Source organism: Dietzia psychralcaliphila (genome assembly GCF_003096095.1).
GTDB classification, from domain to species: Bacteria; Actinomycetota; Actinomycetes; order Mycobacteriales; family Mycobacteriaceae; genus Dietzia; species Dietzia psychralcaliphila.
In genome coordinates, this window is record NZ_CP015453.1 from 3440429 (window position 1) to 3551597 (window position 111169).

The following is a 111169-nucleotide window of genomic DNA, read 5'->3' on the forward strand; positions in this document are numbered from 1 at the left end:
CGCCGTCAACGGTCGGCCCCTGGCCACCGCCCACGGCCACGGCGACTGGGTCCGCGCGCTCGACATGCCCTGAGGGCCGGGCCGGGTTCAGTCGAACGGCCACCCACGGCGCATCGGCTGGTCGGACCCCGGCTCGATGAGGTACTCGGTTCCGAACGTCACCGCGTAGATGTCCGGCGGCAGGGCCAGCATCATGCCGATGTCGCTGGTCTGGCTGGCGTGGCACTCCATCGCGCGACGCTTGAGCTCCACGACATCCGCGGGCAGGTCGATCGCCCACGCGATCTCGGACTGCGGGACGCCGACCGGCAGACCGTCATCACCGGTGAGGATCATCCGCCGCAGTTCGTCCACGTCCATTCCGCCGGCCGCGAGCGTCGCCAGGAACTCCGCCGCCCCGGGACTGTCGAGCATCTCGCGCTGGGCGTCCTGGTTGGTGGTGGCCTCCATCAGACGCGGACGGCGGGCCGCCAACTCCACCGCGCGGCGGGCGATCCGGTGCACGGCCAGGTGATCCGGGTGCCCGTAGTTGCCGTGGTGGTCGTATCCCACGAGCACGTCGGCGTCCTCCCGGTCGAGGATCCGAGTGAGCCGCGCGGCCGCGTCGTCGGTGCCGGCGCTGTGCAGGCACAGCGGGTCGTCGTTCTGCGCCCACCCGGTCATGCCCGAGTCGCGGTACCCCAGCCAGTCGAGTCGCTCGACGCCCAGCACCGAAGCCGCCGCCCGCGCCTCGACCCGCCGGTGTTCGACCAGGTCTCCGTCCGGGCCCAGGTGCTCGGGGCGCTCCCCGTGGTCGCCGTCGGTGGCGAAGACCGTCACCACGCGGTGGCCGCCGCGCGAGGCGATGGCCATCATCCCGGCGGTCTGGGAGGTCTCGTCGTCGGGGTGGGCGTGGAGGAACACGATCGTGGACACCCGGACAGTCTGCACCCCCTGCCGGCCTCGCGCCGTTCACCCGCCCGAGAACGCACGACTCCCCGGCCGAAACCGCTCGGGATGAGCGTATTCGGCCGGGGAGGGCGCGGGTGATGCGTGTGGCGTCTACTTCTCGCGGACGACCGAGCCGTCGTCCTGCAGGCGCAGGAGGGGGTAGATGCCGTTCTCGTCGTGGTTCTCCTCGCCCACTACCGGAGGGTTGAACACGCAGAGCATGCTCATCTCCTCCTCCACGATCACCTGGTGCTTCTCGTGACCGTCGAGCAGGTACATCGACCCGGCCTCGAGCGGGTACTCCTCGTCGTTGGTCAGGTCACGCAGGATTCCCTTGCCACGCGTCAACCAGACGGCCTCGATGTGGTTGGCGTAGTGGAAGTCGTTCGTGGTGCCGGCGGCGATGGTGGTCTCGTGGAACGAGAACCCCACGCGGTCGTCGGCCAGGACGATCCGCTTGGACACCCAGTTGCCGTTGTTGCCCTTGACCTCGCGGTCGGTTCCGGTGATCCCTGCGGTGGTACGGACGATCATGTGTTGCCTCCTCGTGGAAGGTGGATGGTCGGGTGTGACTCGTGCGAGCGTCAGGCGTACTGCGCCGACAGGACGTTGTCGACGGCCTCGTAGCAGATCTCGATGCCACGGTCACGCTCGTCATCGGTGAGCGTGAGCGGCGCGAGGAACTTGACCACCTCGTCGCTCGGGCCGGCGGTCTCGACGAGCATCTTGTGGTCGAAGCAGCGGGCCATGACCTGCTGGGCCAGCTCCGGGTTCTCGAGGAACGCGATGCCGAACGCCATGCCGCGGCCGCGCAGCTCGAGCTTGCCCTGGTGCTTGTAGACCAGCGGGGAGAAGCGCTCGCGGAGGATCCGGCCGTTCTCGAGGGTGCGGTTCTGCAACTCGTCGTCGGACCAGTACTTGCGCAGCGCCACCTCGGCGGTGACGAATGCCATGTTGTTGCCACGGAACGTGCCGTTGTGCTCGCCCGGGGTCCACTCGTCGAGATCCCGACGGAACAGGGTCAGGGCGAGCGGCAGGCCGTAGCCGCCGATGGACTTGGAGAGCGTGACGATGTCCGGCGTGATGCCCGCGAACTCGAACGAGAAGAACTCGCCGGTGCGGCCGCAGCCCATCTGCACGTCGTCGATGATCAGGAGGATCTCGTGGCGCTTGCACAGCGCGTCGAGCGCCTGCAGCCACTCGGCGCGGGCGGCGTTGATGCCGCCCTCGCCCTGGACGCACTCCACGATCACGGCCGCGGGGCGGTTCATGCCGGATCCGGAGTCGACGAGCACGCGCTCCATCCACTGGAAGTCCTCGGTCACGCCGCCGAAGTAGTTGTCGTACGGCATCGGCGTGGCGTGCACGAGCGGGATACCGGCGCCGGCGCGCTTCATCGAGTTGCCCGTGACGGACAGCGACCCGAGGGTCATCCCGTGGAACGAGTTGGTGAAGTTGATGATCGCCTCGCGGCCGGTGACCTTGCGGGCGAGCTTGAGTGCGGATTCGACGGCGTTGGTGCCCGTCGGCCCGGGGAACATGACCTTGTAGTCCAGCCCGCGCGGCTCGAGGATGTTCGAGGTGAACGTCTCCAGGAACGCCCGCTTGGCGACGGTGTACTTGTCCAGCGAGTGGGTGACACCATCCCGCTGAACGTATTCCAGCAGCGCGGCCTTCATGTCGTCGTCGTTGTGTCCGTAGTTGAGTGCGCCGGCTCCGCCGAAGAAGTCGAGGTAGTCGTCGCCGTCAACTGTCGTGAGCTTCGCACCCTTGGCGGTGTCGAACACCACCGGCCAGTTCCGGGAGTAGCTGCGGACCTCGGACTCGCGGTCGCTGAAGATCGAGGTGTCCAGGTTTGCGTCGTGCGTGGCTTCGGTCATGGTGGTGATCACTCCGTCGAAAATTGTGGCGGGCGGCGGTGGCGGACCTGTGGGTCCGGGCGCCCTTCTAGGAAATCGTGTAGAGATCTTCGGGTTCGTGTCCCTCGCCGAGCAATTCGACGCCGAGATAGTCCTCGCTGGACAAGGTCATTCCCCGATCGCGCGCGACCGCACCGAAGGTGCGCTGGGACGCCTCGTTGTCCGGGCTGATGGTGGTGCGCAGTCGGACCACGCCGCCTTCGGCGAGCCGGTCCATGAGGCTGTGGAGCAGTCGTGCCGCCAGCCCCTTGCCGCGCTGGTCCGCGTCGACGCCCACCTGCCAGACGAAGATCGAGTCCGGCTCCGAGGGTCGTAGGAATCCGGTGACGAAGCCGACGACGCGGCCCTCGACCTCTACGACCACAGAGCTCTCCGAGAACTCCGCTCCCCACAACACGTAGGCATAGGACGAGTTGAGGTCGAGTACTCCACTGTCGCGGGCGATCTCCCACATGCGAATTCCGTCTGCCGCGGTGGGCGGGCGGAAAACCGCGTCGGACGAATCAGGTTTACGGGGTGCTTCTCGTTCTCCTGGGTTCATAGGTATGTCCCACCGTAGTGACGACGACCGGCTACTGCATCTCCCTTCGCCGGATCGTTACCCGATTGCCGGGCGAGTCCGCAGGTGGCCGCGGTGCAGTGAGGTCCATCACCCAACGGGTTAAACCCGAGGTCGCGATAGCCTTCCTTACCGGGCGTGAGCCTGGGAGAATCTGTTCATGGACGAGAACCCGATCACCGAATTCGACGAGCGCCGTTCACTCGAGCTGCTGGGGACAGAGTCGCTCGGCCGTCTGATCACCGTCTCGGGTGGGCGGGCCGACATCTTCCCGGTCAACTACGCACTGTCGGCGGAGGGCAAGCTCTTCTTCCGCACAGCGGAGGGCAGCAAGCTGGCCGGCCTCACCATTCATCCCGACGTGGTCTTCCAGGTCGACCACATCGAGGACAATGAGGCATGGTCGGTGGTCGTTCGTGGAGAAGCCCGGCGGCTCGATAGTTTCGAGGAGATCAACCGCGCGGAGGAGCTCGACCTCAAGCCGTGGATCCCGACACTCAAGTACAACTTCGTCGAGATCACACCGGAGCAGATCTCGGGCCGCGGCTTCACGTTCGGCGAGGAGCCGGAGCGCTACGTCGGCTAGGCGCGATATCCTGCTAGTCGGCTGGACCAGTTCCCTGGACAGGCAGCCCTGCCTGGCCGGACAGCTCTGCCCACAGTCGTCGCACGCGGGCGTCGATGTCGTCGCGGATCAGCGCCATGCGTTCCGCACCATCGATCCCTCTCTCACTGGGCTCGTCGGTGTCCCACACGTCGATCGCCGCGCTCATCCCGTCGACCGGGTCGAGCCGTGCGGCCGTACCGAGCACGACCACGCGGTCCGCGCGGCGCATGACGTCGTGGTCCACCGCTGCCGCGGTGCCGCCGGACATGTCGGCACCGATCTCAGCGAGGGCCGCCACGGACTCGGCGTTGGGGGACTTTCCCAGCGCGGGCTCCGTTCCGGCCGAGAAGACCTCCACCGCGTCCCCCGCCGCGTGGCGCAGTAGCGCCTCCGCCATCTGGGACTTGCCGCGGTTGGACTTGCACACGAACAGGACTGTGGGCCGGTGGTACTGCGTCATCGGCGTCATCGGCGATCGGCTCCCGGCGCGTCGGAGTCAGAAGCCGAGGCGGAGGCGGGGCCAGTGGTTGGGGCAGAGGCGGGGCCAGTGGCGGGGGCAGAGGTCATGTCCTGGTGGATCGCGTTCGGGACAGTGGGGTCTCCCTTGAACAGCCGCTTGCCGGCCCACAGACTCACGTACACGAGAGCGATCAGCACGGGCACCTCGATGAGTGGCCCGACCACCCCTGCCAGCGCCTGACCGGAGGCCACTCCCCAGGTGCCGATGCTGACGGCGATCGCGAGTTCGAAGTTGTTGCCCGCGGCGGTGAAGGCGACCGCGGTGGACTTGGCGTAGTTCAGCCCGGCCGCGCGTGCCGCGAGCAGGCTCCCGCCGAACATGAGGATGAAGTAGGCCAGCAGGGGCAGCGCGATACGCGCCACGTCGAGGGGCCGTCCGATGATGGTGTCGCCCTGGAACGCGAAGAGCACGACGATGGTGAACAGCAGGCCGTACAGCGCCCACGGACCGATCTTCGGCAGGAAGGACTCCTCGTACCATTCCCGCCCCTTGGCCTTCTCGCCGAAGTGCCGGGTGAGGAACCCGGCCAGTAGCGGGATGCCGAGGAACACGAGGACGCTCAGCGCGATCGCCCACACCGAGAACCCGGCAGTGGTGGTCTCCAGTCCCAACCAGCCCGGGAGGACCTGGAGGTAGAACCATCCCAGGCCCGCGAACGCGATCACCTGGAACACCGAGTTGATCGCGACGAGCACCGCCGCCGCCTCCCGGTCGCCGCATGCGAGGTCGTTCCAGATGAATACCATCGCGATGCAGCGGGCCAGGCCCACCACGATCAGGCCGGTGCGGTATTCGGGTAGGTCCGGCAGCATCAGCCAGGCCAGCGTGAACATCAACGCGGGACCGACCAGCCAGTTCAGAGCGAGGGACAGCAGCAGGAGCGTGCGATCCCCGGTGACGCGACGCGTCTCGTCGTAGCGGACCTTCGCCAGGACGGGGTACATCATCACCAGCAGGCCGACGGCGATGGGAACAGAGATGCCCCCGACCTCGACCGCCTCGAGCGCTTCGGCGATACCGGGCACCAGGCGTCCGAGCAGGAGCCCGAGCGCCATGGCGGCGAGGATCCACACGGCCAGATAGCGGTCGAGGAAGGACATCCTCGCGGCGACCGGAGTGTCGGGATCGGCAGGGGCGGGGGGGCCGGCAGTCGCCGATACCTGGGTGCTCATGCGGCCAACCCTAGGGAATTCATCGATGTTCGTCAATGTGTGTCGTGCGACACACCGTGCCGCGCGGTCAGCGCTCCGTGCCGCGGGGTCAGAACGGTGGCGGGTCGAGGATCTCGTCGAGGAGTTGCTGGACCTGCTGCTCGGCGCGGCTGACAACTGGTTTGTTGCGATCCCACCAGCGGCCGGTGGGGGGCCTGGCGTTATCGGGACCCGCGCGATCGGGGCCGGCGCGGTTGGCTCGGGCGCGTTCTGCGCGTTCTGCGCGGTGGCGGGCGGCACGGCGGGCCCAGTAGGTGGGCTCGGACTGCAGGTCGCCGTCAGCGGTGTCCGGCTCGGGGTTGCGGGTCTGCTGGGTGTCCCAGGCGTCCTGTTCGGCCCGGGCCTGTTCGCGCCTGTACGCCGCCAGGGGCCCGGAGGGTCTGGTGAGCATGGTGGAGCCGTCGGGAGTGACGACGACGAGCGTGCCGTCTGGCGCCAGGTCATAGATCCATCCAGAGAAGGTCTTGAACCGGTGATGGCGCCGACACAAGCACATCAGGTTGCACTCGGTGGTGTGTCCGCCTCGCTGCGGGTCCGCGTGGTCAAAGGGCCGACAGTGATCGATATCGCAGTTGTCTGCCGAGACGGTGCATCCCGGGTGCCGGCAGGTGCCGTCGCGAAGGCGGATGCGGCGGGCCAGGGCGGCGCCGGGCCGGTAGGTCAGGGCTCGGCGGGCGTCGTCGGCGGCGCCGATGGCGGGGTCCACGTGTTCGAGGCTGGCCCCGTCACTGGCGGCGAGCATGTCGAGTAGCGCCCGGAGCGCGGAGTCGCCGGTACGGGGAAACTCGACCTGCGGGTCGAGACCTCGACCGCAGCCGAAGACCGTCACCCGCGGCCGCAGTGGCGCGGGCGGCTCGTCCGGCGAAAGACCGGTGACACGGGTGCGGCCCCGGTCTCCGCACACCAGGGACAGCAGGGCGTCCGCGCGACGTTCGGGCACCGGATAGTCCGACATGTCCGCCCCCTCGGCGTCGGCGGGGGCCTGCGCTGATTCCGCGGGGGTGCGCGGGTCGGGGTTGGCGAACTCAGCAGCGCGCTGGTCGATGGCTTCGGCCAGCACCGCGGCCTCATCAGAGGCCAGGGTGGCCCACAGGTTGGTCATGCCGTCGGCGCCCTTGCGGATGTGGACTCCGCGGCCGCGCGCGGCGGCGTCTCTGCGTTGGCGGATGCCGTCGGCGTCGTACCGGGCGATTATCGCGTCGACGGACTCGCGCACCGACCGGGCACCCAGACGCTCGCCGGCCTCGAGGGCGGCGAGATAGTCGTCCACGACCTCCTGCTGGACGCGGGACAGGACGGCGGGGTCGACCGTGGCCATCTGGCGGGCCAGCAGTTCGGCGGCGCGCTGTTCCATCCGGCCGGCCGAGAGGGCCGCCATGACGGCGGGGTAGCGCTCGGTCAGGCCCGCGGCGAGGCTGATCATGGTGGCGGCCCGGCCGGTGGAGATGGGCATCGCCGCCACGACGTAGCCGGTGCACACGTCGAACGGGTCCACCACCGCGTGCCCGGGCGGGGAGCCGTCCCCCGCCCCGGCCTCGTCCTGGCGCACACATTCGCGGAACAACTCGTAACACGCGGCCAGGCGGGCCCCGGCGGCGCGATTCTCCGCGACCCACGTGCCGCGGGCGGCATCGGACAACCTGCCGAGCGCCGACGGGGGACCAGTGCGGCCGACCCCGCTTGTCGCGCCGCCAGCCGTGTCGCCCATGCCCCCACCTCGAATCGTACGTCGCCGCCGCATCTTGTCGAACTCGTGTTCTACTATACGTACACACTTTCGAAGAGGCAAGGGGTGACCTCCGACGGCCTCCCCCATCCCGGTCGTCCGAGTAATCTGGACGGATGATCTCGCCCGAGCCCACCGAATCCTGCTGCATCGCCGGCGCGAACGGGCCGCTCACCCAGGCAGAGGCCGAGGCCGCGGCGGCCCGGTTCAAGGCACTGGCCGATCCCATGCGCCTGCGCCTGCTCTCGCACATCGCGGCGGCGGAGTGCAGTGACGTCTGCGTCTGCACCCTCACCGAGCCCCTCGGCATCACCCAACCCACGGTGAGCCATCACATGAAGAAGCTGGTGGAGGCGGGACTCGTCACCCGGGAACAACGCGGCCGGATGGCGCACTACAGCATCGTCCCGGAGGCGTTCGCCCAGATCCGCGACATCGTCGACGTCCGAGGCCTGCGCTTCGTCTGAGCCCGCCTCGGGATTACGTCGTCGGCCGAACGGAAACCCCTACACCGGGGCAGCCGTCACCTGGCACCCGTCACCGCAGAACCAGTCACCTGGCCCCAGTCACCGCAGCACCCGAACCTGAGGCCAGGCGACGCAGCGCCTCCGGACCGACGGGATCCTCCGCCGAGTACGGCACCACGGCCAGCCTCTCGGCGAGGCCGCCCCGCACCGCGTCCAGTTGCTCGCGCTCGAGCTCGGCGCGCCGGTGCAGGACGGGATCGGTGGTTCCGCTCGCCGCGAGAGCGTTGTTGACCACCCACGCCCACGGCTCGATACCGGCCCGTCGCAGGTCATCCTGGAGCGCGGCCGCCTCGAGGACCGGCGTGGTCTCCGCGAGGGAGACGATGACGACTTTGGTCTGCGCCGGATCCTGCAGCCTCATGAGTGGGGTGGTGAAACGACCTCCCTCCCCCATCTGCCGGGCGATCTCGCGGTGGTACGACCCGGTCGCGTCGAGCAGGAGAAGCGTGTGGCCGGTCGGGGCGGTGTCGACGACGACGAAGCGGCGCCTCGATTCGTGGATCACCCCGGAGAAGGCCTGGAAGACCGCCACCTCCTCAGTGCACGGCGAGCGGAGGTCCTCCTCGAGTGCGGCCAGGCCTGCCTCGTCGAGCTTCGTCCCCTTGCGTGCGATGACCCGGCGACGATACTCGGCGGACGCCTCCTCGGGGTCGATGCGGGAGACGGTGAGTCCCGGGATCTCACCCGCGACGGTGTCGGTGAGATGAGCGGCGGGGTCGGTGGTGGTGAGGTGCACCTCGTTCCCGCGCGCGGCGAGTTCGACGGCCACGGCAGCGGCCACGGTGGTCTTGCCGACTCCCCCCTTGCCCATCGTCATGACCAGGCCGTGTCCGTCCGACTCGATCAGGTCGACGAGGTCCGAGAGCGGAGCGGACAGTGGAGCGGGACCACCCGCCACCGCGTGCGCCGATGCGGTCGAGACCTCCACTGGTTCGAAGAGCCTTTCCAGCGCCGCGACGCCGACGAGGTTCTCCGGCCGGAGCGGGACCGTCTCGGTGGGCAGGGCGCGGAGGGCGTCGGGCATGGCGTCGAGGGCAGCCTGCTGTCGCTGGCGGAAGCCGGCGGCGATGAGGTCGATCTCGTCGTCGTCGTCATCTTCGTCGTCTCCGTGAGCACCCGCGAGCACCCCGTTCACCACGACCGACTGGTTGCGCATTCCCACGTCGGCGAGCTCGGCCGAGGTCCGGGCGATCTCGTCGAGGGATGAGGTCTGCGGGCGGGCCACCAGCACGAGCCGTGTGGTGGCCGGGTCCGCCAACCGCGCCACGGCGTCCGCGTACACCGCGCGTTGCTTGTCGAGCCCCGCCATCGGCCCCAGACAGGAGGCGTCGCCCTTGCCGCGCTCCAGGAACTCGGTCCATGACCCGGGAAGCGTGAGCAACCGGATCGTGTGTCCGGTGGGCGCGGTGTCAAAGACGACGTGGTCGTACCCGTCCATCACCCCGGGGTCGGTCACCAGCGCGGTGAACTCGTTGAACGACGCGATCTCGGTGGTGCAGGAACCGGAGAGCTGCTCGGTGATCGCGGCGATCTCGGCCTCCGGCAACAGGCCGCGTACGGGCCCCACCACGCGCTCGCGGTAGGCCTCGGCGGCTGCGTCCGGTTCGATCTCCATGGCCGAGAGCCCCGGGACGGCGCCGACCTCGACGATGCGGTTCCCGATCCGCTGCCCGAACACCTGCCCCACGTTGGAGGCGGGGTCGGTGCTCACGAGCAGGACGCGCACGCCCGCCCGGCAGAGCCGGACCGCGGTGGCGCAGGCGAGTGAGGTCTTCCCGACCCCTCCCTTGCCGGTGAAGAACACGAAGCGGGCGGGGTGGTCGAGGAACGAGTTCACGAATACCTTTCGGGGATCAGCAGCAGCCGGACGGGCCGCAGCCGTCGTCGCCGGACGCCAGGAGGTCCGCACCCACGGGCGCCGCGCCGGCGACCGAGGGGGCCGGCGTGGTCACGTCCAGTCCCGCCCACCTCGCCAGCTCCGCTCGCGTGGGGTAGCGGCCGGTGAGCGCGGTGACGCCGTCCACGCGGAACAGCGGGAGTCCCTCGGATCCACTCAGGCGGAGAAACGCGGCGACCTCCTCGTCCGACGCGAAGCGCATCGGCTCGGCGGCCAGGTTGAGCCGCTCCACCGGTGCCCCCGCAGCGGCGAGCCAGTCGCAGTTCGCGGAGAACTCGACGAGTTCGGCGGGAACGTCGGGTCCGCACACCCCCGTCGAGCAGCAGAGCGCGGATTCGAAGACGGTGATGGTCGCGGTCATAGTGCCGGAGCCTCCTCGGTGGACGGAGTACCCGAGGCGGGTGCGGGCGTCATGCCGACGATCTCCGGCAGGGTCTTACGTACCCGGGCGTCGATGTCGTCACGGATGGAGCGGACGCGGTCGAGATCCTGGCCGGCGGGGTCCGAGACGTCCCAGTCCAGGTACCGCTTGCCCGGATAGACGGCGCAGGCGTCCCCGCACCCCATGGAGATCACCACGTCGGCGGCCGCCACCACGTCGTCGGTGAGCGGCTTGGGGTATTCCGAGGTCAGGTCGAGTCCGATCTCGGCCATGGCCGCCTGACAGTTCTCGTCGATACCCGAGCCCGGGAGCGACCCGGCGGACCGGACGTGGACCCGCCCCTCCGACCGGTCCGCCATGAGAGCCGCGGCCATCTGGGAGCGCCCCGAGTTCTGGACGCAGATGAAGAGCACCTCGGGGACGTCCTTGGTGACCCGCCCCTCGGCCTGAGCAAGAGCCTTGAGCCGGTCGGTCGCGAAGCGGCGGGACAGCGACGGCAGATGCGTGGTGACCCGGGCGGTTCGACGCAACGCGGCGTAGGACTCGAACACCACGCGCTCGACGGTCTGCGGACTGAACACGCCTTCGTAGTGTCGGGCCAGCTCGCGGGCGTCGCGCTGGAGTTGCGTCTGGGGCATGAGCAGCTCGGGAAGAGGAGCGTCGTGCACGGATCGGGACATGTCGGCCTCCAAGCCTCGTATCGACACCCATCAATATAGACACTCATCGATATTTTGGGAAGGCATCCGGCACGGCCGGCAGAGGCGGATGATCAGACCATGAGCCTCTCCAACCGACTTCTCCGCAGCAAGGACACCTACTCGCGCGAGGCCGTCGCGGACCTGCTGGCCACACTGGCCGAGCGCATCCGGTCCGGCACCGTGACCTTCGACCAGGACGGCAACAGTCTCGACATCGAGGTCCCCGACTCCGTGCGGCTCGACATCGAGATCAAGGACACCCCCAAGACCTCCGGCACCAAGCGCGAGCTCGAACTCGAGATGTGGTGGATCACGGGGGCGGACGGCCAACCGGGCCCGACCGGCGGCGTCACGATCAGCTGACCGCGCCCGCAGGACCGGATGGGCCGACGCGGCAACGACCCGTGCTCAGTGCCCGGCGCCGAGCCGGCCCGAGAGTTTGTCCAGGCGTTCCTGGCTCGCACCGTCGAGTCCGATCACCGAGAGCGTCTTGCCCTTGGCGGCGTACTTGTGCTGCACGGCGTCCAGCGTGGCGACGGTCGAGGCGTCCCAGATGTCGGCGTCGGTGAGGTCGAGCACCACGTGCTCGGGGTCGCCGGAGTAGTCGAACTGGTACACGAGATCGTTGCTCGACGCCCAGAACAGCTCCCCGGTGACCCGGTACGTGCGGGTGTCGACCGCACCGTCGTGGTCCGTGTCCAGCTCGGCGACCTTCTCGATGGTGGTCATGTGTGCGACCCGGCGCGCGAACATGATCATCGCGGTGACCACACCGAGGATCACGCCGATCGCGAGATTGTGCGTCCATACGGTGGCCACCACGGTGACGACCATGACGAGGGTCTCGGACAGCGGCATCAGACGCAGGGTGCGGGGATGGATCGAGTGCCAGTCCATGGTCCCCACCGAGACCATGATCATCACCGCGACCAGCGCGGCCATCGGGATGAGTCCGACGATGTCGCCCAGGACGACGACGAGGATCAGCAGGAACACGCCGGCGAGCAGGGTGGACAGCCGCGTCCGGGCGCCCGAGGCCTTGACGTTGATCATCGTCTGGCCGATCATCGCGCAGCCGCCCATCCCGCCGAAGAAACCGGTGACGAGGTTGGCGACGCCCTGACCCCAGCCCTCACGCGTCTTGTCGGAGTGGGTCTCGGTGATGTCGTCGACCAGCTTCGCCGTCATCAGGGACTCCATGAGCCCCACGAGCGCCATCGCCAGCGCATAGGGGGCGATGATCTGCAGGGTCTCCAGGGTCCACGGCACGTCGGGGATCAGGAAGGTCGGGAGCGATCCGGGCAGTTCCCCCTGGTCACGCACGTTGGGGACGGACCACCCCACCCAGACGACCACCGCCGTCAGGGCCACGATCGCGATCAGCGGCGCGGGGATCACCGTGGTGAGCCTGGGGAAGAACACCATGACGGCAAGACCTACGGCCACCAGCGGGTACACCAGCCACGGGACCCCCACCAGGTGCGGGATCTGGGCCATGAAGATGAGGATCGCGAGCGCGTTGACGAATCCGACCATGACCGACCGGGGGATGAACCGCATCAATTTTGCGACCCCGAACACGCTCAACAGGATCTGTAGGACCCCGGCCAGCAGGACCGTGGCGATGAGGTAGTCCAGTCCGTGCTCGAGCACCACCGGCGCCACCACGAGGGCGATCGCCCCCGTGGCCGCGGAGATCATCGCCGGGCGGCCACCTGTGAAGGCGATCGTGACCGCCATGGTGAAGGAGGCGAACAGACCCACGCGGGGGTCGACGCCCGCGAGGATGGAGAACGAGATCGCCTCCGGGATGAGTGCCAGCGCCACCACGAGGCCGGCGAGGACCTCCGTCCGGAGCCGGGCCGGGGAGGAGAACGCGGCGCGGAACGAGGGCAGCACGCCGGTGGGGAACTCGGTGCTCACGGATCACCTACAGTCGAGGTCGGGACTCTCACACGGCGCGAGAGTAGAAAGCTACCGTAATGGGAGAGTTGTGAGCGGGCCAATTCGCGGCGAGCAGACCATGAAGATCGGGGAGGTCGCCGAGCGCACCGCCCTGTCGATCCGGAGCCTGCGACACTACGACGAGCTCGGTCTGGTCAGCCCGTCCGCGCACTCCCCCGGCGGTTTCCGCCTCTACACGCCGGGAGACGTCGAGCGGATCCTGCTGATCCGCCGGATGAAGCCCCTGGGGTTCAGCCTGGAGCGGATGCGGGACTTCTGCCGGGCCCTGGACGGCCGCGCCGAGGACCCGGCGGGATCGGCCACCCTGATCGCCGAGATCGAGGCCGAGGCCACCGAGCGGCTCGACCGCCTGCGGACCCACCTGGGTTACGCGGAGGAGTTCGTCGAGATCGTCGAGCGCCTCAAGGCGTGATCACCGGCCGAGCGCTGCGGCCACGGCCGCCTTCGCCCACTGCCCCACCCCGATGAGGGTCGCCGAGGCCGCACCGCACCAGTCGCCGTAGCCGAGCAGGAACAACCCGGGCACGCCCGGTACGGCGGGGCCGTCGGCGACCACCCTGCCGTTGACCCGCGGTAGCCCCAGGCCGCGGAGGTGCCCGAGAGCCGGACGGAACCCGGTGCACCAGATCACCGCGTCGACCGGTTCGCGTCGGCCGTCGTCCCATTCGACACCGTCCGGGTGGAACCTGTCGAACATCGGGGTGGCCACCAGCAGGCCCGCGTCGCGGGCAGCACGGACAGGGGGGACGACGACGATGTCGCCGAGCGCGGCGACGCCGCGGCCGCCCCCGTTCTCCCCGGCCGGTGCACGCACCGAGGCGCTGGCCACCCGGAACAGCTCGCGCCCGTCGACGTCGTCGGGCAGATAGCGCGGGGGGCCGGTGGTGCACCAGATCAGCTCGCCGCGGCCGGGGTCGAGCACCGCGGCGAGGTCGGCGGCGATCTGCGCTCCCGAGTTGGCACCTCCCACCACCACGACGCGCCGGCCGCGGAACGCCTCCGGCCCCCGGTAGCCGGCGCTGTGGATCTGTGCGCCCCGGAAACCCCCGACGCCCGGGTAGGTCGGCACGAACGGCCTCGACCACGTGCCGGTGGCACTGATCACCACGCGTGCACGCCAGCGACGGCCGTCCGCGGCGTGCACGACAAAACCCTCCGGGTCCCCGCGTTCCACTCTCGTCACCCCGATCCCACGCCGGACGGGCAGCCCGTAGTACTCCTCGTAGCCGCGCAGGTACTCCACCACGTGGGCCGCGTCGGGGTTGCCGCCGTCGGTCCGGTGCATCCGGCGGCCCGGGAGCGACGAGTAGTCGGCGGGCGAGAACAGACGCAACGAGGGCCAGGTGTGCGGCCACGCACCCCCCGGCCCCTCCGATCCGTCGAGAATCTCGAAGTCCGCGCCGGCCCGGGCGAGGTAGAAGCCGGCGGCCAGTCCGGCCTGCCCGCCGCCGATCACCACCACGTCCTTCACCACCACGTTCTTCACCACAGCGTCTGTCGCCTCGGCCTCTACCACCGCACAACCCCCGTCCGGCACCCTCTGAACAGTTCTTATAGACACTTATCGATATCAATTCTACAGTGGAGGCATGAGCCCGTTGCCCGCCTCCGCGACCGGCCCGTCCGGCCCGTCCGGCACGGACACCGACACCGGTGTCCGAGAGCATCGTCGACTGGTGGCCTCACTCGCCGCGGCCGCGGTGGCCTGGATCGCCCTGTGGGTGGCCAACGAGTGGTTCTGGGACGCGACCGTCGACTGGCTCGGTCTCGACCTCGCCGACCGGGCGGTCGGGGCAGTGCACTTCTTCCTCTACGACACCGTCAAGATCTTCCTCCTGCTCCTCGGCCTGATGTTCCTGGTGGGCATGCTCCGGGCCAGCCTGGACCTCAACCGCGCCCGCGACTGGCTCGAGGGCCGGGGGCTACTCATCGGCCTCACCCTGGCGATCGTGCTGGGCGTCGTGACCCCGTTCTGTTCCTGCAGCTCGATCCCGCTGTTCATCGGCTTCGTCGCCGCCGGCATCCCGCTCTCGGTCACCCTGACCTTCCTCATCGCCTCCCCGCTCATCAGCGAGATCGCGGCCATCATGATCGGCGAGATGTTCGGCTGGCACATCGCCGCCGCCTACGTCGGCGCCGGTGCCGCCATCGCGTTCATCGCGGGCTGGGCCCTGTCCCGGTTCCGGCTGGAGAAGTGGGTCGACGACGTGGTCTTCACCACCCGCGTGGCCGCACTCCGCGCGGACGGCCATGTGCCCACCCTCCGCGAGCGGGTGGACGCCGCCCTCGGTGAATCCCGAGACATCGTCCGGGGCGTCTGGATCTGGGTGGTGGTGGGCGTCGGGATCGGCGCCGCGATCCACGGCTGGGTACCAGCGGACTTCTTCCTACGCTGGGCGGGCCCGGACAACCCGCTGGCCGTGGTCGTGGCCACCCTCGCCGGGGTGCCGCTCTACGTCAACGGCGCGGGGGTCGTGCCGATCGCCGAGGCACTGTGGACCAAGGGCATGAGCCTGGGCACCGTCATGGCGTTCATCATGAGTTCGATCGCGCTGTCCATCCCCCAGGCGATCATGCTCAGGCGGGTCATGAAGCCGCCCCTGCTCGCGCTGTTCTTCGCCGCCGTGGCCGTCGGCATCCTCGCCATAGGCCTACTGTTCAACCTCATCGCCTGACCCCCACACGCAGGAGGAACAATGATCGTCAAGGTGCTCGGGCCCGGTTGCCGCAACTGCCACACCCTCGTCACCCGCACGCGGGAGGCCCTGGCCGCACTCGGTGAGGACGCCGAGATCATCGAGGTCTCCGACATCGGCGAGATCGCGGGCTACGGGCTCATGAAGACCCCCGGACTGGTGGTCGACGACGAACTCGTTCTGGGCGGGAAGGTGCCCACCGTCCGCCAGCTCACCGAACTCCTGCGCGGACGCTAGACCGGCTGCACCCCGAGTTCGGCGAGCAGACCCTCTACGCGGCGCCTGATCTCGTCGCGGATGGGCCGGACGGCCTCGACGCCCTGCCCGGCGGGGTCGTCGAGGCTCCAGTCCAGATAGCGCTTGCCCGGGAAGACCGGGCAGACGTCACCGCAGCCCATGGTGATGCACACGTCGCTGGACTGCACCGCCTCGGTGGTGAGCACCTTCGGCGTGGCAGCCGAGATGTCGATGCCGTCCTCCGCCATCGCGGCGGCGACAGCGGGGTTGATCGAGTCCGCGGGTGCCGAGCCGGCCGAGCGGACCTCCACCGCGCCACCGGACAGGTGGGAGGTGTAGGCCGCGGCCATCTGCGAGCGGCCCGCGTTGTGGACGCAGACGTAGAGGACGGAGGGACGATCGGTCACGGTGACTCCTCGGCAGAATGTATCGACAGCTGTCGATAGTAGCCGCTCGGGGTCCGGGCGCGGTGGGTCACAGCGCCCGGCCGATGACCTCCTTCATGATCTCGTTGGTGCCGCCGTAGATCCGCATGACGCGGGCGGCGGCGAACTTCTGGGCGATGGGGTACTCCATCATGTAGCCGTAGCCGCCGAACAACTGCAGGCATCGGTCCACCACGTCGTCGAGCATGTCGGTGGCCTGCAGTTTGGCCATCGAGGCGGTGACGGCATCGAGTTCGCCGGCGATCTCCTGCTGGATGCAGTGATCGATGAAGGTGCGGGTGGCCATGACGGAGGTCTTGCACGTCGCCAACTCGAAGCGGGTGTTCTGGAATTCCAGAATCGGCTTGCCGAAGGCCTGCCGCTCGCGGACGTAGGCGAGGGTCTCCACGACGGCGGCCTCGGCCATCGCCAGGGCGTCCACCGCGATCGCCAGACGCTCGCGCGGCAACTGGTTCATGAGCTGGTAGAAACCCTGCCCCTCCTCACCGCCGAGGAGGTTGGCCGCGGGTACGCGCATGTCGTTGAAGAACAGCTCGGCGGTGTCGGCACCGTGGCGGCCCATCTTCTCCAGGACGCGACCGCGCTCGAAGCCGGGAGTGTCCGCCTCGACGGCGAACAGCGCCATTCCCCTGTGACCGGCGTCCAGGTCGGTCTTGGCCGCCACCACCACGAAGTCGGCGGATCCACCGTTGGAGATGAAGGTCTTGGAGCCGTTGATGACGTACACGGCGTCCGGGCCCTCTCCCTCCCTGCGCGCGGTGGTGCGCACGCCCTGCAGGTCGGAGCCCGCGCCGGGCTCGGTCATGGCGATCGCCGAGATCCATTCGCCCGAACAGATCTTCGGCAGCCAGGCCTGCTTCTGCTCGTCGGTGGCGTAGTTGGCCACGTAGTGCGGGGTGATTGTCGAGCCGACACCCATCCCGAACGCGGTGTCACCCGAGTAGACGAGCTCCTCGGTCACCAGGTACTCCATGCCCGGGTCGCCGCCCTGCCCGCCGAACTCCTCGGGCACGTCCAGGCAGATCAGCCCGGCCCCGCCGGTGCGCAGCCAGGTCTCCCGGTCCACGAACTTCTGCCTGGCCCACTTCTCCTGATTGGGCGTCATCTCCTTGGCGAAGAACGCGCGGGCGTGCTCGCGCAGCAACCGGTGGTCGTCGGTCTCCCAGGAGGGGCGGTAGTCGGGGAAGAGCAGGGTCACCAGGGCCTCCGGTGGTCGATGTACGCGGCATGCGCCGATCAGCCTAGTCAACCCGACCCCGCGCTCAGAGCGGAGTCACCGACCTGTCCCACACCGAACTGAGCCACACCGAACTGGCTCACACCGTGCCGCGGTCAGTACCGTCCGCGCAGACGCAGGCGCCAGGGCCGACTGTCCGGGTCGTGCAACCAGCGATAGACGGGAAAGGCCAACGCCATGGTCACCGGATTGAGGCGCGGTGGGTCGAGGGGCCGCAGGCGACCCGGGGGCCGCTCCCCCCGGCGCCCGCCGAGGTGCCACTCCTCGAGCGCGGCGGCGGAGTCTGCGAACGCTCGGAACGTCCCCTCCGCGTCCAGGCAGTCGGCCATCACACGCGCGATCTCGTCGTCGTCGGGGAGCGCGCTGGCACGATCGGCGATCTCCGACACGTCACCCGGGAACGTCGGACCGTCCACGGACCGATCCAGGTGTTCGGAGGCCAGGACGAGACGCAACCTGCGGGCGAACGGACTGTGGTCGGGCGCCGCCGTGTCCACGACCACGGCCGAGAGCTCCGAATCGTGGGTCCACGAGCGGCGGCTGAAATTGTCGGACCCGACCGTGCACCAGGTGTCGTCGACCACGCACACCTTGGCGTGCACGTAGACCGGGGTGCCCTGCAGGTTCTCCGGAGCGTAGAAGGCCACCCGGCCGGGGGCCGCCGCCGCGAGCCTGCCCATCGCGCGCTGCCGTCCCAGGAGCTGAGGGATCCGCGAGAGCAGGTTGTCACTGTCCGTCCACCGGGGCATCACGACGATCATGTGCAACCCCTCGTCCCGCTGGAGGCACTCCACGAAGGAGTCGGCGATGGCGCGCGACCACAGGTACTGGTCCTCGACGTAGATCAGGTGACGCGCCCGCTCGAACGCCTTCGCGTACCCGCGGGCGATGCTGCGCTCTCCCCGACGGGCGAACGGGTAGGCCTCCCGCACACCTCGGCCCGCGTAGGTGCGGAGCAGTTGCACGACATGAGTACCCCCCGGCACCGCTGGCGGCGGCGGAGCCTGCTCGGGCAGCGATTCGGCGTGCACGTCCACGTGGTCGCGGTCCGCACGATGTCTGCGGGGGGAGTACGTCAGCGGCGTGGGGTCCTCCCACCGCTCTCGGAATGCCGTCTCGGCGTCGTAGACGGCCGGGCCCGAGATCGCACACTGGACGTCGTGCCAGGGCGGCGTCGGCCCGTACACGTCGGACATCGCCTGGGCCTGCGGGTCGCCGAGGTGACGGGCGTCGTCCCTGCGCGAGTGGGACAGGTCGATCCCGCCCACGTAGGCCACGTCCCGCTCCGGAGCCCCCGCATGGCGGATCACCACCAACTTCTGGTGGTGCGACCCGCGCGGCGGCACGCGCATGTCCAACAGGACGTTGCCGCCCCGGTCATCGACCTTCCGTCCGAGCTCCCTGTTCTCCTCGTGCGAGAACTCGTCCATCCCCGAGTGCGACCGCCACACGAGTCCGTGCACGGCCACCCCGCGGTCGACCGCCCGCCGCAGTACCACCGAGACCTCGCTGCCGGGTTCACCGGTCAGCTGCTCGTCGGCGTCACCCCGCCAGTCGGTGAACAGGATCAGGTCACCCTCCCCGGTGGCCTCGATCTTCTCGTGGAGCTCGGAGAAGTACGTGGACCCGTGTACCAGGGGGCGCACCTCGTTGCCCTCCGACCAGGCCCTATCTCCGGGATGGCGGGAATCCAGACGGGTGTCGGGGTTGCCCCGCTCGTGCGCGGAGAGCAACCACTCGGTGAAGGCCATGTGTTCGGACGCTACAGAATCTGCTTCCCGGATCAGCAATACTCTCCCCATGACCCCACCCGAGCCGTTCCCCACCGACTGGACCCGCTGCCTGGTGCTGGTAGCGCATCCCGACGATCCCGAATACGGCATGTCCGCGGCGGTGGCCCGCTGGACCACGGAGGGCCGGCACGTGGTGTACGTCCTGGCCTCGAGCGGCGAGGCGGGCATCGAGGGGATGCCGCCCTCCATCGCCGGGCCCGTCCGTGAGGAGGAGCAGCGCCGGTCCTCGGCCATCGTCGGGGTCGACGAGGTGGAGTTCCTCGGCTTCCCCGACAGCAGGATCGTCAACGACGCGTCGCTCCGTGACGCCGTGGCCGATTCGATCCGCCGCCACCGCCCGGACATCGTGATCTCTCTGTACTCCGGACCCGAGTGGGCACCCGGCGCCCCAAACCAGAGCGATCACATGGAGTTCGGTGTCGCGGTGGGCGCAGCCTACGACGACCTGGTGGCCGCCGTCGGCGTGGACGCGGCCGAGGGCCGTCCGAAGATGTGGTTCGAGAGCTCGCCGGAGCCCACCCACTACGTGGACGTCGAGGGCTTCGTCGAGCCGGCCGTCGAGGCGCTGGCCGAGCACAAGGAGTACCTCTCCGTCCTTGACCCCGGGACCCCGGTGCGCGAGCAGGCCCGCCGGCAGGTCGAGAGCGTGTGTGCACCCCGCGAGGACCTGGCCGGAACCCGACACGTGGTGAGCTTCCGGCGGATGCGGCCCTGAGCCGGGATCAGGCGGGCGCGCCCGGCTGCCCGAGTGGTGCGTAGTACCCCTCCGGGATTGGCCGCAGGCGCTCGACGATCTCGTCCGCCCACTCCGCGTGGGGCGAGGACACGGTGCCGTCACCCGGGAGGCCGATATACGTGAGCCAGTAGCGCTGCCCACCCTCCCCGACGACCGCGGAGTACACCAGTGCACCCTCCGGACCGATGAGGTCCTGCTGGACGGCGGGGAGCACGCGGAACGACACGGACCAGCCGTCGCCGACGCGGGTGGTGATCTCCTCCGCCCGCTCCTCGACCGGCTGCCCCGGAACGGGGAGTAGGAACTGTCCCATTCCGCTGGCCAGCGTGATCGCCGCCTGTCGATTATCCGGATTGCCCGGGTCGAACAGGTCCTCGGTGAGCGCGCCCGCCAGCACGACCCCCTCCGATCGGCCGGCCTCCCCGCCCCCGGCCTCGCCGCCCCCGACCGGGGTCAGGGCGGTGGTGCCGAAGACCAACTCGCCCGATTCGGCCCCCCAGCCCTCGGGGACGCGGATGACGAGGCCGGAGTAGGGATCGTCGTGATCAGAACCGGCCGCCACCTGGGTCTTGGGTGACAGCGTGCGGGCACCAGGACTGTAGGTCGCCGAGGAGACGACCACCGTCAGGACCGCCGCGGCCACCGCGAGAACGGCCACCAGCGCCACCATGAGAAGGGTCCGGTTCCGGCCGGACGACGGGGTGTGCCGTGCGTTCATGCGCCCTGAGTTCATTGGCCCAGCGTAGGCGGGCGGGTCACGCGCAACGTGATGTTGACCCGCCCCGGTTCGGCGCCGAGCACCTCGCGGCACCACGCCGGAGCGGTGCCGTCGACCACCTTGGGCACTCCGTGGAACGCCAGTCTCGACGGGCCGCCGAACACCACGAGGTCGCCGGACTCCAGCCGCACGTCGGTGTACGGGCGGCCGCGGTGCTGTGGGGTACCGAAGCGGAAGGTGCAGGCGTCGCCGAGGCTCAGCGAGACCACCGGTGCCGAGCTGGCCTCGTCACGGTCCTGGTGCATCCCCATCGTGGCGCCACGACCGTAGAGGTTCACGAGTGCCGCATCGGGGGTGTACGCCGGTTCGCGCAGCGACGGGTCCACCGCCACCGCCGCCTCGAGCCCGGACCGCGCCGCCCGGACCAGCCAGTCGGGGAGCGGCGGGACCACCTCGTCGTCGTCGTACCGGTACGGCGTCCAGAGCCGCCCCAGGCTGAGCGTCCGTACCGACATCCTCCCCCCGCCGGGCAGCACTATCGAACGGGGGTCCCACACTGCGGCCCAGTCCACGCAGGCCCGCAGCAGATACTCCTGCTGCGCGCGGTCCATCCACCCCGGCACGTGCACCGCGCCGGGAGCCAGGATCGCCGGCGGGCGGTCGATCCCGAAGAGGGGGTCCGTCACCGACGGTCCACGCCGAGCACCGCCCATGCCTGCTCCGCCAGCGCCGGTGTCGCGGCGGCCACCACCGTGCCGCCGTCCAGCGGCTGCCGACCGTCCGGACCGGTGATCACGCCGCCCGCGGCTTCGATGATCGGGATGAGCGCCACGATGTCGTAGGAGTTCAGGTCGGACTCGACCACCAGGTCGACCCGGCCCGCGGCGAGCATGCAATAGGCGTAGCAGTCACCGCCGAAGCGCTGCAGGCGGACCCGACGGCCGAGGGCGTCGTAGCAGCTGCGCGCCTCGCCGTCGTCCCCGAACATCGACGGGTGGGTGGTGTACATGATCGCCTCGGACAGCTCGTCACACCCCGACACGTGGAGATCGAACGCCTCCGGTCCGTCCGATCGGCGACGCACGGTGGCACGGCCGTGGACCGCGGAGAAGGTTTCCCCCAGAACCGGTTGGTCCATCCACCCGGCCACCGCGCGGCCGTCCTCCACCACGCCGACGAGCGTGCCCCACCCCGCCATCCCCGTGAGGAAGGCCTTGGTGCCGTCGATCGGGTCGAGGTACCAGGTACGGGAGGCGTCCGCGGGGCCGGACTCGCCGTTCTCCTCCCCCACCACCCGGTCCCCCGGCGCCATGGACGAGATCCCGGCCCGCAGCAGCGCCTCGATGTCGCGGTCGGCCTCGGTGACCGGGTCGTACCCCCGCTCACCGCCCTTGTCGCCGGCGACCAACGCCTCGAGCTCGCCGTGGAAGTGCCGACGGGCGATCCGGCCGGTGGCGGCGAGCAGCTCGTCGAGGCGCTCGATCAGGTCGTGGTCCAGGGGGCGGTCGGGCCTCGCAGTCATGGCCCCATGGTGCATCACGGTCGCCGTCGGCACACCGGATCGCACCGCGACATCCTCGTTCCCACCCCTCTACACGTGCCCATCCGGATAGCGTGAGCGGACCCAACCACACGGACGGAGCCGAGATGTGATGACCGACCTCGTGGACTTCATCTCCACCCGCCGGCTCCAGCTCGCCACGGACTCCTGGCAGCACGTCAGCGCGACCGTGCAGGCGGTCCTGCTGGCCACGCTGCTCTCGGTGGCGGTCGGCGTGGCGGTGTACCGCAGCAGGGCCGGATCCGCAGTGGCCACCGGGGTGGCGGCCACGGCGCTGACGGTGCCCTCGTTCGCACTCCTGGGGTTGCTGATCCCGATCCTGGGGCTGGGCGTGCTGCCCACCATGACCGCGCTGGTCATCTACGCCGTGCTGCCGATCCTGCGCAACACCATCGTCGGACTCGACGCCGTCCCCGCCGCCACGGTCGACGCCGCGCGAGGTGTCGGGATGAGCCGGATCGGGGTGTTGGGCCGGGTCGAGATCCCACTGGCGTGGCCGTCGATCCTCGCCGGGATCCGGATCTCCACACAGATGTCCATGGGCATCCTCGCCATCGCCGCCTACGCCAAGGGCCCGGGGCTGGGGAACCTGATCTTCGCCGGACTCTCCCGGGTGGGAACGCCCACCGCCCTCCCGATGGCGCTCACGGCGACCGTCCTCATCGTCGTCCTCGCGCTCGTCCTCGACGCACTCCTCGTCCTGCTCGGACGCCTGACCATCAGGGGGAACCAGTGACCACACCCACCGCGCACGACGCCGACGAGGCCGTGTCCGGGGTGCCCATCACCCTGGACGACGTCACCAAGATCTACCCCGGCCAGGAACGACCGGCCGTCGACCACGTCTCGCTGGAGCTGCCCGCCGGCCGGACCACCGTCTTCGTGGGACCCTCCGGCTGCGGCAAGACCACCACCATGCGGATGATCAACCGGCTGATCGAACCCACCTCCGGCACCATCACGATCGACGGCCAGGACAACCGCACCCTCGATGCCGACACCCTGCGCCGGCACATCGGCTACGCCATCCAGGCCTCCGGCCTGTTCCCACACATGACGGTCGCCCAGAACGTCGGGACCGTGCCCCGGCTGCTCAAGTGGAAGAGATCGCGCATCTCAGAACGCGTGGACCAGATGCTGGAGTTGGTGGGCCTGGACCCCGGCGACTACCGCGACCGCTACCCCGCCCAGCTCTCCGGCGGCCAGCAGCAGCGGGTCGGGGTGGCGCGGGCCCTGGCCGCCGACCCGCCGGTGCTGCTCATGGACGAGCCGTTCGGCGCCGTGGACCCCATCACCCGCGCCTCGCTGCAGGACGAACTGATCCGCCTGCAGGACGAGTTGCACAAGACCATCGTCTTTGTCACCCACGACTTCAACGAGGCGGTCAGGCTCGGCGACCGGATCGCCGTCCTGGGACCCGGGTCATCGGTGCTGCAGTTCGACTCCCCCGAGGCGATCCTGGCCAACCCGGCCGACGAGACCGTGGCCGGCTTCATCGGCGACGACGCCGCGTTGAAGACTCTGACCCTCCGGCGCGTGGGGGACGTGGACCTGGGGCGGGCGACGACGGCGAGGGAATCCGAGGACCCGGCCGATTTCGCCTCCCGCGTGCGCGGGACCGACGACGAGTGGGCCGTGGTGCTCGACGACTCCGGACGGCCGCTGCGCTGGGTGCGCGGGGACCTGGTGGCCCGGATGCCCGACCTGCGCTCGGGCGGTCAGCCGGTGGCCGGCACCGTCACGGTCGACTCCACGCTCCAGGAGGCGCTCGACGGGCTGCTCTCCACCGCCAGCGCCACCACCGTGGTGGTGGACCGGTCCGGGGCGTACCGGGGCACGATCGGGATCGACGACCTGGTGGGCGAGCTCCGGCGCATCCATCACCACCACAACGAGCCCGGTGCCGCGGACCCCGGGGCGCCCTCGTGAGCGCCGCGGCGACCGCGTCCCGTGCAGCCTCCCGCGCGGACTCGGCCCGGCTGGTGGTGCAGCCGGTGCTCATCACGCTGGCCGCGGTGGGCGTGCTGTGGTGGGCCTTCGGAACCGAACTCGACGAGACCCAGAGGGCCTCGCTCAACGCCTCGTCCATCACCCTGCGGACCGTCGAACACGTCCAGATCACCTTCACCGTGGCCGCGATCGTGGTCGCGGTGGGAGTTCCGCTGGGGATCCTGCTCACCCGCCGCCGGATGGGTTTCCTCGCGCCCGTCGCCATCGGGATCGCCAACATCGGCCAGGCGGCGCCGGCGATCGGGCTCATCGTCCTGTTGTTCCTGGCCACCAACCGGACCGGCTTCTGGATCGGCGTACTGCCCGTGGCCGTGTACTCGCTGCTCCCGGTGCTGCGCAACACGATCGTGGGGATCCGGAACGTCGACCCCGCGCTGATCGACGCGGCGCGGGGTCAGGGCATGACGACGAGCCGGGTCCTGCGCACGGTGGAGTTGCCGCTCGCGGTGCCGTTCATCCTGGCCGGGCTGCGCACGACGCTGGTGTTGGCGGTGGGCACGGCCACCCTGAGCTTCCTGGTGGACGCGGGCGGCCTGGGGATCTTCATCGACACCGGATACCGACTCCAGGACACCACCACCCTGGTGGTGGGTTCGGTGCTGGCGGTGTGCCTGGCGCTGCTGGTCGACTGGCTCGGCGGTGTGGGCGAGGTCCTGTTCAACCCGAGGGGACTGCGATGACGGTGATGAAGCGACTCCTGACCTCGTGTCTGGCCACCGTGCTGGTGGCGACCGGCTGCGGGCTGAGCGACGGCGGATCCGTGCCGCTGCCCGTGGGACCCGGCCCGGACGGCACCGTCCCGGCTCTGGAGGGCGTCCGCGTGACGGTCGGCGGCAAGGACTTCACCGAGGGCGTGATCAGCAGTTACCTGGTCGAGTTCCTCCTGGCCGCCGCCGGGATGGAGGTCTCCGACATGTCCTCCCTGGCCGGGTCCAACAGTTTCCGGCAGGCCCTGATCACCGGTCAGGTCGACATCGGGATGGAGTACACGGGCACCGCCTGGATGAGCTACCTCGGCAACTCCGAACCAGTCCGGGACCCCGAGGCGCAATGGGTGGCCGTCCGGGACGCCGACCTCGAGGCCCACGACATCCGGTGGCTACCACCGACCACCGTCGACAACACCTACTCGTTCGCCATGAACCGGGCCACCGCGGAGGAGACCGGGATCCGCACGTTCTCCGACTACGCCCGGCTCGTCCAGACCGATCCAGCATCCGCGGTGACCTGCATGGAGACCGAGTTCTCCGTGCGCCGCGACGGCTGGCCGGGGCTGGCCGAGGCCTACGGTTTCGATGCGGACACCGTCCCGGTGCCGATCATGCAGCCCGGGATCATCTACCAGGCCACCGCCACCGGCCGGGAGTGCCGCTTCGGGGAGGTCTACACCACAGACGGCCGGGTCAAGGGCCTCGACCTGGTGGTCCTGGAGGACGACCAGCGCTTCTTCCCCGTCTACAACCTCGCCACTGTCGTGCGGGGCGAATTCCTGGACGCCCACCCGGAGATCGAGGAGGTCCTGGCGCCACTCGTCGAGGTCCTGGACAACGAGGTGATGGTGGAACTCAACATGCGAGTCGACGTCGACGGCGACGATCCGGCGCTGGTCGCGAGGGATTTCCTGGTGGATCGGGGACTGGTATCGGCGGACTGACCGCACTGCTGGCCGTGCAACCGGCGGCGAAGTGGCGAACAATCGAGGTCAGGTATCCGAGGAGGACACACACATGACCAGGAATTCGCTGGGTTCGCTACCGAGGTCGGCGGCGCGGCTGCCCCGGATGGCGCCGGACATGGCACAGCTTCCGGCCGGGAGGATCGTCACCCTCACCGACGACGTCACGACCAGGCTCTACGACACCGGCGAGGAGCACCTCACCCCGGTCGTCCTGCTCCACGGCATGGCCGCCACCGGGATGCTCAACTGGTATCAGACCTTCCAGCGCCTGCAGGGCGAGTACCGGCTCATCGCCTTTGACCAGCGCCGCCACGGAATGGGCCACGGTGGCCCGTTCGACTTCACGGCCCTGAGCGAGGACGTACTGCGGGTGGCCGACCACCTGGAACTGGACAAGCCGGTCGTCGGCGGCTACTCGATGGGAGGAATCGTCGCCCAACTCGCGGCCCGGCGGGACCCCTCCCGGCTCGGCGGACTGGTGCTGGCCGCGACGGGCACCGGCGCCGAGCGCAACGCCCTGGAGAAGATCACCCTCGGCGGGTTCCTGCGGTCGAGTCCACTGCTCAACGCGGTGCCCGTCGAGGTCGCCCGGGAGATCGACGACGAGGTGCTCAGTGCCCACACCTGGGCGCTTCGGGAGTTGTCCTCGGTGTCGTTCGCCACGCACCGGACCGTGATCGGGGAGGTGGCCCGGTTCAACTCCACGTCATGGCTACACGAGTTGGACCTGCCCGTCGCGATCGTCAAGACCATGCGCGACATCGCCTTCCCCCGGTGGATCCAGGACGAGATGGCGGACCTGCTGCCGCACAGCGCGGTGTTCCCGATCAGCGCCGGTCACGCGGCGTGCGCGACCCACCCGGGGACGTTCGCACGTCGGATGCGCACGGGCATCGGCTGGGTGGTGTCCAACTCGCACTGAGGGCGGGAGGTCGTCGGTCGGGTCATCGTCGGTCGGTTCTTCGCCAATGCTGGCCGACCGGAACTACAGCGCCGAGTAGCGCACCGCGGTCACCACGAACACCACGATGGCGAGGCCGCCCAGCACGACTCCCCACAACGCCCGGCGGGTGTTCGGCTCCTCGCGGGTGAGCCACCCGGTCGGCCAGCGGGCCAGCAGCCCGAAGGCCACCGCCATCATCGCGGCGAGGAACGCGATGATGTTGAGCAGAGGGACCCAGGACAGTGCCAGGGAGCCCGCCCCGAGTACCAGGGCCCGGGTACCCAGATCCATGCCGTCGGGCGACTTCTTCCTCGGCGAGGCGGCATCGGAGCGGGGGCGCAGCGGCATGGGGCCAGACTAACCGCGCCCGCCCGGAACGCACGTCAGCTCAGGAACTGCCCGTCGACGAACCCCGCCAGCAGTACCGCGAACCCGCCCATCTCCCCCACGATCAGTGCCACCATGCCGAGGTGCAGCATCGACGAGGGGTGCTCGAACTGGTTGGTCGTGTCCTGCCGTGCACCGTGGACGATGTAGCTGGCGATCGCCACCACGAAGAAGAACACGAGGACCCCCGCCGCCGTGAGGTTGACCCACGTGGGCCAGCTGCTCAGCTCGACGAACGCGGCGATGAGCAGGGTCGCGAAGGAGTAGAGCAACGCTGCGCGGTGCGCGATGTCCACGTAGGGGTGCGCGAGGTGGCTGGCGTTCGTGGCCATCTGCCGGTACTTCCACACGCCCAACCCCAGGGCCAGCAGGAAGATCAGGCCGGCGGCCAGCAGGGTGAGCCTGGTGTCGATGCCGAGATCGACCGTCACCGCCGGGAGAGTCGGGGCAGTGGCTGCACTGAGGGGGTCCATGGGTCCTTCCGAGGGCACTAGACAACACGGCTGCCTTTGTCGAGTCCGACACTAGGGCAACCCGGCGCCCCGGACGCTGTTCACCCCGGTCGCCGTTCACGTCACCAGCCGTCCGGAGTGCAGATGACCACCGGACCTCTCACCACCGACGGGTCGCGGTCGGGATTGTCGTTGCACCGCACCACCCACGACAATGGTGCGCATGCGACGACTCCGAGAACTCGCGGGACGGCCCGACGTCAGGACAGACCTGCTGCAGATCGTCAAGAGCGTGATCGCCGCCACCGCCGCGTGGTGGCTCTCGGCCCACGTTCTGGACTCTCCCCTGCCGTTCCTGGCGCCGTGGACCGCCCTGCTCACCGTGCACGCCACGGTCCACCGGTCGCTGTCCCGCGGAGTGCAGACGACGGTGGCGTCCGCGATCGGAGTCGGACTGTCCTTCCTCATCGGGTTCTACCTGGGCGTGAGCGTGTGGACTTTCGCCCTGGCGATCTTCGTGGGTCTGGCCGGCGCCCGGATCACCTGGATCCGGGACGAGGGCGTCGCGATCGCCACCACCGCGATCTTCGTGCTCTCCAGCGGGTTCTCCGACCAACAACCCCTGCTGGTCGACCGCATCATCGAGGTCGCCGTCGGGGTGGGGATCGGCGTGCTGGTCAACCTGCTGATCATCCCTCCGATGCGCGACCAACAGGCGTCGAGCCACGTGGACCGCATCGACCGCCGGATCGGCGACATCCTCGTGAACATGTCCGACGAGTTCTCCACCTCCTGGGAGACCGACGCCGCCGACGCGTGGCGTCGCGAGATCGAATCGGTGTCCGATGAGGTCGAGACCGCGTGGGGGACCGTGCACTTCGCCCGCGAGAGCCGACGCTCGAACCCCCGCCTGGTCCGCGCACGTCTGGTCCGCGCACGTCAGGACCGCGTACGTCAGAACGGCGGTGGCGACGGGCACCGGCCGCCGGAGGACCACCAGACCGGGACGGGCCAAGGAGTCGACTACGAGGAGGTCCTGGGCCGCGTCGACGAGGCGGTCTCGCACATGCGGCACCTGATCAGGACCCTGCACGACGCCACCTACTCGGAGGGGCCGTGGGACGAGCGGTTCCGGAGTGAGTGGGCCGAGATCGCGCGCGACGCCGGCCACGCGATCGCCGATCCCGACGCCCAGATGGAATCGATCCACGACCGGCTGGTCGGGTTGACGCACGCCATGGCCGAGGACGGCCGGCTTCCCCGGGACTCCTGGCCGGTCTACGGATCGCTGCTGACCAGCATGTTCCACATCGCCGTGCTCATCGACGACGTCGCCTCGATGCGGAGCGTGCGATAGTCCGCCCCCCTGCCTGAGTGCGCGGGTACCCGGACCCCAGCCACCGGGGCCACCCTAGCGATCGCCCCGGTCGACCCCTCGCTGCTCGGCGTCGAGGCGGGCGACCCTGCGGGGCCCGGCGAGTTGCCGGTAGGAGGACTCGACCAACTCGGCGACCTCGTCCCAGTCCACGGCACCGGGGCTGCCCGTTCCCTGCCGCCCGGGCCGGTCCAGTGGCAGCGCCCGCCATCCCCGGACGCCCACATAGGCGGGCACCACGATTCGCTCGTCCTGCTCGAGAGCCGGCAGGTCCTCCGGGTCCGGGAGGAACAGCAGGGCGCGAGCGAGCAGGGGATCGGCGTGATCGCCCTTGACCGTGCCGCCGTAGGAGGCGAAGACCTTGGTCGTGTACCAGTTCGGCCGCCCGTGCGAGATCTTCTCCGCGGCGTCCGGCAACGCCAGGCAGATCCGACGCAACCGGGCGAGCAGTGGATCAGTGTCGTCGAACATGATCGGGTGGCCCATGACTACAGCCTCACGTCGTTGTAGGCGCGCTCGTCCTCGATCGGCTCGAGGTGGGTCGTGATGTGCGAGTGCGGGAGTGCGGAGTGGATCTCCTGCTCGACCTTCTCCACCAGATCGTGGCCCCGCTCCACACTCCAGTCGCCGGGGACCAGCGCGTGGAACTCGACGAAACGCCACTTGCCGGACTCGCGGGTCCGCAACTCGTGGAAGTCGATCCGGCCCGGCTGCCGGTGCCTGTCCAGGACCGCCTGGATCGCCTGGTTGTCCTCATCGGGAAGGGTCGCGTCCATCAGTCCCATCCCTGATTCGTGGACCAGCCTGTAGCCGATGAACAGGATGTTCAGCCCCACGGCGATCGCCACGATCGGGTCGAGGACCTCCCAGCCGGTGAGCCACACCAGGGCCACGCCGACCACCACACCGACAGAGGTGACGACGTCCGTCAACAGGTGCTTCCCGTCGGCCCTCAGGGTCGGCGACCGGTGCCTGATCCCGGCCCGGACCAACAGCGTCCCCACCACGCCGTTGACCACCGCGGCCACGACCGAGATCGCGAGGCCCAACCCGAGAGAGCCGATCGGCACGGGATTGAGGAGTCGCTCGACACCCGTGTAGAGGATGAAGGTCGCGGCAACGAAGATCATCGCGCCCTCGACCCCGGCGGAGAAGTACTCGGCCTTGGAGTGGCCGAACTGGTGATCATCGTCGGCCGGGCGCTCAGCGACGGTGATGGCGATGAGCGCGACCACGGCGGCCACCAGGTTGACGACCGACTCCGCCGCGTCGGCGAGCAGGCCGACCGATCCGGTCACCCACCAGGCCACCAATTTCAGCGAGATGGTGACGATCGACGTGGCCACGGACAGCCACGCGAACTTCTTGAGAGTCGACACGTCATGAGAGGGTAGTCCGCCCGCGGGAAGACGTCCCCCTGCCGACCGCCGGATATCGGTAGGGTCGGGTCATGCATGTAGGACTTGCCTGGCTCGGAGTGGCGGTGTTGCTCGCCGCCGGTGAGGCGGCGGGCGGCGAGTTGTTCCTCATCATGCTCGCCGGTGGTGCGCTCGGCGGATCCGCCGCAGCCTATCTCGGCGCTCCGGTCTGGGGACAGGCGCTGGCGTTCGCGCTCGTCTCGATCATCCTCGTCGCGGGGGTACGCCCCATCGTCCGCCGCCGTCTGCTGTCCGCTCTCCCCGAGCACGACACCAACACGGCAGCGCTCACCGGCCGCGACGGCACCGTCGTCGAGGCCGTGGGTGCCGCCGGCGGTCTCGTCCAGATCGCCGGCGACACGTGGACAGCGCGATCGCTCATCGAGGGCGAGACGTTCGAGGCCGGGGACAAGATCCTGGTGCATGAGATCGAGGGCGCCACCGCGATCATCGTTCGTGGCATCTAGACCGACGCAACCAACCGACGTACACAGAGAGCCCGACGAACTGCCGACAGCACGACACAACCGAAGGAAACCATGAGTGGCTTGATCTTCCTCGCCGTCATCGTCGTCTTGATCGCCTCCGTGGTGGTGAGCTCAGTGAAGCTCATCCCGCAGGCGGAGGCCGCGGTCATCGAGCGGCTCGGCCGCTACCAACGCACGGTGAGCGGACAGCTCACCCTGATCATCCCGTTCATCGACCGGGTCCGCGCGAAGGTCGATCTGCGTGAGCGGGTCGTCACCTTCCCACCGCAGTCGATGATCACCGAGGACAACCTGACGCTGAGCATCGACACGGTGGTCTTCTTCCAGGTCACCGACCCCAAGTCCGCGGTGTACGAGATCAACAACTACATCGTCGCCGTCGAGCAGCTGGCCACCACCACGCTCCGTAACGTGGTCGGCGGGCTGACTCTCGAGCAGACTCTCACCAGCCGCGACATGATCAACAAGCAGCTGCGCGGGGTCCTCGACTCGGAGACCGGCCGATGGGGCCTGCGAGTGGCCCGTGTCGAGCTGCGCTCGATCGATCCGCCGCTGTCGATCCAGGAGTCGATGGAGAAGCAGATGAAGGCCGATCGTGAGAAGCGCGCCACCATCCTCACCGCCGAGGGTCAGCGCGAGGCCGCGATCACGACCGCACAGGGTGCCAAGCAGGCCTCGATCCTCAGCGCCGAGGGCAACAAGCAGGCCTCGATCCTCAACGCCGAGGCCGACCGGCAGTCGCGCATGCTCCGCGCCCAGGGTGAGCGGGCAGCCCGCTATCTCGTGGCCGAGGGCCAGGCCGCCGCCATCGCGCGCGTCAACGCGGCCGTCAAGGCCTCCAAGCCCACGCCGGAGATGCTGGCCTACCAGTACGTCCAGAACCTTCCGGAGATGGCCAAGGGCGAGGCCGCCACGATGTGGATGATCCCCTCGCAGTTCGGCGACTCCCTCGAGAACTTCGTCAAGTCCGTGGCGAAGAAGGACGACGACGGGGTGTTCCGCTACGAGCCGGCCGCCACCGACGGTGACGCCGAACTGCCGTCGGCCCCCGAGGACTGGTTCGACACCACCACCGACCCGGAGATCGCCCGGTCCGTGGCCGCCGCCGAGGCCGCCGCGGAAGGTGGGTCGAGTGCCACGGCCACGGAGAAGCCCAAGCCGAAGCCCAAGCCCGGCGTCTTCGACATGGTCCCCACCTCCGAGGGTGGCGTCGCTCCCGACGACACGGCCGCCATCGCGGGCCCGCAGGGGGCGCAGCCGGGGCAACCCGCCGGTGTCGATCCCGGCGCGGATCTGAATCAGGGCCAGCACCAGGGCGGATACCCGGTCGACGAGGCCGGCCGGAACCGTCCCCAGAACTGATCCGGCCAGGTTCCGGGCGCCGCCGCGACCACGGGAAGTAACATGCCCGTGTGGCACGTAACAGTGGTCGCGGTGGCGCCCAGCCACCTGATGCCGAGGACATCCGCCTGATCGAGGCGGCTGCCTCGGTCTTCGCGGAGCGCGGGATCAAGGGCGCGAGCACCGACGACATCGCCAGATCCGCCGGGGTGACGCGGGTGACGCTGTATCGCCGGCTCGGTCCACGCGAGCAGATCCTCCGCGCGATGTACGCCCATGAGGCCCAGCGTCTGATGATGTCGGTCAACGCCCGCTTCACCCCGTTCGAGTCCCTCGAGTGGGACCCCGTCAGGCACGTCGAGGATCTGCTGGTCGGCACCGTCTTCGACATCCGTAGGAGCGAGCTGCTGCAGCGGCTGGTCGAGGTGGACAAGGTCGAGGCGATGGCGATGCTCGCCGGCCAGTCCGACTCCGTCCTGGGTGCCATCACCGAGATCGTCGCGGAGTTCGTCCGCAGCACATGGAACGCCGACGTCCACACCCGGCCGATGGACGCGGACGAGTTCGACACGCTCTCCCGGGAGGTCGGCAGCGTGGCCGGCCGCTTCCTCCACTCCATCGCCGTGATGCCCGACGGTCCGCCGGTCCTGGAGACCGAGGACGAGATCCGGTCGCTGGCCCGGCGGGTCCTGGTCCCGATGATCCTCCAGCGCTGACCTCCCGGCCGATCGACCACACCCCATAGAGCCCCGGTCAGAGCGAGGCAGGCACCTGCTCCGCTCCCAGTTCATGGTCGAGCGCGGCTCGGAGTCCGGGGTACCGGAACGGGTGGTCGAGCGCGCGGAGCGCCTCCGACTCGACCCGCAGACTCGACAGCGCCAACTCGTCCGCTCCACGCTTTCCCAGTACCAGCGCGGGCGCGAACCCGGGGACCGGGACCACTGTCGGACGGCGGAGCACGGCGCCCAGAACACGGGTGAACTCGTCGTTGGTCACCGGTTCCGGAGCCACCGCGTTCACCGCGCCGGACATGGTGGGGTCGACGATGGCGCGGAGGTAGATGTCGGTGAGGTCGTCGAGGGCGATCCAGGACATCCACTGCCGTCCCGAACCCAGCCGGCCCCCGAGTCCCGTCCGGACGATGGCGGCCAGCGGCGCGAGCAGCCCACCCGCCCCGGACAGGGCGAGGCCGGTGCGGACGATGACCACCCGGGCTCCGGCGCTGAGAGCGGGCTCGCAGTCCAACTCCCAGTCCACCACGATGTCCGCCACCGGTCCCGACCCCGGGTCGGAGTCCTCGGCCAGAGTCTGGTCCCCGCGGTCCGCGCCGTAGAGGCCGATCGCGGAGGAGGACACCATGGCGGTGGCACCCTCACGTGCCGCCACCAGTTCGGCGAGCCGCCTGGTCGGTCCGACCCGGCTGTCGCGGACCCCGGCGAGGTGCCGGTCGGTGAACCGGCCCGCGATGGGGGCGCCGGCGAGGTGGACCAGGACGTCGACGCCGTCGAGGAGCGCGGGGTCCGGATCCACGGTGTCCCAGCGCCGCTCGTCAGCCCCGCGGGGTGTCCCGCGGACCAGCCTGATGACGCGGTGGCCGGCGACCCCGAGCAGGGCACACAGCGCGGTCCCCACCAACCCCGAGGCGCCGGTGACAGCGACGGTGAGTGGGCGTCCGCCGTCCGGTCCGGGGAACCGGCGGATACGGTCGAGGTCCGCAGCCATCTGGCGGTAGCGGTAGGCGAACACCGGCGACAGCAACCGTCCCGGTACGCGGGCGCTGACCCGGTCGCCCAGCACGGCGGTCCCGTCCGGACCCGCGGTGACGGTGTGCTCATGGACCCACCCGGTCAGACCCGCGTAGGGCTGGGAGACGCAGCGGTCCACGAAACGCTCACCCTCGACGTACCCGGCGGGGTCGTGCTGCGCGATCCAGCGCGGGCCGAATCTCACCCCCAACGGTCCAGGGAGCGCGGACCTCGGTTCGAGCACGGCTACACCGTCCCGCAGCGAATCGGCCTCACTGACGGGCCGCAACGGCATGAACGGCGGGGAGATCCGGACGAAGGCACCCGGTGAGGCGAGGTAGTCCCACGCCTCATCCGCGCCGGCCCGGATCGAACAGGTGAGGTCGATGCTCATCGGACCGTCTCTCAGGGCAGGAGGCACAGCGGGGTGACGTCGCCACGCCCGCCGGCCATCGGAACGGTCAGGAACGCACACGGCCACCAGCCGCGCGCCTCGACGACGTCGCGCACGGTGGACCACTGCTCGGCGCCGAGCTCGGGGGAACGGCTCAGCACGAAGCCGGAGGACCGGCTCGGGTCACCGACGACGGCCACCGAGTAGTCGTCAGCGAGGTAGGTGATCCGGTAGTTGACCGGCCCGTTCTCGTCCTGGAACGGCACCTGCGGGAAGTTCACGCGCAGGGAGGCGTTGGTGCCGGCGTCGCGGATCGTCGCCTCCCCCTCGATCACCGAGTCGGAGCTGATGGCCGAACCGCAGGAGTTGCGCACCGAGATCGTGTCCGGCGAGATACGTGCGTACTCGGCGGTCGTGTCGTTGGTGCACTGCAACGTGTACGGCTGCGGGACCGCCGCGACCTGGTACCACTTGCCCACGTAGCGGTCGGGGTCGACATACCCGACCTGCTCCAGCTCGGGGCCGCCGATCGACCCCACCGCGACACCATCGGGCAGCAGCAGCTGCGAGGAGCCTCCTCCGAGTCGGCCCCCGTCGGTCAGATCCTGCGCTCCGGCGACGGGCGCGGCCCCGAGGCCTGCCGCCAGCAGCGGAGCCACGGCGAGGGCGGTGACGAGTGAACGGAACCGGGAACGGCGCGAGGCGGTCATGAGTGGGACTCCTTGGTGTCGGCGGTGCTGGCTGACATGGTCGACGCGGGCGAATCTGAAGACGCGGGCGAATCCGAGGACGGGGGAGTCTCTGAGGATGTGACACCGCGGCGGGGGTCTCCCGGCCACCAGACCCGTTCCCCGACGAGGGTGAACAGGGCCGGCACGACGAGCGTCCTCACGACGAAGGTGTCCAGGAGGACGCCGAGGGCCACGATCACGCCGACCTGGGTGAGCACGATCAGCGGCAGCACGCCGAGCACCACGAACACCGAGGCCAGCACGATGCCCGCGGAGGTGATGACGCCGCCGGTGAGGGCGACCGCCCGGACCATGGCCTCGCGGGTCGAGTGGGTGGCCGCCTCCTCCCGGGTCCGGATGATCAGGAAGACCGAGTAGTCCACGCCCAGGGCGACGAGGAACAGGAAGCTGTACAGCGGGACCGACACGTCCAAACCGGGGAAGCCGAGGATCTGGGTGGTGACGAAGGTCCCCAGACCGAGCGCGGCGAGCGACGACAAGACCGTGGCACCCAGCAGGAGCAACGGAGCGATCAGCGCCCGCAACGCCAGCACCAGCACGACGAACACCACCAGGAGGATGAGCGGTGCGATCAGTGCGAGATCGCGCAGGTTGCCGTCGGAGGTGTCGACGCCCTCGGCCACCGATCCGCCGACGATCGCCTCGGATCCGGGGACCTCGTCGACCGCGGAGCGCAACGCCACCACGCTGTCCTCCGACCGGTCGGTCGCGGGGGCGGCGTCGAGGGTCACCGTGATGCGGCTCCACCCGGTCCCCGACTCGCCGGCCGGCATGGCGGACACGACGCCCTCCACGCCCTCGACCACCTCGAGGACATCCGCCTCGGTGCCGGTCCGGGCGAGAACGGTGACCGGGTCGGTGACGCCGGCCGGGAAGTGCTCGGCGGCGGTCTCCAGACCGGCCGCGGCCTCGGACGGTGTGCGGAACTGCTCGGTCTGGCTCAGTCCGATGCGGGTGCCCAGCAGCCCGAACGCGAGGATCACCAGGATCAACACACAGGAGATCAGGACGCGGGCGGGTCGCGTGACGACCCCGGACGCGATGCGACCCCAGACGCCGGACGGGATGTTCTCGCGGAAGTCCTCCGGGGTCGTGGGGGCGGTCAGCCGGGAGCGTGTGCCCGTGCCCTTGCGCTGGGACTCTCGTCCCGGTCGGGGCACGAACGGCCAGAACAACCCGCGACCGCACACGGCCAGAGCCGCCGGTAGCGCCACGAGGGCGTACGCCAGGGCGACGAGCAATCCGACGGCCGCGGAGATCCCGAGCGAGCGGTAGTTGGGCAGGGTCGCCAGCAGCAGCGTCAACAGCGCCAACACCACGGTGATGTTGCTGGCGACGATGGCCGGGACGGCACCCCGGTAGGCGTCGCGCAACGCCTGTCGACGGTTCTGGGTCTTCCGCAGCTCTTCGCGGTACCTGGAGACCAACAGCAGCGCGTAGTTGGTGCCGGCGCCGAACACCAGGACCGAGACGATGCCGGAGGTGGAGCCGTCGACTGTCACGCCGGCGGCCTCGCCGACCGCCGACACCAGAAGCGCGGCCACGCGATCGGCGACGGCGACCACGATGAGCGGGACGAGCCACAGGACCGGCGAACGGTAGGTGATGATCAGGAGCACGGCGACGACCGTCGCGGTTGCGGCGAGCAGCCGGAAGTCCGCGCCCTCGAAGGCGGCGGCGGTGTCCGCGGCGAAGGCGGGCCCCCCGGTGAGCTGTGCGTTCAGACCGGGGTCCAGGCCGTCGGCGATGGCCTCACGCATCTCCCGGACGAGCTCACTGCCCTGTTCGTTGGAGATCGACTCGGCCTCGACCGGCACCAGGACCAGCGCGGCGGCGCCGTCCTCGGACGGGATCGGACCCTGGGGCGCGGCGCCGACGACCTCCGCCATCCGCTCACCCGCTCCCACGGCCGCGGCGGTCCCCTGTGGGCCCAGTTCTCCGCCGTCCTCCCTGGTGACCACCAGGACCGCCGGAACCGACCCCGCGTCGGGGAACTCCTGCTGGATCTGGGAGACGAGGGCGGCCTCGGAACTGTCCGGCAGTGTCTGGGGGGCCTCGGACGCGCCGTCCGACGACGCCAGCGCGAAGACCGCGCCGGATAACAGCAGCACCACGGCGAGGATCAACCAGGCGGTGAGCTTACCCGTCAGGATGCCCAGCCAGCCTCCGGCCGTCGTGTCATCGTCCACCGCGGTGCTCTCGGCTCTCATCGTCTCCCTCGCCCTCACGCGTTGTATTCGGAGAGGAACGCCTCAAGGATGGCGTTCACCTCGTCGGGCCGTTCCATGGTCGGCGAATGGCCCGCACCGGGGATCTCGTGGAGGGTCGTGGTGGCGATGAGGTCGGCGATCCGGCGCGACTTCTCCGGCGGCGTGGCGGCGTCCTCGGCACCCACAACGACCAGCGTCGGAGCGATGATCCGGATGGCCTCGTCCTCGCACGGGTCACGGTCGGCGACCGACTCGATCGCCTTGACCAGACCGACGCGGTCGGTGCGCTCCACGATCGCCATCCACTCGTCGACCCAGGGTGCCGAGAGGTTTCGGTCCGCGAGCATGATGGGCGCCACCCGGGACCGCAGGGGCTTGATGCCCGCCAGGCGGTAGACCTTGGAGAGCGTCTTGTACTTGCTGCGGTTGGCCGGCTCCTCGGCGGTGGCGGCGGAGTCGAGCAGGGTGAGCGAGTGCACGACCTCCGGGTTGCGGGCCGCCAACCGGATCCCCACGAAACCGCCCATCGACAACCCCACGAAGTTGACCACCGGGATCTGCAGGTGCCTGAGGAGTTCGGAGACGTCGACCGTCAGCGTGTCCATGTCGTATCCGCCCATGGCGCGGGGCGAGTCGCCCTGACCACGGAAATCGATGGTCACGCACCGGTACCTGTCCTTCAGGTGGGCGATCTGGTGCTGGAACATCCACCCGGAGAACAGCAGACCGTGGGCGAAGAACACCACGGGGGCGTCCTCACGGCCGGCGGGGACACCGGTGTCGGTGTAGGCGATGGTCGTGTGACCGCGCTGGAATGTGGGCATCGGGGCTCTCCTGACAGTCGGACGGCCACCGTGTCCGGCCGCCACAGTCGTACGATACGGCGACCGGAGCCCCCTCTCCGTCACCTCGAGGTGATCGGAGGGCGGGTCACCTCAGGGTGATCAGGCCCCGCGGGTCCTCGGGCCCGGAGGCCCGCTCCAGGTGCTGGTGCTCGTTGACGGCGATACAGGTCATCCCACCACGGCCCACCACGACCCGGGCGACACCGGTGTTGACGGTGACGCGCTGGAGGCGACTCCACAGCCCCACCACGCCCTCGGGGTCGGCCAGCAGACCCGCGACCGCCAACGAGATGGTCCCGGCCGAGCTCACCACCACCGTCGTGCGGCCCGACCCGGACCTGGCCGCCGCGTCCGCGATCGCCGAGTTCGCGGCCGTACGGTAGTCCTCGAACGCCTCGAGACCCGCCCAGTGCCCGAGCGCGGCGTCGAGCTGACGCTGGAACGTCTGCTTGGCCTCGTCCGATGAGCCCGCCGAGTCGAGGGTGCCGTGACCGGCACTCACCCCGGCCACCCGGGCTGCGGTGAGCACCTCGTCCGCGTCGTACTCCGCCCAGCGGTCGTCGAGCTCGACCGGGCAGTCCCAGCCGGCACCCTCTCGCAGGCCCTCGAGCAGACCCTCGGCGGTCTCGCGCTGTCGCCGCAGGCCACCGTGGATCACCACGTCGGGTCTGAGTCCGCGGGCCGCCATGTCCTGGCCCGTGAGCCGGGCCTGCAGGTGGCCGGTCTCGGAGAGCCGGTCGTAGTCGCCGCTGCCGAACGAGGCCTGGCCGTGTCGGACCAGGTGGATGGCACCCATCAGAGATCGCCCCCGGTCACTTCCGGTTCCCCGTCCCCGGCAGTCCCCCGAGGATCCCGCCGATCCTGGTGCGCGCGTCGTGAACCCCGCCGGCGAGCAACGGCAGGACGACCCTGGGCACAGCGAGGAGCTCCGGGATCACGTCTCGCGGTCCGAGCCGGGTGGGCGTCAGCCGCCCGTCACCGGTGCGGATGACGCGCATGCAGCGCTGTTCGAGGAACGCCACCGCGGGACGGAACGCCCGGAACGCCGGGTTGGTGGTCTGTCCGTGGTAGAAGCGGTGGTTGATCTGCTGGGCGATCACCGCGAGGCGGAACAGCCCGAAGACCTCGTAGAAGCGCCAGCTCTCCTCGTCGATCTCCAGGCCCGACCCCTTCGCGTAGCGCTCGACCACCTGCCGGCGGGTGAGCATCCCGGGCGCGTGCGTGGGCTGGCGCCGGAACGCCTTGAACACCGGGCCGTCACCGTCCTCGACCCAGTACGCCAGTGCGCCGCCCAGGTCCATGAGCGGGTCGCCCACGGTGGCCATCTCCCAGTCCAGGACGCCGATGACGGAGGTGATGTCGTCGGGGTCCAGGACCAGGTTGTCGAAGCGGAAATCGTTGTGGACCAGGCAGTGGCCCACGTCTTCCGGCTGGTTGGCGTCCAGCCACTTGATCACCGGCGCGAAGTCCGGCACGTCGGGGGTCCGGGCGCGGCGGTAGCGGGCAGACCAGCCCTCGACCTGCCTGCGCACGTAGCCCTCGCCGCGGTCGAGGTCGTCCAGGCCGGCGGCCCGGACGTCGACGGCGTGGAGTTCCACCAGGGCGTCCACCGCCCGCTCCGACAGTCGCCGGATGGTGGCCCTGTCCGCGCGGAGCTCCCGGGGGAGGTCCTTGCGCAGGATCGTGCCCTCGAGCCGCTCCATCACGTAGAAGTCGGACCCGATCACCGACTGGTCGTCGCAGAACCCGACCATGCGGGGCACCAGCGGGTACACCGGGCGGAGCGCCGACTGGACGCGGTACTCGCGCTTCATGTCGTGGGCACCGCGGGCCTTGGTGCCGGCCGGCGGGCGGCGCAGCACCAGGTCCAGGCCGGGGTAGCGCAACACATAGGTGAGGTTGGACGCGCCTCCGGAGAACTGGCTCACCTCCGGGATGACCGGCTCGTCGTCGTCGCCCAGGTCCACTCCCGCCAGCACTCCCGCGTCGTCCGGGGTGACGGAACGCAGCCAGGCCGCGACCGCCTCGACGTCGAACGCGTCCTCGTCGCGCACCGCACCCGCACCCGGGATGCGGCGGCTCAGCGGGGAGGCCCCGGCCGGTCGGCTCATCGGCCCGACCCTGCATCTGTAGTGGATCGGGTACCCGTCGTGGGTTCCGCGGCGGCGGCATCGCGGTACGGCGCCAGCATCGCGCGGGCGACCACCCCCAGGTGCACCTCGTCGGGGCCGTCGGCCAGTCGCAGGGAGCGCGCGGTCGCGTAGGCACCGGCCAGCGGGAAGTCGTCGCTCATCCCCCCGCCGCCGTGCAGCTGCAGGGACATGTCGATCACCTGCTGGGCCATGCGGGGCACGGCTGCCTTGATGGCGCTCACCTCGACGGCGGCCTGTCCCTCGGTGTCGAGCTTCCAGGCGGCGTGTTGCACCAGCAGGCGGGCCTGGTCGATCGCGATCCGGGCCTCCGCCAGCCGCTCCCGGTTCCCCCCGAGGTTGACGATGGGCTTGCCGAAGGCCACGCGGCCCGAGGCGCGTCGACAGGCCAGGTCGAGCGCCATCTCCGACAACCCGATGAGCCGCATGCAATGGTGCACGCGGCCGGGGCCGAGCCGACCCTGGGCGATCTCGGCGGCCCGTCCGGGACCGGTGATGATGTTCTCCACCGGCAGGCGCACGCCGTCGAAGGACACCTCGCCGTGGCCGAGCGGCTCGTCATAGACCCCCTGCGCGGTGAGCATGCGCTCGACGCGCACCCCGGGGGCGTCCATGGGGACCAACACCATGGAGTGACGCAGGTACCGGTGGGCGTCCGGGTCGGACACCCCCATGAAGATGCCGACCTTGCAGTCCGGGTGCCCCACGCCGGTCGACCACCACTTGCGGCCGTCGAGCACCACTTCGGCGCCCTCGACCCGCGCGGTGGCGGACATGTTCGAGGCGTCCGAGGAGGCCACGTCCGGCTCGGTCATGAGGAACGCGCTGCGGATCCTCCCGTCGAGCAAGGGGTCAAGCCACTGGTCCTTCTGCTCCTGCGACCCGTACTTGAGCAGGACCTCCATGTTCCCGGTGTCCGGGGCGTTGCAGTTGAACACCAGGGGGGCGATGAACGACCGCCCCATCTCCTCGGCGACCGGCGCGTAGTCGGTGTTGTTCAGGCCCGTCCCGCCGTGGGTGCCGTAGCGCTCGGCGTACGGCCCCTCGTGGCCGGCCGGGAGGAAGAGGTTCCACAGTCCCTGCTCACGGGCGCGGGCCTGGAGATCGGTCACCCGAGGGTCGACCGCCCACGGGTCCTCGCCGGCCAGACGTCGGCGGGCGATGTCGGCGTGGATCTCCGGCTCGACCGGAGCGATGTGCGTGTCGATGAACTCGCGGACCGCCGCGGTGAGCTCGGCGGCGCGGGGTGAGGGGGAGAAGTCCATAGTGTGCATCGTGGCACACCCGGGTGAACGGGTACGTCCCACGGCGGCGGCTCGTCGGACACCTCTGGCAGGATCGCGGAGGTGAGCGAGAACGCGCGTACCCCCCTTGCGGATCGGGTCGACCCGATCCGCGACTGGTCGGCGCGACGCACCTACCTGGCCGGAGACTTCCGCGCCGAGGACCTGGTCGCGGCCAAGGCCGGCCGGCGGGTGTCCGTCGTGCTCCCGGCCCGCAACGAGGAATCGACGGTCGGCGTGATCGTCGCGGCGCTGCGGTCCGAGTTGGTCGAGCGGGTGCCGCTCATCGACGAGTTGGTGGTGATCGACTCCCACAGCGCCGACGGCACAGCGGGTGTGGCCCGTGCGGCCGGCGCGAGAGTGGTGGCACAGGGAGACGTGTTGCCCGCGCTCGGGGACGTCCCGGGCAAGGGCGAGGCGCTGTGGAAGTCCCTCGCGGCCACAGACGGCGACATCGTCGCCTTCCTCGACTCCGACCTGCGCGATTTCGACCCCTCGTTCGCAACCGGCCTGTTGGGTCCACTGCTCACCGTGCCCGGCGTGGTGTTCTGCAAGGGTGCGTACGAGCGTCCGCTCGACGACGGACGCACGGTCCTGCCCGCAGGTGGAGGTCGAGTGACCGAGCTGGTCGCGCGACCGCTGCTGGCCACCCACTGGCCCGCCCTGGCCGGATTCGTACAGCCACTGGCCGGCGAGTACGCCGGGACGCGGCAGGCTCTCGAGTCGATCCCCTTCGCCGGCGCGTACGGGGTGGACATCGGGATCCTCGTGGATCTGTTCGAGTCGTACGGCCTGGACGCTCTCGCCCAGGTCGACCTGGGTCGCCGCACCCACCGCCATTCGCCCGATTCGGCGTTGGCGGTGATGGCCATGCACCAGCATCTCGCGGTGCTCAGTCGGCTACGGCGCCATGGTCGGGCACCGGACTCCCACCTCCCGGGCGACACCCTCACCCTGCACCGTCGCGACCCCGTCGGCCATGGCTTCAGCGCCGAGACCGTCGTGGTCTCCCCCGGCGAACGCCCCCCGATGCGCGAGATGCGGGCTCAGCTCCGGGCCGGTTCCTGACCGGACGGGCGGTTCTGGTCCCGCGCCTGCTCATCCCGCGCTCGAGCCCCCCGCGCTCGAGACCCCCGCGCTCGAGACCCCCGCGTGCGACGCCGGTCGCGCAGCACCCACCCGGCGAGGACCACGGCGGCCAGGGCCAGCGCCGCCACGAGGAACCACAGATCGTCCACCCCGGCGACCCAGCGTTCGACGGCGAGTTGAAGTTCGAACTGCTCGTCGACCCCCATCAGCGAGCCGAGCGCCGCGGTGCCGTCGGTGAGCACGAACAGCAGACCCACCGCGACGAACAACGACCCGGCGATGACCGAGGTGGTGTGGGTGCGGATCGGCCCCAGGGTGAGCTCGCGACCCCGGAGCACCCGGCGGCGCGACACGCCCAGCGAGTCCCATGCCAGGGCGAGAATCGCGAGCGGGACCACCATCCCGATCGCGTAGGCGCCCATGACCGCGGCGCCATAGGCGGGCGACCCCCCGGCCATCGCCAGGGTCAGCACCCCTCCGAGCAGCGGGCCGGAACAGAACCCTGCGAAGCCGTAGAGCGCGCCCAGCACCAGCACCGACAGGGGGCCGCTGCCGGTGATACGGGAGGAGGCGTCCGACAGGCCGGGGAGCCAGAAGCCGCCCCCGAGGACGGTGTAGAAACCCAGGACGACGACGACGAGGCCGCCCACCAGAGTGACGGTCCCGCGATGGACGGTGAACAGCGAGCCGATCGCCCCCATCCCCGCCCCGAGCGGGACAAGGACCACCGCGAGCCCGAGCAGGAACAACCCGGTGCGGGCGACGATCATCCGGCGGGTGCCGAAGGCGTAGGCGAAGAAGGCCGGCAGCAGCAGTGCCGAGCAGGGGCTGAGAATACTCAGCACGCCGCCGAGAAAGCCCCCGACGAGCCCGATCTGTTCTGTCATCCGCGCCCACTCACCCGTCCAGCGAGTTGTCGATGACAGTGCGGAACGTCTCGACGGAGCGGGCGCCGACGATCCCCGTCCCGTTGATGAGGAATGTCGGCGTGGAGGTCGCACCCAGCGCGGTGGCCGCCTGGTAGTCCGCTCGGATGGCCTCGTCGTACGCTGCGCCGGTCATGTCCGCGCGGAAACGTTCGAGGTCGGGGACCCCGGCCTCGGCGGCGTAGCCCACCAACTCCTCCTCTCCGAGATCCGGATGACCACGGTCGGGGGCGTCGGCGAACACGACCTCGGTGAACTCCCAGAACCTGCCCTGGTCCGCGGCGGCGCGCCCGGCCCGGGCGGCCATCATCGACTCTTCCCCGAAGATCGGTAGGTCAACCCACTCGATCCGCAGATCGCCGCCGTCGACATACTCCTCGATCAGCGCCGGTTCCACCTCGCGGGAGAACTTCGCGCAGAACGGGCAGCGGAAGTCCGAATACACGGTCATCACGACCCGAGCGTCCACCGAGCCCATCGCCATCGGGTCCCCCTCCTCGAATCGCGCGATGCCTTCCATGGACTCCGGTCCGGGGGCCTGCTGGGGACTGGTCTGACGCTCGTCGGACACCGCCGCGGAGCCGGTGGCGGACCCGGCCGCGGGCTGATCGCCGCCGGTCACATCCCGGGCGAGGAGGATGACGACCAGGACGATGAGCAGAGTCACCACGACGGACAACGCGATGACCGGGACACTCGGACGACGGGACACGGGAGGGCTCCTGCGGGCTGATCGAAGACGTGGACCGGCCCGCGAACGGGACCGTATCTACTACGTTACATAGTAGACCGGTGTGGCGGTGTGGCGGTGTCAACCGGCCAGCATCGAACACCACGCGAGGACCGCGGCCGTCGCGACCGCGGCGACCGTCACCGCCGGCGAGACGGCGTGCACCAGGGCGACCGCGGAATCCCGGGCCGTCGCGCGCCCCAACGCCGAGGCGGCCACCCGACCGGCCGGGGCGCCCAACTCGGCGAGAGCGCCACGCACGGCCGCGGGTCCACCGACGCCGCGCCCCGCGCGGCGGTCCGCGACCAACTCGACGAGTACGCACACCTCGGCGGCGGCCCGCCGGAGCAGGGGCACGGGCGCGAACGCGGCCCGCAGAGCAACCGCGGCGGTGACCGCGATATGGTGCCGCCCCCTGAGGTGGGCGACCTCGTGCGAGAGGACCACCCGGCGGCGTTCCTCGGTCAGGTCCCACAGCGCGGTGGAGGCGACGACCGTCCCCGTCGACCAGACCCCGGGCAGCGCGTACGCCACGGGTTCATCGTCGGCGATCCACCACACCCGGACCCCCTCCACGTGGCCGGTGGCCTCGACGAGCGAACTCAGCACACCGGCGTGCTCCCGGGCCGAGCGCCGGGCCCGGGACAACGCCGCCCCGACCACAGCCACCGCCGAGAACACCCCGGCCAGCGCCAGGGCCACGGCGACGCCGCGCGTGGCGGCCGGCCAGCCCCCGCCGACCGCCGGGTCGAACACCGCCGCGCACGCGGTGACCGCGGCGGCGGTGGGGGCGAACCCCCTGAGCGGTTGCACGTGCATCACGACCGGGGCGGCGACCAGCATCGCGAGAAAGACGACGCCGGTGCCGATCCAGGCGCCCAGTGCAACGGCCGGCCTCGCAGCCGCGTCCACCGCACGGCGCAGGTAAGCCGGCCCGCCGGCCCCCACCACCAGTGCGGCCACCAGCAACCCGACCCCCATCAGGCGCCGGCCCCGTCGCGCCGCAGTCGGGCGGTGATCCTGCGCAGCACGCTCGCCTCCTCCGGGTCGAGCCCGCCCCCCTCGCGGGTGGCGAAGTGCAGCAGGAGCTTCTCGGCGTCCCCGCTCCCCCGGAGCAACTCGCCGAGTGCGTCGGCACCGAAGTCCTCGCGACTGCGCGCCGGCCGGTAGCGGTATCCCCGACCCACCTTCTCGCGGGACACCGCACCCTTGTCGTAGAGATGCGCCAGGACCGTCATCACCGTCGTGTAGGCCAATGGCCGGGTCCGCGACAGCAGGTCGGTCACCTGCCGGACGGACAGGTCGTCCGAGCGGTCCGCAGCACCTGCGTCGACCGCATCGCCCGTGCCTGCCGCACACTCGTCCCACAGCAACTCGAGGACCGCGGTCTCGAGCTCGCCGAGCCCGGGCAGCGTGCGAGCCATCGGACGGCCCCCTCCGTGTCGATTGTCCAGGGCGGGTGGCGGATACCCCGCCGGTATGGTGACCATGGTGGCATGAGCGCCCCTCCACCCGCCGCACCGACCGACCCCGATTCGACCGGCCCCACACCGAGCGGCCCCTCGGCGCCCACCGACCCCGCTGTGTTCGCGCCGGTCCGCTCAGCGGTCGCCGCCGTGGGGACCCTACTGCTGATCGGCATCCCCACGGACATCCTGCCCAACCCGCTGTTCGGCCGGGAGATACCGGTGCGCTGGTGGGAGTACCCGGTGCTCGCCGCGACGGTGCTGCTCACGGCGGCGTGGTTCGGCATCAGGTCCGCGCGCGAGTCGGGCACCGCGTCCCGTGTCGGCAGCGACCGGTCCGAACGCCCCGCACTCGTCACGGTCGGCGTCTTCACTGCGTGGTTCGCGGTGGCGTGCCCCGTGTGCAACAAGATCGTGTTGCTCCTGCTGGGGACCACCGGCGCGCTCGGGGTGTGGGCCCCGCTCCAGCCGTGGCTCGCGGCCGTGTCACTGATCCTGCTGGCCGGTGCCGTGGTCTACCGGTGGCGGGCCCGTCCCTGTGGGGACGGGGCGTGCGGGGACGGGACGCGTGTGGACGGGGCGTGTTCAGTCCCCACTGGCGACGTCGGCCCGCTGGAGGCGGGGGCCGCGCGTCCGGCTACCGACGCCGCGCCGAACCGCTGAGCATCGGGGTCAACGGTAGCACCGGCGGGAACGGTCGGGTCCTGAGCCCGGAGACGTCAAACCCGGCCTCGACCAGGCTCTGACGGGTGTCCCGGTTCGGGCGACATCCCCCACCGAGCCGGCTCCACACCGGGGAGAGCCGATCGGCAACGCGACCCAACCTGCCGTCGGCCCGCACGTGCTCCATCAACCGCAGCTCGCCCTCCGGCGCCAGCACCCGCCGGGCCTCGGCCAGCGCGGCGGGCACGTCGGGGACCGTGCACAGGACCAACCCAAAGACGACGGCGTCGGCCTCGCCATCCGCGAGCGGCAGCGCCTCCGCCACCGAGTCCAGCACCTCGACCGGGACCGCCGCGCGGGCCGCGTACCGCCGGGCGTGGGCACGGAGATGCGGATCCGGCTCGATCGCCACCACTCTCCTGACCTCCGGCGGGTAGTGCTCGAAGGTCACGCCGCTGCCCGCGCCCACCTCCACAACAGTGCCCGACAATCCCGCCACCAACCGGCCCCGGGCACGGGCCAGCCCGACCCGTTCGAGCACGGGACCGGCCGCCACCCAGACCCGCGCGAAGAGCGAGACGTCCGTCCGTTCGCGAGGAGCACCCATGAGGCGATACGGTACCGGGTATCCATTCCTTCCGGAACCGCTCGAGGAGAGGAACGCGGCGATGACCGAGACGACCGGACTTCCACCGTGGGATTCAGTTCTGGCCGTGGTCGCCCACCCGGACGACGAGTCGTTCGGGCTCGGCGCCGTGCTCTCGGCCTTCGCCGCCGTAGGCGCGGCCGTGGACGTCCTCTGCCTGACCAGGGGCGAGGCCTCGACCCTCCACGGCGTCGAGGGCGACCTGTCGCAGATTCGCGAGCTCGAACTACGAGCCGCCGCCGACGCGCTCGGCGCACGGGGGGTCACGCTGCGCGACCTCCCCGACGGGGGCCTGTCGGCCCTCGACCCGGCGGTGCTCGACGACGAGGTCGAGCACGCGATGGGGCGGGCCCACCCCGACGGGCTCGTCGTCTTTGACTCCACCGGGATCAGCGGCCACCCCGACCACGTGGCGGCCACCGCGGCCGCCGTCCGGGCGGGAGAACGCCATGGGCTGCCGGTAGTGGCATGGACCCTCCCGGAAGAGATCTGCGGGGCGCTCGCGGGTGAGGGGTACGCCGGGTTCCTCGGGCGACCCGCCGGAGAGATCGACCTGGCGCTGACCGTCGACCGCACCGCGCAACTGGCCGCCGTGGAGTGCCACCCCAGCCAGGCCGTGCCGGGCAGCGTCCTGTGGAGGAGACTGGAGCTGCAGGGCGACACCGAACACCTGCGGTGGCTCCGACGTCCGTGAGTTCGTGCCGCCCCGCCGCCCCGAGAACACCCGGGTGCAGCACCAACTAGACGCAGCACCAACGAAACGCAGTACCGAAAGGACCACCGCCCGTGGACGCCTCCGACTGGAACGCCCGCTATCTCGCCCAGCCCGACGTGTGGGGCACCACCCCCGCCGCACGGATCGTCGCTGAGGTCACCGGCGCCGAGGACTCCGGCCTGCCCGTGGACACCGCCGTCGACCTGGCCTGCGGCGACGGCAGGCACGCACGGTGGCTGGCCGCACACGGGTGGCAGGTCTCGGCGGTCGACTTCTCCGAGGTCGCTATCGAGCAGGCCCGCGCCAAGGACTCCGACGACGGTCGCAGCGGCAGCGTCGACTGGGTGGTCGGCGACGCCACCACCTGGTCACCGGAGGAGTCCGTGGACCTCGTCGTCATCGGTTTCCTCCACCTCGAGATGGAGAGCCTCACCCGTGTCCTGCGCAACGCCGGTGGATGGCTGCGACCCGGCGGGCACCTGGTGTACCTCGGACACGCCGCCGAGAACCTGCGGCGCGGCGTCGGTGGCCCGCAGGACCCGACCGTGCTGCCCGGGATCGCCGACCTGGCAGGCGGCGTGGCGGGCCTCGAGGTGGTCTCGCTGCGCCACGACCTACGGCCGGCGGGGAAAGCGACCGCGATCGACGTGCTCCTGCACGCCAGGTCCTGGGTCGACAGGTGAACCGGGAGCGCGGGGCCACCGCGGGCACGTCGGGCACTTCGGGCACGCCAGCCACGTCGGCCACGCCGGGCACGCCGGGCACTTCGGGCACGGGCGCGAACCCCGGTGCGAACACTGAACAGGACTACGAGCGGGCACAGCGACGGGTCCTGACCGTCCTGGTGCTGGGCCAGCTGCTGGCGGGTGCTGGCCTGGCCGCCGGTGTGACCGTGGGCGCGCTGCTCGCCGAGGACCTGCTCGGCGGCCCGGGCCTGTCCGGCCTGCCGTCGGCGTTGTTCACCGGCGGTTCCGCGCTGGCCGCCATCCTGGTGGGCAAACTCTCCCAGGCGAGGGGCCGGCGGCCCGGACTGGCCACCGGGTTCGCGTTCGGCGCTCTCGGGGCTGTCGGGATCGTGTTGGCGACGGCCATGGAGTCGCTACCACTGCTGTTCGCCGCGTTCGTGGTCTACGGCTCGGGCACCGCCACCAACCTGCAGGCCCGCTACGCCGGCGCCGACCTGGCCACCCCCGAGCGCCGCGGCCGCGCACTCTCGTACGTGCTGCTCGGCACCACCGCGGGGGCCGTCGCCGGGCCCAACCTCGTCGGTCCGACGGGCGCCGTCGCCGAGTCACTGGGCCTGACCCCGCTGACCGGCCCCTTCCTCCTCGCCGCGGTGGCCTACGGCGGCGCGGCGCTCGTCATCTCCCTGCTGCTGCGGCCCGATCCCCTGCTCGAGGCGCGGCGGCGGGAGGCCGCGGCACTGGACGCGGCGGCGGCCTCGTCGTCGTCGTCCACAGGGTCCACCGACGTCCCCTTCCCGGTGCCCGCGCGAATCTGGACCGGCGACGTGATCACGGGTGTCGCCGTGATGGCGCTGACGCAGTTCGTGATGGTCGGGCTCATGACCATGACCCCGGTCCACATGCGCGCGCACGATCACGCGGTGACCGTGGTGGGGCTGGTGATCTCCCTGCACGTGGCCGCGATGTTCCTGCCCGCGCCGCTGTCCGGTTACCTGGTGGACAAGTTCGGCACCCGCCTCGTCGCCGTCTCGGCGGGCCTGGTGCTGTTGACCTCGGGCGTGCTCGCCGCGGTCTCACCGCCGCAGTCGACGGTGCTGGTCTCCCTCGCGCTGATCCTGCTGGGGCTGGGCTGGAGCCTGGGCCTGGTGGCCGGCACGACCGTGCTCACCACGTCCGTGCCGACCTCGGTCCGCGCCACAGTCCAGGGACAGGCCGATGTGGCCGTGGCGCTCGCCGGGGCTGCGGGCGGCCTGGTCTCGGGCCTGGTGTTCGCGTGGATCGATTTCCGCGGTCTCGGCTTCGCGCTCGCGGCGTTGTCGCTGATCGTGGTGGCCGCGGTGCGGCCCCGACGTGCGGCGGGGTCTGCGGCGGGGTCTGTGGCGGAGTCCGCCCAGGTCACCGCCGGCTGACTCTCGTAGTCATCGCGGCCTCCCCGCCGCACGCTCGGCGAACGGGCAGCGCTCAGCACAGGCCCGGACCGGCCGGGGGCGTCAGACGACCGTCGGTTGCTCCGACCGATGCCCGGGGGACGACTCCCCCACCCGCTCGGCCAGGTCGACACGCCACCACACCACGAAGCCCCAGATGACGAACACCGCGTACACCAGGTACAGCACCGCCGACGGGTAGTACCCCGCCTTGAGCAGCAGCGGCACGCCCACGATGTCCACCGCGATCCACAGCAGCCAGAACTCCGTCCACCCTCGGGCCATGCCGTAGGTGGCCAGGATCGACCCGGTGAAGATCCACGCGTCAGCCCACGGGCCCCACGAACCCAGTTGGGAGAAGATCCAGCCGAAGACCACGGTGCCCACGAGCATCCCGACGACGAGGCCCGCCCGCTGCCTTCCCGTGGCCCAGTGTGGACGGACCGCAACCGCTCCGACCCCCTCCTGCGCGGGCAGCGCCGCATTGATCCGCTTGTCCCGCGACCAGCGCCACCAGCCGTAGAGTCCCACCGCGAGGAACATGACCTGCCTGCCGGCCTGTCCGTAGAGGTCCACGTCCTGCGGGGTGTGGAAGACGCCGCCGAGGAAGACGGTGAGCAGCGTCAGGTTGCCGACGATCCCCACCGGCCACGCCCACACCACACGGCGCATCCCGCCGATCGCGGCGGCCAGGCCGAAGACGTTGCCGACGATCTCGCGCCACAGGATCGGGACTCCGCCGATCAACAACTGAGCGTCGAGGAATGACACGAGAAGGCTCATCGTGTGCCCCTTTCACGGGCTCTACACAGACGGCCCAGGGCTTGAGCCACGTCGCCCACAGGTCCACGGCGGGGCCGGGGACGCGCGGCAACGCGTTGTTCTCTTCCATCCGGACTATGACCGTCGGCCCCGGGATCACACCGGGTCTGCTGACCCCCGCGCGTGCGGTGGGGCCGGAGTAGGTGTCCGGCCCGCCGCGTGTGCGGGGCGCTCGCGGGCTCGTCGCCGGTCATGGGACCGGTGACATCACCGCCGGTGGGGAGTTCCACCCCGCCCTGAGAACGTGTTCCTGTTCTACTCCGGGCAGGGGCGGCGCCGCAACTCCCGCACCTCGGGTCACCGCGGAGTCACTGCGTCAGCCCGTCGGCGAGAAGTACACCATCGAGAAGAGCGTTTCACGCATTCTCACTCGGCCGATGGGCGCGGAACGCTCTTCTCGACGAGAGGCGGGTGCTGGCGCCCCCGTGACAGCGCCGCGGGTCAGCCGATCGTCAGCTGGCCGTTCGCCTCGGTCACCGGGACCACGTCGAGCGGACGCGGGGCCGGGGCGAGGGTGTTGCTGCCGTCGGTGGCGTCGTACTCGGCACCGTGGAGCGGGCACCGCAGGTGCAGGTCACGGACCACCTGGACGGTCCCACCCTGGTGGGTACAGCGGGCCGAGTAGGCGACGAACTCGCCCTCGGTGGGCTGCGCGACGATCACGGTCGAGTCACCCGACTTGACCTGCGTGGCGGTGCCGACGGGCACATCCGCGGCGGGGATCGTGGTGGCCTGAACCTCGGTGGTCTGCTGCACGGTGGACGGCGGCTGGGCGGGCTCGGTCATCCCGCACGCCGAGGCGATACCCGGCAGCAGGATGATCCCGGGCAGGGCGGCCAGGACCGTGCGACGCTGGGTGCACGGTCCGACCGTGATGGATGCGGCGGCGGGGTGCTCGGTCATGGAGTACATCGTATCCGGCGCCGGCGGCCGACCTAGGCTGCCAGCATGACCGTCCGCCGCCTCGAGCCCCACGCCACGACGATCTTCTCCGAGGTCACCCAACTCGCGGCACGCGTCGGGGCCGTCAACCTGGGACAGGGCTTCCCTGACACCGACGGCCCGGCGTCGATGATCGAGGCCGCCGTGCGCGCAATGCGGGAGGGCCACAACCAGTACCCACCCGGGACGGGGGTGCCCGAGCTGCGTCACGCGATAGTCGCCCACGAGACCGAGCACACCGGACTGGTCCACGATCCGGACACCGAGGTACTGGTGACCGTCGGGGCCACCGAGGCGATCGCCGGTGCGGTGGTGGGACTGGTGGAGCCCGACGACGAGGTGGTCGTGATCGAACCGTACTACGACTCCTACGCCGCCACCGTCGCGATGGCCGGGGCCACCCGTCGCGCCGCGAGGATGGTCCGCTCGGGGGACCATTTCCGCCTCGATGTGGACTCCCTGCGGGCGGCCTTCTCCCCGCGGACGCGTGCCGTGCTGGTCAACACCCCGCACAACCCCACCGGGGCGGTACTGCCGCGGGAGGACCTCGCGCAGATCGCGGCGCTGTGCCACGAGTTCGACGCGATCGCGATCTCCGACGAGGTGTACGAGCACCTGACCTACGACCACAACGAACACGTCTCGATCGCCACGCTGCCGGGGATGGCCGAGCGGACCCTGCGGATCTCGAGCGCCGGCAAGATGCTCAACTGCACCGGCTGGAAGATCGGCTGGGTGACAGGGCCAGCCGAGCTGGTCGCGGGCGTGCGGGCCGCCAAGCAGTACATGAGCTACACCGCCGGCACGCCGCTGCAGCTGGGCGTCGCGCACGCCTTGAGCCACGAGGGCGAGTGGATCCGGACGCTCCGGGACGGGATGCAGGACCGGCGGGATCAGTTGGTGGACATCCTCACCGGCGTCGGGCTGGACCTCGCCGTCACCCAGGGGACCTACTTCCTCACCGCGGATCCGCGACCCCTCGGCGTCACCGACGCCGCGTCCTGGTGTCTGGAGTTGCCCGAACGGATCGGCGTGGCGGCGGTACCGTTCGCGCCGTTCACCGACTCCTACTCCGACGAGTGGTCGCACCTGGTGCGGTTCGCGTTCTGCAAGCGGCCCGGGGTCCTCGAGGAAGCCGGGCTCAGGCTCCGAGCGCTCGCGAACTGACCGTTTCCGGAGCGCGCTCCGGACGGACTCGCGCGAGTGCCTGCCAGGCTCTACGGTGGGTCCCTGACGCGCCGGTCGGTGCGCCCGTCCGCCGACGAGGAGTACCCGAGTGTCCCACTACCGCAGCAACCCGCGCGACCTGGAGTTCGTCCTGTTCGAGGTGTTCGGGCTGGACGAGATCCTGGAGCGAGACGACACCGAGCTCGACGGCGAGACGGTCCGCACGATGCTGCGGGAGGCCGCCGCCCTCGCGGAGGGGCCCGTCGCCGCCTCGTTCTCCGTCGCCGACCGGAACCCGCCGACGTTCGACCCCGAGACCCACGAGGTCACGCTCCCGCCGGAGTACGTGGCCTCGGTCCGCGCGTGGCAGGAGGCGGGCTGGGGCCTGGTCGGCGTGGACCCCGCCGTCGGCGGCGTCGCGGCCCCACGCATGGTCACCTGGGCGATCACGGAGTTCCTACTGGGGGCCAACCCGTCGATCTTCATGTACCTCTCCGGCCCACTGTTCGCCGAGATCATGCACACCATCGGCAACGAACAGCAGCAGAAGTGGGCCGCCAGGGTCATCGACCGCAACCACGGCTCGTCCATGATGCTCACCGAGGCCGAGGTGGGCTCGGACGTGGGTGCCGTTCGCGCCAAGGCGATCGAGCAACCCGACGGCACCTGGCACATCGAGGGGGCCAAGCGGTTCATCACCGGCGCCGACACCGGGGACCTCTTCGAGAACATCTGGCACCAGGTGCTCGCCCGGCCAGAGGGCGCGGGCCCCGGCACCAAGGGCCTGAGCTACTTCCTGGTCCCCAAGTACCTGCCGGACCCCGAGACCGCGGCGCCCGGCGAGCGCAACGGCGTCTACGTGACCGGGATCGAGAAGAAGATGGGGCTGACCGCCTCCGCGACGTGCGAGGTGTCGTTCGGTGCACACGACCGGCCGGCGGTCGGGTACCTCGCAGGTGACTCCCACCAGGGCATCAAGCAGATGTTCAAGACCATCGAGGCCGCGCGGATGATGGTGGGGACCAAGGCGATCTCCACACTGTCCACCGGGTACCTCAACGCGCTCGACTTCGCGCGGGATCGCGTGCAGGGCAACGACATGGCCGACGCCGGCAAGCCCGACGCCGGGAAGGTCACCGTCATCCACCACCCCGACGTGCGGCGGTCCCTGCTCACGCAGAAGGCGTACGCGGAGGGACTCCGCGCGGTGTACCTCTACGCGGCCGCCCACCAGGACGTCGTCGCAGCCGAGGTCGTCTCGGGTGCCGGGCCGGAACTGGCGCACACCGTCAACGACCTGTTGCTGCCGATCGTCAAGGGCGTGGGATCCGAGCGGTCCTACCAGTGCCTGGCGGAGTCGCTGCAGTGTTTCGGCGGCTCCGGCTACCTCAGGGACTACCCCCTCGAGCAGTACATCCGCGATGCCAAGATCGACTCCCTGTACGAGGGCACCACCGCGATCCAGGCCCAGGACTTCTTCTTCCGCAAGATCATCCGCGACGGCGGAACCGCGCTCGGCCACCTCGCCGCGCAGATCCACCGGACGGTCGACGAGGCCGGACCCGCCGAGCTCGAGACCGTGCGCACGGCCGTGGCAACCGCCCTCGCGGACGTCGAGTCCATGGTCGGCACCCTGACCGGGCACCTCATGTCGGCGCAGGAGGATCCGGAGTCGCTGTACTTGATCGGGCTCGGCGCGGTGCCGCTGCTCATGGCCGTCGGCGACCTCATGGTGGGGTGGATGCTGCTGCGCGAGGCACTGGTGGCGGCGGAGAAACTGCCCGGGGCCACCGGCGGCGACCACGATTTCTACACCGGCAAGATCGTCGTGGCCGGCCACTTCGCGCGAGCGCACCTACCGCAGGTCGGCGCCGCCCGCGCCACCATCGAGGCCCTGGAGTTGGACGTCATGCGGATGCCCGAGGGCGCCTTCTAGATCGGAGCCGCCGCGTCGGCGTCCAGGCTTCCTCCCCGGTTGGCGGACATCACCACCCGGTTGGCGGGCAGGAATCGCGGATCTCACCGCGACACTCCGCGTGGTGTCCGCCAACCCGGGATGGGTGTCCGCCAACCGGGGCAGGTGTCCTCCGGTTCGGCCGGGGTCAGCGGCCGGCAGCCGGGGTCAGCGGCCGTGGGTGAGGACGATCTTGCCCACGGCACCGCGACCGTCCATGAGATCGAGCGCCTCGGAGGCCTTCTCAAGCGGGATCTCGGTACCGACGAGCGGGTCGAGCTTGCCTGCGGCCAGCAGCGGCTCCACCTCGGCCCACTGCTTCTGCAGGTAACCAGGATTGCTCATCCAGTATTCGCCCCAACCCACGCCGATGGCGCTCTTGTTGCCCAGCAACAGGCGGTTGACCTTGACCGTGGGGATCTCGCCGGCGGTGAAGCCGATCACGAGGATCCGCCCCTCCTGGCCGAGGGAACGGATTGAATCGGTGAACCGGTCACCGCCCACGGGGTCGACGACGATGTCGACCCCCTTCCCGCCGGTGAGCTCCTTCACCGCGTCCTTGAAGCCCTCCGGCGCGATGGCGTCGGACGCGCCGGCCTTCAGCGCCAGGTCCCGCTTCTCTTCGGTGGAGGCGACCGCGATGACGCGGGCCCCCAGCGCGGTGGCGAACTGGGTGGCGGCGATCCCGATGCCGCCGCCCGCACCGTGCACGAGGACCGTCTCCCCGGGCTGCAGTCGACCCCGGTGGGCCAGCGCGAAGTGCACGGTGAGGACGTTCATCGGGATCGACGCGCCCTGGGCGAAGGTCATCGAGTCGGGCAGCCGGAACACCTGCGCGGGGTCGGTGGAGACCACCTCCGCGAATCCGCCAAGTCCCGGGAAGGCGCAGACACGATCGCCGGCGGTGAAGCCCGAACCCTCGGGGGCGGAGCGCACTACGCCCGCGACCTCTGACCCGGGAACGAACGGCAACGGGGGCGAGATCTGGTACTTCCCGCGGGTCTGGAGCACCTCGGGGAAGGTCACACCCGAGGCGTGGACGTCGATGAGGACCGCACCCGGCTCCGGCTCGGGGAGGTCCACCACCTCGAGGGCCGCGGGTCCGTCATGGGATGAGATGTGGATGGCACGCATGGCCCCATAGTGTCAGCCCGGTCGCGCGCCTCGCCGGGACACGGCCGACCGGATCACGGGTCAGGTCGCACCGGCGGTCTCGGATCGGCTGTCTCCGGGCGGCCACGGAACCTCCGGCGGCGGAGGAGGTGGAGTGCGAGCCCCACGGCCACCACGACCTGTCCCACTTGGTAGGCCAGCGCCATCACGATGAACTCCCGCCCGAAGGTGGTGGGCAGGACCAGGAGCAACGCGCAGATGGCCAGCAGGGCAACCGTGAGGATCTGCCCCCCGGCCAGGAACCGGCGAGGGCCGGTGACGAGGCGGCCCCGGGAGAGCAGCAGCACCGAGTTCAGGGCCACGAGCAGGCACACCGGCACCCCGATCTGAGCCGGGAAAAGGAACAGGATCACGAACAACGGGTGCGAGCTCAGCGTGACGGTCCCGGTGGCGAGGAACTGCGGAACGCTCCACAAGGCGGTGAGAAGAGCGCAGGACACTGTGATCCACGAGCCGCCCACAAGGATCCGCACCCGTCGAGGATAGCCGTGCGACCCCCGACTCGGGGCTCCGCCCACCTCGGGGCCGCCCTACCCTCTCGGGGTCACCTGCGGTTCACTCCCTGGTCAGCGCCTCACCGATGGGGGTCTCGCCGTCGGAGAACTCGATGGTGCGACCCACGGTGTCCGGCCTGCGCAGTACCGCCGCCGTGACGGCGGCCACGACGTCCCGGCTCGTGGCGCGGTCCTCGCGCTTGTCTGCGCCCACGCCGATCGACTCCCCGCCCGCATCGTCGGTGAGCATCCCCGGACCGAGGATGGTCCACTGCAGGTCCGAGTCCCGCAGGTGCGCGTCCGCGGCGGCCTTGGCCTGTGCGTACGGGTAGAACGAGTTGTCCTCGGGCACCCCGTGGTCCGGCCCGGCTCCGTCATAGGAGATCATTACGAACCGCTCGACACCCTCCTCGACGGACGCGTCCATGGTCCGGATCGCCGCATCGCGGTCGACCGCATAGGTGCGGTCGGCACTGCCGCCACCCGCTCCGGCGGCCCACACCACGGAGCCACTGCCGCGCAGCACCTCACGCAGGCCCTCCACATCGAGTTTCTCGACGTCCGCGACCACGGGACTCGCACCCGCCTCCCGGATGTCGTCGGCCTGGTCCGGGTTCCGGATGACCGAGTTCACCTGGGCCCCCGCCTCCGACAGGATCCGGGCGGCGCGGAGAGCGACCTTGCCATGGCCGCCGATGATGGTCACTGGACGTTCGATACTCATAGCATCCGTTGTACTCCTCCGGCCCGTCCCGCGCGCCTCGGAATGTCGCGGCCCCGTCCACTGCCCGTGCCCCCGCCCCCGGGCCCCGGCGCCCGGAGTCCTGCGCCCTGCGCCCTGCGCCCTGCGCCCTGCGCCCTGCGATCCAGATCACACCCCGAGGGCTGCCCCTCTCGATACGGTCACAACTCCACAACGACACGCCGTGTGCGCCCGTGTGGGTTCGCGTCATGTCGGACGCCGCGTGCATCATGTGCGCATAAGCCGGTGTTCACCGATAAACCCTCTGTTCTGCCTCGGAGTCACGCATGTCCTTGTCCCGGTTCGGGTCCACCACGCGCTCGGTAGCGTTAGCCCCTCTCGTTTTTCTCGCCGGACTACTCGCCCTCCTGCTCGTCGTCTCCGGATGCACCATCCCCGTCCCCACCGGTTCGGCCGGGGAGACCACCCCGACCGAGACGTCTGAGGCGCAGGCTCCGGCTCCGGCTCCGGCGACGCTCCGGGTCACCCCGACGGACGGCGCCACGGACGTCGCCGTGGTGGAGGGAGTCCGCGCCCTCGTGGAGAACGGCTCGCTCACCGAAGTGGTACTCACCAACGACGCCGGCAAGACGATCGACGGGAACCTGTCGCAGGACGCGTCTTCGTGGGAGCCGGCGGTCACCCTCGGCTACGGGCGGACCTACACCTTGGAGGTCACCTATCAGGGTGCGACCGGCGGGCCGAAGACCGACACGCGCACGTTCACCATGGCCAATCCTCAGACCATCCTCAGGCCCACTCTCGTGACCCCGGGCGGGGGTGCCCTGGAGTCGGACCGTGAATACGGCGTCGGCATCATCGTGGCCGCCAAGTTCGACCAGCCCGTCGCCGACCGAACCACCGTCGAGAAGCACATGACGGTCACCACTGAGCCCTCAGTGGAGGGCAACTGGTTCTGGGTCGACGACGCCACTGCTCACTGGCGGCCCGAGGACTACTACGCGACCGGCACCCGGGTCCGGGTGGAGTTGGACACCGAGGGCAGGAACCTCGGCGGGGGTCAGTGGGGCGGCGAGAGCACGGAGGTCGACTTCACGATCGGCGACCGCCGCGTGGCGATCGCGGACGACGAGACCAAGACCGTCTCGGTGTTCCACAACCAGGAACTTGTCAAGACCATGCCCACCTCGATGGGCAAGGGCGGGTGGGCGACCTACAACGGCGTGACCATGCACTTCTGGACCCAACGGGGCACCTACACGGTCCTCGACAAGGCCAGCACGGTGGTCATGGACTCGTCGACCTACGGTCTGCCGCTGGACGTCGGGTACAAGGTGACCGTCGACCACGGGGTCCGTCTCACCAACGAGGGCATCTACTTCCATGCCCTCGCCTCGTCGATGTGGGCACAGGGCAACACCAACGTCTCCCACGGATGCCTCAACCTCTCTCCGGACGACGCGTCCTGGTACTTCGACCAGGCCGTGGCCGGCGACATTGTGGAGGTCCGCAACACCGGTGGGCCGGAACAGGAGATCTGGCAGAACGGCGACTGGGCCGTCCCGTGGAGCACCTGGCAGAGGGGTGCCGGCGCCTGAGGGGCCGATCGAGACCGTTGCCCCCGTGGTGGTCGGCGCGCTAATTTTGCGCGATGGAGCCCCGCTCACTGCACACCCGCCTGTCCGGCGTCTCGGTCGGTCACTGGACGGATTCGGAAGCGCTGACGGGGTGCACCGTGGTGCTGCTCCCCGAGGGAGCGGTGGCCTCGCGCGAAGTGCGTGGTGGCGCCCCGGCGACCCGCGACCTCGACGCACTCGCCCCCGACAAGGCGGTGACCGCTATCGACGCGGTACTCCTGACCGGCGGATCAGCTTTCGGACTGGCCGCCGCCGAGGGGGTGATGCAGTTCCTCGAGGAGGCCGGGCGGGGCGTACCCACTCCCGGCGGGCGCGTGCCGATCGTCCCGACCCTGGCACTGTTCGACCTCGGGATCGGGAGTTCGAAGGTCCGCCCGACTGCGGACAACGGATACTCCGCCGCGGCCGCGGCGACGACCCCGCTGTTCGACGTGGGGCAGGTCGGCGCGGGTACCGGGGCATTCACGTCGCAGTGGCGCGGAACTGAGAACATCCGGGCGGGCGGGATCCGGTTCGCGGAGTCCACGGTGGGCGACCTGGTCGTGGGCGCGTTGTGTGCGGTGAACGCCTACGGGGACGTCGATCAGGGCGGCACCGCGGTCGACCTCGCTTGTGTCGCCAACCTGGTCCCGCCGTTCGACTATGCCTCCGATCGGGTCCACACGACCATCGGGGTCGTCATGACCAACGCCAGACTGGACAAGACCGGGTGTTACGTCGTCGCCCAGGGCGCGCACGACGGCCTCTCCCGGGCACTGACGCCGCCGCACACCCGATACGACGGTGACGGTTTCGTCGCCGTCGCCACCGGAGAGGTGGCCGCCGACGTCGACACCGTCCGCCTGATGGCCCTCGACGCCGTCTCCCGGGCGATACGTTCTGCCACTGTGTGATCCTGAACTGTGTGATCCCGCACTGTGTGATCCTGCAGTGTGTGATCCCGCGATCGTGGCCGTATGGTGCCCGCGATCTCATCGGATCGTGCGCTCCGCAGGCCGTTTTCCCGATCCCGAGTCGACAATTCCGGCGATGGGCGGGACAATCGGTAGTCACCCCGGGCACCGGCCCGTGGGCGACCCCGACGAAAGCGCAGGAGCACCTCCAGTGAGCCGAGCCGATACCCCGGCCCGATCTATCAGCCCCCTTCTCAGAAGGGGGAACACCGGATGAGCATCGCGCTCTCGCTGTTAATCGGAGTCGTGGTGGTCCTGGCGATCACCGCACTCACCGGCTACTTCGTGGCCCAGGAATTCGCGTTCATGGCCGTCGACCGCTCCCGGATGGGGGCCGCCGCCGAGAAGGGTGACCCGGCCGCCGCGCGCGTTCTCGGCGTGACCAGGCGAACGTCCTTCATGCTCTCGGGCGCCCAGCTCGGAATCACCGTCACCACACTGGTCGTCGGGTACGTGGCAGAACCGCTCATCGGTCGCTCGATCGGTGAGCTCCTCGGGATGGCGTCCGTACCGCAGGGGGTCGGCGTGGTCGTCGGCACGGTCCTGGCCCTGCTCTTCTCGACCGTCGTGCAGATGATCTTCGGCGAGTTGGTGCCCAAGAACCTGGCCATCGCCAAGCCGGAGCCGGTCGCCCGGTGGCTGGCTCGCTCCACCACCATCTACCTCGGGCTGTTCGGGTGGCTTATCGGACTGTTCGACAAGGCGTCGGAGGCTCTCCTCAAGGCCGTCGGCATCGAGCCGGTGCACGACAAGGAACACTCCGCCACGGCCCGCGACCTCGAACACATCGTGGCCGAGTCCGGTGAGACCGGCGAGTTGTCCGCCGAGCTCAGCCGACTGCTGGACAGAATGCTCGATTTCCCCGGTCAGCCCGCCGAGCACGCCATGATCCCGCGTTCGCGCACCGATGTGGTCCGCGCGGAGGACACGGTGCACGAGGTCCTGTCGAAGATGGCGACCGGACACACCCGATATCCGGTCGTCGGCGACGATTCCGACGACGTGATCGGGATCGTGGACCTCCACGATCTGCTCTCGGTAAGTGACGACGGGCAAGCCGATCTCACGGCGGTGTCCACCCTGATGCGGGCGCCGATCATCGTGCCCACCTCCCTGCCCCTGCCGGACGTGGCCAACCGCCTGAGTGCCGAGAACTCGGAGATGGCGGTGGTCGTGGACGAGTACGGCGGTTTCGCCGGTGTCGTGACCATGGAGGACATGGCCGAGGAGATCGTCGGAGAGATCGCCGACGAGCACGACCCCCAGCTCGCCGCCGGCACCCCGGTCAGCGAGGGTCTGGGGTGGCTCCTCTCCGGTGACACCCATCTCGACGAGGTGGAGCGTCTGCTCGAGATCACCCTTCCCGAGGTGGACGCCGAGACGCTCGGCGGGCTCGTGATCGAGACCACCGGTGAGCTGCCCGAGGTCGGCGACTGCGTCGACATCCCCCTCCCCGACACGGACGTGCTCGAAGAGTTCTCGGCGGACCGGGTCCTCAGGACCGAGGTGCGCCGGATCGAACGACGTGTGCCGGCTGAACTGCACGTCGTGGTCGAGGAGGCCGCACGATGAAGCCCACCACTTCCCTGCTCGCCGCCGAGGCCGGTTCGGGCCTCATGAGCAACCCGTTGGTCGTCGTGGTCACCACGATCCTGCTCATCGCGGCGTCCGCGTTCTTCGTGGCCGTCGAGTTCTCCCTCATCTCCGCGCGGCGCCACCGCCTCGAGGACGCGGCCGCCTCGAGCGCCTCCGCCCGGGCCGCCCTGCGCAACGCGTCCGAGCTCACGCTGCTGCTGGCGGGTTCCCAACTCGGGATCACCCTCTGCGCGCTGGCGCTCGGCTCCGTCACGAAGCCCGCCGTCCACCACTGGCTCACCCCGGTGTTCGCCGGCTGGGGCCTGCCCTACTGGACCGCCGACGTCATCGCGTTTGTCCTCGCGCTGCTCATCGTCACGTTCCTGCACCTCGTGGTGGGTGAGATGGCCCCGAAGTCGTGGTCCATCACGCACCCGGAGTACTCCGCGACCCTGCTGGCCATCCCGATGCGAGGCTTCCTCTGGCTCACCCGCCCGCTACTCGTGACGCTCAACACCATCGCCAACCGGATCCTGCACCGACTCGGAGTGGAGACCCGCGACGAGGTGGCCTCCGGCCAGGACGCCGACTCCCTGCGAGAACTCGTGCGCCACTCCGGTGAGGCCGGCACGCTCGACGACACCCACCACCGGCAACTGCTCAACGCACTGGAACTCCAGGAGCTCACAGTGGGTGACCTGCTGGGCGAGCGCGGGGTGGACACTCCCGCCGCCCCGGAGGAGATGTCCTCGGTCAGCGTGGACGCCTCACCGGAGGAGATCCGCGAAACGGCCCGCCGCACCGGCCACCTGCGCCTGCTCGTGATGGACAGCGACACCGCCGTGGGTGTGGTGCACGCTCGGGATGCGATCAACATCCAGTCGGCCGCCACGGCGCGGGAGCTCATGCGGCCGAGCCTGTCGCTCGAGCACGACCTCTCGGTGGCCGAGGCGTTCCGCAGGATGCGTGAGGCACGAGCGCACCTCGTCGTCGTCGAGAAGTCCGGCGGCTACCCCGGCACCCACGTCTCCGAGGTCAGGGGCGTCCTCACACTGGACGACGTGGTGCGGCGCCTCCTGCCGGTGACCTCCGTCTAGGCCGCAGGTCAGGGTCCGGGTCACGGTGCAGTGGTCCGGGCCGCAGGTCAGGGTCCGGGCCACGGCTCAGTGGTCCGGGCCACGGCTCAGTGGTCCGGGCCATGGTGCAGCGGTCCGGGCCGCGCGGCAGGCGTCAGAACAGTCCGATCACCCTGAGCAGACCCCAGAGCGCAAGCCCGGCCATGCCGAGCAGCACCAGCAACATCAGGCCCACCGCACCGACCGCCCGGAGCAGGTAACCGCGGGCGTCGGTGTCCACACGCCTGCCCTCGGTGATGGTCCGGTCCACCAGACGCAGGTTCTTGGAGGTTGCCTTGTGCGCGACGTCCGCCACGTCGCCCACGAAGGGGATCACCCCGAGCACCGCGTCGACGAAGTAGTTCCATCCCATGCGGAACAGGATGTGGACCGGGACCCGGTTGCGGATCGCTTCGGTGAGCACCGCCGCCGCGACCACGGTCCCCAGCGCGTCGCCCACCACGGGCACCATGCCGATCACCGGGTCCAGTCCCACGCGGTACCTGGTGCCCGGGATCCGAACGAGGTCGTCCATGACGCGCGCGAGGCCGGAGGTCACGGGGGACGATCCGGTCCGGGACACCCCGGGGGCTGTCCGCCCCGCCGCGACGGGGTCGGTCACCGGGTACGGCACCGGGTCGGGTCGACTGCTGGTCATGGGGGTCGAGCCTACGGGGACGGGGGCACCTCGCCACCGCGGCCCGGAGGCGACCCGGCAGGCATCTGCGCGCCTCCGGTCGGCGATCCGCCGGGGCCGCCCGCTCCGCTCGCCGCGTTGTCCTCCGCGGCGGCGACGCCGATCGTGATCGTGACCCGATAGCCGTCGGTCGGGGAGCCGATGACCTCCGGCATCTGGGTGTCCCACCCGTCGGCGAACACCGTGTCGGACCCCAGGCTCACGCCCGACATGTTGCGGACCGAGGCCGAGTACCCGGGGTCGTGGGCGTAGACGTCGTCCGAGACCGCGGCGGGCAGGGCGATCTGCGAGGTGAGCCGGGCGTTCTCGCCGGCGACGGCCGAGGCCAGGGTGTCGTAGACCTCGAAGTGCACGTGCGGCCACCTGCCCGAGTAGCAGGCCGGGAAGATGCTGGTGAACTCGACGTGGCCAGACTCGTCGGCGGTCTGGACACCCCGGAGGAAGTTCTGATCGGTGACGCCCTCGCTGTAGAGGGAATAGCGGCCCTCGCGGTCGCAGTGCCAGACGTAGACCGCCATCCCCGCGCCCGGTGCGCAGTTGCTGGTCAGGTCCCGCACGTTCATGGTCAGGCGCATGGGGACCCCCTCGGCGGTGCCGGTCATCCCGCCGAAACTCGACGTGATGTCGGAGCGGTGGACCCCGGATTCGATCAGCACGTTGGGCCCGTTGGACCCGTCACCCGGATAGGGGCCGGCGGTCTCCCCGGGTGCCGCCTCCACACACTCCCCCGTCGCTGCTGCGGACGAACCGGTGGTGGTGGCCGTAGAGGTGCCGGAGGCGGCGGCACCGGAGGGTGAGTCGGTCGCACACCCCACGGTCAGCCCCACCGCCCCCACCCCGGCCGCACCGAGGATCCCGCGCAGTGCGGCGCGCCGGTTCATCACGACCAGATCATGACCGAGGCCCAGATCGTGGTCGTGGACTCCGTGGTCGGGCCGATCGGGGGTGGCCGCTGAGCGGGATCGTCGGTTGGTGAACATCGGGGCCTCCAGGGGTCTGGCACACCGGCTCCTGCCGACGTGACTGATCCAGACGGTAGGAGTCGCAGTCGTGAGCCCGCTGCGGGTTCGCTGTGAGTTCCCTGCACGTCGTTCGGGCGTTCGACCCGTGCGGTGGGGCGCCGTTTCTGGTTTCGTGGAGTGATGACGCCCACGCCACTGCGCCGCCAGTACCCCAGCAGCGCTCGCCGCCGTTTCGGCCCCGCCACCGGACTCGTCGCGACGGCCTTGACCGTGGCGCTGACCGGCGCCGGGTGCGCGGCGCTGACCGGGGACACGGGCGCCGATGAGCTCGACCACTTTCTCGACGAGCTGAGCAGGGGAAACCTGCCCGCCGCCGTGGAGCTGACCACCAACCCGGCCGCCGCGGAGGAGCAGCTCGTGGCGAGCATGGAGGGGATGGGGATGCCCACGATCTCCGCGACCACCGCGGGCGGGGACCGCCCGGACCGGGATCCGGTGGCGGTGGAGATCACCTGGGACATGGGTGCTCCGGGTGGAGACGACGGAACGGGCGACGACGACGAGGTCGGCTCCGACCCGGCCGGCGGGACCCCCGCGGCAGAGACCGCCCCGCGCACTGTCACGACCACCGGCGAGGCGCGAACCACCAAGATCGGCGACGACTGGAAGGTCGAGTGGGCGCCGACGATCCTCGACACCCGCCTCGCCCCGGGGGGCACCCTGGCATTCGCCGAGGTCCTCGACTACGACACAAACATCCTCGACCGCACCGGTGAACCGCTCATGCAGTGGACCCCGGTCACTGCGGTGACCCTGGCGCCGGAAGCGGTGGAGTCGGCTGACGCGGTCGCGGCCCTGGTGAGCGCGGCCGCCCCGACGATCACCGGGCAGTCGATCCGTGACGGCATGGCCGAGGCCGGCGACCAGCCGTACCAAGTGGTGGCACTGCGCCCCGAGGACATCGAGCCGATCCGGGAGCAGCTCGCTGCGATCGCGGGCGTGAACCTGCCGGAGCAGGGGCAGCTCATCCGTACCGACCGAGGCCTCGACGCACCAGTGCTGGACGGACTGCCGAGCGCCTGGATGGAGGCCCTGCAAGGGGTGGGCGGCTGGTCCGCGGAGATCGTCAACCCCGACGCGGAGCCGATCGAACTGGGTAGCGCCCCCGCCGGGCAGGTGGACGACCTGGTCTCCACCCTGCAGATCTCGATGCAGCGAGCCGCCCAGCAGGCGGTGGACGGCTCCGCTCTGGGCGCCTCGATCGTCGCGATCCAGCCCTCGACCGGCGGGATCCTGGCGGTGGCACAGAACTCCGCCGCCGACCAGCAGGGACCGGTGTCCATGCAGGGCCGCTTCCCGCCGGGGTCGACCTTCAAGATCGTCACCACGGCCGCGGCGCTCGAGGCCGGAGTCGTCGGCCCGGATGAGGTCGTGCCCTGCCCGGCGTCGGTCACCGTGTCGGGGCGAACGATCCCGAACGATGACGACTTCGAGCTCGGCCCGGTCCCGCTGGAGACGGCGTTCGCCCGCTCGTGCAACACGAGCCAGGCCGTCATCAGCGACCGGCTCACTCCGGAGGCAATGAAGGACACGGCCGCCAAGCTCGGTCTGGGCGTCGGGTTCTTCGCCCCCGGCCTCGGACTGGACGCTTTCACCGGTTCGGTGCCCGTCACCGAGCAGGGTCCGGCCCGTGTAGAGGCGGCGATCGGGCAGGGCGAGGTACTGGCCAGCCCGTTCGGGATGGCCGTCATGACGGCCTCACTGGCGAACGGCGGGCGGATGATCCTGCCGCACGTGGTCGACGGGATGCCCGCCGACGCCAACGACGCACCGGAACCGCTGGATCCGGGGGTCGTGGACACCCTGCGTCGGTACATGGAGCAGACCGTGCGGTCCGGCACCGCCACGGCCGCGAACTCGATCCCCGGGCTGGGCGGCAAGACCGGCACGGCCGAGGTGGGGACCGGCCCGTCCCACGGGTGGTTCGTCGGCTCCACCGGCGACATCGCTCTCGCGGTCCTCGTCGAGGGCGCCGATTCGTCGGGGCCCGCGGTGGCGATGGCGGCCGATTTCCTCGGCGCCGCGGGTCAGCCCGCGCCACTCGCCGGCGGGTGAGCCGGTAGGTTTCGCGTCATGCGTCTCCCCCGCCTTCACCTGTCCGACCTCCCCATCCCCGGCCTCTCCCGGCTGCCGTTCGTCTCCACCCCCTCCCCCGCGAACACCAACCGCCGGGTGTTGGTCACCGGCGGCGCGTCGGGTCTCGGCCTGGCCCTGGCCACGGCGTTCCTCGAGCGGGGCGACCGCGTGATCGTCGCCGACCTCGCGGCCACCGACGACCGGCCCGAGTCGGTACCCGAGGATGCGCGCTACCTCCGCCTGGACGTGCGCTCCGAGGACGAATGGCAGGCGGCGCGCGCGGAGATCGAGCAGATCTGGGGCGGCATCGACGTCGTGGTCAACAACGCCGGCATCGCACAGGGCGGCCGCATCGAGTTCCTCACCGAGGAGGACTGGCGGCTCATCACGGACATCAACCTGCTGGGAGTGGCCAGGGGTTGCCGCACCTTCGTGCCGATGCTCAAGGCGCAGGGCAGCGGACACCTGGTCAACACCGCGTCGCTCGCGGGGCTCGTCCACCCGCCGACCATGGCGTCCTACACGGCCGTCAAGGCGGCCGTGGTGGCGATCTCCGAGAGCCTGCGGTGGGAACTGGAGCCGTTCGGGATCGACGTGTCCGTGCTGTGCCCCTCGTTCTTCCGCACCAACCTGGCATCGAGTCTCAACTCCTCCGACCCCGCCGCGAGCGGCTTCGCGAGCAAGCTCATCGACCGCTCCGAGCGTGGCGCCGACGAGATCGCCGCCGAGGTGATGACCGCCCTGGACGCCAAGCAGTTCCTGATCCTGCCCGACCCGGACGCCCGCAAGGCCTACCGCGGCAAACGGTTCATGCCCGCCGCGTACGCCAAGACCATGCTCGGCATGGGACAGAAGTTCGCCCGCGCCACCGCGAAGGGCTGACCGTCGGGGGGAGGCGGTACGCCCGCGGCCCTCGACGCACTGGGTCGACCCCATCCCGCTCAGGTTCCCTGAACTCGCGAGCATCCTGTCTGCTGCTTGACGAACCCTAGAAAATGAATCACAGTTCAGTAATGAACTTCGATTCAGCCGGCGGAGGTGAGCCTGAATCGGCAGAGGGGGCGACGCCACTCAGTCGCAGCCCCCGGATCGCCGCGCGGCAGCTCGAGGCACGACGCAGAATCCTCGAGGCCGCGCGCCTCGTAGTCGCCGAGCAGGGATTCGCAGCGGCCCAGGTGGCTGTGGTCGCGTCGCTTGCCGAGGTGGCCACAGGCACGATCTACAGGCACTTCCCCTCCAAGGCCTCGTTGTTCTCCGAGATGCTGCGGCAGGTGTGCCACCGGGAACTCGAGGTGGTCCGGTCCGTTCTTGATAGCGCCGACCTGCCCGCCTCCACGCGGATCGCGGACGCTGTACGGACGTTCGTCGACCGTGCCCTCAGGGGAGGGGGCCTGTCCTATGCCGTCATCGTCGAGCCCATGGACCCGGACATCGACCGGGTTCGACTGGACGCCCGCGCCGCACTCGCGGAGGCTTTCGCCCGTGCGATCTCCGACGGGATCGACTCAGGTCAGCTGCCCGCCCAGGCTCCGAGACTCCGCGGCGCCGCCATCGTCGGCGCATTCCTCGAGGCCGTCGTCGCCCCCCTCGACGAGCGCCCCGTTCCCGCCGACATCAGGGACTCGGTCAGTCGGGAGACCGCGGCCTTCTGCCGCAGTGCGGTCTCCGGATCCACAGCCGTTCGCGAGACCTCCGGTTGACCGAACCCCCGACCATCACTCCCACCCCTCTGCGCCGCACCCGTCGATGACCCGGCGGGAGAGAAAGGACCCATCATGACCATCGCCCCCCTCGCCAAGCCCGACGACACCGACGACGATGCCGATTTCTCACGTCAGCGCCCCGTCCCGGTGGAGAACCTCGTCCCGGACCTCAACGACGTGAACGCGTTCGACCGCGACAAGATCGCCGTCGACGTCATCGAGCGGTGCGCGCCCTGGGCGGCGACCCGCGCGAGCGAGCTCGGTTCCCGCGTCTGGGACCCCACCGTGCTCAAGTGGGCCCACGATGCCCAGCGGCACACCCCGGAGCTCCGAACCCTCGACCGGATCGGGCACGAGGTCTACGACGTCGACTTCCACCCCGCCTACCACCAGCTGATGGGGCTGGGGTTCGGCTCCGGCGTCCATTCCCTGGCCTGGACCACCGACCAGCCCGGATCCCACACCGCCCGTGCGGTGCTGTCCTACCTGTGGAACCAGATCGACGGCTCGACCGCGTGCCCTATCGGCATGGCGTACGCCGCGATCCCCGTCCTGCGCAGCCAGCCGGAACTCCTTCCCTTCGCCAACGCGGTGTCCGCCGAGACCTACGACCCGCGTGACATCCCGGTCGACCAGAAGTCCGGTGCCACCATCGGCTACTTCATGACCGAGAAGCACGGCGGCTCGGACCTGCGCGCCAACGTCACCGTCGCGCGACCGGTCAACAAGCGAGGCCCCGGAGAGGCATACCTGGTCAACGGCCACAAGTGGTTCGCGTCGGTACCCATGTCGGACGCCTTCCTCACCGTCGCCCAGACGGAGGCGGGGACGTCCTGTCTGCTCATTCCGCGCCGGTTGCCCGACGGCCAGCTCAACAACATCCGTATCAACCGGCTGAAGGACAAGCTCGGCAATCGGGCCAACGCCTCGTCAGAGGTCGAGTACCACGACGCGTACGCCTACCTCGTCGGTGAAGAAGGGAAGGGAATCCGCACCATCCTGACCTCGGCGGAATTCACCCGCAGTGACTTCGCGATCGGATCCGCCGGCCTCATGCGCGCCGCCCTGTCCCAGGCGCTGCACTACAACGATCACCGCGAGGCGTTCGGGGCGCCGTTGTCCGAGCTGCCCATCCAGGCGCCCGTGCTCGCCGACCTCACACTGGAGTGGGCCGGTGCCGCTCACCTCGGGTTCCGCGTCGCCCGCGCAGAGGACTTCCAGGACGACGTCATCGAGGGCCTGGTCGCCCGCATGCTGACCCCGGTGGCCAAATTCTGGAATTGCCGCCGGGTCCCCGCGGTCACCGACGAGGCCATGCAGGCCATCGGTGGAAACGCCTACATCGAAGAACGCCCCATGCCCCGCTACTACCGCGAGGCACCGCTCAACGCCATCTGGGAGGGCACCTCCAACATGATGGTCATGGACGTCGGACGTGTGCTCGCCCGTGACCCCAAGGCGCTCGAGCCCGTCCTCGACGAGATCCGCCCCGGCGCCGCCGAGCACCCGCTGCTCGAGGCCGCGCTCACGGAGATCGACGAGTTGGCAACCGCGCCGGAACAGACCGCGCGCTATCTCGTGACCAAGTTGGCGCTGGCCGTCCAGGGCAGCCTGCTCATGCAGCACGCCCCCTCCGTGGTGGCCGACGCGTTCATCGAATCGCGCCTGGGCAACTCCGGCTGGGGTCCCGGATTCGGCACCCTTCGAGACGTCGACTTCGACGCCATCATCGACTACGGCCGTCTCGGCTGACCGCATCCACATCGACCCGCGAGTAGCCTGCGGGGCATGAGCCCCCTCCCCTCCACCGTGATGTCCCGTGCCGACCTCGACTTCCTGCTGCACGACTGGCTCCGGGTGTCCGAACTGTGTGGGCGCGAGCGGTATGCGGACCACTCGCGCGAGACCATCGACGCCGTGGTGGGCCTGTCGGCCGAGCTCGCCGAGAAGTACTTCGCGCCGCACAACCGCAAGTCGGACCTGAACGAGCCCAGGCTCGTGGGCGAGGAGGTCGAGCTCATCCCGGAGATCGCCGAGGCGCTGCGCCGCTTCGCCGACGCCGACCTGGTGGGTGCCGCCATGGACTCGCGGGTGGGTGGCATGCAGTTGCCGTACACCGCGTACCTGGCGTGCATGGCGTGGTTCTACGCCGCCAACGTCTCCACCGCGGCGTACCCGCTGCTGACCACCGGGAACGCGAACCTGTTGATCGAGCACGGTTCCGACGAGCAGGTCGACAGGTACGTCAAGCCCATGGTCGAGGGCCGCTTCACCGGCACCATGTGCCTCTCCGAGCCTCAGGCCGGCTCCAACCTGGCGGACATCACCACACGCGCCGAGCCGCAGCCCGACGGCACCTACCGGCTGTTCGGGCAGAAGATGTGGATCTCCGGCGGCGAGCACCAGATGTCCGAGAACATCATCCACCTGGTGCTGGCCAAGGTGCCCGGCTCGCCCGCCGGCACGCGCGGCATCAGCCTCTTCGTGGTGCCGAAGTTCCTGGTCAACGAGGACGGCTCGCTCGGGGAGCGCAACGACGTCGTCATCACCGGCCTCAACCACAAGATGGGCTTCCGGGGAACGGTCAACACCATGCCCACGCTGGGCCAGGGCATGCACACCCCCGGTGGTCGGCCCGGCGCGGTCGGCTACCTCGTGGGCGAGGAGAACACCGGCCTCAAGAAGATGTTCACCATGATGAACGAGGCCCGACTCGGCGTGGGCCTGGGCGCCACGGCCCTCGGCTACACCGGGTATCTCAAGTCGCTCGACTACGCGCGCAACCGGCCCCAGGGCCGGTCCGTCGGTGCGGATCCGTCCTCACCGCAGGTCATGCTCACCGGGCACGCCGACGTACGGCGGATGTTGCTGGCCCAGAAGTCGTACGTGGAGGGCGCGCTGGCGCTGGGGCTGTTCTGCGCGAGGCTCGTCGACGACGAGAAGACCGGTTCCCCGGAGGAGGCCGCAACCGCCACCACGCTCCTGGACGTCCTCACCCCGATCGCCAAGTCGTGGCCGTCGCAGTGGTGCCTCAAGGCCAACGAGCTGGCCGTGCAGGTGCTCGGCGGGGCCGGGTACACGATCGACTACGACGTCGAACAGCACTATCGCGACAATCGCCTCAACCCCATCCACGAGGGAACGCACGGGATCCAGGCCCAGGATCTGCTGGGGCGCAAGGTCCTCGCCGGGGGTGGTGCCGGACTCGCCGCACTCAGCGAGCGCATCGCCGCCACCTGCGACCGGGCGGAGGCCGCCGGCGGCCCGGCCGAGGGATTCGCCGCGCTGCTCCGACCGCGGGTGACGCGCCTCATCGAGGTGACCACCGCGCTCGCCGGGGTCGGGGCGACCGACCCGGAGGCGTTCCTGGCCGACGCCACCGAGTACCTCGAGGCCGCAGGCCACATCGTGATCGCCTGGATCTGGCTCGAGCAGGTACTCGCCCTGGGAGGACGGGTCGACGACGACTCCGACGGGTTCGCCGCGGGGAAGAGGCAGGCGGCAGCGTACTTCCTGCAGCGCGAACTCCCCCTCGTCGACGCGAAATTCGACCTGCTGGCCGCGGGTGACCGCACCACCCTGGACATGCGCGACGACTGGTTCTGACGGCTGGGCCTCCTGTCCGGCTGGGCCCCTGCCGAACAGGAGGCCCGGCCGGACACGGAGTCAGTGGGCAGCAGACGTCGCGAGCACCGCGTCCAACTCCTCGAACGCCTCGGTCCAGCCGTCGTAGACACCGTGCTCGGAGCCGCGGTCGTCAGGCTGTCCAGCCATGTGGAAGGTCATCAGGGTGCGTCCCTTGCCCGCCTCGGCGAGGTCGACGGTGATGACGGGGACGTCGTCCCCGCGCTCGTCGTCCGGGCTGCCCCAGGTGAACCGGAGCCGGTCGGGCTCGCGGACCTCCAGGTATTCGCCCGTGGCCGGCCACTCGCCGCCGCCCGGGTCGATCATGAGGTAGGCGTAGCTCCCACCCACGCGGAGATCGATCGAGACGCTCTCGGCAGGGGTGGTGACCTCGTGTGGGTGCCACCAGCGGGCGGCCAGGGTCGGATCCGTCCACGCCCGCCAGAGGGTCTCGCGCGGGGCGTCGAATGTGCGGGTGATGGTGAATTCTGCGACGGACATGGTGTCGTCACTCCTTCGATCGAGGCGTGATGCCTCTATCCGTGGGGTCGACGTGCCCGGGCTGGATATCGGTGAGCACGTCGTCGAGTCGGTCGAACTTCTGCTGCCACAGCGCGCGGTTGCGCTCGACCCAGTCCGTGGCGGCGTCCAGCGGTTCCGGCCTGAGGGTGCACACCCGCCACTGGGCGCGTGTGCTGCGCTCGATGAGACCGGAGGCCTCCAACACCCTGAGGTGTTGAGAGATGGCGGGTGCACTGATGTCGAAGGGTTCCGACAACTCGCCCACAGTGGCCGGCCCGGTGCTGAGCCGTTCGAGGATCCCGCGACGCGTGGGATCGGCGAGCGCCTGGAACACCCGGGACAGCGGATCACCAGCCTGCTTCACTTCACTCATTCCTTAATTAGGCGATAGCTTAATTATCCTCCCCGGACCGCCGACGTCAACACCTTCACGCATGACCACGCCTTACGGATCCCTCACCCCGCGCGTGCGCCGGGGGTCCGGCCGCGGGACCCGGTGACACCGAAAGGCCCGGGCCGACGCTCTCGCGCCGGCCCGGGCCTCGGTACTCCTGAACGGTGGGGAGGTCACAGCCCCCCGGGGTTCAGTGGTCTCACATCGGGGGCATCAGCACCTCGTCCACCAGGTACACGGTGGCGTTGGCGGTCTGGACTCCGCCACAGATGACGTTCGCACCGTTGACCATCAGCTCGTCACCGGAACCGGTGACGTCAACGTCCTCACCAGCGAGGGTCGTCTGCATGCCCTCGATGTCCTCGGGGGAGATCTGCCCCTCGACGACGTGGTAGGTCAGGACGGTGGTCAGCAGGTCGGCGTCGGTGCCGAGCTGATCCATGGTGGCCTGGTCGACCTGCGCGAACGCGTCGTCGACCGGCGCGAACACGGTGTACTCACCGTTGTTGAGCGTGTCGACCAGGTCGACGTCCGGGTTCACCCCGCCCGACACGGCGGCCGTGAGGGTGGTGAGCAGCGGGTTGTTGGAAGCGGCGGTGGCGACCGGCTCCATGGCCATGCCGTCGACCGAGCCCGGGCCGTCCGGGTTGGCCTCGGCGTAGTCCGCGCACCCGGGGCCGACCAGCATGCCGGCCGGCTCCGCCATGGCCGAGGTCTCTTCCGTGGTCATCTCGGAGGTCATGGGGGCGCTGGTGGTGCCCTCGGCCTCGGTGGTGCCTTCGTCGTCCGCGCAGCCGGCCAGAACGAGGCCGCTCACGGCAGCCGCCGCAGCGATCGATGCCATACGGCGGGAGATCGTGATGCTCATTGTGTTGGTCCTTTCAACAGAGCCTTGCGTGCTGGGTCAACGGTTCTTCGGCACTGCCGTCGAGCCGGATGGGTGACCCTCGGAACATTTCTTCCGAACCGTCCGGGGAGGGCTGTGCTCCGAACTCTTGATGTGGACACCAACCAGCCCCGACCCCGCGTGACGGCCCAGATCTCCGCGGGGATCCTCTCGACCGGCGTCGCCCTCGCGGTCGGTCACGCAGTCGCGGGACTGGTCGCCCCCGGGTCGTCGCCATTCCTGGCGGTGGCCGACTCTGTTGTCGACCGCGCTCCCTCGGCCGTCCGCGAGGCGACCATCGACGCGCTCGGCACCGCGGACAAACCCGCGCTGTTGATCAGCCTCGCCGGCATCCTCGCGGTGCTGGGCGTGGTGGTCGGACTGCTGGAGCGTCCGCGTCGCCCGATCGGTTCCCTCATCATCGTGGCCCTCGGACTCACGGGAACGCTCGCGGCGGTGACCCGGCCGACGGCCGGACCCGCGTGGGCGCTGCCGACGCTCGTGGGCACCGCCCTCGCCGTGGTGGCGCTTCGACTGATGATCGGCGCACTGTTCCCCGCGCCCTCGTCCGCGCCCTCGTCCGGGGCCGGTCAGGTATCCGGTGCCGGTGCAGAGGCCGTGGCGGGGTCAGGCACAGAGGCCGGGCCGGGGTCGGGTGCTCCGGATACCTCGGACGAGTCGGCCCCCGCCACGCGGCAGGGACCGGATCGACGGCGCTTCCTGATCCTCGCCGGGTCGGCCGTGGCCGTGATCGCTGCGGCGGGTGCGACAGGGTTGGCCCTGACCCGCCGGGCCGCGGACGCGATCGCCGAACGCACGGGCCTGCAGTTGCCGCGGGTGCTCAGCCGGAACGCCGCCGCACCGGTCCCGGCCGGAGTGACTCCCGACGCTCCCGGGGTCACGCCGTTCCTCACGTCCAACGAGGACTTCTACCGCATCGACACGGCGCTGCGGGTACCCGCGCTCACCACGGCGGACTGGCGTCTGCGGATCCACGGGATGGTGGAGAGGGAGATCGAGTTGGACTGGGAGTCCCTGACCGCCCGGGAGTTCCTGGACCGGATCGTCACCCTGACATGTGTATCCAACGAGGTCGGGGGCGACCTGGCCGGAAACGCGACCTGGACCGGCTTCCCGATCGCCGACCTCCTCGCCGAGGCCGGCCCGCTGCCCGAGGCCGACATGCTGCTCTCCACCTCCGTCGACGGGTGGACGGCGGGCACCCCGCTCGAGGCCCTCACGGACGGCCGGGACGCGCTGCTGGCCGTCGGGATGAACGGCGAGCCGCTGCCCCTCGAGCACGGTTACCCGGTCCGGCAGGTCGTGCCCGGCCTGTACGGCTACGTCTCGGCCACCAAGTGGGTGGTGGACTGGGAGGTCACCCGCTTCGACCGGGCCAGCGCCTACTGGACCGACCGGGGGTGGGGCGAGCGGGGACCGATCCTCACCGCGAGCCGGATCGACAGGCCCGCCCCCCTCGCCGAGCTGGAGCCCGGCCCCGTCGTGGTGGCCGGGACGGCGTGGGCCCAGCACCGGGGCATCGATCGCGTGGAGGTGCAGGTCGACGACGGGCCGTGGATCGAGGCCACGCTGGCCTCGGAGTACTCGATCGATACCTGGCGGATGTGGTCGTGGACATGGGACGCCGAGCCCGGCCTGCACACGCTGTCCGTCCGGGCGACCGATTCGACGGGAGAGGTGCAGACGGAGGTCCGGCAGCCCCCGATCCCCACCGGCGCCACCGGCTGGCACAACCGCACGTTCCGGGTATCGGGATCATGACCGTTCTCGACACACCCCTCCTCACCACCCGCCCGTCCCGTACGTTCCTACCGCCTCGCACTAGACTGTCCCCCGTGTCCGAGCCCACCGCCCCGTCGCTGGCCGATCCGGGACGCCTACTGGAGCTCTCCGCAGCCGGCGATCTCGATGCCTTCGCCCGCTTCTACGACCTCATGGCGCCCCGCGTGCACGGTCTCGCGCTCCGGATCCTGCGCGACCCGGGGTACGCAGAAGAGACGGTGCAGGAGGTGTTCCTGCAGGTCTGGAAACAGGCCTCGGGGTACAGCCCGAAGCTCGGGTCGGTTCACTCGTGGGTGTTGACCATCGCCCACCGACGTGCGGTGGACCGGGTGCGGTCCGAGAGTTCCGCGGCCCGCCGCGACGAGGCGGACGCGGCCGCAGGGGTCGCCCACTCCGGGGACATCGCCGACCAGGTGACCGACGAGATCACCCGGGAAGAGGACGCTGCGGACATCCGTCGATGTCTGGGAGAACTCACCGAGAACCAACGTGAGTCGATCGAGATGGCGTACTTCTCCGGGCTGACCTACCGCGAGGTCGCGGACCAGCTGGGGGCCGCACTGCCCACGATCAAGTCACGAATCCGCGACGGCCTGCGCCGTCTCAAGAATTGCCTGGGAGGTGAACTGTCATGACAGTCCGACATCACGATCATCCGGAGTCCCCGGACACGGTTCATCCCGAGGACCTGGATCTCTACGCGCTGGACGCTCTGGATGAGCAGGAGGCCGAGACCGTCGAGCAGGCGCTGGTCGCCTCGGCACCGGATCAGCGCCGGTCGATGCTCGCTCACATCCGGTCCACCCGGGAACTGGCGGCCGATATGGTGGCTGACGCCAACCTGGACGTCCCTCCCCCGCCCACGCTCCGCACCAGGGTTCTCGACATGGTCGCGGCGGAGGCCGGGCCCGGGAACGACACGATGGATGCCGCGAACACCGACGACGCCCGGGACACCGGGGGCGCGGCAGTGGTCGATCTGAGCCGGATGCGTGAGCGTCGGCGCCCCGGGACGTGGACCTTCGTCGCGACCGCGGCGGCGGCCATCGTGCTGGTGGCCGCGGGGGTGACCGTCGGGAGACTGACGGGCGGCGTGGCGACGGACGACAACCTTCCGGTCGCGGCCCCGCCCGCCGCGACGATGCCGGAGGAGGTGACGTCCCTGCTCACGGCACCTGACCTCGAGGTGGCCCGCGGCCAGGTGGGCGGCACCGGCAGCGCGACCGTCATCGCGTCCAAGTCGGCCGACATGGCGGTCATCTCCATGACCGGGATCCCGGAGCCGGCCGAGGGCCGCGCCTACCAGCTGTGGCTGATGGGTCCGGATCACGACCCGATCCCTGCCGGCACGATGGAATCCGGCGAGGTGGGCCCGTCGCCCTCCGCCGAGCTCAGCGGGATCCGCAACTCCGCTCAGATCGGGATCACCGAGGAGCCCGCGGGCGGTTCCCCGGCTCCGACAGGCCAGGTCCTGCTGGCGCTCGACCTGGCCTGAGTTCAGGGTGTGACGAGGACCTTCAACGACTCGCGCTCGTCCATCGCGCGGTACCCCTCGGCCACGTCCTCCAGGCCGACGGTGCGATCGAAGACACGGCCCGGGTCGTCGGTGCCGTCCATGATGCCGGGCAGCAGCTCCGCCACGTACTCGTGCACGGGCGCCGGGCTGCCCGTGAGCTCGATGTTGCGACCGAACAGGCTGGTGAAGCCGACCGGCGCCTCGGAGTACTGGGGTACGCCCACGCGGGAGATCACGCCGCCGGGCCGGACGATCCCCACGGACTGCTCGTAGGCGGGCATGTGGCCGACGGCCTCGAGTACGGCGCGGACCCCTCGCCCACCGGTGAGCTCGAGAACCTTCTGGATGCCCTCCTCGCCGCGCTCGACAACCACCTCGGTCGCGCCGAACTCGCGGCCGAGGTCGGTACGCGACCGGTGCCGGCCCATGAGGATGATCTGCTCGGCGCCCAGCTTCTTCGCGGAGAGCACCGCGAGCAGGCCCACGGCGCCGTCACCGACCACGGCAACGGTGTCGCCCTCGCGCACGCCCGCCATCACCGCGGCGTGGTGGCCGGTCCCGTAGACGTCGGCCAGGGTGAGCAGTGAGGGCAGGATCTCCGTCTGGTCCTCGCCCACCGGCATCACCGTGAGCGTGCCGTCCGCCAGCGGCACGCGCGAGACCTCGGCCTGGCACTCGGTGAGGTACCCGCCGGCAGGGCACGCGCAGGCGAAGTCCTCGACACAGGTCACGCACGTGGCGTCCTGGTAGTGGAAGGACGTGATCACCAGGTCGCCCTTCGAGACCTTGCTCACCCCGGACCCCACTTCCTCGACCACGCCGAGCAGTTCGTGGCCCATCCGCGCGGGGCCGTCGGTCGGGTCCATGGAGTGATAGGGGTGCAGGTCGGAGCCACAGACGCAGGTGCGGACCATCCGGACGATCGCGTCGGTGGGCTGTTCGATCCGGGGGGCGGCGACGTTCTCCACGCGGACGTCGCCGGGGGCATACATGAGGGTTGCTCGCATGCCGCCCACAGTACGGGCGGTGCCCGATCGGGCCGGCCAATCAGTGTCGGTGCGTCACGCCTGCCACCACTGCCTCAGGGGAACGTCCCAGGTCATGGTGTCGCCGAGGCGGACGGCCAGGATCTGGTGGAGCTGGATCTTGTTGTGCTCGAAGCCGTACTGGCAGGCCCCCATGTAGAGCCCCCACAGCTTGGCCATCGGTTCGCCCACCTCCTCGACCGCCTCGTCCCAGTGATCGACGAGGTTCGCGCACCAGTCACGGAGGGTATACGCGTAGTGCTGTCGGAGGTTCTCCTCGTGGACCACCTCGAATCCGGCGTTCTCGGCCTCGAGGTGAATGGTCCCGGCCCCGGCGAGCTCGCCGTCCGGAAAGATGTACCGGTCGATGAACCCGCCCGCTTTGGTGATCCGCGTGTTGTCGGGTCTGGTGATGCAGTGGTTGAGCAGACGCCCGCCCGGCCTGAGGTAGCCGTGTAGCCGGGTGAAGTAGTCGTGGTAGTTCCGCCGCCCGATGTGCTCGGTCATCCCGATCGAACTGACCGCGTCGAAGTCCCTCTCGGGCACGTCCCGGTAGTCCTGCAGCCGCACCTGCGCCAGGTCACCGAGCCCGTCGGCCTCGATACCGGCCCGGCCCCACTCGGCCTGCTCCCTGGACAGGGTCACCCCGATCACGTGCACGCCGCGACTCGCCGCGTAGCGGACCATTCCGCCCCACCCGCAGCCCACGTCCAGCAGCCGGTCGCCGGCCTTCAACCCGAGTTTGTCGAACACCAGGCGGTACTTGTTCTCCTGCGCCGTCTCCAGCGAGGCCTGAGTGTCGGGGTAGCAGGCACAGGTGTACGCCATGGTCGGCCCGAGGATCCACGAGTAGAACCGGTTGGACACGTCGTAGTGGTAGCTCACCGACTGCGAGTCCCTCGCCTTCGAGTGCCGTCGCATGCCGTGCAGCACGCGTTGCCACGGCGGGGGGACCTCCTGCTCGGGGATCGGTGGGACCGTCAGGTTCTCCCGCCCGATCGACCGGGCGATCCGCACCATCGTCCGGGCGTCGGGCCGACGGGTCATGGACTTGCGGAACACCTCGAGCGCGCCGAACACGTCCCGCGGCGCCCCGGGATGTACGCCCACCACCTCGAGTTCGCCCATCAGGTAGGCACGGGCCAGTCCGAGGTCGCCGGGCGCGGTCACGAAGTACTGCAGCGCCCTCTCGCTCTTCAGGCGTAGCACCAGACCGTTGTCCTCCCGGCCGATCGCTGAGCCGTCGTACGCCTCGATCCGTAGGGGCGGTTCGCCCGTCGCGAACGCGCCGATGATCTCACCGATCGTCATCCTGTCCGTCGTCACCGTGCACCCACCGCCTTGTCGTAGAGGGTCGAGAAGCGACCCTGCGGATCGAACTGGTTCTTGAGCCGCGCCGCGTGCTCGCCGCCGTACAACTGGTCGAACTCCTCCCGGGAGTAGAAGACCTCGGAATACAGAGATTTGTGTCCGCCGAGCCGGGAGACCTCCTCCTCGATGCGTCGGTTCCACGCCCCCTCGGCCATTCCCGGCTCGATCGGGGCGGAGGACCAGAACCCGATGTTGACGTAGGTGGTGTCGGGTGCCAGCGGATACAGCGGCCACGGACGATCGGACCCCGGTCCGTCTCCGAGAGTCGGTGCCGGGGTGCGCTCCCGGAGTCGCAGCGGGCACACCCACAGTGGTTCGATGGGCACCTCGCGCAGAAACCACTCGAGGAACTCGGCGGTGCGGTCGATGGTCACCTCGACGTCCTGCACCACCCGTTCGCGCGGCCCCTCGCCCTTGAGCGCCCCGATCCTGTCGCCCAGGTCGTAGCGGTGGTCGAGCCCGATTATCTTCCAGTACGCCGAGGACCTGAGCAGCTGCTGCGGCCACAGCCTGCGGATTCGGGGGTTCTGCACCCCGAACGCGCGCGAGCACCAGAACCAGTCGGTGTCCCAGCGCCAGAGGTAGTCGCGGATGGTCAGCCGGTCGCGGACCACCGACCCGGCGGGCCCACCGTGCCGGATCGACCGGTAGTAGACGGCCTGCTTGTCCCGCACCCCCGAGTAATCCGAGACGGGGCCGGGCTCGTCGGTCCACCGCCCCAGGGTCAGGTAGGACTCGTCCGCCGTGAAGACGACCCCGTCGAGGAAGTCGACCTCCTCGTCGTCGTGGGACCCGGACTCGCTGATCCGCGCCAGCCCGTCGGTCAGCGCGGCGAGGGTGTCGAACCGGACGTGCCGCAACTCCACGTACCGCGACACCGGTTCGAGCGCGATACGCAGCCGCACCGCGTAGCCCAGCGAACCGTAGGAATTGGGGAAGCCGCGGTGCAGCGCCTGCTCGCGCTCGGTGCCGTCGGGGCGCGCCGTGACGATCTCGCCGGTGCCGGTGAGCACGTCCATCTCCAGCACCGACTCGTGCGGCAGTCCCAACCGGAACGAGCTGGACTCGATGCCCAACCCGGTGACCGCGCCGCCCAGAGTGATGGTCTTGAGCTGCGGCACCACGTACGGCATCAGCCCGTACGGCAGGGTGGCGTCCACCAGGTCCTCGTACGTGCACATGCCCTGGACGTCGGCGGTGCGGGCGTCCGGGTCCACGGAGACGACGCGCGTCAGACCGGTGGTGTCCAGGCCTGGTGACGACGACGAAGTGCGCGGCCTGAACAGATTGGACGTCTTCTTGGCAAGCCGGGCGGGCTCACCCCGGGGAATCGCCTCGAAGCTGGCCAGGAGTCGTCCCACACCCTCGTCGTGGCGACGGCGTCCGACGATCAGCGATCCGGACGGATGACCATCAGTGCCCATGCGCCCCACCCTAGTGGCGGTCGACGAGCATCGGAGTTGATACGTCCGGTGTCCACCCCGGGGACCCCGACGCGTCACCGTGGCGGCCTCACCGGGAGGAAGCCGGCGACTCCCTGGATCCCGTCTCGATCGCATTTCGATTGTGACACCAGTCATATCGCGCGGGCCAAACGGTCTCTGTCCCGTCCGCCGCTTACGTACCCTTCCCGCATATCGACCCCCGCATCTCACCACCGAGGAGGGCCCGTCATGACCGCACGTGCACACCGAGCCGCCCAGGCCACCAGGCGAACCCCTGCAACCCGCCCCGGTCGCCGTCGCGCGGTCGCCGCGGCGTCCGGATTCGCGGCACTCGCCCTGGTCCTGGGGGCGTGCGGCGAGGAGGGCACGGCGGAGGACGCGGTCGGTGACGCGACCAGCGCGGTGGGGTCCGTGGCCGCCGAGGCCACCTCGGCGGTCGGTGACGCCACCGACGGTGACGGGGCGACGACCGGTGAGCAACCGGCGCCTGACAGGACGGGCGAGAACGGCGGTGACGACCGGGCCCCCGACGAGCAGTTCCTGAGCGAGATCCGGACCGTCGGTGTGGACGCCGAGGACGAGCAGGCCTACCTCACCCGGGGGCGCGACGCCTGCGCATCACTCGATGGCGACATGGGTTACGTCGACGTGGTCCGGCAGTACAACGACGCGCACCCCGATGCCCCTGTGACGGAGGCGCCGGTGGTGGTGGCGGCCGCGGTCAGGGCGTTCTGCTCCCAGCACCTACCGCAGGTCGGCCAGGGGGGCTAGGTCCGCCAGGGTCGAGGTGGGGAAAGCGCCGATCCGGGGCACGGCCGAGGTGGGCACTGCCTCACAGGCCCTCCCTGTCCAGCGCCTCCGCGGTGAGCCGGCGACCGAGTTCGATCATCTCCTCCGCCCGGTGGAAGTCGAACGCCGAACACGAGTCGGAGGGCACCTCCACGAGTACGTCCGGACGGTTGCCGGCCATCCGGTACCCGGTGAGGATGCTCTGCATGGCCTCGATCGACTGGGAGACCACGTCGAAGATCCGCAGCGTGCCCGGGAGGGACTCGAGGCTCCGCTCGTCACCGAGCGCCTCGGCCCGGACCTCCCGTTCGCCCTCCTCGACCGCTTCCTCGACCTCTGGCGACGGCTGCTCCGACCCTCTCGGGGTCGGCGCGCCGACGGCTGCCGGGTCGAAATCCGTTCCCTCCCCGCCAGAGTCGATCCCGTCCACCCCTGCCGTCTCCGCCCCGGCCGCGTCCTGACCGAAGCGGGCCGCGACGAGCCGCACCAGGTCGGCGTCACGGACGTCCGCTGCCGCGATCCGAATGCGGCCGGAGAGCCTGGCGGCGGTCCCCGCGGCGACGGTGCCGCCCTTCTTCGAGATCTTCGGATCGGCCACGGCCGACGGTTCCTCCGGGTCCGAGCTCTCCTGGAACGTGGAACCGCGGATCCCGGCCCGTCGACCGGTCAGTGACACGGCCAGGACCAGATCACTCTCCACCGAGGCGAGCGGTTCGAGCGGGACCGGGTTGGTCACCCCTCCGTCGATCATCAGTCTCCCGCCCACGATCGCCGGTGTGACGATGCTCGGGATCGCGAACGACGCACGTACCGCGATATCCGCCGGGCCACGGGTGAACCACACCTCCCGGCGCGCCCGCAGGTCGGTGGCCACCGCGGTGTAGGGGATGGCCAGATCCTCGATCCGCACGTCGTCGAGCATCTCGCCGATCACGCCCATGATCTTGTTGGCACGGATCGCTCCCCCACCGGCGAAGGACACGTCGAGCAACCGCAGGACGTCCCGCTGTGCCAGACCCCGCACCCATTCCTCGAAACGGTCCAACTCGCCGGCCGCGAGCAGCGAACCCACCACAGCGCCCATCGACGCCCCGGACACCCCGACCACCTCGTGTCCGCGTGACTCGAGTTCGCGGATGGCCCCGATGTGCGCGTACCCGCGCGCCCCACCGGAACCCAATGCCAACGCGACCTTCATCCGGTCCTCCTCATACGTCTCCTCGAGCGCCCCCGATGACATCACACCGGTGCCGTCCCCTCGGCGAATCGGCCTCCAGTGTGCACCGGAGCGGCCCATGACATCCCTGGACCACGGCCATCGTGTCGTAGGCGCGATCTACCTTCAACAACGTATCGAGCACCTGTTCGATACGAACGAATACACAGCCCGATCGCACACCGCGATCGCACACCGCGATCGCACACCCAGAACGCACACCCCAATGAGGAGTTCCCGTGTCCCACACCGCCATCCAGTTCCGTCCCGTCACCACAATCGATCCCGACATGGCGCTCGTCGCCGCCCACATCGACCGGTTCGGACTGCACCTGGTCCATGTGGGCGAGGGTTGTGCCTGCGAGGACTGCGAGTCCGCCCCCCTGCCACCGGATCAACGCTTCGGATACACGGTCGGGCTCACCGACCGCGGACACCCGGAACTCCTGGTCCGCGGGTTGCGAGCCCGGGAGACGGCCGAGCTCCTCAACCGATGGGGCGGCTCCGTCCTGGACGGCCAGGTACTCGCCGCCGGCCACCTGCTGTGCGAGGGCCCCGACGGGCCGACGTGGGAGCTGGTTCCGGTCCGGCGCCCCTCCAGGACCCTGCGATGGGCGGGGCGCTACTACCGCACTGCCGGAACCGGCGGACTCACTGCCCTGGAGCTGGTGCCCGCGCGGCGGCCCTGCCCGTGCGACGGGTGCTGCTGAGGCCACCGCTCGAGCGGGGTCGTCGTAGGGTCTACGCATGCCCCGCCACCGGCTCACCCTTGATGCGCGTTCGCCGTCGATCATCGTCCCGCTCACGGGACGCGACCTCACGGAGCTCGACGAGCAGATCGGGGCGCTGAACGCCGCTGGCGCCGAGTTCGGTGGGACTCCCCCAGCGGGAACCAGCCCCAATGCAGTCCAGCTGTTCGACGTCGTGGAGTGGCGTGTCGACTTCTACGAGCCGTTCACCGCCGGGGCCGGGAGTGATCCCTCCCCGGCGGTGGAGGCCCTGGAGCGGATCTCGGCGCAGCTGCCGGGGCTGCCGGTCCTGGCGACGTTCCGCACCCGCGCCGAGGGAGGAGACGCGGAGATCTCACCGGAGGCCTATCTCGCGCTGGCAGAGGCGCTCGCCTCGACAGGTCTGGCGGCGGCGATCGACGTCGAGTACCGTCACGCGCTCGCCGGGGACGCGATCGCCGCTGCTCACAGGCACCACACCCCGGTGGTGGCGTCCACTCACGACTTCGCCGAGACCCCGCCGGCAGAGGAGATCGTGGCGCGGCTCGCCGCCATGGAGGACGCAGGGGCGGACGTGGCCAAGATCGCCGTGACTCCACGCTCCGCGGCAGATGTGGTGACCCTCTTGTCGGCCACCGAGCAACGATTCCGGGTGGCCGGCATCCCGCTGATCACCATGTCCATGGGCGGACTCGGGGCCGTCACGCGGCTCGGCGGCGGCACCTTCGGCTCCTCGGCCACGTTCGCCACCGTGGGCGCGGCCTCGGCACCCGGCCAGCTCCCGGCCGAGGGGGTCCGCAGCGCACTGGACCTGCTCCGGACCGGGTCAGCTCCGGGCCTGCTCTGACCCGCACCCGGTTTAACCACCGGACCTGACCACTGGATCTGCCTACCGGATCACGGCCCCGCAGCCGCGAACCGGGAGAACTGAAATGCGGTCACGGCCTGGCCGGGGCCACGCCGTCACGCTCACGCGCGTCACGCCGCCCGCTCCGGCGCGCGAGGGCCACCAGCTCCCCCGCCGGTCCGGACAACTGTCGGGGCGGTCGCCACACCGCCCGCAGCTCGCGGTTCAGCTCGAGTCCCTCGACGTGGATGGCACGCAACTCGCCGGACGCCACCTGGTCGGCCACGGCGAGGGAGCTCATCACCGCCGGGCCCACGCCGTCGAGGACGCTGGTCCTGATGGCCGCCGCGCTCGCGAGTTCGAGAAGCGGCTCGGCGCGCTCGTACTCCTCGAGAGCCCGGTCCAGCGTGGTCCGTGTGCCGGATCCCGGCTCCCGCACCACGAGCCGCGTGGCCGCGAGCTCCGCGATGGTCGGTGGAATACGTCGACGCGCCCACGCATGGGACGGCGACGCCACCACCACGAGACGGTCCCGCGCGACGGTGCTCGTGTGCAGGTCGCGGGGCAGGGTAGGCGACTCCACGAACCCGACGTCACACGTGCCGTCCAGAACGAGCTCGGTCACCCGGACCGAGTTGTGGACCTGCAGGTGTATGCCAACCTCCGGCCGCGAACCCCGGAGCGCCGCCAGCCAGCGCGGCATCAACTGCTCGGCGACCGTCATACTCGCCCCCACGGTCAACGTCGCCGACCGCTCGGTCTGCAGACTCTCCGCCACGTCGAGCAACCGGGCCGCCTCCGCGAGAACCCGACGCGCCCAGTGGGCGATCACCGTGCCGTGCGGCGTCAACGTCGCACCTCGTGGGTGCCTCCGCAGCAACGGCGTCCCGAAGTGCCGTTCGAGTTGCTTGACCGCCCTGCTCGCGTTGGGTTGCGCCATGCCCACCCGCCTCGCTGCCGCGCTGAGACTCCCGTGCTCGTCGACTCCGACCAGCAGCTCGAGGACGACGAGGTCGGGCCAGGTCCGTGTCATGCCGTCAGCATATGACTGTCGGCTCAGTCATATCTTCTTGATATGTTTCGATATCGGATCGGGGACTACCGGACGGGACCCCGGTGCTCGACCCTGGAGACATGATCGGCGACCTGTCCACCCGCCCGCGCGGGCTCGCTCCCGGGGTCGCCGTCGCTCTCGCGGGCATGGCCGTGGCGATCTGGACCAGCCGCCTGGTCCCGGCCCTCAACCCGATGCTCGTCGCGATCGTGCTCGGTGCCGTGCTCGGCAACTCAATCCGCCTACCTCCGGGAGTCGGCGCCGGCCTGGCCTTCTCCGCCCGGACGCTGTTGCGGGTCGGCATAGCGCTGCTCGGCCTGCAGCTCCTGTTCGGCGACATCGCGGCGCTCGGCTGGCAGGTCATCGCGCTCGTCGTCGTCATCGTCGGGCTGGGCATCGCCGGCACCGTCATCCTGGGCGGCGCGCTCGGACTCGGCTGGACGCAGCGACTACTCATCGCCTGCGGATTCTCGATCTGCGGCGCCGCGGCGGTCGCGGCGGTGGACAGCGTCACCGAGGCCGACGAGGAGGAGGTGCTCACCGCGGTGACCCTCGTCGTCATCTTCGGCACCGCCATGATCCTCGCCGTTCCACTGCTGTCGAGTGCGCTGCACCTGTCGGACACCGCGGCGGGGATGTGGGCCGGTGGATCCATCCACGAGGTCGCCCAGGTGGTCGCGGCGGGAGGCGCCATCGGCGGCACCGCTCTCGGCGTGGCGACCGTCGTCAAGCTCGCGCGCGTCCTCCTGCTCGCCCCCGTGGTGACGGCGATCAGCATCCATCGGCGACGACTCGCAGGGGCGGGCGGGCACGCGACCAGACCGCCGATGGTCCCCGCGTTCGTCGTCGCGTTCATCGCGTGCGTCTGTGTGCGGTCGTCCGGAATCCTCCCCGAGGGGATCCTCGACGCCGCCTCGCTCGCGCAGACCGTGCTGCTCACGTGTGCGATGTTCGCGCTCGGTGTCGGCGTCCGCGTCGCCACCATGCGGAGGGTGGGCGCGCGGCCGGTCGTCCTGGCCGCCGCGTCCACCGTGTGGGTGGCGGGCATCGCGCTCGCGGGGGTCCTCCTGATCGGTCCCGTGCCCGCCGGGTGAGACGGGATCCGCCGCCGATGTGGCGTGCCTCAGCCGTACCGGCGCAGGACCTCGTCCCGCAGGCCCGTGGTGGCCACGTCGGCGATGTGCTTCTGCGCCTTCTTGACCACGGGGCCCGGCAACTTGATCTTCAGATCCACCTCGAGGTCAAAGACCACCTCGGTGGTGCCGTCCCCGTTGTCGGTGAGCACGTACCGGGCGTTCTGGATCTTCTGGGAACCGCTCTCGACCAGGGACCAGCTCACCTCGCCGTCGTACCACTCGTAGCGCACGACCATCTCGTCGGTGACGCCGTACTGGGCCACCTTCTCCCACACGACGATCGGCCACCCCTCGTCGTCGGCCTCCCTGATCTCGACCGCACGGTGGGCACTCGACCAGTCGACGAGGGAGCCGACGTCGGCCAGGACCTCCATGATCTCGGAGACGCCGGCCTCGATCTTCACAACGGACTGCACTGACACTGCCATGGCGGGAAAGCTACCCGCGTGGGGCTGTTCCGGGAGGAGGATCAGGACATGAGTTCGGGATCGTCAGCCCCTGATACCCGGCGCCACCGGAAGGTGGCGCTGCTGCGCGGGATCAATGTCGGCAAGGGCGGCCGGATCGCCATGCGCGACCTGCGGGCGTGCACCGAGGCCGCCGGCGGGACCGCGGTGACGACCGTCCTGGCCACCGGCAACGTGCTCGTCACCGACCCCAGGCCGGTGTCCGAGCTGCGCGCGGCTCTCGAGGCCGCATACGCGGAGCGGTTCGGCTACGGGGCGGTGGTGCAGGTCGTCACCCTCGATTCGCTGTCGGCGGCGGTGGCGGCCTACCCCTTCGACACGCTGGAGGAACACCACGACTACGTGGTGTTCTCCGACGACCCGGTGGTGACGACCCGGGTGACGCAGGCGATGCGCGCGGCGATCGAGGGGGCCGCTCTCGAGGCCGGGGCCGAGGCCATCAACGGAGAAACCGACGCGGCCGGTCACGCGAGCGACCTGGCGGTTGCCGGCACCGAGGCGGTCGCCGAAGGGCCGGGCTGCGTGTACTGGCGGGTCGCGAAGGGCTCGACGCTCTCCTCCGACGCCGCCAAGGTGCTCGACAGACGGGACAACAAGCGTCACCTCACCACGAGGAACGTCAGGACCCTGACCAGGATCCTCGCCGCCGGCTGAACCCGGAGCCGTGGGCCGACCGGTCACGCCGGTGAGGCGTCAGGGACCCTCGACGGATGCACCGATGGTGTCGACGAAGCCCGCGAGGGGCCCGAAGACCGCCGGGAAGATCCCGTCCCAGAAGGTCTGCAGCTGGCTGAAGTCGAAAATGGGCATGAGTAGCGCTCCTCGCACGGGGGCGGCGTACGGGCTCTCCGCGGCCACCGGGTTTCCCCGGAACACAGGATCGCGGCAGGGACGCCGGTCGCGCAACCCCGTGCACCCCGCGAGTCTCCGAACGGGTCTGGGATCCACCGCCTGGCAGACTGCCATCGATGCGCCCTGATTCCGTCCGATCGTTCGTGGCCGCCGCGGCACTGCTCGCGATCGCGGCCACGTCGGGGTGCTCAAATACCGGGACAGGTCCGGAGGCGGGACCTTCGGTGGAGGAGGACACCTCGTCGTCGTCGCGGATCGTGCCACCACCGGCCGCGCCCTCACGACCGGGGCCCCCACCGGTCACACCTCCACCGTCGACTCCGGTCCCGCTCATCGTCTCGGCCACGTGGGCGGACTCCGACTTCGGCGTCACGCTGAAGGTCGCGCCCACCCCGGCGGGCCGTGAGGCGTGGGGCGCCCTCGACGCGGACGCGGCCTGGCAGGAGGTGCTGCAGCTCGCCCCGGACGCGGACACCCCCGGTATGCGGGAGCAGTTCGACTGCCACTGGACGTGGGCGCGGATCCTCGAGCCGGACAAGCCCACCTGGAATCTGGAGCCGTGGCGTCCGGTGGTGGCGGACGAGCAGATGCTGGCCGAGGGCTGCAACCCGGGAGGGCCGGAGGTGTGAGCCCGACGCCTCGCCGGGTTCGGGTTCACGCACTGACGATGGCTCGACGCGGCGTGGCCGCAGGCCGGTCCCGGTCCGGATCCCGCGGCCCCGCCGCGCCTCCCCGGGCCCGCGGACCCGGCCCGTTGAAGGACCGCCGGACCAGGCCCGCACACAGTTCGTCCAACCAGCCCCCCACCGACTCGCGGGCCCGGGCGGTGTCCGGGTAGCGGCATCGCACGTGCAGTCCGGAGCCGTTGACCACGAACCACACCATCACCCCGTCCGTGCGGATCGCCGCGGACACGTGCTGCGGGCCCAGGCTCAGGTCCACGTCGATCGGCAGCCGCCGGTGGTCCAGCCACGAGATGGCGAACATCCCGGGCGTGTGCGGCATCCCGCCGTACGGTTCGAGGATCGGGCCCAGGGCGTGGGAGCCCAGCTCGACGGCGTCACGGACCGCCGCGGCGCAGGCGCGAGGATCGGGGTCGGAGCATTCGATCACCGAGTTGGTGATGAACCATCCCACGGAGTCGTGCCACCGCTCGTGGTGGCGTGAGTGCACGGGCAGCACCGCCCGCAGGCCCACCCCGGCACGCCGGCGGAACACGGCCGTCATCTCCGCCATCGCCAGGGCGATCATCCGCACGCCGCCCGCCGCCGCCTCGCGCTCGAGCGCGGCCACGCCGTCCGGGTCCAACACGTCGCGCACCTCCACCACCTCCTCCCGCGGGGTCGACAGGTCACCCAGGTCGAGCGGGAAGACCGGCATCCCGCCATCGGCGAGGATCTCCGCCCACCTGCCGTGCACCCGGGGCGGGGCGGGGGGTCGCTCCGCCAGCTCCCTGGTGTGCTCGGCGAACGCGGCCGCCGGGGCCAGGCAGGTGCCCGGTTCGAGGCCGCACGCGAGGTCGTCCAGGCACGAACTGAAGTCCCGCAGCAGGACCAGCAACGACCACGCGTCCACGTGCGAGTGGTCCAGGCCGATCACCACCACCGGCCGCTCGTCCCCGTCCTCCGGCTCCACCAGGCACAGTGCGTGGGACGGCGTCGCGAACGGGCAGCAGGCCTGATCGAACACCCGGCGCAGCACCGCGCGGGGGTCCTCGTCCGGCCCGGCCGGCGGCACCTGCCAGCCGAGCGGGTGCACGGTGACGGGGCGGAGCCGCAGCTCGTCGTCGCCCTTCTCTCCCCCCTCGAGCACCGTCCGCAGGGTCCCGTGCCGGGCGACCACGGCGAGCCACGCCCGCGCCACCTGATCGCGGTCGGCGGGGAACGGCAGGGCAAACGCCACCGCCATCCACGACCCGGCGCGACGGCCGAGCGAGGCGTGGCGCGCCTGGTCGAAGGACGGCGGCGTGTCCTCGCCCTGAACTGGGGTGATGTGTGTCGCAAACCGGTGCACGACGCCGGACGGGAGCGACATCCGCGTTACGGTGGTGAGCCTCATGCACCGCACGGTAGGAGCGGCGTGTTACGGGGAAAGGCGCGGATTGTGACGACGACGAGACGGCCGCACACCCTGGTCGGCGGGAGCGGGAACGCACTCGACCACGACCTCAGGGGCGACGGACTCCCGGTGGTGCAGCTTCACGGCCTGTCCTCGAGCCGGCGACGCGACGAGGTGTTCGGGCTGGACCTCACGGCGGGCCGGGACGGTCTGCGGGTGCTGCGCTACGACGCCCTAGGCCACGGCCGGTCACCGGGCTCCGCCGACCCCGCGGACTACACGTGGCCGGCGCTGGCCCGAGACCTACTGGCGCTGCTGGACGAGGTCTTCCCGGGTCGGCCCGTGCACGGGGTGGGCCAGTCGATGGGGGCGGCCACCCTGCTCACCGCGGCCGTGGCCGAGCCGGACCGGCTCGCCTCGCTCACGCTGGGGATCCCGCCGACCGCCTGGGAATGGCGTCGCGAGCAGGCGGCGCTCTACGACCTGGCCGCCCGGCAGGTCGAACGCTGGGGCGGGGCCCGCTGGGCCGAGAAGACCCGGCAGCCGCCCACCTCCCCGGCGATCGACCCCGACCGCCCGTTCACCGTCCCGGACGTCGCGGACGAGTGGTTGCCGGCGGCGTTCCGGGGCGCGGCCCTCACGGACTTCCCGTCGCGTGACGAGGTCGCGAGGGTCTCCGCTCCGGCACTCCTGCTGGCCTGGCCGGACGACGCCTCACACCCACTCGCGGTGGCCGAGGAGCTGCTCGACCTGCTTCCGGAGGCCCGACTCGAGGTGGCGCGCACACCCGCCGAGGTGGCGGCGTGGCCGCGGCAGGTGGGGGATTTCGTGCGAGGATACGGCGGCTGATCGGCGGGACTCCGGGGACCTCCGGGCGGGCCTTCCGGTGGCAACCCGACGGAACACGGCCGCACACTGGGCCCCATGCGCGAGACACAACGGAAGATCATCGACGCCCTCGGCGTCCGTCCCGAGATAGATCCCGCCGACGAGGTGGAGCGCCGGGTGCGGTTCCTGGCCGACTACCTGACCGCCAGCGGCGCGAAGGGCTTCGTCCTGGGGATCTCGGGCGGGGTGGACTCCTCACTGGCGGGGCGCCTGTCGCAGCTGGCCGCCGAGAGAGTCCGGTCCGACGGTGGTGACGCCGTCTTCGTGGGCATGCGCCTGCCGTACCGCGTGCAGCACGACGAGCACGACGCCGTCGCGGCCCTGGAGTTCGTGGCGGCGGACGAGTCCCTCACGGTCGACGTGGCGCCCGGCGTGGACGCGCTGAACGGGGAGATCCGGCAGGCCACCGGCGAGGAGCTGACCGACTTCACCAAGGGCAACACCAAGGCCCGCCACCGCATGGTCACGCAGTACGCCGTGGCCGGCGACCGCGGGCTCCTGGTGATCGGCGCCGACCATGCGGCCGAGAACGTCACCGGGTTCTTCACCAAGTTCGGTGACGGCGCCGCAGATCTCCTTCCGCTGTCCGGTTTGGACAAACGCCAGGTCCGGGCCCTGCTCCGTCACCTGGAGGCGCCGCAACAGTTGTGGGACAAGGTGCCGACCGCCGACCTGCTCGACGACGCCGAGGGCCAGACCGACGAGGCCGAGCTGGGGATCGGTTACGACGCCATCGACGACTACCTCGAGGGACGCGAGGTCCCCGTCCGGGCCGCCGAGACGATCGAGGCGGCATGGCACGGCAACCGCCACAAGCGCACCACCCCGGTCGAGGTGACCGACACCTGGTGGCGGCCGACCGGGCAGCCGGATGAGCCGACCGGCGAGGGAACGGCTCTTGTCGTGATCGACATGCAGAACTCCTACTTCGAGTTCCCCGAGCTGGCGGCGGTGCGCGACGAACTGGTCGGATCGATCAACGAGCTCATCCGCGCCGCCCACGACGCCGACCGCCCGGTGGTCCTGGTGCGGACCGAGCACGCCGAGGACGGCTCCACCTGGACCCTCAACATGCGCGAGGACGACCAGGGCTTCGCGTTCCCCGGCACCGAGCAGGCCCGGTTCCTCGACGGACTGGCGACCGGCGGCCACGTGGAGGTGGTCAAGACCCGGGACAGCGCGTTCTTCAAGACCAGCCTGAGAGCCGAGCTGGACAGGCTCGGCGCGAGCCGACTGCTCGTGTGCGGGGTGTCAACGCACAGCTGCGTGGCGCAGACCGCCATCGACGGCTTCGCCGAGAACCTCCACGTGGCCGTGGCCCGCGGCGCCGTCTCGTCGGACAACTCCCCGTTGTCCGAGGCGCTCCTGGAGTTCCTGCACGACCAGATGCGTCAGCCGCTGCTGGACCAGACGCAGAGCCTGGAGTTGCTGCGCACCGGCCACTGGCCCGACTGAGCTGCGCGATCGGGCGGTTCAGTCGGGCCAGTGGCCGGGCGGCTCAGCGGGAGCCGGCCGGGCGGCTCAGCGGGAGCTGACCGGTCGCTTCTCCCTGCCGTCCGGGTAGCGGGCGAAGCGGGTCTCGTCGTGAGCGTGGACGGGATCGTTCCGGTCCAGGTGCCAGGTGCCGAACACCCCGGCCCGGTACTCCTCCATGGCGGTCACGATGTCCTCGCGGGTGTTGCCGACGAACGGACCCTGCTGGACCACGGGTGCGCCGATCGGACGGGCCTGGAGCACGAGGAACGCCGCGCCGTCCGTGCCCGCGGTCACCGTGACGGCCTCGGGGGCGAGCACGGCGGCGTCGTAGCCGAGCCGCTGCGCTGCGACGGTCAACTCGCCGCCGTAGTTGTACAGGACCCGGGTGGCGGACGGATCGAACGCGGGGAGTTCGGTGCTGACGCCGGGGTCGAGGGTGACGATCCAGATGGCGAGGTGGTTCTCCGGGCGCGCGGCCCAGGAGTGCGGTGGCGGGTCGAGCGCGCGCACGCCGTCGATCTCTCCGGCGATCACCCGGAACCGCGCGGCGGCCCCCTCCTCGCCGCGGGCGATAACGGGCGTGTCCTCGGACCAGAACATGTCGAAGTATGGCTCTGCCGCCTTGTCCTCGGGCGCGAGGTTGAGCCAGATCTGGAACAGCTCCATGGTGTTGGGACCGTCGGGATTCAGCAGCGGGAACATCTCGGAGTGCGAGATGCCCGCACCTGCGGTGAGCCACTGCGTGTCACCGTGTCCGAAGCGGGCGGCGGCGCCCAGCGAGTCGGAGTGGTCGACCACGCCGTCGAGGACCACCGTCACGGTCTCGAAGCCGCGGTGCGGGTGCTGGGGGAAACCGGGGACGTCTGAGCCGTGGTACATGGACCAGCCGTCCTTGCCGGAGAAGTCCCCTCCGATGGACCTGCCCTCGAGCGAGGCCGCGGGGCGCATGGTCCGGCCCTCGGCTGCGGGGAACTCGTCGCGATGGTGGACAGCGAAGAGGAACGGGTCGACGCCCGGCCACTGCGCGCCCAGCGGGACGACCTGACGGATGGCGGACATGGGCTTCTCCTATGACGAGACGATTATTGCTGTCGCGTCATACAACTTCGGGTCGCCGTGGTTTGTTCCCACACCCGGCAGTGGCCCGATCAGCCCCGGGCCACTCAGCCCCGAGTCGCTCAACCCGAGCCACTCAACCCGAGTCGCTCAACCCCGGGCCACCACTCCGGTCACCGGTATCCGGCCGTCGACGGCCTGACGGAAGTTGAGCACCGCGCGCTGCACGTGATCGCCGGTGGAGACCACGACCGCGCCGGTGGTCCCGCGCTCGCGGAAGATACGGTCGGTGAACTGGGCGTTCTGGACGGTGGAGTTGGAGTTCCCCTCCTCCGTGATCCGCCACGGTGCGACGCCGGCGCCGCGGAGCCAGTCGCCCATCGCCCGGGCCTCGGTGCGGCCGTTCTGCGGAACGCCACCGGTCACGATGATGCGGGCGGTGGGGTACTCCTGCGCCAGCCGGAAGCCGGTCCTCAGACGCTCGTCGAGCACCGGTCGGATGCCGCCGTCCGGGAACAGGCCCGCGCCCAGGATGACGATGTCCGTGGTGAACGGGTTGACCGTGAGTACCGCAGGATCGTCGCTCGTGAGAGCCTCCAGCCCTCCGCACACCTGCAGCATGGACGGGTCGACGTTCTGACACCCCAACATGGTGAGGCCGTTGTAGAGCGCGACGCCCGAGGGTATCTCCGCGGAGCCCGCGGATGCGGTGCCGGCCCCTACGCCCAGCGCGAGCGCCGCCGTGGCCGCGACTGCGGCGAGACGGATCTGTGTCCTAGCCACGATAACGTTCCTCTCCCAAACCTTGTGGGCCATTTCGTGACCCGATAGTTATCGGTGGCGACGGTACCGCTGTTACCTGTGAGGCAAGATGGGCAAGAAATTCGCCGGGTAGCCTGATCGGCATGCCCGCAGGATACGACAAATCGACGGCCGTTCGACACCTCTACGTGGCGGACCCCCAGCTCGGGCGGCACATCGACACCGTCGGTCCGTGCACCCTCACGCCCGCCCCCGATATCGGACCGCACACCCTGTTCGACCGCCTGGCCTCCTCGATCCTGTCCCAGCAGCTGTCGGTCAAGGCCGCCGCGACGATCGCCGGCCGGCTCCGGGACCAGGCGGCCGGGCCTCATCATCTCGACCCGGGACGCGTCGCCGCCCTGTCCGACGAGGAACTCCGCGCGTGCGGTATCTCCCGCCCCAAGGTCGCCGCGCTGCGCGACCTGGCCGACGCGGTGGAGACCGGTCGGATCCCCACGCTGGCGGAACTGACCGGACTCGACGACGACGAGGTGGTCACCTCCCTGACCACCGTCCGCGGGGTGGGCCGATGGACAGTGGAGATGCTGCTGATCTTCCTATTGGACAGACCCGACGTGTTCCCCGTGGCTGATGTCGGGGTGCGCCGCGGATTCGAGCGCGTCACGGGGCTCGACGAGACCCCCACCGCCACCCAGATGCTCACCCGCGCCGAGAGCTGGGCCCCGTACCGGTCGGTCGCCTCCTGGTACCTGTGGCGGGCGGTCGACCAGACCGGCCAGGCGGTGCCCGCGCCGCCACCGCGTCCTGTCCGGTAGAACGGACACATGGCAACCACCGCATTCAAGGGAAACCCCGTCACCACGTCCGGCGAGCTCCCCGCCGTCGGCTCGACCGCTCCGGCCTTCGATCTGGTCGGCACCGACCTGGCACCCGTGACCTCCGAGTCACTCTCGGGCAAGAACGTCGTGCTCAACATCTTCCCCAGTGTCGACACGGGCGTCTGCGCTCAGTCGGTCCGCACCTTCAACGAGAAGGCCACCGACCTGGACAACACCGCGGTCGTCAACGTCTCGGCGGATCTCCCGTTCGCGCACAAGCGATTCGCCGCTGACGAGGGCATCGAGAACGCGTCCGCCGGCTCCACCTTCCGCGGCGACTTCGCGTCGGCGTACGGCGTCGAGATGACCGACGGCCCCCTCGCCGGACTGTGCGCCCGCTCGGTCGTCGTGCTCGACGCCGACGGCAAGGTGGTCTACACCCAGCTCGTCGACGAGATCACCACCGAGCCGGACTACGACGCCGCGCTCGCAGCACTCAACTGACACCGGCTCGGGCCTGACACTGCCCAGGCCACCGCAGACGGCAGACAGCGGCCCGCCCCTCCCCGGGGCGGGCCGCTGTCGTTCACACCGTGGCTGCTCAGACGGTGGAACCCACCAGGGAGAAGCGGCGCGTGGCCTCCTCGAGCTGGCCGAACAGCGTGGCGAGCTCATCGGCCCGGCGCTCGGCCGGCTCGACACCCTCCGGGCCGAACTCGGTGAACAGGCTCAGCGAGACCTGCTGGCGGACGCCGAACATGCGGAAGTTGGCGATGATCTGGCGCCAGTGCTCGACCGCGCGCACGCCACCCTCGGCGCCGTACGAGACAAAGGCGACCGGCTTGTCCGCCCACTCGTTGCCGAGCGAGTCGAAGGCGTTCTTGAGGCCGCCGGGGACGCTGTGGTTGTACTCGGGGGTCACAAAGACGAAGGCGTCGTAGGAGTCGATCGTGTCGCTCCAGCGCTGCACCCGCTCGTCCTCGTACTGCTTCTGCGCCGCACCCGGCACGGTGGCCGAGGTGAGCAGTGGGACGTCGAAGGCCTTGAGGTCGACCAGTTCGTAGGTAGCGTCCGGTCGCGACGCCGCCTGCGCCGCGACCCACTCGGCCACGGACTCACCGGTCCGCTCGTCACGGATACTGCCCAGGATGATGCCGATCTTCATTGGTGTTCCCTCTCGTCGGTGGACGTGCTCAGTGCCCCCACCATACTTGGTGATACGACAACTATCTAGCGCCTCCCGTAGACAGTGACCGACGCCACCGCGCACACCCGTCCACGCTCGTCCCGCGTGACCGCCTGCGCGATCCCCCAGCTCCGGCCGTCGTGGAGCGCCTCGGCGCGCACCGTGACCGGGCCGACGAGCGGGATCTGACGCACGTATCGCACGTCGAGCGACGACGAGCTGACCTCCCGCTCGTGCGGGAACACCGCTGAACCGGCCACCTCCGCCACGGCGGCGAAGACCCCTCCGTGCAGGTTGCCCAGCGGATTGGCCAACGCCGGCTCGGGAGCGATCACGGCCTCCACCGCGCGGGTGCCCGCCGGGCCGTCATCGTGGTGCGTCATCGTCAGGCACAGCACCTCGGCCAGCGTTCCCGGCGCCAGCGCGGAAGGCCAGGGCGGCTCGTCGTCATAGTCGTCCGGGTCCACGACCCCGGCGATCTCCATCGACTTGACCAGTCCCGCGGCGACCACTCGGCCGTCATCGTCGAGTACGTCGCCCCGCGTGGTGAGGCAATGACCGTCGTCGCCCAGGTGGTCCGTGCGCACGCCCAACCCGGTCGACCCCTCGCGGGGGCGCGCCAGCAGGTCCAGGCGGAGCTCGGTGGTGACGGTCCACATCCCCTCGGGCCGGTGGCGGTGGTTCTCGGCGCCGAGGCCGGAGTCGACCAACACGGCCAGTCCCCCCGTGGCGAAGCGACCGGACGGGTCCACGAACTGGTCGGCGACCGGCTGATGCCAGCTCACGGTGCCGTCGTCGGCCTGGCTGAAGGTCAGCCCCAGTCGTGGTTCCGGGCCGTGGTGCGTCGATTCCCTCATCTCGCGACGCTAACACGTGTTCCAGTCCTGCTCGACGGGCTCAGGTGGCCGCACAATGGGGTGGTGCCACTAAGAGCAGTGCCCCTAAGAGCTGTGCCCCTGAGCAGCGAGGTTCTCACGACGCCCCGGCGGTGGCCGATCCGCGTGGCCACCACCGTGATCGCCACCGCGATCGTCATGCTGGTGTTGGCCGCCGCTGCGGGAGGCGCGTGGCTGCTGCTGCGCTCGGCGGCGCACAGCGCGATCGACTCCGCCGACCGCACCCGGGCCGTCGACGTGGCGGGGGCGCTGTCCGCCCGTGGACCACAGGCCGCCCTCGAACTGGTCGCCGAGCCGCTGTCCGGTGTCGACCTCGTGAGGATCGTGGGACCCGACGACAGGCTGGTCGCCGCCCAGGTCACCCGGGGACTCGAGGACGTGCCCCCGGTGCCCGCTCCCGAGGCCGGGGAGGTCTCCCGGCACCAGCTGGAGTCGCCCAACGGGGCGGATCTGCGGGTGACGTCGGTGGGCGTGGACGTCGGCGGCGTGACGTTCACCGTCGACGTGGGCACCGACTCCGACCGGTACGACACCGTGCTCGCCGCCGGCGCGATCCTGTTCCTGTCGTTCGTGCCCGTGGCGGGCCTGGCGACGGCGGTGTTCGTCCACTACGCGATGGGGCGGGTGCTGCGGCCCGTCGAGTCGATCCGATCGCGGGTCGCCGAGATCTCCGCCTCCGGACGCGGGGACCGGGTCCCGGTCCCCGAGGCGGAAGACGAGATCGCACGCCTGGCCCGGACGATGAACGCCATGCTCGCCCGCCTCGACGCCGCGCGGACCGCGCAGGTGGCCTTTGTCGGCGACGCCTCGCACGAGCTGCGCAGTCCGCTCTCCACCCTGTCGACCCTGCTGGAGCTGTCCTCGACCTCCGGCACGCCGGTGGACGTGGAGACCGTCGACGAGCTCCTCCTGCCCGAGGTGCAGCGGATGAGGTCGATGGTCGAGGACCTGCTCCTGCTGGCCAAGAACGACGAGCGCGGTGTCCCACTGCGTCGCGAGGACGTGGACCTCGACGACATCGTCCTCTCCGAGGTCGGACGGCTCCGTGGTCTGGGCGGCCTCGACGTCACGGGCGCGGTGGAGCCCGCCCGACTGGTCGGCGACCCCGACGCCCTGCTGAGGGTCGTGCGCAACCTCGTCGACAACGCACGGCGGCACGCGCGCACGGCCGTGTCGATCGGGCTCACCGTGGATCGCCCCGCACACGGGGAGCCGCGCGCGGTGATCACCGTCGACGACGACGGCGAGGGTGTGCCACCCGATCAGCGCGACACGGTGTTCGACCGCTTCGCCCGCCTCGACGCCGACCGCGCCCGGGGCACCGGCGGGTCCGGCCTGGGACTGGCGATCGTCGCCGAGATCACCCGCTCCCACGGTGGAACGGTCCATGTCTCCGACGCGTCCTCGGGCGGAGCCCGGTTCGTGGTGGAGCTACCGGTCGAGACCATCGGGGAGCTCCCCGATCAGCCGTGACCGATCCGGGCCGCCACCACCCGCGGCGGCGCGCGACCGACCGGGCGGCGAGCGGATAGGATCAGCGCCCGTGTGGGCTCGCCTGAACCGCCTCTTCGACGCCGAGGACGTGTGGACCCGCCCGTTGCCGGAGAACTACCTCCGCGCCGACGTGGTCCTCGCCCTGGCGATGTTCGCCTGCTCGGCGGTGGGCCTGGAGATCCTGCGGAGCATGGGTGTGCTGGGCGGCGAGACCGCGCCGCTCTGGGCCCAGTACCTGGCCATGGTGAGCGCGGCGGCACTGCTGGCGATCCGGCGTCGGTACCCGCTCCTGACCGGTCTCGGGGCGACCGCGCACCTGCTGATCATCGGCAGCGTCATGCCGTTGGTGATGGGTCAGGTCTCCCAACAGGTGCTGTACTTCATCGCGGTCTACTCCGCGGTGGCGTGGGCCCGCGACAGGCGGGCTCTGGTGGGTGTCTCGGTGGGGATCGCCGCCGCGCTCGTCGTGTGGATGATCTGGTACATCGCGCTGGGATCCGGGATGCAGCAGATCCTCGACGCTCTCGACGACACCGACCGCTCGTCGGGGCTCGTCCCTCCCGTGCCCGCCTACCTCGTCTACACCGCCCTCATCAACATCGTCTACTTCGGGGGCGCCGCAGCACTCGGTATCACCTCGTGGCGGGGGGCACGTCGACGCCACGCCCTTGCCGAACAGGCCCACACCATCGAGGACCAGGCCGAGGCGTTGCGCGACCGCGCCGTCGTCGAGGAGCGACTGCGCATCGCGCGCGAGCTGCACGACGTGATCGCCCACCACGTCGCCGCGATCGGCGTCCAGGCCGGCGCCGCGCGCAAGGTCATGGGCAGCGACCCCGAGGCCGCGGCAGGAGCCCTGCGCACGGTCGAGGAGTCGTCCCGGTCCGCGGTCGGCGAGATGCGGGCCCTGCTGGGTGCACTCCGGTCGGCAGACCAGGCGACCGGCCCGAACGCCGCCGACACCGGCTCCGCCGACGTGCCCTCCGCCGACACCCCCACCGCTGCCGCCTCCGACCCCTCCCGGTCCGCCGGCCACGGGCTCGCGGACGTCGAACGACTGGCCACCTCGCTGGACACCGCCGGATTCTCCACCGACGTCTCGGTCGTCGCCGGCGCCGGGCATCCCCTCGACGAGGTCCCGCCACTCGTCGGCCTCTCCCTGTACCGGACCGCGCAGGAGGCGCTGGCCAACGTCCGGCGTCACTCCACCGCCGATCGGGCAGGGGTGGTCCTGCGCACCGGCGAACACCCGGACGGCACCCCGTACGCGGAGATCGAGGTCCTCGACGGTGGTCGCCCCCGTACCGGGACCTCGGGCAGCGGTCTGGGGCTGCTGGGCATGCGCGAGAGGGTCCGCTCACACGGCGGAGAGTGCGAGATAGGCCCCCGGGTGACCGGTGGGTATCGCGTCCGCGTGAGGTTGCCGTACCGCCCGAACCTCGACGGGGACCGGGCATGACCGGGGCCCAGGGGGGCGAGGGCCCCGGCGGGAGCCACGGCCACGCGGGTGTCCACGGCTCCCCCGGTGTCCACGGCTCCCCCGACGTCCACGGCTCCCCCGACGTCCTGCGCGTACTCGTCGTGGACGACCAGGCGCTCATGCGCTCCGGTTTCTCGATGATGCTCGGCGTGGAGCCGGACCTCGAGGTGATCGGCGACGCCGCCGACGGCGCGAGCGCGGTCGAGCTGTGCCGACGACTGCGCCCCGACGTCGTGCTGATGGACGTCCAGATGCCGGGGACCGACGGCATCGAGGCGACACGACTCATCACCGGCGAGGGCCTCGCGAAGGTCCTCATCCTCACCACCTTCGACCGCGACGACTACCTCTTCGACGCCCTCCGCGCCGGAGCGAGTGGCTTCCTGCTCAAGAACTCCGACCCCGACGACCTCGTCGACGGCGTCCGGGCCGTGGGCCACGGCCACGCCCTGCTCGCTCCGGAGGTCACTCGACGAGTCATCGAACGCCTGGCCACTGCCCCGCAGTCGACCGGAGCCGGCACTGCCCAGGGGCCGGGGCACGACACAGGAAACCGCACAGCGCGCGGCACTGAGCCCGGCACTGAGTTCGGCCCTGAGCCCGGCTCCGAGTCCGGCGCGGTGCCGTCGCATCCTCTGAGCCTCGACCTGCTCACCTCCCGCGAAACCGAGGTGCTGCGTCTGGTCGCCCAGGGGTTGTCCAACGCGGAGATCGCACGCACTCTGGTCGTCGGCGAGGCCACCGTCAAGACCCACGTGTCGGCGTGCCTGTCCAAGCTCCACCTCCGCGACCGCGTCCAGGCGGTCGTCCTCGCCTACGAGGCCGGCCTGGTCCACCCCGGCGAGTGATCCGCGACGAGCAGTCGACCGTCCGCCGTCCACCTCCCCCCTGAGGGGGAGATCTCCCCGCCCCTTCCCGGAGAAGTCATCCTCCCGGCTGATCCGCCGAGGCACCCACCGGCAATAGCGTGGACCGGGTACAGGACACCAGGGAGGACACGATGCTGGAACTCGACGGGCTCACCCGACGCTTCGGTGAGACCCTCGCCGTGGACGATGTCGGATTCGGGGTCCCACGTGGGGCCATGACCGGCTTCGTCGGCGGCAACGGCGCCGGGAAGACCACCACGATGCGGATGATCATGGGCGTGCTGCAGCCCACTGCGGGCACGGTCACGTGGCAAGGCCGGGAGGTGACCGTCGCCGACCGTCGCACCTTCGGGTACATGCCGGAGGAACGCGGGCTCTACCCGAAGCAGCCCATCCTCGACCAGCTCGTCTACCTCGGCAGGCTTCAGGGGCGCAGTCCCGACGGGGCCAGGCGGTCGGCGACGGACCTGCTGGGGCGGTTCGGGCTCGGCGACCGCACCTCGGACAAGCTCGAGTCGCTGTCCCTGGGCAACCAGCAGCGCGTCCAGATCGTCGCGGCGGTCATCGGCGGGCCGGAACTGCTCGTCCTCGACGAACCCTTCTCGGGCCTCGACCCGGTCGCCGTCGACTCCATGGTCGACCTGCTGCGCGAGCACACCACCCAGGGCGTGCCCGTGCTGTTCTCCTCTCATCAACTCGACCTGGTCGAGCGGCTCTGTGACAACCTCGTCGTCCTGTCCCGCGGGCGGGTCGTCGCCCGCGGGACGGTCGACGACCTCCGCCGACGGGGACGCGTCCTGCACCGCCTGGTCGTCGGCACGGACGCCGGGTGGGTCCGGGGTCTCCCGGGCGTGCACGTCGTCGACGTCGACGGACCCACCGCGCTGTTGGACCTCGACCGGCCCGAGGCGGCCGACCTCGTCCTGCGTGAGGCACTCACCCGGGGCAGCGTTCGTGAACTCGCCGAGATCGTCCCCACCCTGTCCGAGATCTACCGCGAGGTGACGTCATGACCACCACGACCACCACCCGGCCGCCGTCGACCGATTCGGCGTGGCGCATCGTCGCCGGGCGCGAGATCATGGTCAAACTCCGCGACCGTAACTTCATCATCTCCACCCTCACCACCATCGCGATCTTCATCGTCGCCTTCGGTCTGTCGTTCTTCCTCGGAGGGCGCGATGGCGAGAAGACCGTGGCCGTCGCCTCGAACGACGCCGCGGCCATCGTGCAGGCCGCCGCCAGCGCCGAGCCCGCTGCAGCCGGCGCAGGCTCGGACGAGGGCACCGGGTCCGACTCGCCACCGGCGGCCGGTCCCCCGATCGAACTGTCCGTCACCGAGGTCGCGAACCCCGAGGCCGCCGAGCAGGCGGTACGGGAGGGAGAAGCCGACGCCGCCCTGCTCGGCGCACCCGGCGGGTGGACGCTCGTCGGGTCGGACGGGGTCGATCCCGACATCGCCGCCGCCGTGGGGGCCGTGGTGGCTGCCGACGCGCTCGAGCGCAACGCGGCAGCCGTGGGCACATCCGTCGCCGACCTCACCACCGGGTCCGTCGTGCAGGAACGGCTGCTCGATCCGAACGGGGCCGCCGACGAGGGCGTGCAGTTGATCGCCGGGTTCGTCTTCGTGTTCCTGTTCTACATGGCCGCCATCCTCTTCGGATACGCCATCGCGAACAGTGTCGTCGAAGAGAAGCAGTCGCGGATCGTCGAGATCCTGGCCGCCGCCATCCCGTTGCGCCAGTTGCTGGTCGGGAAGGTCGTGGGTGCCACTGTGCTCGCACTCGGCCAGATGGTGGTCTTCGTGGCCATCGGACTGATAGGGCTGACGTTCACCGACTACGCCTCGTTGCTGCCCTCGATCGCGGGTGCGGCGGGGTGGTACCTGGTGCTCTTCGTGATCGGTTTCGTGGCGCTGGCCTGCCTGTTCGCCGTGGCGGGGGCGATGGCCACCCGCGCGGAGGATGTGCAGTCCACGTCGTCCCCACTACTGACGCTCATCATGGTGGCGTCGTTCGCCGGCCTGTTCCTCCAGGACACGTGGCAGGTGATCGCCTCGTACGTGCCGATCATGTCGACGGTGACGATGCCGATCCGCCTGGTCGAGGGCTCCGCCGCGTGGTGGGAGCCGCCGGTCGCCGCCGTGATCACCCTGGTCGTCGCCGGCGCTGTCATGGTGGTCGCCGAGCGGGTGTACCGGAGGTCGATCATGCAGACCGGCGGCAAGCTCACCTACCGTCAGGCGCTCTCGCTGGCCGAGTGACCGGGGCGGGTTGTCCGCAGGCCGTGTGAGGTGGGCGGTGTGGGGCTGGCGAGGTGTCGGGGGGCGGTCATCCCCCGGCCCTCGCCACCTCGCTGTCCACCAGCCGGTACCCCTGACCACGCACGGTCTCGATCGCACGGGCACCGAACGGGGCATCGATCTTCCGACGCAGATAGCCCACGTAGACCTCGACGATGTTGTCGTCCCCGTCATACGCGGCATCCCACACCGCCCGGAGGATCTGCGGCTTGGAGACCACCTGGTTGCGGTTCCTGATGAGGTATTCGAGGACCGCGTACTCGCGGGCGGTCACCGGGATCCGTTCCCGGCCTCGCCGTACCTCCCGCGCGGCGGGATCGACCTCCAGGTCCCCTGCCCTGAACGACGTCGGCCGCTCGGGGGCTCCGCGCCTGACCAGCGCCCTGAGCCGCGCCTCCAGAACGACGAAGGAGAACGGCTTGACCAGGTAGTCGTCGGCGCCCAGATCGAAGGCGTCCGCCTCGTCGTACTCCCCGTCCTTGGCGGTGAGCATGAGCACGGGGGTCCAGATCTCGCGGCGGCGCATCTCCCGCACGACCTCGTATCCGCTCCGTCGCGGCATCATGATGTCCAGCACCACCACGTCGAAGTCCCCGTCGGCGGCCATGTCGAGACCGACCTCACCGTCAGGGGCCGTCTCCACGGCCCATCCGCCGGCGACGAGCCCGCGTCGCACGCTCTCGAGAAGCGCCGGCTCGTCGTCGACCACGAGTACCCGCATACAGTGCCCTCCGACCGTGTCCTGTTCGACCGTGTCTCGATCGCCCGTGTGGCCCGCGACGCCTACTCGGCCGCCGGGTCGATCTCCTGGTCCATCTCCTCCGCGGGGACCAGTGAGTCGGCGTGACGCCGGACCACCTTCGCCGGCACACCGGCAACGGTCGTGTGCGGCGGCACCTCGTCGAGCACCACCGAACCCGCGGCCACCCGCGAGCAGTCACCCACGAGCACGTTGCCCAACACGATCGACCCCGCCGACAACAGCACTCCCGAACCGATCTTGGGGTGGCGGTCGCCGTCCTCGTTCCCGGTCCCGCCGAGGGTGACGCCCTGCAGGATCGAGACACCATCGCCGATCACGCAGGTCTCACCCACCACGATCCCGGTGGCGTGGTCCACGAGGATGCCCGAGCCCACGCGCGCTGCCGGGTGGATGTCCATCGCGAAGACCTCGGACACCCGGCTCTGGAGGAACGAGGCCGCCATGACCCTGCCCGCGTTCCACATCTCGTGCGCCACGCGGTGGACCTGGAGTCCGAGGAATCCCTTGGCGAACAGGTAGGGCACCAGGTAGTTGGGATAGGCCGGGTTTCGCTCGAAACTCACCACCAGGTCGGCCGCGACCGCCTCCAGGACGTGAGGATGCTCGACCAGGACCGCGCGGATCTCCTTCTCCAAGACGTGCCGGCCGATCTCGGGGGTCGCGATGCGGGAGGCGGCGAGCCTCGCCAGGGATTCGCCCAGGTCGTCGCATCCGTCGATGAGATCCAGGACCAGACCGGCGATCAGGGGCTCGTCGCGACTCTGCGTGGCATCCACGGACAGCCGGTCCCAGACGGCGCGGACGGAGGAGTCGGCCTCAGTCTGCGGGACGCAGGGGTTCTCGATGCTCAGCTCGATGGTCACCCGGTACAGGGTAGGCGCGTTCCGCTTTCCGGGGCGAGTCACCTCGGGATCGGGTGCGGCGGGTGCAACGGGCGCGGCGGGCGCGGCGGGCGCGGCGGCGGGCCCGCGTTCGCCCCGGCGCAGGATCCGGCGGGGGCGCAACGCTCGACGGGGTCGCGCCGGCCCGGGCAGGATGGAGCCATGATGCTCATCAACGTGCGATTTGACGTCAAACCCGAGTTCGCCGACTCCTGGCTCGAGATCACCCGCGACTTCACCGACGCCACCAGAGCCGAGCCCGGAAACCTCTGGTTCGACTGGTACAGATCACCCGATGCCCCCACCACCTTCCTTCTCTGCGAGGCGTTCCGCGACGGAGATGCGCCAGCCGAGCACGTGGGCTCGTCGCACTTCACGGAGTTCACCGGCTCCGCCGCGCAGTACCTCGAGCGCACCCCGCGGATCATCAACACCACGGTCGACGGCGAGGAGTGGGGAACGATGGGCGAGATCACCGTCGATTAGCCTGATCGGGTCGCAACGCACCTCCCCGCCACCGCGCCCCGCCACACCGTCCGGCGGCCCGGCGACCCGGCGGCCCGGCGGGTCAGAACGGTGGCGGGTCGACCACTGCGGCGGCGTGCTCCTCTGCGCTCCGCGCGTGCTGCCGGGCCCGGCGCTCGAGGATCAGCAATTCACGTTCGCCCTGACGACGGGCTCGTCGACGGCGTTCCCTGGTCGTGTACCGGAATCCGATGAAGACCCCTCGCGGGGAACCGTCGCTGTGCGTGGGTTCGCGACTGACCTCCCCCGGGGCACTGTCCACGCGTGGGGCGCGGCAATCATCGTCGCGGTCACCCGAATCGTGAGCAGCTCCATCACCCGGGAAGACCTGTCCAGGTGACACCCTCGTGCGGGCCTGCGCGGGCCGGTCCGGCCACTGAGCGGCCTCGGACTCCGCCTCGACCGCCTCCTCGACCTTCCGTGCGCGGGCCAGGGGGCCCGAGGGCCAGGTGCGGACGGTCCGACCCGTCTCCGTGACGATGTCGACCACGCCCTGAGGGTCCACGCTGTATCTCCAGCCGGAGAAGGTCTTGAGCCGGTGGTGCGTCCGACACAGACAGATGAGGTTCCACTCGACTGTCAGTCCACCAGTCTCCGGATCCTCCTTGATGAACGGGATCACGTGGTCCACATCGCAACGATCAGCGGCGACCGAGCATCCTGGGTGACGGCAGGTGCCGTCGCGGAGTCTGATCCGTCGGGCCAGCCAGCCCGGGACGGAGTACTTGAACTCGGCGCCCTGATCGGAACCGGCCCGTCCGGTGAAGACGGTCTCGAAGGTCGCCCCGCGGGCACGGTCGAGAAGATCCTTCAGCATTTCCAGGGAGCCCTCCCCCGAACGGCGGAAGAACACCTCGGACCCGCCGTCCCCGGTCATGACCACGGTGATGTGCGGCTGCAGAGGTTCGGCGAGACCGTGTCCGTCAGCGGGGCTCCCCGTCCGAGCCATGGACGGGTCCGGGGCGGGGTGCGCGGCGGAGCCTGTGTCGAGATCTGCGGCAGGGACCGGGGAAGAGCTCGGACCCACGGTCGCGAGATCGACCAGGGCGTCCGCTCGGCGCTCATCGGCACTGCGGTCGTCGACGGGCGCGCCGCCCTCGTCATCGTTGTGGCCGTCTCGACGGCCTGCGCCTGCCGTGTGTCTGGACCAAGTCCCGGTCCCCGCCATCTGGTCCAACCGTTCCGCCAGAACCTCGGCGCCGGCGGCGCTGAGACTGGCAGAGACGGACGCCATGCCATCCGGCGCCTTCCGGATCCACACGCCACGGCCACGGATGGCCTCCTGCTGGCGTCTGCGCACACCGTCAGGGTCGACCCGACGGACTGCGCGGTCCATCATCCGCCGGAGTTGACCCAAACCCGGTCGACTACCGGCGTCAAGCGATTCAACGTAGCGGCGCGCCGCCAGCTCGGCTGCGTCACGGCACAGCGCGTCGTCGGTCACCCCGCGAAGACAGCTCACCATCGTGCCCGCCGTCCGCTCGTCGATCCGCCCGGACTCGATCTCCTCGAGAATCGCCGGACAGCGTTCGACCAGTTCAACCGCAAGGTCCACCATGGAACCCGCCCGGTTCGCGTGGACTCCCAATGTCACAGCCAGCTCCGAACGCGCGAGCTCCCATGGGTCGACGGCGGCGTGATCGCGGACGGGGCGCTCGGAGTGGTGGGCGACGTCATCGATGGCCCGAACGTGCTCGACGGCGGCGTCGAAAGTCCTGTAGACGGCCCGAATGCGCAACCCCGCCGCGCGATTCTCGGCATCGACAGCGAGACGAGCGATCTCGGACTCGCACGCGAACAGCCGCTCGGTCTCCCTCGACTTCATAACACCCCCATCGCCTCTATGTTCGATAGTAGTCGAACATAGAGGCGAACACTGGGGCCTTCTCGGTGAGGAGTTGCTTATTCATCGAGGGAGTTCGGCGAGACCCTCCGCGGACGGCGCTCCACAGATCTGACACGGGCCGGCCGACCGGGTGGTCCCGGTCGGCCGCCCCCGACGTTCGATCCGACCGACCTCAGCCCACGCTGCCCAGCGCGGCGCCCACGAGCGCGGCCGGGTCGGTCGGCCACCACTGGCCGTAGTCGAGCGCGTAGACGCGGTTGAGGTCCGAGACGACACCTCCGACCGTCACCTGCTGGCGGATCGGGAGCTGATGAATGGTGGCGCTCGGGTTGAGGCGTCCGCCGGAGCCCCAGTCGTGCTGCCAGAAGTACTGACCCAGGCCTCGCTGCCGACACCAGTCGATGGTCGGCGCGTTGGCGTAGACGCCGAGCTTCATCCCCGCGCCGTGCAGGTGGTGGCGGAAGCGCTCGAGGTACGGGGCGATCAGGTTGTCGAACTCCCAGCGGGTGGGGTTGTCGTCGATCGCGGCGTACATCGGCACCCCACGAGGACCGCCTGCGGCGAAGTGGATACCGATGCCGATCCTGGAGTGGTGGTCACCTCCCGCCGCACCCGCGCGCCAGTCGGCGGTGGTGTCCCTGCCGAACTGGTAGCAGGAGACCATGTTGAGGCCGTGCGCACGGAAGTCGTCGACCTCGCGCCGGAGCAGCGGCTTGCCGGTCATCCACTCCGCGCCGGGACGGCGGTTCGAGCAGTACCGCACCGCGCCCATGTGGCCGGCCGCTCGGACCGACGCCGCCGACGGCGGGCCCGACGCGTAATCGAGCAGCGTGCCGATCGGGATTCCTGCACCCGCGCCGGGGAGGGCGCCGAGAGGTGCGGGGATGGACGACTGGGCACTGACCGCGGGCGTGAGGCCCGCAGCGAGTGCGCCGGCTCCGGCCGCACCGAGGCCGGCGCGACGGAGGAAGGAACGGCGGTCGAACGTCATGAGGGAACTCCGAGATCTCGGTCGAAGACGAAAGGCGGGTGTGACGCGTGGGACCTCACCGCCTCAGGCGAGTGTGTCACAAGAACATCGCGGCGTCTCCCCTGGCGTTATCACACGGGTGTCGAACCGCGGCGCAGGCGCGACTGGTTGACTGTTCACCATGAATCGCACGCCCAGATGGTCCGCCTCCGACGTCACCGACCAGACGGGACGCACCTTCGTGGTGACCGGGGCCAACGCGGGGATCGGCCTGGCCACCACACGCGCGCTCGTGGCCAGGGGCGCCCAGGTGGTCATGGCCTGCAGGAACCTCGAGAAGGCCGAGGCCGCGCGAGCCACCCTGCCGGCCGCGACTCGTGACCTGGCGCTGGCCCGCCGGCTGGACCTGGCAGACCTCGACTCGGTGGACGAGTTCGTCGCCGGGACGGGAGATCGGGTGGATGTCCTGATCAACAACGCCGGCGTCATGAACCTCCCGCCGTCCCGGACCGCCCAGGGCCACGAGATGCAGTTCGGCGTCAACGCGCTCGGTCACCACGCACTCACCCAGGGATTGTTGCCGAGGTTGACCGACCGTGTGGTCTGGCTTGGTTCGTTGGCGCATCTGCGAGGCCGTGTCGACACCGACGATCTGAGCATGGACCTGCGCGGATACCGCCCGATGGCGGCCTACGCCAACTCCAAGTTGGCCTGCATCATGCTCGCCTACGAGTGGAACCGCCGGCTCGGGCGCGACGGCCGGGGGATCCGGTCGATGGCCGCTCACCCCGGTTACACCACCACCGAGCTCATCCGGCAGAGCGGCCGCCCCACCGCCGACCGGTTCTTCGAGCTGGGAAACTCGATCTCGTGGGCCGGGCTGACGCCGGAGATGGGCGCACTATCGGTGCTCTACGCCGCGACCGTGCCGGACCTGCCCGGCGCGACGTTCGTGGGCCCCGATCGACTCGGCGGGCTGAAGGGGCATCCGAAGATCGCCAGGTCGAGCGCCAGTTCTCGTGACGCGCGGGTGGGCGCCGCCCTCTTTGAACGCTGCACCGAGATGGTGGCGTTCCGGTAGTCCGCACCCCGTTCCACGACGACGAGGGGTGCATCCACCCGGCGCCGCCCGTGCCGGGTCCGCGGCGAGGCGGGTCAGGCGAGCCCGGACGCCGCCAGGCCCTTGCGGAGCTTGTCCTGGTGCTCCGGCGGACCCTGGAGCAGGGGCATGCGCAGTTGGTCGGAACCGAGCAGTCCCTGCATCTTGAGAGCGGCCTTGACCTGGATGGCGCCCTGTGAGGTGTGCATGATCGCGTCGATTGCGGGAATGAGGCGGGTGTGGATCTCGCGGGCGCGGGGGAGATCGCCGGCGTCGACGGCGTCGATCATCGCCCGGTAGTCGTCGCCGGCCACGTGTCCGACCACCGAGACGATCCCGGTGGCGCCCAGGGCGAGGAACGCGAGGTTGAGCACGTCGTCGCCCGAGAACCACAGCAGGTCGGTCTCGGCCATGAGTCGGCTGGCCTCGAACAGGTCGCCCTTGGCGTCCTTGACCGCGCGGAGGCCGGGGATCTCGGCCAGCCGCCGGATCGTGTCCGTGGCCAGGGCGGTGCCGGTTCGTCCCGGGATGTCGTAGGCCATGACGGGCCGATCGGCGGCCTCGGCGATCATCCGGAAGTGCTCGACGATCCCGTGCTGTGTGGGTTTGTTGTAGTACGGCGTCACCACCAGGAGGGTGTCGGCGCCCCGCTTCACCATCTCCGTGGCCGCGCGGATCGAGTGCTCCGTGTCATTGGTGCCGCAACCGGCCATCACCGCCACGCGGTCACCGACGGCCTCGACCACCGCACCCACGGCGTCGTAGTCCTCGTCGTCGGTGGTCGTGGCGGACTCACCGGTGGTGCCGTTGACCAGCAGACCGTCGTGGCCGTGGTCCGCGAGATGGACGGCGAGTCGCTGCAGCCCGTCGAAGTCGATTGAGCCGTCGTCGTGCATTGGGGTCACCATCGCGGTGATGACCCGACCGAAGGGATTGTCCGACATGGGCACCAGGATAGGCGGTCCCGCCGGATCGTTGTTCCGGTGCCGCCACCGGCCTCTCCGACGGAGTCGTCCGGAGGCACGTGCGGTCCGTCGCGGTTAGGGTCGTCACCACCCCACACGCACGACCCAGGAGGACCACATGAACTCGGAGACACCCCCGGAGACCCCAGAGGACCTGGGCAACACCATCGACGGAACGCGTGTCGGTGACGGAAGTGCGACGGATCCGGCATCCGGGCAGGGAGAGACCGGAATCGACCCGGACGCCCCGGGCAGCGGTGGACACAGTGACGGACAGAGCGTCGGCCACGGTGACGGCAGCGCGACGACGGGAACGCGCGACCTGGAGGAGCAGAAGCGGATCTACCAGACCCCGGAACAGCCGGACCACGCGCTCGGCGGGAGCGAGGGCACCGCCGACGGCATGTAGTCCGTCAACTCCCTGGCGCCCCGGTCCGAGGGGAGGTTCAGCGAACCTTGTCCGGGTTGGTGTTCAGGAAGCGGCCCAGGGTGTTGTCGACCACGATGTGAGCCACCTCGTTGGTCGTGGCCATACCCACGCGCAGCGTGGTGGCCAGAGCGTTCTGCAGCATGGAAACCTCCCGGCGAGTGATGTGACTCCCGTCACTGACAGCTGTCACCCTACGCCCCGGAACGGGGAAACGTCGCCGTATCAGCGAAAAACCTGGACGGCCGTTCTGGACGGGCGATCCGGCCGGGCCGATCCGGCCGGGCCGATCCTCACGATGCTATTGTTGTTACATCAACTAGCCGAGGGGGTCGTCGTGCCCGATCCAGGGGTCAGGATCCGTCGCTCTGCCACGCGATCCCACACCGGAGGCGGCTGGTTGGACTCCCGTCACTCGTTCTCCTTCGCCCGCCACCAGGATCCGATGAACACACACTTCGGACGACTGCTGGTGAACAACGACGACAGGATCGCTCCGGGTTCCGGCTT

The 111169-nt window shown here is 70.3% G+C and carries 116 protein-coding genes, 1 pseudogene and 1 riboswitch (2 of these 118 cut by a window edge); of the genes and pseudogenes, 56 read left to right on the forward strand and 61 right to left on the reverse strand.

What is annotated here, in order from left to right; genetic code table 11:
- Window positions 1–73: the end of a DUF2332 domain-containing protein gene (locus A6048_RS15870; protein WP_107746809.1), read on the forward strand. It extends 953 nt beyond the left edge of the window; only the last 73 of its 1026 coding nucleotides appear in the window; its start codon lies off the left edge, out of view; its stop codon occupies window positions 71–73.
- A 14-nt stretch (window positions 74–87) separates the two neighbouring features.
- On the opposite strand, the gene A6048_RS15875 is transcribed toward A6048_RS15870, so the two are convergent.
- From A6048_RS15875 to ectA, 4 genes are all read right to left on the reverse strand, one after another.
- Complete coding sequence (locus A6048_RS15875) at window positions 88–915, reverse strand: PIG-L deacetylase family protein (protein ID WP_107747226.1); 828 nt, start codon at window positions 913–915, stop codon at window positions 88–90.
- A gap of 126 nt (window positions 916–1041) precedes the next feature.
- Window positions 1042–1464 (reverse strand): ectoine synthase, encoded by a 423-nt coding sequence (locus A6048_RS15880; protein ID WP_107746810.1) that lies wholly within the window; start codon window positions 1462–1464, stop codon window positions 1042–1044.
- Between the two features lie 50 nt (window positions 1465–1514).
- On the reverse strand, window positions 1515–2810 hold the full coding sequence (ectB, locus tag A6048_RS15885) for a diaminobutyrate--2-oxoglutarate transaminase (RefSeq protein ID WP_107747227.1): 1296 nt from the start codon (window positions 2808–2810) through the stop codon (window positions 1515–1517).
- A 67-nt stretch (window positions 2811–2877) separates the two neighbouring features.
- Window positions 2878–3390: a diaminobutyrate acetyltransferase gene (gene ectA / locus A6048_RS15890; RefSeq protein ID WP_107746811.1), complete on the reverse strand. Its 513-nt coding sequence runs from the start codon at window positions 3388–3390 to the stop codon at window positions 2878–2880.
- 178 nt (window positions 3391–3568) lie between these two features.
- On the opposite strand from ectA, the gene A6048_RS15895 reads away from it, so the two are divergent.
- Window positions 3569–3994, forward strand: coding sequence for a pyridoxamine 5'-phosphate oxidase family protein (locus A6048_RS15895; protein WP_107746812.1), 426 nt, complete (start codon window positions 3569–3571; stop codon window positions 3992–3994).
- A gap of 13 nt (window positions 3995–4007) precedes the next feature.
- On the opposite strand, the gene A6048_RS15900 is transcribed toward A6048_RS15895, so the two are convergent.
- The 3 genes from A6048_RS15900 to A6048_RS15910 form a co-directional block, all read right to left on the reverse strand.
- Window positions 4008–4475, reverse strand: a complete 468-nt coding sequence (locus A6048_RS15900) for an arsenate-mycothiol transferase ArsC (protein ID WP_107746813.1) — start codon at window positions 4473–4475, stop codon at window positions 4008–4010.
- 5 nt (window positions 4476–4480) lie between these two features.
- Complete coding sequence (gene arsB / locus A6048_RS15905; protein WP_107746814.1) at window positions 4481–5707, reverse strand: ACR3 family arsenite efflux transporter; 1227 nt, start codon at window positions 5705–5707, stop codon at window positions 4481–4483.
- A gap of 88 nt (window positions 5708–5795) precedes the next feature.
- A complete protein-coding gene (locus A6048_RS15910; RefSeq protein ID WP_107746815.1) occupies window positions 5796–7454 on the reverse strand; it encodes an HNH endonuclease in 1659 nt (552 codons plus the stop codon).
- A 134-nt stretch (window positions 7455–7588) separates the two neighbouring features.
- On the opposite strand from A6048_RS15910, the gene A6048_RS15915 reads away from it, so the two are divergent.
- Window positions 7589–7939, forward strand: a complete 351-nt coding sequence (locus tag A6048_RS15915) for an ArsR/SmtB family transcription factor (RefSeq protein ID WP_107746816.1) — start codon at window positions 7589–7591, stop codon at window positions 7937–7939.
- 85 nt (window positions 7940–8024) lie between these two features.
- Here the strand turns inward: A6048_RS15915 and arsA are convergent, their stop codons facing one another.
- Genes arsA through A6048_RS15930 form a run of 3 tightly spaced genes read right to left on the reverse strand, consistent with a single transcriptional unit; the run spans window position 8025 to window position 10958 of the window.
- Window positions 8025–9836, reverse strand: coding sequence for an arsenical pump-driving ATPase (gene arsA, locus A6048_RS15920; protein WP_107746817.1), 1812 nt, complete (start codon window positions 9834–9836; stop codon window positions 8025–8027).
- A gap of 16 nt (window positions 9837–9852) precedes the next feature.
- Complete coding sequence (arsD, locus tag A6048_RS15925) at window positions 9853–10257, reverse strand: arsenite efflux transporter metallochaperone ArsD (protein WP_107746818.1); 405 nt, start codon at window positions 10255–10257, stop codon at window positions 9853–9855.
- Window positions 10254–10958: an arsenate-mycothiol transferase ArsC gene (locus tag A6048_RS15930; protein WP_107747228.1), complete on the reverse strand. Its 705-nt coding sequence runs from the start codon at window positions 10956–10958 to the stop codon at window positions 10254–10256. The genes arsD and A6048_RS15930 overlap by 4 nt, the downstream gene beginning before the upstream one ends.
- Window positions 10959–11057: 99 nt before the next feature.
- On the opposite strand from A6048_RS15930, the gene A6048_RS15935 reads away from it, so the two are divergent.
- On the forward strand, window positions 11058–11342 hold the full coding sequence (locus A6048_RS15935; protein WP_107746819.1) for an amphi-Trp domain-containing protein: 285 nt from the start codon (window positions 11058–11060) through the stop codon (window positions 11340–11342).
- A 45-nt stretch (window positions 11343–11387) separates the two neighbouring features.
- On the opposite strand, the gene A6048_RS15940 is transcribed toward A6048_RS15935, so the two are convergent.
- Entirely contained in the window at window positions 11388–12902 is a 1515-nt protein-coding gene (locus A6048_RS15940) for a SulP family inorganic anion transporter (protein ID WP_107746820.1), read from the reverse strand.
- A 100-nt stretch (window positions 12903–13002) separates the two neighbouring features.
- Here A6048_RS15940 and A6048_RS15945 point away from each other — a divergent pair, with 100 nt between their 5' ends.
- Window positions 13003–13356 (forward strand): MerR family transcriptional regulator, encoded by a 354-nt coding sequence (locus A6048_RS15945; protein ID WP_107746821.1) that lies wholly within the window; start codon window positions 13003–13005, stop codon window positions 13354–13356.
- On the opposite strand, the gene A6048_RS15950 is transcribed toward A6048_RS15945, so the two are convergent.
- Window positions 13357–14430: an ArsO family NAD(P)H-dependent flavin-containing monooxygenase gene (locus A6048_RS15950; protein WP_200837407.1), complete on the reverse strand. Its 1074-nt coding sequence runs from the start codon at window positions 14428–14430 to the stop codon at window positions 13357–13359.
- Window positions 14431–14533: 103 nt separating this feature from the next.
- On the opposite strand from A6048_RS15950, the gene A6048_RS15955 reads away from it, so the two are divergent.
- Complete coding sequence (locus A6048_RS15955; protein WP_107746822.1) at window positions 14534–15619, forward strand: permease; 1086 nt, start codon at window positions 14534–14536, stop codon at window positions 15617–15619.
- A 21-nt stretch (window positions 15620–15640) separates the two neighbouring features.
- Window positions 15641–15877: a thioredoxin family protein gene (locus A6048_RS15960; protein WP_107746823.1), complete on the forward strand. Its 237-nt coding sequence runs from the start codon at window positions 15641–15643 to the stop codon at window positions 15875–15877.
- On the opposite strand, the gene A6048_RS15965 is transcribed toward A6048_RS15960, so the two are convergent.
- The 3 genes from A6048_RS15965 to A6048_RS15975 all read right to left on the reverse strand — a co-directional run bounded on the left by A6048_RS15965 (window position 15874) and on the right by A6048_RS15975 (window position 19311).
- The gene (locus A6048_RS15965) at window positions 15874–16284 is read right to left on the reverse strand and encodes an arsenate reductase ArsC (RefSeq protein ID WP_107746824.1); all 411 of its coding nucleotides are present in this window, start codon (window positions 16282–16284) and stop codon (window positions 15874–15876) included. The two genes, A6048_RS15960 and A6048_RS15965, sit on opposite strands and share 4 nt — an antisense overlap.
- A gap of 67 nt (window positions 16285–16351) precedes the next feature.
- A complete protein-coding gene (locus tag A6048_RS15970) occupies window positions 16352–17521 on the reverse strand; it encodes an acyl-CoA dehydrogenase family protein (RefSeq protein ID WP_107746825.1) in 1170 nt (389 codons plus the stop codon).
- Between the two features lie 134 nt (window positions 17522–17655).
- The gene (locus A6048_RS15975) at window positions 17656–19311 is read right to left on the reverse strand and encodes a phospholipase D family protein (protein ID WP_107746826.1); all 1656 of its coding nucleotides are present in this window, start codon (window positions 19309–19311) and stop codon (window positions 17656–17658) included.
- A 49-nt stretch (window positions 19312–19360) separates the two neighbouring features.
- Here A6048_RS15975 and A6048_RS15980 point away from each other — a divergent pair, with 49 nt between their 5' ends.
- Window positions 19361–20068, forward strand: a complete 708-nt coding sequence (locus tag A6048_RS15980; RefSeq protein WP_107746827.1) for a PIG-L deacetylase family protein — start codon at window positions 19361–19363, stop codon at window positions 20066–20068.
- Between the two features lie 7 nt (window positions 20069–20075).
- Here the strand turns inward: A6048_RS15980 and A6048_RS15985 are convergent, their stop codons facing one another.
- The 3 genes from A6048_RS15985 to A6048_RS15995 are packed head-to-tail and all read right to left on the reverse strand — an operon-like array spanning window position 20076 to window position 22329.
- Window positions 20076–20822, reverse strand: a complete 747-nt coding sequence (locus A6048_RS15985; protein WP_235027602.1) for an APA family fibronectin-binding glycoprotein — start codon at window positions 20820–20822, stop codon at window positions 20076–20078.
- Window positions 20819–21493 carry an alpha-ketoglutarate-dependent dioxygenase AlkB family protein gene (locus tag A6048_RS15990; protein WP_200837408.1) on the reverse strand — a complete coding sequence of 225 codons (675 nt, stop codon included), beginning with the start codon at window positions 21491–21493 and terminating at the stop codon, window positions 20819–20821. The genes A6048_RS15985 and A6048_RS15990 overlap by 4 nt, the downstream gene beginning before the upstream one ends.
- Window positions 21490–22329, reverse strand: coding sequence for an inositol monophosphatase family protein (locus A6048_RS15995; RefSeq protein ID WP_107747231.1), 840 nt, complete (start codon window positions 22327–22329; stop codon window positions 21490–21492). Before A6048_RS15995 ends, A6048_RS15990 begins: the two co-directional genes overlap by 4 nt.
- Window positions 22330–22459: 130 nt before the next feature.
- On the opposite strand from A6048_RS15995, the gene A6048_RS16000 reads away from it, so the two are divergent.
- The 5 genes from A6048_RS16000 (at window position 22460) to A6048_RS16020 (ending at window position 26978) form a co-directional block, all read left to right on the forward strand.
- Window positions 22460–23104, forward strand: a complete 645-nt coding sequence (locus tag A6048_RS16000; protein WP_107746829.1) for an ABC transporter permease — start codon at window positions 22460–22462, stop codon at window positions 23102–23104.
- Window positions 23101–24297: an ABC transporter ATP-binding protein gene (locus A6048_RS16005; protein WP_107746830.1), complete on the forward strand. Its 1197-nt coding sequence runs from the start codon at window positions 23101–23103 to the stop codon at window positions 24295–24297. The genes A6048_RS16000 and A6048_RS16005 overlap by 4 nt, the downstream gene beginning before the upstream one ends.
- Window positions 24294–25058, forward strand: coding sequence for an ABC transporter permease (locus tag A6048_RS16010; RefSeq protein ID WP_107746831.1), 765 nt, complete (start codon window positions 24294–24296; stop codon window positions 25056–25058). Before A6048_RS16005 ends, A6048_RS16010 begins: the two co-directional genes overlap by 4 nt.
- Entirely contained in the window at window positions 25055–26032 is a 978-nt protein-coding gene (locus tag A6048_RS16015) for a glycine betaine ABC transporter substrate-binding protein (RefSeq protein WP_107746832.1), read from the forward strand. Before A6048_RS16010 ends, A6048_RS16015 begins: the two co-directional genes overlap by 4 nt.
- A 73-nt stretch (window positions 26033–26105) precedes the next feature.
- The gene (locus tag A6048_RS16020) at window positions 26106–26978 is read left to right on the forward strand and encodes an alpha/beta fold hydrolase (RefSeq protein WP_107746833.1); all 873 of its coding nucleotides are present in this window, start codon (window positions 26106–26108) and stop codon (window positions 26976–26978) included.
- Window positions 26979–27041: 63 nt separating this feature from the next.
- Here A6048_RS16020 and A6048_RS16025 read toward each other — a convergent pair whose 3' ends face one another.
- On the reverse strand, window positions 27042–27347 hold the full coding sequence (locus A6048_RS16025) for a hypothetical protein (protein ID WP_107746834.1): 306 nt from the start codon (window positions 27345–27347) through the stop codon (window positions 27042–27044).
- Between the two features lie 35 nt (window positions 27348–27382).
- Window positions 27383–27859, reverse strand: a complete 477-nt coding sequence (locus tag A6048_RS16030; RefSeq protein WP_107746835.1) for a hypothetical protein — start codon at window positions 27857–27859, stop codon at window positions 27383–27385.
- A 202-nt stretch (window positions 27860–28061) separates the two neighbouring features.
- Between A6048_RS16030 and A6048_RS16035 the strand changes: the two genes are divergently transcribed.
- Window positions 28062–29195 carry an FUSC family protein gene (locus A6048_RS16035; RefSeq protein WP_107746836.1) on the forward strand — a complete coding sequence of 378 codons (1134 nt, stop codon included), beginning with the start codon at window positions 28062–28064 and terminating at the stop codon, window positions 29193–29195.
- 54 nt (window positions 29196–29249) lie between these two features.
- On the opposite strand, the gene A6048_RS16040 is transcribed toward A6048_RS16035, so the two are convergent.
- Together A6048_RS16040 and A6048_RS16045 are read right to left on the reverse strand one after the other, a co-directional pair.
- Window positions 29250–29699: an MmcQ/YjbR family DNA-binding protein gene (locus tag A6048_RS16040; protein WP_107746837.1), complete on the reverse strand. Its 450-nt coding sequence runs from the start codon at window positions 29697–29699 to the stop codon at window positions 29250–29252.
- A gap of 2 nt (window positions 29700–29701) precedes the next feature.
- Window positions 29702–30592, reverse strand: coding sequence for a cation diffusion facilitator family transporter (locus A6048_RS16045; RefSeq protein ID WP_107746838.1), 891 nt, complete (start codon window positions 30590–30592; stop codon window positions 29702–29704).
- A gap of 71 nt (window positions 30593–30663) precedes the next feature.
- Between A6048_RS16045 and A6048_RS16050 the strand changes: the two genes are divergently transcribed.
- The 3 genes from A6048_RS16050 to A6048_RS16060 all read left to right on the forward strand — a co-directional run bounded on the left by A6048_RS16050 (window position 30664) and on the right by A6048_RS16060 (window position 33176).
- Window positions 30664–31098, forward strand: coding sequence for an NfeD family protein (locus tag A6048_RS16050; RefSeq protein ID WP_107746839.1), 435 nt, complete (start codon window positions 30664–30666; stop codon window positions 31096–31098).
- Between the two features lie 72 nt (window positions 31099–31170).
- The gene (locus A6048_RS16055) at window positions 31171–32481 is read left to right on the forward strand and encodes an SPFH domain-containing protein (protein WP_107746840.1); all 1311 of its coding nucleotides are present in this window, start codon (window positions 31171–31173) and stop codon (window positions 32479–32481) included.
- A 50-nt stretch (window positions 32482–32531) separates the two neighbouring features.
- A complete protein-coding gene (locus A6048_RS16060; protein ID WP_107746841.1) occupies window positions 32532–33176 on the forward strand; it encodes a TetR/AcrR family transcriptional regulator in 645 nt (214 codons plus the stop codon).
- 37 nt (window positions 33177–33213) lie between these two features.
- Here A6048_RS16060 and A6048_RS16065 read toward each other — a convergent pair whose 3' ends face one another.
- The 7 genes from A6048_RS16065 to A6048_RS16095 form a co-directional block, all read right to left on the reverse strand.
- Window positions 33214–34599 carry a TIGR01777 family oxidoreductase gene (locus tag A6048_RS16065; protein WP_107746842.1) on the reverse strand — a complete coding sequence of 462 codons (1386 nt, stop codon included), beginning with the start codon at window positions 34597–34599 and terminating at the stop codon, window positions 33214–33216.
- Window positions 34600–34610: 11 nt separating this feature from the next.
- Window positions 34611–35309: a lipocalin family protein gene (locus A6048_RS16070; RefSeq protein ID WP_107746843.1), complete on the reverse strand. Its 699-nt coding sequence runs from the start codon at window positions 35307–35309 to the stop codon at window positions 34611–34613.
- Entirely contained in the window at window positions 35306–37561 is a 2256-nt protein-coding gene (locus A6048_RS16075) for an MMPL family transporter (protein ID WP_235027603.1), read from the reverse strand. Before A6048_RS16075 ends, A6048_RS16070 begins: the two co-directional genes overlap by 4 nt.
- Window positions 37562–37575: 14 nt before the next feature.
- Window positions 37576–38385: an alpha/beta fold hydrolase gene (locus A6048_RS16080; RefSeq protein WP_107746844.1), complete on the reverse strand. Its 810-nt coding sequence runs from the start codon at window positions 38383–38385 to the stop codon at window positions 37576–37578.
- A gap of 106 nt (window positions 38386–38491) precedes the next feature.
- Window positions 38492–39202, reverse strand: a complete 711-nt coding sequence (locus A6048_RS16085) for a histidine phosphatase family protein (protein WP_107746845.1) — start codon at window positions 39200–39202, stop codon at window positions 38492–38494.
- A gap of 16 nt (window positions 39203–39218) precedes the next feature.
- Window positions 39219–40517 (reverse strand): phosphotransferase family protein, encoded by a 1299-nt coding sequence (locus tag A6048_RS16090; protein WP_107746846.1) that lies wholly within the window; start codon window positions 40515–40517, stop codon window positions 39219–39221.
- Window positions 40514–41821 (reverse strand): acyl-CoA dehydrogenase family protein, encoded by a 1308-nt coding sequence (locus A6048_RS16095; RefSeq protein ID WP_107746847.1) that lies wholly within the window; start codon window positions 41819–41821, stop codon window positions 40514–40516. Before A6048_RS16095 ends, A6048_RS16090 begins: the two co-directional genes overlap by 4 nt.
- 81 nt (window positions 41822–41902) lie before the next feature.
- On the opposite strand from A6048_RS16095, the gene A6048_RS16100 reads away from it, so the two are divergent.
- Window positions 41903–42907 (forward strand): glucosyl-3-phosphoglycerate synthase, encoded by a 1005-nt coding sequence (locus A6048_RS16100; RefSeq protein WP_107746848.1) that lies wholly within the window; start codon window positions 41903–41905, stop codon window positions 42905–42907.
- Here the strand turns inward: A6048_RS16100 and A6048_RS16105 are convergent.
- From A6048_RS16105 to A6048_RS16120, 4 genes are all read right to left on the reverse strand, one after another.
- Window positions 42886–43815, reverse strand: coding sequence for a cytochrome c biogenesis CcdA family protein (locus A6048_RS16105; RefSeq protein ID WP_107746849.1), 930 nt, complete (start codon window positions 43813–43815; stop codon window positions 42886–42888). The genes A6048_RS16100 and A6048_RS16105 overlap by 22 nt on opposite strands.
- Before the next feature lie 10 nt (window positions 43816–43825).
- Window positions 43826–44566, reverse strand: a complete 741-nt coding sequence (locus A6048_RS16110) for a DsbA family protein (RefSeq protein ID WP_162845675.1) — start codon at window positions 44564–44566, stop codon at window positions 43826–43828.
- A 99-nt stretch (window positions 44567–44665) separates the two neighbouring features.
- On the reverse strand, window positions 44666–45565 hold the full coding sequence (locus A6048_RS16115) for a M56 family metallopeptidase (RefSeq protein ID WP_107746850.1): 900 nt from the start codon (window positions 45563–45565) through the stop codon (window positions 44666–44668).
- Window positions 45565–46008 carry a BlaI/MecI/CopY family transcriptional regulator gene (locus A6048_RS16120; protein ID WP_107746851.1) on the reverse strand — a complete coding sequence of 148 codons (444 nt, stop codon included), beginning with the start codon at window positions 46006–46008 and terminating at the stop codon, window positions 45565–45567. Before A6048_RS16120 ends, A6048_RS16115 begins: the two co-directional genes overlap by 1 nt.
- Before the next feature lie 72 nt (window positions 46009–46080).
- On the opposite strand from A6048_RS16120, the gene A6048_RS16125 reads away from it, so the two are divergent.
- Window positions 46081–46713, forward strand: coding sequence for a hypothetical protein (locus tag A6048_RS16125; protein WP_200837340.1), 633 nt, complete (start codon window positions 46081–46083; stop codon window positions 46711–46713).
- Here A6048_RS16125 and A6048_RS16130 read toward each other — a convergent pair.
- Window positions 46688–47320 (reverse strand): class I SAM-dependent methyltransferase, encoded by a 633-nt coding sequence (locus A6048_RS16130; protein ID WP_107746852.1) that lies wholly within the window; start codon window positions 47318–47320, stop codon window positions 46688–46690. The two genes, A6048_RS16125 and A6048_RS16130, sit on opposite strands and share 26 nt — an antisense overlap.
- A gap of 61 nt (window positions 47321–47381) precedes the next feature.
- Between A6048_RS16130 and A6048_RS16135 the strand changes: the two genes are divergently transcribed.
- From A6048_RS16135 to A6048_RS16145, 3 genes are all read left to right on the forward strand, one after another.
- Window positions 47382–48053 (forward strand): PIG-L family deacetylase, encoded by a 672-nt coding sequence (locus A6048_RS16135; RefSeq protein ID WP_107747234.1) that lies wholly within the window; start codon window positions 47382–47384, stop codon window positions 48051–48053.
- Window positions 48054–48145: 92 nt separating this feature from the next.
- Entirely contained in the window at window positions 48146–48757 is a 612-nt protein-coding gene (locus A6048_RS16140) for a class I SAM-dependent methyltransferase (RefSeq protein ID WP_107746853.1), read from the forward strand.
- A gap of 149 nt (window positions 48758–48906) precedes the next feature.
- Window positions 48907–50169, forward strand: a complete 1263-nt coding sequence (locus A6048_RS16145) for an MFS transporter (RefSeq protein WP_107747235.1) — start codon at window positions 48907–48909, stop codon at window positions 50167–50169.
- An 81-nt stretch (window positions 50170–50250) separates the two neighbouring features.
- Here A6048_RS16145 and pnuC read toward each other — a convergent pair whose 3' ends face one another.
- Both pnuC and A6048_RS16155 read right to left on the reverse strand, forming a co-directional pair.
- Complete coding sequence (gene pnuC / locus A6048_RS16150; protein WP_107746854.1) at window positions 50251–50970, reverse strand: nicotinamide riboside transporter PnuC; 720 nt, start codon at window positions 50968–50970, stop codon at window positions 50251–50253.
- Between the two features lie 93 nt (window positions 50971–51063).
- A riboswitch (FMN riboswitch) is annotated at window positions 51064–51257 on the reverse strand.
- A 193-nt stretch (window positions 51258–51450) separates the two neighbouring features.
- Window positions 51451–51912, reverse strand: a complete 462-nt coding sequence (locus A6048_RS16155) for a Rieske (2Fe-2S) protein (protein WP_107747236.1) — start codon at window positions 51910–51912, stop codon at window positions 51451–51453.
- Window positions 51913–51957: 45 nt separating this feature from the next.
- Here A6048_RS16155 and A6048_RS16160 point away from each other — a divergent pair, with 45 nt between their 5' ends.
- Both A6048_RS16160 and A6048_RS16165 read left to right on the forward strand, forming a co-directional pair.
- Window positions 51958–53118, forward strand: a complete 1161-nt coding sequence (locus A6048_RS16160; RefSeq protein ID WP_107746855.1) for a pyridoxal phosphate-dependent aminotransferase — start codon at window positions 51958–51960, stop codon at window positions 53116–53118.
- A 109-nt stretch (window positions 53119–53227) separates the two neighbouring features.
- The gene (locus tag A6048_RS16165; RefSeq protein WP_107746856.1) at window positions 53228–55054 is read left to right on the forward strand and encodes an acyl-CoA dehydrogenase; all 1827 of its coding nucleotides are present in this window, start codon (window positions 53228–53230) and stop codon (window positions 55052–55054) included.
- Window positions 55055–55240: 186 nt separating this feature from the next.
- Here A6048_RS16165 and A6048_RS16170 read toward each other — a convergent pair whose 3' ends face one another.
- From A6048_RS16170 to A6048_RS16180, 3 genes are all read right to left on the reverse strand, one after another.
- Window positions 55241–56206, reverse strand: coding sequence for an NADPH:quinone oxidoreductase family protein (locus A6048_RS16170; protein ID WP_107746857.1), 966 nt, complete (start codon window positions 56204–56206; stop codon window positions 55241–55243).
- Window positions 56207–56259: 53 nt separating this feature from the next.
- Entirely contained in the window at window positions 56260–56718 is a 459-nt protein-coding gene (locus A6048_RS16175; RefSeq protein WP_107746858.1) for a hypothetical protein, read from the reverse strand.
- Window positions 56719–56800: 82 nt separating this feature from the next.
- Window positions 56801–57463 (reverse strand): NAD(P)H-binding protein, encoded by a 663-nt coding sequence (locus tag A6048_RS16180; protein ID WP_107746859.1) that lies wholly within the window; start codon window positions 57461–57463, stop codon window positions 56801–56803.
- A gap of 305 nt (window positions 57464–57768) precedes the next feature.
- Between A6048_RS16180 and A6048_RS16185 the strand changes: the two genes are divergently transcribed.
- The 4 genes from A6048_RS16185 to A6048_RS16200 all read left to right on the forward strand — a co-directional run bounded on the left by A6048_RS16185 (window position 57769) and on the right by A6048_RS16200 (window position 62704).
- Window positions 57769–59040 carry a L,D-transpeptidase gene (locus A6048_RS16185; protein WP_107746860.1) on the forward strand — a complete coding sequence of 424 codons (1272 nt, stop codon included), beginning with the start codon at window positions 57769–57771 and terminating at the stop codon, window positions 59038–59040.
- 53 nt (window positions 59041–59093) lie between these two features.
- Window positions 59094–59972: a P1 family peptidase gene (locus tag A6048_RS16190; RefSeq protein WP_107746861.1), complete on the forward strand. Its 879-nt coding sequence runs from the start codon at window positions 59094–59096 to the stop codon at window positions 59970–59972.
- 273 nt (window positions 59973–60245) lie between these two features.
- On the forward strand, window positions 60246–61604 hold the full coding sequence (locus A6048_RS16195) for a hemolysin family protein (RefSeq protein WP_107746862.1): 1359 nt from the start codon (window positions 60246–60248) through the stop codon (window positions 61602–61604).
- Window positions 61601–62704, forward strand: coding sequence for a hemolysin family protein (locus tag A6048_RS16200; RefSeq protein WP_235027300.1), 1104 nt, complete (start codon window positions 61601–61603; stop codon window positions 62702–62704). Before A6048_RS16195 ends, A6048_RS16200 begins: the two co-directional genes overlap by 4 nt.
- A 133-nt stretch (window positions 62705–62837) precedes the next feature.
- On the opposite strand, the gene A6048_RS16205 is transcribed toward A6048_RS16200, so the two are convergent.
- Together A6048_RS16205 and A6048_RS16210 are read right to left on the reverse strand one after the other, a co-directional pair.
- Window positions 62838–63380, reverse strand: coding sequence for a DUF4112 domain-containing protein (locus A6048_RS16205; protein WP_235027299.1), 543 nt, complete (start codon window positions 63378–63380; stop codon window positions 62838–62840).
- Window positions 63381–63391: 11 nt separating this feature from the next.
- Entirely contained in the window at window positions 63392–64399 is a 1008-nt protein-coding gene (locus A6048_RS16210) for a dioxygenase family protein (protein ID WP_107746863.1), read from the reverse strand.
- 162 nt (window positions 64400–64561) lie between these two features.
- On the opposite strand from A6048_RS16210, the gene A6048_RS16215 reads away from it, so the two are divergent.
- The 5 genes from A6048_RS16215 (at window position 64562) to A6048_RS16235 (ending at window position 71826) form a co-directional block, all read left to right on the forward strand.
- Entirely contained in the window at window positions 64562–66496 is a 1935-nt protein-coding gene (locus tag A6048_RS16215) for a penicillin-binding transpeptidase domain-containing protein (RefSeq protein WP_107746864.1), read from the forward strand.
- An 18-nt stretch (window positions 66497–66514) separates the two neighbouring features.
- Window positions 66515–67399 carry an SDR family NAD(P)-dependent oxidoreductase gene (locus A6048_RS16220; protein ID WP_107746865.1) on the forward strand — a complete coding sequence of 295 codons (885 nt, stop codon included), beginning with the start codon at window positions 66515–66517 and terminating at the stop codon, window positions 67397–67399.
- Window positions 67400–67530: 131 nt separating this feature from the next.
- On the forward strand, window positions 67531–68217 hold the full coding sequence (locus A6048_RS16225) for a TetR/AcrR family transcriptional regulator (protein WP_159110190.1): 687 nt from the start codon (window positions 67531–67533) through the stop codon (window positions 68215–68217).
- Between the two features lie 75 nt (window positions 68218–68292).
- On the forward strand, window positions 68293–69972 hold the full coding sequence (locus tag A6048_RS16230; protein WP_107746867.1) for an acyl-CoA dehydrogenase family protein: 1680 nt from the start codon (window positions 68293–68295) through the stop codon (window positions 69970–69972).
- 36 nt (window positions 69973–70008) lie between these two features.
- The gene (locus tag A6048_RS16235) at window positions 70009–71826 is read left to right on the forward strand and encodes an acyl-CoA dehydrogenase (RefSeq protein ID WP_107746868.1); all 1818 of its coding nucleotides are present in this window, start codon (window positions 70009–70011) and stop codon (window positions 71824–71826) included.
- A gap of 60 nt (window positions 71827–71886) precedes the next feature.
- On the opposite strand, the gene A6048_RS16240 is transcribed toward A6048_RS16235, so the two are convergent.
- The 3 genes from A6048_RS16240 to A6048_RS16250 all read right to left on the reverse strand — a co-directional run bounded on the left by A6048_RS16240 (window position 71887) and on the right by A6048_RS16250 (window position 73628).
- Window positions 71887–72345: an SRPBCC family protein gene (locus A6048_RS16240; protein WP_107746869.1), complete on the reverse strand. Its 459-nt coding sequence runs from the start codon at window positions 72343–72345 to the stop codon at window positions 71887–71889.
- Between the two features lie 7 nt (window positions 72346–72352).
- Window positions 72353–72739 carry an ArsR/SmtB family transcription factor gene (locus tag A6048_RS16245; protein WP_107746870.1) on the reverse strand — a complete coding sequence of 129 codons (387 nt, stop codon included), beginning with the start codon at window positions 72737–72739 and terminating at the stop codon, window positions 72353–72355.
- Between the two features lie 220 nt (window positions 72740–72959).
- Window positions 72960–73628 carry a fasciclin domain-containing protein gene (locus A6048_RS16250; protein WP_107746871.1) on the reverse strand — a complete coding sequence of 223 codons (669 nt, stop codon included), beginning with the start codon at window positions 73626–73628 and terminating at the stop codon, window positions 72960–72962.
- Window positions 73629–73760: 132 nt separating this feature from the next.
- On the opposite strand from A6048_RS16250, the gene A6048_RS16255 reads away from it, so the two are divergent.
- The 3 genes from A6048_RS16255 (at window position 73761) to A6048_RS16265 (ending at window position 76944) form a co-directional block, all read left to right on the forward strand.
- A complete protein-coding gene (locus A6048_RS16255; protein ID WP_235027298.1) occupies window positions 73761–75428 on the forward strand; it encodes a molybdopterin-dependent oxidoreductase in 1668 nt (555 codons plus the stop codon).
- Between the two features lie 74 nt (window positions 75429–75502).
- A complete protein-coding gene (gene sigK / locus A6048_RS16260; RefSeq protein WP_107746872.1) occupies window positions 75503–76084 on the forward strand; it encodes an ECF RNA polymerase sigma factor SigK in 582 nt (193 codons plus the stop codon).
- Window positions 76081–76944: an anti-sigma factor gene (locus tag A6048_RS16265; RefSeq protein WP_107746873.1), complete on the forward strand. Its 864-nt coding sequence runs from the start codon at window positions 76081–76083 to the stop codon at window positions 76942–76944. The genes sigK and A6048_RS16265 overlap by 4 nt, the downstream gene beginning before the upstream one ends.
- A gap of 2 nt (window positions 76945–76946) precedes the next feature.
- Here the strand turns inward: A6048_RS16265 and A6048_RS16270 are convergent, their stop codons facing one another.
- Genes A6048_RS16270 through A6048_RS16280 form a run of 3 tightly spaced genes read right to left on the reverse strand, consistent with a single transcriptional unit; the run spans window position 76947 to window position 80785 of the window.
- On the reverse strand, window positions 76947–77972 hold the full coding sequence (locus tag A6048_RS16270) for a zinc-binding dehydrogenase (RefSeq protein ID WP_107746874.1): 1026 nt from the start codon (window positions 77970–77972) through the stop codon (window positions 76947–76949).
- 54 nt (window positions 77973–78026) lie between these two features.
- Window positions 78027–79301 carry a class I SAM-dependent methyltransferase gene (locus tag A6048_RS16275; RefSeq protein ID WP_107746875.1) on the reverse strand — a complete coding sequence of 425 codons (1275 nt, stop codon included), beginning with the start codon at window positions 79299–79301 and terminating at the stop codon, window positions 78027–78029.
- Window positions 79302–79312: 11 nt separating this feature from the next.
- Complete coding sequence (locus A6048_RS16280; RefSeq protein WP_107746876.1) at window positions 79313–80785, reverse strand: FAD-binding oxidoreductase; 1473 nt, start codon at window positions 80783–80785, stop codon at window positions 79313–79315.
- Between the two features lie 249 nt (window positions 80786–81034).
- Here A6048_RS16280 and A6048_RS16285 point away from each other — a divergent pair, with 249 nt between their 5' ends.
- Complete coding sequence (locus A6048_RS16285; RefSeq protein ID WP_107746877.1) at window positions 81035–81577, forward strand: DUF732 domain-containing protein; 543 nt, start codon at window positions 81035–81037, stop codon at window positions 81575–81577.
- A gap of 61 nt (window positions 81578–81638) precedes the next feature.
- On the opposite strand, the gene A6048_RS16290 is transcribed toward A6048_RS16285, so the two are convergent.
- Complete coding sequence (locus A6048_RS16290; RefSeq protein WP_235027303.1) at window positions 81639–82835, reverse strand: patatin-like phospholipase family protein; 1197 nt, start codon at window positions 82833–82835, stop codon at window positions 81639–81641.
- A gap of 215 nt (window positions 82836–83050) precedes the next feature.
- On the opposite strand from A6048_RS16290, the gene A6048_RS16295 reads away from it, so the two are divergent.
- The gene (locus tag A6048_RS16295) at window positions 83051–83521 is read left to right on the forward strand and encodes a DUF4262 domain-containing protein (protein WP_107746878.1); all 471 of its coding nucleotides are present in this window, start codon (window positions 83051–83053) and stop codon (window positions 83519–83521) included.
- A 37-nt stretch (window positions 83522–83558) separates the two neighbouring features.
- The gene (gene aroD, locus A6048_RS16300; RefSeq protein WP_107746879.1) at window positions 83559–84386 is read left to right on the forward strand and encodes a type I 3-dehydroquinate dehydratase; all 828 of its coding nucleotides are present in this window, start codon (window positions 83559–83561) and stop codon (window positions 84384–84386) included.
- Window positions 84387–84477: 91 nt separating this feature from the next.
- Here the strand turns inward: aroD and A6048_RS16305 are convergent, their stop codons facing one another.
- Window positions 84478–85419 carry a LysR family transcriptional regulator gene (locus A6048_RS16305; RefSeq protein WP_107746880.1) on the reverse strand — a complete coding sequence of 314 codons (942 nt, stop codon included), beginning with the start codon at window positions 85417–85419 and terminating at the stop codon, window positions 84478–84480.
- Between the two features lie 101 nt (window positions 85420–85520).
- On the opposite strand from A6048_RS16305, the gene A6048_RS16310 reads away from it, so the two are divergent.
- Window positions 85521–86534, forward strand: a complete 1014-nt coding sequence (locus A6048_RS16310) for a YeiH family protein (protein WP_107746881.1) — start codon at window positions 85521–85523, stop codon at window positions 86532–86534.
- Window positions 86535–86563: 29 nt separating this feature from the next.
- Here A6048_RS16310 and A6048_RS16315 read toward each other — a convergent pair whose 3' ends face one another.
- Window positions 86564–87004, reverse strand: coding sequence for an SRPBCC family protein (locus A6048_RS16315; protein ID WP_107746882.1), 441 nt, complete (start codon window positions 87002–87004; stop codon window positions 86564–86566).
- Between the two features lie 48 nt (window positions 87005–87052).
- On the opposite strand from A6048_RS16315, the gene A6048_RS16320 reads away from it, so the two are divergent.
- Both A6048_RS16320 and A6048_RS16325 read left to right on the forward strand, forming a co-directional pair.
- Window positions 87053–87697 carry a DUF1697 domain-containing protein gene (locus A6048_RS16320; RefSeq protein WP_107747241.1) on the forward strand — a complete coding sequence of 215 codons (645 nt, stop codon included), beginning with the start codon at window positions 87053–87055 and terminating at the stop codon, window positions 87695–87697.
- Window positions 87698–88011: 314 nt separating this feature from the next.
- Window positions 88012–88524 carry a DUF2599 domain-containing protein gene (locus A6048_RS16325; RefSeq protein WP_107746883.1) on the forward strand — a complete coding sequence of 171 codons (513 nt, stop codon included), beginning with the start codon at window positions 88012–88014 and terminating at the stop codon, window positions 88522–88524.
- Between the two features lie 25 nt (window positions 88525–88549).
- Here the strand turns inward: A6048_RS16325 and A6048_RS16330 are convergent, their stop codons facing one another.
- A complete protein-coding gene (locus tag A6048_RS16330; RefSeq protein ID WP_107746884.1) occupies window positions 88550–89953 on the reverse strand; it encodes a condensation domain-containing protein in 1404 nt (467 codons plus the stop codon).
- 45 nt (window positions 89954–89998) lie between these two features.
- Here A6048_RS16330 and A6048_RS16335 point away from each other — a divergent pair, with 45 nt between their 5' ends.
- From A6048_RS16335 to A6048_RS18865, 3 genes and pseudogenes are all read left to right on the forward strand, one after another.
- Window positions 89999–90802, forward strand: a complete 804-nt coding sequence (locus tag A6048_RS16335; RefSeq protein WP_107746885.1) for an alpha/beta fold hydrolase — start codon at window positions 89999–90001, stop codon at window positions 90800–90802.
- A gap of 75 nt (window positions 90803–90877) precedes the next feature.
- Window positions 90878–91696 (forward strand): annotated as a pseudogene (gene nadE, locus A6048_RS18860) (ammonia-dependent NAD(+) synthetase); the annotation flags it as partial.
- A 48-nt stretch (window positions 91697–91744) separates the two neighbouring features.
- Window positions 91745–92296, forward strand: coding sequence for a cysteine hydrolase family protein (locus A6048_RS18865; protein WP_342352598.1), 552 nt, complete (start codon window positions 91745–91747; stop codon window positions 92294–92296).
- Window positions 92297–92362: 66 nt separating this feature from the next.
- Here A6048_RS18865 and A6048_RS16345 read toward each other — a convergent pair whose 3' ends face one another.
- Together A6048_RS16345 and A6048_RS16350 are read right to left on the reverse strand one after the other, a co-directional pair.
- Window positions 92363–93376: a pirin family protein gene (locus tag A6048_RS16345; protein WP_107746887.1), complete on the reverse strand. Its 1014-nt coding sequence runs from the start codon at window positions 93374–93376 to the stop codon at window positions 92363–92365.
- Between the two features lie 147 nt (window positions 93377–93523).
- Window positions 93524–94156, reverse strand: coding sequence for a YdcF family protein (locus tag A6048_RS16350; protein ID WP_107746888.1), 633 nt, complete (start codon window positions 94154–94156; stop codon window positions 93524–93526).
- A gap of 122 nt (window positions 94157–94278) precedes the next feature.
- On the opposite strand from A6048_RS16350, the gene A6048_RS16355 reads away from it, so the two are divergent.
- Window positions 94279–94953 carry a DNA-3-methyladenine glycosylase family protein gene (locus A6048_RS16355; protein WP_107746889.1) on the forward strand — a complete coding sequence of 225 codons (675 nt, stop codon included), beginning with the start codon at window positions 94279–94281 and terminating at the stop codon, window positions 94951–94953.
- 9 nt (window positions 94954–94962) lie between these two features.
- The gene (gene tpx / locus A6048_RS16360; protein ID WP_107746890.1) at window positions 94963–95460 is read left to right on the forward strand and encodes a thiol peroxidase; all 498 of its coding nucleotides are present in this window, start codon (window positions 94963–94965) and stop codon (window positions 95458–95460) included.
- 97 nt (window positions 95461–95557) lie between these two features.
- On the opposite strand, the gene A6048_RS16365 is transcribed toward tpx, so the two are convergent.
- Window positions 95558–96121: an NADPH-dependent FMN reductase gene (locus A6048_RS16365; protein ID WP_107746891.1), complete on the reverse strand. Its 564-nt coding sequence runs from the start codon at window positions 96119–96121 to the stop codon at window positions 95558–95560.
- A 65-nt stretch (window positions 96122–96186) separates the two neighbouring features.
- Entirely contained in the window at window positions 96187–96999 is an 813-nt protein-coding gene (locus A6048_RS16370) for a PaaI family thioesterase (protein ID WP_107746892.1), read from the reverse strand.
- A 144-nt stretch (window positions 97000–97143) separates the two neighbouring features.
- On the opposite strand from A6048_RS16370, the gene A6048_RS16375 reads away from it, so the two are divergent.
- The 5 genes from A6048_RS16375 to A6048_RS16395 all read left to right on the forward strand — a co-directional run bounded on the left by A6048_RS16375 (window position 97144) and on the right by A6048_RS16395 (window position 103144).
- Window positions 97144–98511 carry a sensor histidine kinase gene (locus A6048_RS16375; RefSeq protein ID WP_235027297.1) on the forward strand — a complete coding sequence of 456 codons (1368 nt, stop codon included), beginning with the start codon at window positions 97144–97146 and terminating at the stop codon, window positions 98509–98511.
- A gap of 70 nt (window positions 98512–98581) precedes the next feature.
- Window positions 98582–99991 carry a sensor histidine kinase gene (locus tag A6048_RS16380; RefSeq protein ID WP_107746894.1) on the forward strand — a complete coding sequence of 470 codons (1410 nt, stop codon included), beginning with the start codon at window positions 98582–98584 and terminating at the stop codon, window positions 99989–99991.
- A gap of 140 nt (window positions 99992–100131) precedes the next feature.
- Window positions 100132–100860 carry a response regulator gene (locus A6048_RS16385; RefSeq protein WP_235027301.1) on the forward strand — a complete coding sequence of 243 codons (729 nt, stop codon included), beginning with the start codon at window positions 100132–100134 and terminating at the stop codon, window positions 100858–100860.
- Between the two features lie 152 nt (window positions 100861–101012).
- Window positions 101013–101894, forward strand: a complete 882-nt coding sequence (locus tag A6048_RS16390; RefSeq protein ID WP_107746896.1) for an ABC transporter ATP-binding protein — start codon at window positions 101013–101015, stop codon at window positions 101892–101894.
- Window positions 101891–103144 carry an ABC transporter permease gene (locus A6048_RS16395; protein WP_107746897.1) on the forward strand — a complete coding sequence of 418 codons (1254 nt, stop codon included), beginning with the start codon at window positions 101891–101893 and terminating at the stop codon, window positions 103142–103144. Before A6048_RS16390 ends, A6048_RS16395 begins: the two co-directional genes overlap by 4 nt.
- A 67-nt stretch (window positions 103145–103211) precedes the next feature.
- Here A6048_RS16395 and A6048_RS16400 read toward each other — a convergent pair whose 3' ends face one another.
- Both A6048_RS16400 and A6048_RS16405 read right to left on the reverse strand, forming a co-directional pair.
- The gene (locus A6048_RS16400) at window positions 103212–103904 is read right to left on the reverse strand and encodes a response regulator transcription factor (protein ID WP_107746898.1); all 693 of its coding nucleotides are present in this window, start codon (window positions 103902–103904) and stop codon (window positions 103212–103214) included.
- 62 nt (window positions 103905–103966) lie between these two features.
- Window positions 103967–104809, reverse strand: coding sequence for a serine acetyltransferase domain-containing protein (locus tag A6048_RS16405; RefSeq protein WP_107746899.1), 843 nt, complete (start codon window positions 104807–104809; stop codon window positions 103967–103969).
- A 180-nt stretch (window positions 104810–104989) separates the two neighbouring features.
- Between A6048_RS16405 and A6048_RS16410 the strand changes: the two genes are divergently transcribed.
- Complete coding sequence (locus A6048_RS16410) at window positions 104990–105313, forward strand: putative quinol monooxygenase (RefSeq protein ID WP_107746900.1); 324 nt, start codon at window positions 104990–104992, stop codon at window positions 105311–105313.
- A gap of 82 nt (window positions 105314–105395) precedes the next feature.
- Here the strand turns inward: A6048_RS16410 and A6048_RS16415 are convergent, their stop codons facing one another.
- The gene (locus tag A6048_RS16415) at window positions 105396–107177 is read right to left on the reverse strand and encodes an HNH endonuclease signature motif containing protein (protein WP_107746901.1); all 1782 of its coding nucleotides are present in this window, start codon (window positions 107175–107177) and stop codon (window positions 105396–105398) included.
- A gap of 193 nt (window positions 107178–107370) precedes the next feature.
- Window positions 107371–108189, reverse strand: a complete 819-nt coding sequence (locus A6048_RS16420; protein ID WP_107746902.1) for a DUF1906 domain-containing protein — start codon at window positions 108187–108189, stop codon at window positions 107371–107373.
- A gap of 160 nt (window positions 108190–108349) precedes the next feature.
- Here A6048_RS16420 and A6048_RS16425 point away from each other — a divergent pair, with 160 nt between their 5' ends.
- A complete protein-coding gene (locus A6048_RS16425) occupies window positions 108350–109249 on the forward strand; it encodes an SDR family NAD(P)-dependent oxidoreductase (RefSeq protein ID WP_107746903.1) in 900 nt (299 codons plus the stop codon).
- Window positions 109250–109323: 74 nt separating this feature from the next.
- Here A6048_RS16425 and dapA read toward each other — a convergent pair whose 3' ends face one another.
- A complete protein-coding gene (gene dapA / locus A6048_RS16430; protein ID WP_107746904.1) occupies window positions 109324–110211 on the reverse strand; it encodes a 4-hydroxy-tetrahydrodipicolinate synthase in 888 nt (295 codons plus the stop codon).
- Window positions 110212–110350: 139 nt separating this feature from the next.
- Between dapA and A6048_RS16435 the strand changes: the two genes are divergently transcribed.
- Window positions 110351–110641 (forward strand): hypothetical protein, encoded by a 291-nt coding sequence (locus tag A6048_RS16435; protein ID WP_107746905.1) that lies wholly within the window; start codon window positions 110351–110353, stop codon window positions 110639–110641.
- A gap of 37 nt (window positions 110642–110678) precedes the next feature.
- On the opposite strand, the gene A6048_RS18840 is transcribed toward A6048_RS16435, so the two are convergent.
- Window positions 110679–110804: a hypothetical protein gene (locus A6048_RS18840; RefSeq protein WP_268817328.1), complete on the reverse strand. Its 126-nt coding sequence runs from the start codon at window positions 110802–110804 to the stop codon at window positions 110679–110681.
- Between the two features lie 153 nt (window positions 110805–110957).
- Between A6048_RS18840 and A6048_RS16440 the strand changes: the two genes are divergently transcribed.
- A protein-coding gene (locus tag A6048_RS16440; RefSeq protein WP_107746906.1) for a pirin family protein crosses the window boundary here: on the forward strand, window positions 110958–111169 show its start. It continues 616 nt past the right edge of the window; 212 of the gene's 828 nt are visible here — the first part of the coding sequence; the start codon lies at window positions 110958–110960; its stop codon lies beyond the right edge, outside the window.

Coding starts and splice junctions, on each gene's coding strand:
- aroD (WP_107746879.1), top strand. CDS start 83,559: ATGCCCCGCCACCGGCTCACCCTTGATGCGCGTTCGCCGTCGATCATC.
- A6048_RS16390 (WP_107746896.1), top strand. CDS start 101,013: ATGCTGGAACTCGACGGGCTCACCCGACGCTTCGGTGAGACCCTCGCC.
- A6048_RS16030 (WP_107746835.1), bottom strand. CDS start 27,859: ATGGACCCCCTCAGTGCAGCCACTGCCCCGACTCTCCCGGCGGTGACG.
- A6048_RS15895 (WP_107746812.1), top strand. CDS start 3,569: ATGGACGAGAACCCGATCACCGAATTCGACGAGCGCCGTTCACTCGAG.
- A6048_RS16275 (WP_107746875.1), bottom strand. CDS start 79,301: ATGACGATCGGTGAGATCATCGGCGCGTTCGCGACGGGCGAACCGCCC.
- A6048_RS16370 (WP_107746892.1), bottom strand. CDS start 96,999: ATGAGGGAATCGACGCACCACGGCCCGGAACCACGACTGGGGCTGACC.
- A6048_RS16270 (WP_107746874.1), bottom strand. CDS start 77,972: ATGCGAGCAACCCTCATGTATGCCCCCGGCGACGTCCGCGTGGAGAAC.
- ectB (WP_107747227.1), bottom strand. CDS start 2,810: ATGACCGAAGCCACGCACGACGCAAACCTGGACACCTCGATCTTCAGC.
- A6048_RS16330 (WP_107746884.1), bottom strand. CDS start 89,953: ATGAGGCTCACCACCGTAACGCGGATGTCGCTCCCGTCCGGCGTCGTG.
- A6048_RS16130 (WP_107746852.1), bottom strand. CDS start 47,320: ATGGGTGCTCCTCGCGAACGGACGGACGTCTCGCTCTTCGCGCGGGTC.
- A6048_RS16355 (WP_107746889.1), top strand. CDS start 94,279: ATGCCCGCAGGATACGACAAATCGACGGCCGTTCGACACCTCTACGTG.
- A6048_RS16055 (WP_107746840.1), top strand. CDS start 31,171: ATGAGTGGCTTGATCTTCCTCGCCGTCATCGTCGTCTTGATCGCCTCC.
- A6048_RS16025 (WP_107746834.1), bottom strand. CDS start 27,347: ATGCCGCTGCGCCCCCGCTCCGATGCCGCCTCGCCGAGGAAGAAGTCG.
- A6048_RS15915 (WP_107746816.1), top strand. CDS start 7,589: ATGATCTCGCCCGAGCCCACCGAATCCTGCTGCATCGCCGGCGCGAAC.
- A6048_RS16415 (WP_107746901.1), bottom strand. CDS start 107,177: ATGAAGTCGAGGGAGACCGAGCGGCTGTTCGCGTGCGAGTCCGAGATC.
- A6048_RS16065 (WP_107746842.1), bottom strand. CDS start 34,599: ATGAGCATCGACCTCACCTGTTCGATCCGGGCCGGCGCGGATGAGGCG.
- A6048_RS15910 (WP_107746815.1), bottom strand. CDS start 7,454: ATGGGCGACACGGCTGGCGGCGCGACAAGCGGGGTCGGCCGCACTGGT.
- ectA (WP_107746811.1), bottom strand. CDS start 3,390: ATGAACCCAGGAGAACGAGAAGCACCCCGTAAACCTGATTCGTCCGAC.
- A6048_RS15930 (WP_107747228.1), bottom strand. CDS start 10,958: ATGTCCCGATCCGTGCACGACGCTCCTCTTCCCGAGCTGCTCATGCCC.
- A6048_RS16020 (WP_107746833.1), top strand. CDS start 26,106: ATGACCAGGAATTCGCTGGGTTCGCTACCGAGGTCGGCGGCGCGGCTG.
- A6048_RS15995 (WP_107747231.1), bottom strand. CDS start 22,329: ATGACTGCGAGGCCCGACCGCCCCCTGGACCACGACCTGATCGAGCGC.
- A6048_RS16085 (WP_107746845.1), bottom strand. CDS start 39,202: ATGGGTGCCATCCACCTGGTCCGACACGGCCAGGCCTCGTTCGGCAGC.
- A6048_RS16180 (WP_107746859.1), bottom strand. CDS start 57,463: ATGAGTATCGAACGTCCAGTGACCATCATCGGCGGCCATGGCAAGGTC.
- A6048_RS16315 (WP_107746882.1), bottom strand. CDS start 87,004: ATGGCAGTGTCAGTGCAGTCCGTTGTGAAGATCGAGGCCGGCGTCTCC.
- arsD (WP_107746818.1), bottom strand. CDS start 10,257: ATGACCGCGACCATCACCGTCTTCGAATCCGCGCTCTGCTGCTCGACG.
- A6048_RS15900 (WP_107746813.1), bottom strand. CDS start 4,475: ATGACGCAGTACCACCGGCCCACAGTCCTGTTCGTGTGCAAGTCCAAC.
- A6048_RS16290 (WP_235027303.1), bottom strand. CDS start 82,835: ATGTCATCGGGGGCGCTCGAGGAGACGTATGAGGAGGACCGGATGAAG.
- A6048_RS15975 (WP_107746826.1), bottom strand. CDS start 19,311: ATGGCCTTCACCGAGTGGTTGCTCTCCGCGCACGAGCGGGGCAACCCC.
- A6048_RS16280 (WP_107746876.1), bottom strand. CDS start 80,785: ATGGGCACTGATGGTCATCCGTCCGGATCGCTGATCGTCGGACGCCGT.
- A6048_RS16325 (WP_107746883.1), top strand. CDS start 88,012: ATGCGCCCTGATTCCGTCCGATCGTTCGTGGCCGCCGCGGCACTGCTC.
- A6048_RS16420 (WP_107746902.1), bottom strand. CDS start 108,189: ATGACGTTCGACCGCCGTTCCTTCCTCCGTCGCGCCGGCCTCGGTGCG.
- pnuC (WP_107746854.1), bottom strand. CDS start 50,970: ATGAGCCTTCTCGTGTCATTCCTCGACGCTCAGTTGTTGATCGGCGGA.
- A6048_RS16040 (WP_107746837.1), bottom strand. CDS start 29,699: ATGGGCCACCCGATCATGTTCGACGACACTGATCCACTGCTCGCCCGG.
- A6048_RS16090 (WP_107746846.1), bottom strand. CDS start 40,517: ATGAGCCGACCGGCCGGGGCCTCCCCGCTGAGCCGCCGCATCCCGGGT.
- A6048_RS15945 (WP_107746821.1), top strand. CDS start 13,003: ATGAAGATCGGGGAGGTCGCCGAGCGCACCGCCCTGTCGATCCGGAGC.
- A6048_RS16070 (WP_107746843.1), bottom strand. CDS start 35,309: ATGACCGCCTCGCGCCGTTCCCGGTTCCGTTCACTCGTCACCGCCCTC.
- A6048_RS16155 (WP_107747236.1), bottom strand. CDS start 51,912: ATGACCGAGCACCCCGCCGCCGCATCCATCACGGTCGGACCGTGCACC.
- A6048_RS16190 (WP_107746861.1), top strand. CDS start 59,094: ATGGAGCCCCGCTCACTGCACACCCGCCTGTCCGGCGTCTCGGTCGGT.
- arsB (WP_107746814.1), bottom strand. CDS start 5,707: ATGAGCACCCAGGTATCGGCGACTGCCGGCCCCCCCGCCCCTGCCGAT.
- A6048_RS16410 (WP_107746900.1), top strand. CDS start 104,990: ATGATGCTCATCAACGTGCGATTTGACGTCAAACCCGAGTTCGCCGAC.
- A6048_RS16240 (WP_107746869.1), bottom strand. CDS start 72,345: ATGTCCGTCGCAGAATTCACCATCACCCGCACATTCGACGCCCCGCGC.
- A6048_RS16265 (WP_107746873.1), top strand. CDS start 76,081: ATGACAGTCCGACATCACGATCATCCGGAGTCCCCGGACACGGTTCAT.
- A6048_RS16120 (WP_107746851.1), bottom strand. CDS start 46,008: ATGGCTCGCACGCTGCCCGGGCTCGGCGAGCTCGAGACCGCGGTCCTC.
- A6048_RS16115 (WP_107746850.1), bottom strand. CDS start 45,565: ATGGGGGTCGGGTTGCTGGTGGCCGCACTGGTGGTGGGGGCCGGCGGG.
- A6048_RS16305 (WP_107746880.1), bottom strand. CDS start 85,419: ATGACACGGACCTGGCCCGACCTCGTCGTCCTCGAGCTGCTGGTCGGA.
- A6048_RS16220 (WP_107746865.1), top strand. CDS start 66,515: ATGCGTCTCCCCCGCCTTCACCTGTCCGACCTCCCCATCCCCGGCCTC.
- A6048_RS15880 (WP_107746810.1), bottom strand. CDS start 1,464: ATGATCGTCCGTACCACCGCAGGGATCACCGGAACCGACCGCGAGGTC.
- A6048_RS16250 (WP_107746871.1), bottom strand. CDS start 73,628: ATGAGCATCACGATCTCCCGCCGTATGGCATCGATCGCTGCGGCGGCT.
- A6048_RS16385 (WP_235027301.1), top strand. CDS start 100,132: ATGCGCTCCGGTTTCTCGATGATGCTCGGCGTGGAGCCGGACCTCGAG.
- A6048_RS16185 (WP_107746860.1), top strand. CDS start 57,769: ATGTCCTTGTCCCGGTTCGGGTCCACCACGCGCTCGGTAGCGTTAGCC.
- A6048_RS16210 (WP_107746863.1), bottom strand. CDS start 64,399: ATGTTCACCAACCGACGATCCCGCTCAGCGGCCACCCCCGATCGGCCC.
- A6048_RS18840 (WP_268817328.1), bottom strand. CDS start 110,804: ATGCTGCAGAACGCTCTGGCCACCACGCTGCGCGTGGGTATGGCCACG.
- A6048_RS16215 (WP_107746864.1), top strand. CDS start 64,562: ATGACGCCCACGCCACTGCGCCGCCAGTACCCCAGCAGCGCTCGCCGC.
- A6048_RS16125 (WP_200837340.1), top strand. CDS start 46,081: ATGAGCGCCCCTCCACCCGCCGCACCGACCGACCCCGATTCGACCGGC.
- A6048_RS16000 (WP_107746829.1), top strand. CDS start 22,460: ATGACCGACCTCGTGGACTTCATCTCCACCCGCCGGCTCCAGCTCGCC.
- A6048_RS16245 (WP_107746870.1), bottom strand. CDS start 72,739: ATGAGTGAAGTGAAGCAGGCTGGTGATCCGCTGTCCCGGGTGTTCCAG.
- A6048_RS16395 (WP_107746897.1), top strand. CDS start 101,891: ATGACCACCACGACCACCACCCGGCCGCCGTCGACCGATTCGGCGTGG.
- A6048_RS16425 (WP_107746903.1), top strand. CDS start 108,350: ATGAATCGCACGCCCAGATGGTCCGCCTCCGACGTCACCGACCAGACG.
- A6048_RS16320 (WP_107747241.1), top strand. CDS start 87,053: ATGAGTTCGGGATCGTCAGCCCCTGATACCCGGCGCCACCGGAAGGTG.
- A6048_RS16050 (WP_107746839.1), top strand. CDS start 30,664: ATGCATGTAGGACTTGCCTGGCTCGGAGTGGCGGTGTTGCTCGCCGCC.
- A6048_RS15985 (WP_235027602.1), bottom strand. CDS start 20,822: ATGAACTCAGGGCGCATGAACGCACGGCACACCCCGTCGTCCGGCCGG.
- A6048_RS16135 (WP_107747234.1), top strand. CDS start 47,382: ATGACCGAGACGACCGGACTTCCACCGTGGGATTCAGTTCTGGCCGTG.
- A6048_RS16435 (WP_107746905.1), top strand. CDS start 110,351: ATGAACTCGGAGACACCCCCGGAGACCCCAGAGGACCTGGGCAACACC.
- A6048_RS16170 (WP_107746857.1), bottom strand. CDS start 56,206: ATGCGTGCCATCCACATCTCATCCCATGACGGACCCGCGGCCCTCGAG.
- A6048_RS16080 (WP_107746844.1), bottom strand. CDS start 38,385: ATGCCCACATTCCAGCGCGGTCACACGACCATCGCCTACACCGACACC.
- A6048_RS16035 (WP_107746836.1), top strand. CDS start 28,062: ATGCGACGACTCCGAGAACTCGCGGGACGGCCCGACGTCAGGACAGAC.
- A6048_RS16075 (WP_235027603.1), bottom strand. CDS start 37,561: ATGAGAGCCGAGAGCACCGCGGTGGACGATGACACGACGGCCGGAGGC.
- A6048_RS15960 (WP_107746823.1), top strand. CDS start 15,641: ATGATCGTCAAGGTGCTCGGGCCCGGTTGCCGCAACTGCCACACCCTC.
- A6048_RS16285 (WP_107746877.1), top strand. CDS start 81,035: ATGACCGCACGTGCACACCGAGCCGCCCAGGCCACCAGGCGAACCCCT.
- A6048_RS15935 (WP_107746819.1), top strand. CDS start 11,058: ATGAGCCTCTCCAACCGACTTCTCCGCAGCAAGGACACCTACTCGCGC.
- A6048_RS16015 (WP_107746832.1), top strand. CDS start 25,055: ATGACGGTGATGAAGCGACTCCTGACCTCGTGTCTGGCCACCGTGCTG.
- A6048_RS16230 (WP_107746867.1), top strand. CDS start 68,293: ATGACCATCGCCCCCCTCGCCAAGCCCGACGACACCGACGACGATGCC.
- A6048_RS16310 (WP_107746881.1), top strand. CDS start 85,521: ATGATCGGCGACCTGTCCACCCGCCCGCGCGGGCTCGCTCCCGGGGTC.
- A6048_RS16105 (WP_107746849.1), bottom strand. CDS start 43,815: ATGACAGAACAGATCGGGCTCGTCGGGGGCTTTCTCGGCGGCGTGCTG.
- A6048_RS16095 (WP_107746847.1), bottom strand. CDS start 41,821: ATGGACTTCTCCCCCTCACCCCGCGCCGCCGAGCTCACCGCGGCGGTC.
- A6048_RS16195 (WP_107746862.1), top strand. CDS start 60,246: ATGAGCATCGCGCTCTCGCTGTTAATCGGAGTCGTGGTGGTCCTGGCG.
- dapA (WP_107746904.1), bottom strand. CDS start 110,211: ATGTCGGACAATCCCTTCGGTCGGGTCATCACCGCGATGGTGACCCCA.
- tpx (WP_107746890.1), top strand. CDS start 94,963: ATGGCAACCACCGCATTCAAGGGAAACCCCGTCACCACGTCCGGCGAG.
- A6048_RS16235 (WP_107746868.1), top strand. CDS start 70,009: ATGAGCCCCCTCCCCTCCACCGTGATGTCCCGTGCCGACCTCGACTTC.
- A6048_RS16160 (WP_107746855.1), top strand. CDS start 51,958: ATGACCGTCCGCCGCCTCGAGCCCCACGCCACGACGATCTTCTCCGAG.
- A6048_RS16400 (WP_107746898.1), bottom strand. CDS start 103,904: ATGCGGGTACTCGTGGTCGACGACGAGCCGGCGCTTCTCGAGAGCGTG.
- A6048_RS16345 (WP_107746887.1), bottom strand. CDS start 93,376: ATGTCCGCCATCCGTCAGGTCGTCCCGCTGGGCGCGCAGTGGCCGGGC.
- A6048_RS16225 (WP_159110190.1), top strand. CDS start 67,531: ATGAACTTCGATTCAGCCGGCGGAGGTGAGCCTGAATCGGCAGAGGGG.
- A6048_RS16365 (WP_107746891.1), bottom strand. CDS start 96,121: ATGAAGATCGGCATCATCCTGGGCAGTATCCGTGACGAGCGGACCGGT.
- A6048_RS15955 (WP_107746822.1), top strand. CDS start 14,534: ATGAGCCCGTTGCCCGCCTCCGCGACCGGCCCGTCCGGCCCGTCCGGC.
- A6048_RS16200 (WP_235027300.1), top strand. CDS start 61,601: ATGAAGCCCACCACTTCCCTGCTCGCCGCCGAGGCCGGTTCGGGCCTC.
- A6048_RS16205 (WP_235027299.1), bottom strand. CDS start 63,380: ATGACCAGCAGTCGACCCGACCCGGTGCCGTACCCGGTGACCGACCCC.
- A6048_RS15980 (WP_107746827.1), top strand. CDS start 19,361: ATGACCCCACCCGAGCCGTTCCCCACCGACTGGACCCGCTGCCTGGTG.